Below are 113,915 nucleotides of genomic sequence, written 5' to 3'. Positions count from 1 at the left end.
GCCATCAGCGCCAGGGTGCCGCCCTCGCCGTGGTTGTCGGCGCGCAGCAGGATCACGACGTATTTGAGGGTCACGACGACGATGAGAGCCCACAGGATGAGCGAGATCACCCCCATCACGGCGTGAGGCGCAGGCTCGCCGCTGCTGCTCGCAGCCAAGACCGCTTCACGCAACGCGTACAGCGGGCTGGTGCCGATGTCGCCATAGACGACACCGATGCTTCCCAGTGTCAGCGCCGCGAAGCTCGCCGTGGAATGGGCGTTGCCATGCCCGTTGGTCGCCGGCGCTTCCGCGGGCGTAGCTGCGACGTCGACTGTCATGGGGTAGCCCCCTCGAGGACTCGTTAATGCTTCACTGCACAACGCGGCAGAGCGCGCGGCTTATAGCGGCAGCGCGTTACGACGGACCCGTCGGGAATGCGCCTCAGCCATGCATTTAAGCATGCACGAGCCGTCAGGGAAGTCCAGCCGATCAAATCGTTACCTGGGTACCTACTTCGACGACCCTGCCCGTGGGAATCTGGAAATAGTCCGTGGCGTCGTTGGCCGACCGGCTCAGACCGATGAAGAGATGGTCCTGCCAGGTCGGCATGCCCGACTGGGACGATGGCTTCAACGAGCGGCGCGAGACGAAGAACGACGTCGACATGATGTCGAACTGCCAGCCGAGCTTGCGCGCCACCGCGAGCGCGCGCGGCACGTTCGGGGATTCCATGAATCCGAAGCGCAGCCGCACCTTGGAAAACTTCTCGCTGATCTTCTCCATGCGCACGCGCTCCGAGACATCGACCCGCGGCGTCTGCGCGGTCTCGATGGTCAGGATCACGTTGTGCTCGTGCAGCACCTTGTTGTGCTTGAGATTGTGAAGCAATGCGGTCGGCACCGAGGTCGGGTCGCTGGTGAGAAACACCGCCGTGCCCTTGACGATGTGAGGAGGCCTCTTCTCCAGGCTGGTGATCAGGTCATCCAGCGGAACCTCGATCTTGCGCGTCTTGAGCACCAGGATCGCCGAACCACGCCGCCAAGTCCAGATCGTCACGACCATCGCGGCACCGAACAGCAGCGGAACCCAGGCTCCTTCGAGCAGCTTCAGCAGGTTGGCGCTGAAGAAGGTCATGTCGACGATGACGAAGGGAGCGATCACGGCGGCCGCCACGGCCGCGCGCAAGTTCCACAGCTTCCAGATCACCACGAAGCCCATGATGCCGTCGGCGACCATGGTGGTGGACACTGCGATGCCATAGGCGGAGGCGAGATTGCTCGAGGTCCGGAACAGCAGCACCAGCAGCAGCACGCCGATCAGCAGCAACCGGTTGACCCGCGGCAGATAGATCTGGCCGGCATGGCTCTCGGACGTATAGCGCACCTCGAAACGCGGCAGCAGGCCGAGCTGGACCGCCTGGCTGACCAGCGAATAGGCGCCCGTGATCACGGCCTGGCTCGCGATGACGGTCGCGGCGGTGGCCAGCACCACCAGCGGCAGCAGCAGCAGTTCGGGCACCATCCGGTAGAACGAATTCTCGATCGCGGCGGGATCGGACAGCACCAGTGCGCCCTGCCCGAAATAGTTGATCAGCAGCGCCGGAAGCACGAAGAACAGCCAGGCCGACTGGATCGGCTTGCGGCCGAAATGACCGAGATCCGCATAGAGTGCCTCGCCGCCGGTGACCGCGAGGAACACCGCGCCCAGGGTGACCAGGCCGATCGTGCCGTGCGAGAGCAGGAACTGCACCGCATAATAGGGATTGATCGCCGCGAGCACGGAGGGGTCGTCGCGGATGTGGACGAGTCCCATCACGGCGAGGGTGGTGAACCATGTGACCATGACCGGGCCGAAGGCGGAGGCGACGCGCGCCGTCCCCTTGCTCTGGACCGCGAACAGTACGACCAGGATGAACACGGTCAGCGGCACGACGTAGTGCTCGAGCGCGGGCGCCGCGAGCTTGAGGCCTTCGACCGCCGACAACACCGAAATCGCCGGCGTAATCATCGAGTCTCCGATGAACATCGAAGCGCCGATCACGCCCAGCGACATCAGGAACAGGCTGCGCCGACCCAAGGCCCGCTGTCCGAGCGCCATCAGCGACAGCGTTCCACCCTCGCCGTTGTTGTCGGCGCGGAGCAGCAGCAGGACGTATTTGGCCGTCACCACGATGAACAGCGACCAGAGGATCAGCGAGAGCACCCCAAGCACGATGATCCGCGACACCGGCTGCCCCTGAGCGGCGCCGTGCGCGGCCTCGCGAAAGGCGTAGAGGGGCGAGGTGCCGATGTCTCCGAACACCACGCCGATGCTGCCTAGCGTCAGCCCCCAGAACCCCGACGTGCTCGCGGTGTCCTGTCCTTCGGTCGATGTCGCGCTGGCCGTCATGTTGCTCGGAACGCATCTTCCCTGTTTGGCCCGGCGCGTGTGAACGTAGACCGTTCGCAGGTCAAGTCTCTAGCGTAAGCAGACCGCTGTTCCCAGGTCGCAACCAAACGGCATGGCTGACACGGATGTCGCATGCCGCATCGCGGCAAGTGCCTTTAGCCCAGGCATCCTGAGGCAGATGTCGGATCTACCCCCGGCGAATCAAGTGCCCGCTGATGCTCTTCGTTGCCGTTCGCAAGCCGCCATGCGGCATTATGATGCGGCAAGCGAAGCATCCCGGCTACGGCTTCAGATCGGGCGGCAATGGCGGGTCTTCCCGCATCAGGGTGATCGTCACGCGGCGGTTGGCTGCCAGCGACGGGTCGTCGGGAAACAGCGGCTGGGTGTCCGCCTTGCCGGAGACGGCATAGATGTGGCTCGCCGGCAGCCCTTCCCGCTCCAGGATCTGGCGCACCGCATTGGCGCGGTCCGCCGACAGGTCGAAGCCGCCATAGTCGCTGCGGGCGGGAACGAAGCCGGCGGCCGTGTGCCCGGTGATCTGGACCCGAAGCGGGGTCGCCTTGAGCGGGGCAGCCAGCTTCTCTATCAGGCGTCGCGTGCGGTCGAACGGCACCTTCGAGCCATCAGCGAACATCGACCGCCCGTCCTGGTCGACAATCTCCAAGTTGAGACCCTGCTTGGTCTCTTCGAACATGATGTGCTTGGAGATCTCGGTCATCTCCGGCATGTCCTGCAGCGCCTGGCGCAGCGAGGCGGACGCCAGCGCGAACTGGCGATCGATCTTCAGCTTGGCGCCATTGGTATGCTGGCGCTCCTCCTGCTCGGGGCTCGGCTCGCGCGCGGTCTCCTCCGGCGAGATGTGGGCGGCGTTCTTGAGCTTCGGCCGGGTCGGCAGGCCGTCGGATTCCACGATGCCCGAATAGCGCGACTCGGTCTGCACGCCGAAGGCGTCGCGCATCGAGCCTGCGACGACCTTCAGCTTGGCGTTGTCCATGGTCGAGAACGCGACCAGCATCACGAAGAAGCTGACCAGAAGTCCCATCAGGTCGGCAAAGGTCACGAACCAGCCGTGACCGCCGCCATGCGCATCGCCCCTCTTCTTCTTGGCCATTGCCTACCCCACCCCGGATCGCCCCGCCGCAGCCGATCAGGCCGGCACGGGCTCGCCTTCGGCGTGGCGATGCTTCTCCGGCAGATAGGCCAGGAGCATTTCGCGGACCAGGGCGGGACTCTTGGAGTCGCGGATCATCAGGATTCCGTCGATGATCAGCGTCCGGTTGGTTTCCTCGTCCAGCAGCTTGCCATGCAGCTTGTCGGCGATCGGCAGACAGATCAGGTTCGACACCAGCGCGCCGTACAGGGTCGCGAGCAGCGCGGTCGCCATGAACGGGCCGAGCTTCGAGGGGTCGGTCATGTTGGCGAACATCTGCACCATGCCGATCAGCGTGCCGACCATGCCGAACGCCGGGGCGCAGTCGCCGATGGCGCGATAGATCTTGCTGCCTTCGTCCAGATGCATCAGGAAATTGTCGCGGTCACGCTCGAGATTGTCGCGGATGAATTCGAGGTCGTAGCCGTCGGCCACGTATCGGATTCCCTTGGCGAGGAACGGCTCGTCGGTCTCGACCTTTTCCAGGCCGACCGGGCCCTGCTTGCGCGCGATCTCGGCGATGCGGGCGAGCTCGTCGACGAGCTCGCGGGCCGACAGGCGGCTCATGGTGAAAGCGTACTTCATTCCAAGCGGAACACCGTGCAGCATGACGCCCAGCGGGAAGCGAATCATGGTGGCTGCGATCGAACCGCCGAAGATGATGATTGCGGCGTGCTCGCTGACGAACATCTCGAGATCGCCGCCCAGCAGCATCATCGTCGCGATGACGATCACGCCAGCCACGAGCCCCGCACTCGTCATAATATCCATGAGTCAACTCCACCGCGTACGCAAACCACGGACCCTGCCGGACCGACGCGGTGCTTCTGGACCGCATGTCACGACACTAAATGTCCGCCATTAAGGACGAGTTACTGAATTCGGTAGGCATAATGAAAGGTAAACAGCAGCGCCGCAGACGACGCCGACCTCGCTCAAGCGACCGACGATCCGGACTTGAGCAGGTTCGCCGCGGCGAAGACGGCTGACTGATCGAATGATCGCTGCATCTTGTGGACCATCTCCAGCATCTGCGCCGGCTCCATCGTCGCCGATCCCACCTCGAGTTCGCGCGACAGGCGCGACAGCGCCGAGAAACCGAACGTCGCCGACGAGCTCTTGATCGAATGCGCCTCGCGCCTGAGTTCGAGGCGATCCTCGAACTTGGCCGCAAGCGTGCCGAACTTTCCGGACGTGTCGTCGAGGAACGTGCGCAGGACCTCCAGCGCATCCTCCTCGCCGAGCTCGGAGACCAGGATTTGATAGACGGATTCGTCGAATTGCACCCAGTCGGTCATGCGACAAGCCTTTCCTTGTGTGTAGCAGCGGCTGCGCGAAGCAGAGCGGCATTCAGTCGATCGCGCGTGACCGGCTTGGTCACGAAGTCGTTCATGCCGGCGTCGGTGCACGCCAGATGATCCTGGCTGGTGGCGTTGGCCGTCAGAGCGACGATGTAGATGTCCTGCGCGGGCGGCGGCAGCGAACGGATCATCCGCGTCGCCGTGAGCCCGTCCATCTCGGGCATCATCATGTCCATGAGCACGAGGTCGTAAGGCTGCTTCTGCACGGCTGCGATCGCCTGCGTGCCGTTCTCGACGATGTCGTAGCCGTGACCAAGCTTGTCCAGGAGCTTTTTGATGACGAACTGATTGGTCAGATTGTCCTCGGCAACGAGGATCTTCAGCGGCGCGAGGCTGCCCGGACGTTCCTCGGCGATCGTCTCGCCGACCGGCACGATGGTCGCCTCGGGCGCGCTCACCTGCTCGACGTCCGGCTGCGGCTGGACCTGGATCGAGAAGGTGAAAGTGCTGCCCTCGCCCACCTTGCTCTGCACCTTGATGTCGCCGCCCATGCAGGTGACGAGGCGCTTGCAGATCGCGAGCCCCAGACCGGTGCCGCCGAAGCGGCGCGAGATGGAATTGTCGACCTGCGAGAACTGCTTGAACAGCCGGCTGACGGCGTCTGCGGGAATGCCGACGCCGGTATCGGCGACCGAGAACACCAGCGTCAGGTTCGGCCCGGCAAGGTTCTCGGCACGCACATCGATATGGACGCCGCCCGATTCGGTGAATTTGAGCGCATTGCCGACCAGGTTGAACAGCACCTGGCGCAGCCGCGCGGGATCGCCGACCACGTAGTTCGGCACGTCCGGCGCGATCGACGTCGTCAGTTGCAAGCCCTTTTCCTTGGCGCGGGACACCAGCAACTCGGCGGTCGCCGTCACCGACCGGTGCAGGTCGAACTCGATGTGCTCGATCTCCAGCCGATCGGCATCGAGCTTGGAGAAATCGAGGACATCGTTGAGCAGTTGCAACAGGTAATCGGCCGACTCGCGCAAGGTTGTCGCGATCTTGCGCTGCTCCGGCGCGAGGTCCGCCGACAGCAAGAGATCGGCAAGGCCGATGACGCCGTTCATCGGCGTGCGGATCTCATGACTCATCATCGCCAGGAATTCGGAGCGCGCCCGCGTACCTGCCTCGGCGGCATCGCGTGAGGCGGCAAGTCCCGCCTGATAGCGCGCAATCAGGATCGTGATGATGCCGATGACCACCGTCAGCAACGCCCCGACCAGCAGATCACGATCGCGGTTGAGCTTGAAGGCGCTGAAGATCTCCTCGGAGGCCTGACCGACGATGACCACCAGCGGCAGATCCTTGATGCGCTGGAACGAGTAGATGCGCGTGATGCCGTCGATCAGACTTTTGAAGGTGTAGAAGCCGCTGCTTCTGTGCTGAATGGCGCTCATCACCGGGCTGCCGGCGAGCGAGGATCCCACGCCCCCCGGACCGGCCGAGGCCCGTGCGCGCACGATGCCGTCGAGACCGAGGAGTGTGACATTGCCCTTCTTGCCGAGATCGACCGAATTGTAGAAGCTCGACAGATATTCGGGGTCGAGCGAGACCACCACCACGCCGCCGAACGAACCGTCCGGCATGATGATGCGGCGGGTCAACTGGATCGACCATTTGTTGGAGACACGGCCGAAGATCGGCTTGCTGATGAAGAGAAAATCATCCTTGCCGTCGGCATGAACGCGGAAGTGCTCGCGGTCGCGCAGGTCGAGGCCGCGCATCTTCGGATCGATGTTGCTAGACAGCATGATGCCGTCCTTGCCGATCACGACGACCTGAAACGAGAAGTCGGACAGGAACTGGCTGTTCTTCGACCATAGCGACATGTCGAAGTTGTGCGGGTCCCTGGCATAGGAGTCGCGGACGTAGAGCAAGGTCTGATCTGCCGCGCGGATCGAGCGGATGATCTGCTCCTCGAACGCGCGGGCCAGATTGGCGCCGTTCTTCAGCGCCGACTGCTCGGTGCGCGTATACTCTTCGGAGATCGTGTAGAAGATGCCGGCCCACACCAGCGCGATCGCCGAGAGGCCGATCGCGGCACTGCCGAAATGTCCGATCAGCCGAACCATCCTGTCGACGGTCCGGTCGACCCGCCCGAACAACGGCCTCGATTTCGATATCAGCCTGCGCATGTCCTTCGCCCTCGGGCGACATGCCTATCGGGACGGGCTAGCCATCAGGTAAAGCTTGATGGATAAAATCTTCTCAACGAGCGACGGCCGCTTAACCTTCGGCGAGTCCCGGCCTGTTTGCGGGTAATTCGTCACCGCGTTCGACATTTTCGGCCGAAGCTCAGTCGTCACCCCGTAGTCATCCGGATGCGGTTGCAGCGTCGCAGTTCGGCGAGCGCCCCGCGCAAGGGCGGCGAGCCGCACCGTCGAGCGGCACGGCTCGCTCATTTGGACCGGAGCGAAGCGACGCTCAATGAATCTCCGCCGACCGCTTCAAGGCGGCCTTGAGCTTCTCGAGCGAGAAATCCGCAGACCGCGCGATGTCCAGGATCGGCGTTTCACGGCGCGCGCACAGCTCGGCCGCCTCGGGAAGCTTCGCGGCGATGTCGGCGGGGATGACGATCGCACCATGGCGATCGGAGTGGATCAGGTCGTCCGAGCGCACGGTCATCCCGGCGACGCGGACCTCGCCGCCGAAGCTCTCGGCATGCACCCACGCGTGCGACGGACCGATCGAGCCCGCCAGAGCCTGGAAGCCAGCAGCCCATTGCGGGATGTCGCGGATCGATCCATCCGTGATCACGCCGAGGCAGCCGAGCGCCTTGTGGACATTGCTCTGCACCTCGCCCCAGAACGCGCCGTAGCCGATGTCGGGGCCATCGATATCCTGGATCACGACGATGCGCGGACCATGACCGGTGCCGACATATTCGTAGTAGTCGGTGCGCCGCCTCGCCTGCTCGTCCGCCGGCAGGCCCGACTTGACGACGGACCGGATCGTCGCCGTCCGCGCGTAGCCGACCATGGGCGGCAGGTCCGGGAACGGGCACACCAGCGGCTTGGTCGTGTAGCCGATCAGGCGGCGCTCGGGCGCCACGATCTCCATCGCGTTGCAGATGGTCGGCGTGTCATAGCGCGCGAGCGCCTCGAGGACGGAAGCAGCGAGGGGCGCGGCGGCAGTGCTTGTCACGGGCGTTTCTCCGGATGATGCGGACGGCATTCGCGGGCCGTCCTTGGCCATCCGGTATAACTGAGGCGCCGAAGCCGGCAAAGCGCGGGCTCGGTCGGGGCGCCCTGCGCTCAGTGCAGCCGTTCCGGCGGCCGCTGCCCCTGCTCCGCCGCCGGCACGCCGGTCGGCGCAAAAGCCGTCGTGGATGAAGACGAGGCGTGCGACGCTGCAGCCGCGGCACCAAGGACCGCGGCGTGCCGCGCCGCCTGCTGCCGATACAGCCGCCAGCCGAACGGAAGGCTCAGGATGTAGAGGATCGATCCGGCCGACAGGATGTGCCAGGGATAGACCACCAGCAGCGCGACGAAGAACACCACCGCGGCGAACACCGGCAGCACGAGTTCGGGCGAGACGCGCATCCGCGCGGTCTTGCCGGAGAACACCGGCAGCCGCGACACCATCAGGAAGGCGATCAGCAGCGTGTAGAACGCCGTCAGCAGCGCCGGCGGCCTCGGCAGGTCCAGGAAAGCCAGATAGACGGGCAGCAGCACGGTGATGGCGCCGAGCGGGGCCGGCACGCCGGTGAAGAAATTGGCGGCGAAGGGCGGCTTGTTGGGATCGTCGATGCTGGCGTTGAAGCGCGCCAGCCGCAGCCCGCCGCTGATGGCGTACATCATGGCGGCGATCCAGCCGCCGTCGTGCAGCTCATGGAGCTGCCAGAAGTACAGGATCAGGCCGGGCGCCACGCCGAAATTGACGAAGTCGGCCAGGCTGTCGAGCTCGGCGCCGAACTTCGACTGGCCCTTGATCATGCGGGCGATGCGGCCGTCGATGCCGTCCAGGAAGGCGGCGAAGACGATGGCGCCGACGGCGAGCTCCATCCGCCCCTCGGTCGACAGCCGGATTGCGGTGAGGCCGGCGCAGATCGCCAGCAAGGTGATCATGTTCGGCACCAGCAGCCGCACCGGGATCGGGCGGAAACGGCGGCGGCGCAGTTCGGGAGAGTTCAGATCGAAGCTCATGATCACACCACGTGTGGTTTGTCCGGGACCTTGTGCCTGAACACGGCTCAAGGTCTCCTTAATGGGTCACCAGCGGGCAGCGACGGTTCACTGGCTCCGGAACGTCAGGCCGGGCACGGGCACGTCGAAATCGGCCAGGATCGTCTCGCCGGCGATGGCGGTCTGCCCCTCCGAGACCAGAACCTCAGTGCCGTCAGGAAGATAGACGTCGAGCCGCGAGCCGAAGCGGATCAGGCCGAAGCGCTCGCCCGCGCCAATGGTCTGCCCCTCGCGCACGAACGACACGATCCGGCGCGCCACGAGGCCGGCGATCTGGACCACGCCGATCCGGCCATGCGGCGTCGAGATCGCGAGCGAGTTGCGCTCGTTGTCCTCGCTCGCCTTGTCGAGCTCGGCATTGATGAAGGCACCCGGACGGTAAGAGATCTTCTCGATCCGGCCGGCCACCGGGCTGCGGTTCACATGCACGTTGAACACGCTCATGAAGATCGAGACCCGCAGCAGCGGTCGGTCGCCGAGGCCGAGCTCGGCCGGCGGCAGGGCGCGCGTGATCATGGAGATGCGTCCGTCGGCCGGCGCCACCACCAGCCCTTCCCGCTGCGGCGTGACCCGGATCGGGTCGCGGAAGAACAGCGCGCACCAGACGGTGAGCAGCGTGCCGATCCAGCCGAGCGGGGTGAATATCCAGAACAGGATCAGGCTGACGAGGGCAAATCCCCCGATGAAGGGGTAGCCTTCCGGGTGGATCGGCGGGATCTGAGCGCGGATGGAATTGCTGATCGACATGGCCTGCTTCGTTGAGTGTTGTCGCTCTGACCCTCAGAGCGGACCGCCGCCTTGACTAGGTCGATGGCCGGCGAAGGTCAAAATGAATCCTTAATGCAGTCTTGAGTTCAGATCAGGGCGGTCCGCAGCATCATTCGGCGGCGCTGGCTACCCGTCCCGCCAGATCCGGCCCGGCGACATCCGGTTCGCCCCGATCAGGCGGATTGCGGTTCGGCGCCGTGGCCTCATCGCCAATCTGCGCCAGTTTTTCGCGCGCCTCCTCGGCCTCGCGCTGCCGGTTCCACATGCCGGCATACAGCCCGCTTTTGGCCAGCAGCTCGGCGTGGGTGCCGCGCTCGGCGATGCGACCCCGGTCGAGCACGATGATCTCATCGGCCGCTACGATGGTCGAAAGCCGGTGCGCGATCACGAGCGAGGTGCGGTTGCGCGACACGCCATCGAGCGCCTCCTGGATCTCGTGCTCGGTATGGCTGTCCAGCGCCGAGGTCGCCTCGTCCAGCACGAGGATCGGCGGCCCCTTCAGGATGGTGCGGGCAATCGCGACGCGCTGCTTCTCGCCACCGGAGAGCTTGAGGCCGCGCTCTCCCACCTGGGTCTCGTAGCCCTTCGGTGCCATCCGGATCAGACCGTCGATCTGCGCGAGGCGGGCCGCCTCCTCGACCGCGGCGTCGTCCGCATCCCAGCGTCCGTAGCGGATGTTGTAGCGGATGGTGTCATTGAACAGCACGGTATCCTGCGGCACCATCCCGATCTGGGCGCGCAGCGACACCTGGGTAACATCGCGGATGTCCTGGCCATCGATCAGAATGCGGCCGCCGGAGACGTCGTAGAGCCGAAACAGCAGCCGCGAGATGGTCGACTTGCCGGCGCCGGACGGCCCCACGATCGCGACCGTCTTGCCCGCCGGCACCTCGAAGCTGAGCCCCTGCAGGATCGGCCGCTCCGGCTCATAGGCGAAGCGGACATCCTCGAAGCGGACGTTGCCGGAGGTCACCACCAAAGGCGTCGCTCCGGGCGCGTCGTTCACCTCGGCATCGCGCGTGAGCACGCCGAACATCTTCTCGATATCGATGATGGCCTGCTTGATCTCGCGATAGACCATGCCCATGAAGTTCAGCGGCTGGTAGAGCTGGATCATCATGCTGTTGATCATGACGAAGTCGCCGACGGTGTTGCGCCCCTGGCGCACGCCCTGGGCGCACATCAGCATGGCCACCGTCAACCCGACCGTGAAGATCACGGCCTGCCCGGCGTTGAGCACCGCCAGCGAGGTATAGGTCTTCACGCTGGCCCGCTCGTAGCGCTCCATCGAGCGGTCGTAACGTTCCGCCTCGCGCGCCTCGGCGCCGAAATACTTCACCGTCTCGTAGTTCAAGAGCGAGTCGATCGCCTTGGTGTTGGCGTCCGTATCCGAGTCGTTCATGCGGCGCCGGATCTCGATGCGCCACTCGGTCGCGATGTAGGTGTAATAGAGATACGCCGCGACCATGGTCAGCGTGACCAGCACGTAGCGCCAGTCGAACTGCCACAGCAGCACCGCGGTCAGCAGCGAGACCTCGACGATGGTCGGGATCAGCTGCAGGATCACCATGCGCACGATGGTCTCGATCGCGTTGCGGCCGCGCTCGAGCACGCGGGTCAGGCCGCCGGTCTTGCGCTCCAGATGGAAGCGCAGCGACAATTCGTGCATGTGGACGAAGGTGATGGTCGCGAGCTTGCGCACCGCATGCATGGCGACACGGGCAAAAATACCGTCGCGCCACTGCGTCAGCACCGCCATCAGCACCCGAATCCCGCCGTAGCTTGCCGTCATGACGATCGGCGAGGCCACCAGCCAGAACGCCCAGTTATCGGGCGCGATCGGCGCGGTGTTGGCGCCGGTCAACGCGTCGGTCGCCCACTTGAAGGTGAAAGGCAGAACCAGCGTCGCCACCTTGGCGGCGAGCAGCAGCACCACGGACCACAGCACGCGCATCTTCAGATCGGCGCGATCGCTCGGCCAGATGAAGGGCCACAAATGGCGCAGCGTACCGGCCAGCGTTCCCTGCTCGAGGGACGATGACGGCTGGTTGGCGGCTGCTTCGGAGGAGGAATCGGGCGGCATCAAACGTTCTGGAACAGCGAGTGTTTTGGCATGTTGTGATGCCGGGGCGTTGCCTGCGTCATATGTTGCCTGCGTCATATAGAGTGTCCGGGCGCCGGATGCACCGGTACGTCGACGGAATCCGTTACCGCGGCGCAGTATTTGCATACTCGTTTTCGGACAAATGGACCCATTCAGCCCGCATCATCCCGTGAAAGCCCGCGAATCCACGTCCTCCGCCCTCGTCTTGACGCCTTTCAACTGCAGTGTCACACCGCTCCAATGACTGAAATCCGCACCGTTTGCGTCTATTGCGGCTCCGGCCCGGGGACGAATCCCAGCTTCATCGAATCGGCGAAGGCACTCGGCAAGGCGCTTGCCGAGAACGGCGTCAGGCTCGTCTATGGCGGCGGCTCCATCGGCATGATGGGCGCGGTCGCCAAGGCGGTGCTCGACCATGGCGGCGACGTCACCGGCATCATTCCGGACTTCCTGGTGAAGAAGGAGGTCATGATGCCGCTCAAGGATCTCATCATCACGCCGGACATGCACGAGCGCAAACGGCTGATGTTCGAGCACTCCGACGCGTTCGTGGCCCTGCCCGGCGGCATCGGCACGCTCGAAGAGCTGGTCGAGCAGTTGACCTGGAAGCAGCTCGGACGCCACGCCAAGCCGGTGCTGATGGCCAATATCGACGGCTTCTGGGAACCGCTGTTCGCGCTGCTGGCCCACATGCGCGAGACCGAGTTCATCCGCCCCGGCTTCCAGATCGAGCTGCTCAAGGCCGAACGCGTCGAGGACATCCTGCCGCGCCTGCGCGACGCCGCCGCCCGCGTCGCCAAGGAAGAGACCGAGATGGCGCCAGAGATCGCCAAGCGGCTCTGATCCCTATTCGGCCGGAAACGTCACCGCCTCGATCCGATTGCCGTCGGGATCGAGCACGAACGCCGCGTAATAGCGCACGCGGTCATGCGGCCGCAGCCCCGGTGCGCCGTCCGAGACACCGCCTGCCTCCAGCGCCGCGGCGTGGAATGCATCGACGTCGTCGGAGCTCCTGGCACGGAAGCAAAGGTGCGAGCCCGTCTCGGCGGATACCCGCGCCATGCCGGCGCGCAGATTGATCCAGAATTCCGGATAACTCTTGCCGAAGCCGATCGTGCTGGGACGTTCGACCAGGCGCGTCAAACCAAGCGGCGCCAACGTGCGCTCGTAGAACCGCGCGCTGCGGGCGAGATCGCTGACACCGACTGAGACGTGGTCGATCATGCGTTTGCTCCTGCCCTCTCCGCGTCATTGCGAGGAGCGAAGCGACGAAGCAATCCAGAGTCGTGCATTCAGCCCTGGATTGCTTCGCTTCGCTCGCCATGACGGATGCATCACCTCAACCCGGCGCGCCGGACTTCACCAGCTTGTAGAACACCGAATCCATCAGCGCCTGGAACGAGGCGTCGATGATGTTGGGCGAGACGCCGACCGTGGTCCAGCGCTCCCCCTTTTCGTCCTCGCTTTCGATCAGCACGCGCGTGACCGCCTCGGTGCCGCCATTGAGGATGCGGACGCGATAGTCGATCAGCTTGAGGCCGTCGATGTAGCCCTGGTATTTTCCGAGATCCTTGCGCAGCGCGACGTCGAGCGCATTGACCGGACCGTTGCCTTCGGCCGCGGAGATCAGCCGCTCGCCGGCGACGTCAACCTTGACGACGGCCAGCGCCACCGTGACGCGCTCGCCGACCGCGTTGTAGCGCTGCTCGACATTGACGTCGAACTGCTCGACGCGAAAATACTCCGGGACCGAGCCCAGTGTACGCCGCGCCAGCAGCTCGAACGAGGCGTTGGCGGATTCGTAGGCATAGCCCGCGGCCTCGCGCTCCTTCAGCTCCTCGACCAGGCGCGTGAGCTTCGGATCGCTCTTGCTGAAGGGGACGCCGCCGCGCTCCAGTGCTGCGATCACGTTGGAGCGGCCGGCCTGGTCCGACACCAGCACCTTGCGGCGATTGCCGACGCTCTCGGGCAGCACGTGCTCATAGGTCTGCGGATCCTTCAGCACGGCCGAGGCATGGATGCCTGTCTTGGTCACGAAGGCGCTCTCGCCGACATAAGGCGCGTGCCGGTTCGGGGCGCGGTTCAGCATGTCGTCGAGCGTCCGAGAGACCTTCACGAGGCCGCTGAGCTGCTCGTCGGAGACGGCGATCTCGAAGCGCTCAGAGAACTCGGTCTTCAGCTTCAATGTCGGGATCAGCGAGCACAGATTGGCGTTGCCGCAGCGCTCGCCGAGCCCGTTCAAGGTGCCCTGGATCTGGCGCGCGCCGGCGCGGACCGCGGCCAGCGAATTCGCGACTGCCTGCTCGGTGTCGTTATGGGCGTGGATGCCGAGGTGATCGCCCGGCACCTGCTTGGCGACCTCGCCGACGATCGCTTCGATCTCGTGCGGCATGGTGCCGCCATTGGTGTCGCACAGCACGACCCAGCGTGCGCCGGCCTCATAGGCCGCGCGTGCGCAGGCCAGGGCGAACGCCGCGTTCTCCTTGTAGCCGTCGAAGAAATGCTCGCAGTCGAGCATCACCTCGCGTCCCGCGGCCTTTGCGGCCGTCACGCTGTCGCGGATCGAGGCGAGGTTCTCCTCGTTGGTGGTCTCCAGCGCGACGCGCACCTGATAGGCGGATGACTTCGCGACGAAGCAGATCGCGTCCGCCTTGGCGTCCAGCAGTGCGGCGACGCCCGGATCGTTGGACACCGAGCGTCCTGCCCGGCGCGTCATCCCGAAGGCAGTGAAGCGGGCATGGCCGAGCTTGGGCTTGGCGGCGAAGAACTCGGTGTCGAGCGGGTTGGCGCCGGGATAGCCGCCCTCGACATAGTCGATGCCGAGATCGTCGAGCATGCGCGCGATCGCCTGCTTGTCGGCCAGCGTGAAATCGACACCGTTGGTCTGCGCACCGTCGCGCAAGGTGGTGTCGAACAGATAAAGTCGTTCTCTGCTTGTGCCTGCCCTGCTCATGCCTGCGCTCCCCCGGAGCCGAGCGTCTTCTTCATCGTGGTGTTGGCGAGCCACTCGCCATTGATGGAGACGCTGTTGCGCTGCTGCGCGACATAGCCGCGCTTGCGGAAGAATTCGACCGCCGTGTCGCTGGCGTCGACCGACAGACCGGTCGTGCCGCGCGCGCCCGCCAGCTTTTCCAGTGCGTCGCATAGCAGGGCCCCGACGCCCTGCCCGGCCGCGTTCGGATGGACGTAGAGCATGTCGATGTGATCGTTGCCCTTCAGCGCGGCGAAGCCGACCGGCGATCCCTGAAGGGTCGCAATCAAGGTGAGCTCGGATGCCAGCCTCTTGCCGAAGCCCGTCTCATCCTCCGCAGCGGACGCCCAGGCCTCCTGCTGCTCCTCGCTGTAGTCGTCACCTGTCAGCCCCTGGATGCTTGCGACGAAGATCGCGGCGAGCAGCGGCGTATCAGCCGGAAGAAACGGCCGCAGTGCGGGCCTCGGGAGAGCCTGTCCCATGTGTCACCACATGCCGTAGAGTTTCGTGACCAGCGCCACTGCGCCCGCGATCAGCACCAGTTTGAGCAGGATGTAGTACAGCCAGTGCCGCGGAAACGGGGTGTCGGGCTTGCTCATCGCGCAATCTCCCAGGTCGTGACCGGCTTGCCGTCGGCGCCTTTGCCATCCTTCAATACAACGCCCATCGCCGCGAGCGCGTCGCGCAGGCGATCGGACTCCTTGAAGTCCTTCCGCGCGCGGGCCGCGGTACGCTCGGCGATCAGGCCTTCGACCTCGGCGGCGTCCACGCCCTTGGCCTGCTGCTTTCGCGCTTCCCATTGCACAGCGGTCTCCGACAGGAAACCCGCAAAGCGAAGCGAGCCGGAAAAGGCAGCGCGATCCGACTCGCCGCCGGACGCCGCACGGCTCCGCAACGCGTGCAGCTCTGCGATCATCAGCGGCGTGTTGAGATCGTCGACGAGCGCCGCGATGATCTCAGGCTCCGGCTGCTCGCCCGGCGCATCGGCCGCGACGCGATACCAGTCGTCGAGCGTCTTGGCGCTCTCCTCCAGGCCCTTGGCCGTCCAGTCCGCCGGCGAGCGATAATGCATCTTGAGCATGTTGAGGCGCAGCACCTCGCCGGGCCAGTCCGCCAGCAGGTCGCGAATGGTGACGAAATTGCCGAGGCTCTTCGACATCTTCGCGCCCTCGACCTGGACGAACTCGTTGTGCAGCCAGTAGTTCGCCATCACTGAGGTGCCATGGGCGCAACGCGACTGCGCGATCTCGTTCTCATGATGCGGGAAGATCAGGTCGAGCCCGCCGCCATGGATGTCGAAGACCTCACCGAGATAGGCCGCGCTCATCGCCGAGCACTCGATGTGCCAGCCCGGGCGGCCGCGGCCCCACGGGCTGTCCCAGCCCGGCTCGTCCTCCGACGACTGCTTCCACAGCACGAAGTCGGCAGGGTTCTTCTTGTGTGCGTCGACGGCCACGCGCGCGCCGGCAAGCTGCTCGTCGAGCTTGCGACCCGACAGCGCGCCATAGTCCGGCATTGATCGGGTGTCGAACAACACCTCGCCGCCCGCCTCATAGGCGTGGCCACGCGCGATCAGTTGCTTGATCAGGGTCACCATATCCGCCTTGCCATCGGGGCGCGGCAGCACGAACTCGGTGGCGCGTGGCTCGAAGGTCGGAGGCAGGCTGCCGAGCGCAGCCGCGTCGCTGCGGAACTGATTGGCCGTCACCTCGGTAACCTTCCGGATCGCCTCGTTCAGCGGCAGCCCGGGAAAGTCACGCGCGGCGCGGGCGTTGATCTTGTCGTCGACATCCGTGATGTTGCGGACATAGGTGACGTGCTTTTCGCCATAGAGATGCCGCAGCAGCCGGAACAGCACGTCGAAGACGATCACCGGGCGCGCATTGCCGATATGGGCGAAATCGTAGACCGTCGGTCCGCAGACATACATGCGGACGTTGTTGGGATCGAGCGGCACGAAGGGGCGCTTCTCCCGCGATGCGGTGTCGTACAAACGCAAGTCCATGGTCCGTCCCCGAATGCCCTGTGCTCACCGCCTCGCCGGACCGACAGGTCCATGACGAGGCGCAACGGGTGTCCTACGCCGAACGACCGACCGCGAGCGGACGGCAACGGCACGAATCACGCTCCCGACCTGCCGGCCGGGCGTCCTGATCATCTCTGTTGAGAAAAGACGGCCTCAGCCAGCGAATCGCTAGCGCGTAATCTCGCGGCAAATGCAGCAGATGGCGAGGAAACCGTTCATGAAACTCACCATGATGCAGCAGGCTGTCTCCGTCAAGAGCCGCAAAACGGCCGCTTTCACTGCCCAAATGCTCGCGCCCCGCCTCATGGTTAATCATTTTTAACCTTTTGGGCCTAACCATGAGTTGTCTCCTACACCCACCGGTGCACCATGCGAATCTCCCCGGCGCTGCTCGCCTGCTGTGTTCTCCTCGCCGCCGCGACCGCCGCCACGGCGGAGAGCCGCATCTTCATCATCGCCAACGAAGCCGACGGCTACGGCGTCGACCAGTGCCTCGCCAAGGGCGACCGCTGCGGCGCCTCGGCTGCGCGCTCGTACTGCCAATCACGGGATTTTGCACAGGCCTCCTCCTATCGCCGCGTCGACCCCGATGAAATCACCGGATCGGTGCCGAAAGCCGGGGCAAACTGCGCCCATGGCGGCTGCAGCGACTTTGTCGCGATCACCTGCCAGCGCTGAGACGGCCGGGAACGGCTGTTCCCGCCACCCCGGCGCCCCGGAAACGACGTGACGATGCCCGACAAAGCGGCTATGGGATGCCCGCCGCTGCCGCGATTTTTCCGAATTCTGTGCTAGTCCCGCGGCTGCACCCATGGACCGGAATACCGCATCTTGATCGCATCCCTGTCTCCGCGCCTGTTGGCCCTCTCTGCGCTGCTCGGACTGACCCTGACCGGCTCGCACGCCCTGGCGCAATCCAGCTCCGATTCCTATGCGCAGATGCCGCCGGGCCCGCCCGGGCCGCAGGCCGGCGTCAATCCGATCTGCCCACGTCTGGAAGCGCAGCTCGCCTCGATCGATCGCGGCGGTGGCGGCGATCCCGCGCGTGAGGACCAGATCCGGCGTTATCAGGACGCGGCCGCCAAGCAGCAAGGCGAGCTCGACCGCGTCAGCATGCAGGCCAAGCGCATGGGTTGCGACAGCCCCGGCTTCTTTTCGATCTTCAACGGCCGCGCGGCCGAATGCCAGCCGGTGAACAACCAGATCCAGCAGATGCGCTCCAACCTGGACCAGATCATGGGCAGCCTGGAGCGTCTGCGCAGCGGTGGGTTCGGCGGTGAGCGCGACAACCAGCGCCGCTCGGTGCTGGTAGCCCTCGGCCAGAACAATTGCGGCCCGCAGTACCAGCAATATGCCAATGCAAACGCCAATCGCAGCGGCGGCGGCAACTTCCTGACCAGCCTGTTCGGCGGCGGGGCCGACAGCAATCCCGCCGCATCGCTGCCGCCGCCGAGCGCCGATCTCGCGGCGCCGCAGGGCACCTTTCGGACCGTGTGCGTGCGCAGCTGCGACGGCGCCTATTTCCCGATCTCGTTTGCCACCGTTCCCGGCCGCTTCGCCGACGACGAGCGCGCCTGCAAGGCGCAATGCCCTGCCGCCGACGCGACGCTGTTCACCTATCGCAATCCCGGCGAAGACATGAACCAGGCGGTCTCGGTCAACGGTCAGCCCTACACCGCGCTGCCGAATGCCTTCAAGTTCCGCACCGAGTTCAACCCGAGCTGTTCCTGCAAGGCGCCGGGCCAGACCTGGGCGGAGGCACTGAAGTCGATCGACGACCGAGCCACCGCCGCCGAGCAGGGCGACATCATCGTCACCGAGGAGAGCGCCAAGCGCATGCAGCAGCGCCAGACCGGCAGGGCGCCGGCGAACGCCGCCAGGAAGGGTGCCGCGCCGGCCGAGGCCGCAGCGCCAGCGACCGCGGACATCACGACCAGCGCTGGCGGCGACAAGCAGATCCGCACGGTCGGACCGACTTTCATCCCGCAGCGCTGATCGAGTCAGTCGCCGGGCCATGGGCGTCATCCCTCGAACGCGTCTGATGACGCGCGGTCGGCAAGCGCCCGGTCGTCGCGCGCCTCCAGCGGACTCGTGATCAGAGCGGGCGAGATGACCTCGCCCGACGGTCCCAGCGCGTCAGCGAACCGCCAGCGGTTTCGCAATGCTGCGAGACGACGCAACTGTGCCGGGCCGATGCCTTCGAGCGGCGCAAACCCGCCAGCCACGTCGCCGATCTCGGCCGTGGCGCCGACGACAACGGCCAGCGCGCCGGACAGGCTCGCCAGTGCCATCAGCAGCGTCGCGCGGACGCGGGCCAGCAATTGATGACGGGCGCTTCCCGCAAGCGGCCCGGGCAGCGCGCGCTCGAAGCCTTCGACGGCGGCCGCGATCGGTACCCGCTCGGCGGCGAAGCCGAGTCGCGCCGCGACCGCCATGGCCTGATCCAGCGACGCCTGCGACGTGCCGGGTCCGGACAGCATCACGCCGCGGACTTTGCCGGACCCGAGCGCATCGACCGCCAGGGCTGCGGCCAGCGCCGACTCGATGGCTCCGGTCAGGCCGAGCACGATGCCGGTGAAGCCGTACTTCTCGACGTGGTCGCGCAGGCCGAGCATGCGGGCCGCGTAGTCCGCCTCGTCGCCCTCGATCAGCGTGGTGACCGGTCCCCGGCACTGCCAGCCATCGTCTCCCCTGCTCCATGCCAAGGTCGCGACTTCAGCGACGAAGCCCGGGAGCTGTGCCGCCACCGAGAGATCGGCGTTCAGCGCGAAGGACGCGCCGTCGAACACCTCGCCGTCCTGACCGCCGACCTGGTTGAGCCAGACGAGCGGCAGATCGCTTTCGGTGACGCGGGCCACGGCGGCCGACAGGCGCCGGTCGCCGCCGCTGCGCACGTAGCATGAGCGGCTCGGCACGACGATGAGCTCGGCCCCGGTTTCCGCCAGCGTCTCGACGACGTTTTCGTAGTTCGAGGAGTCTTCGAGCGAGATGTCTTCGCCGATCGCGACCCCGATGCGGACGCCCCGCACGCTGAGCGGGCCGGCCGCCGGGCCGCGCGTGAACACGCGCTTCTGATCACCATCGGCCAGGTTGGCCTTGAAGCGCGTCGCGGCGATGCGGCCGGCGTCGAGCAGCACGCAGGCATTGTAGAGCTTGCCGTCCTCGGTCCAGGGCGTGCCGATCAGCACCGCCGGCCCGCCATCGGCGGTCTCGCGCGCGAGCGCCTCGATCGCGGCCCGGCACGCGGCCTGAAATGCCGGCTTCAGCACCGGGTCCCGGGATGGATGCCCCGCCAGGAACAGCTCCGGCAGCACCACGAGATCGGCGCCGTCGGCCGCCGCCCTCGCCCGCGCCTCGCGCGCCTTCGCGGCATTTCCCGCGATGTCGCCGGCCGGCGGGTTGAGCTGGGCCAGCGTGATCCTGAAGAAGTCAGCGGCCATCGCTCAACTCATTCACAGCAGCCCGAGCCGCTCGGCGATCGCGAACAGCCAGAAGCAGCCCGACATCAGCAGCGCGACGCCGACCGCGGCCGAGCCGAGATCCTTGACCCGGCCGATCTGCAGATCGTGCTCGGTGGTGAGGCGGTCGGCGAGCTTCTCGATCGCGGTGTTGAGCAGCTCGACCACCAGCACCAGCACCACCGCGCAGACCAGCTCGACGCTGCGCATCGGCGTCACGCCGATCACATAGGCGAGCGGCAGCGCCAGCAGGAATGCGACGACCTCCTCGCGCACCGCCTGCTCGGAGCGCAGCGCGAAGGCCAGGCCGTTGCGCGAGTTGACCGTCGCGCGCCACAAACGCAGCATCAGAAGCCCGCGACCGCCGTCATCGGTGCGGACTTGCCGCCGCGCTGCTGCTTCAACAGCTCGGCGATCAGGAACGCCATGTCGATCGACTGCTCGGCGTTCAGCCGGGGATCGCACACCGTGTGATAGCGGTCGTTGAGATCCTCGTCGGTGATCGCGCGCGCACCGCCGATGCACTCGGTGACGTCCTTGCCGGTCATCTCGAGATGGATGCCGCCGGCATGGGTGCCCTCCGCGGCATGCACCGCGAAGAACGCGCGCACCTCGGACACGATGCGGTCGAACGGCCGCGTCTTGTAGCCCGAGGTCGAGGTGATGGTGTTGCCGTGCATCGGATCGCACGACCACACCACCTTGCGCCCTTCCCGCTGCACCGCGCGGATCAGTCCCGGCAGATGATCGCCGACCTTGTCGGCGCCGAAGCGGTTGATCAGGGTCAGCCGGCCCGGCTCGTTGTCGGGATTGAGAATGTCGATCAGCTTCAAGAGCTCGTCCGGCTTCAGCGACGGGCCGCATTTCAGGCCGATCGGATTCTTGATGCCGCGGAAATATTCGACATGGCCGTGATCGAGCTGGCGGGTGCGATCGCCGATCCAGATGAAATGGCCTGAGGTCGCGTACCAGTCGCCGGTGGTGGAATCGACGCGCGTGAAGGCCTGCTCGTAGCCGAGCAGCAGCGCCTCGTGGCTGGTGTAGAAATCGGTGGCGCGCAGCTCCGGATGGCTCTCGAGGTCGAGGCCGCAGGCGCGCATGAAGTTGAGCGCCTCGGAGATGCGGTCGGCGAGCTCCTTGTAGCGGCGCGACTGCGGGGAATCCTTGACGAAGCCGAGCATCCACTGATGCACGCTGCCGAGATTGGCGAAGCCGCCGGTGGCGAACGCCCGCAGCAGGTTCAACGTCGCCGCCGACTGCCGGTAGGCGTCGAGCTGACGCTGCGGATTGGGGATACGCGCCTCGGCGGTGAAGGCGGTGTCGTTGACGATGTCGCCGCGATAGCTCGGCAGCTCGACGCCATCGATCTTTTCGGTGGGCGAGGAGCGCGGCTTGGCGAACTGGCCGGCGATGCGGCCGACCTTCACCACCGGCACCGCGCCGGCATAGGTCATGACGACAGCCATCTGCAGCAGCACGCGGAAGAAGTCGCGGATGTTGTTGGCGCCGTGCTCGGCAAAGCTCTCGGCGCAGTCGCCGCCCTGAAGCAGGAACGCCTCGCCCGCCGCCACCCGCGCCAGCGCCTTCTTCAGGTTGCGCGCCTCGCCGGCGAACACCAGCGGCGGAAAGGTCGCAAGCTGCGCCTCGACCTCGGCCAGCGCCTTCTGGTCGGGATAGTCGGGCACCTGCTGCACCGGCTTGGACCGCCAGCTCTCCGGGCTCCAGCGCTCCGTCATGGCTTTCTACTCCCTCTGGACGGCCGCACACTTGTTCCCCGCACGGCGGCGCGCGCCTTATACACAGCCTGCCCCCGTGCCGCCACTTGGAATTTAAAGCGCGGACACAAGGGCTTGCACCACAACCAGAATTTGACTTTGCTGCGGAAGGGCAAGGGACGGGAGGACGAGGCGTGGGCGAGACGGAATCCGACGGCGTTTCGAGCGAGGATCTGACCGTTCCGGCCGTCGATGGCTTTGCGCTCGCCGGCACCCTGTTCATGCCGCGCGGCAGGCCGGCGCATGCCGTGCTGATCAATTCCGGGGCGGCAATCCCACGCCGGATCTATCGTGGCTTCGCCGCCCATCTCGCCCAGCAGGGTTGCGCGGTCCTCAGCTACGACTATCGCGGGATCGGCGGTAGCCGTCCCCGCTCCCTGAAGGGCTTTGCGGCCTCGATGACCGACTGGGCCGCACTCGACATCACCGGCGCGGTCGGTTGGATGCGCGAGAACTTCGGTGAGCTGCCGCTGCGCTATGTCGGTCACTCCTTCGGCGGCCAGACGCTCGGCCTGCTCGCCAACAACACCGAAGTGTCGCGCGCGCTCTTCATCGCCTCGCAGGCCGGCTATTGGAAGCTGATGGCCCCGGGCGAACGCTGGCGCGTGGCGGCGATGCTGAACGGCATCGGCGTTCCGCTGACGCGTGCGCTCGGCTACACGCCGGGATGGAGCGGCGTCGGCGAGGACCTGCCGAAGGGGGTGTTCCTGCAATGGGTGCGCTGGATCATGAGCCCGCGCTATCTGTTCGATGACGCATCGCTGCCGGGCCTTGCGAACTACGCCAGCTTCAACGCCCCGCTGCGGGCGCTCTGCCTGGCCGACGATCCCTGGGCGACGCGGCCCGCGGTCGAGCTGCTGTGCGCCGGTTATACGGGCACGACGCCGGAGCTGCTCAGCATCGCGCCGCGGGACGTCGGCGCCACCGCGATCGGCCATATGGGCTTCTTCCGCGCCGCGCATCGCTGCACGCTGTGGCGCAGCGCGACGGAGTGGCTGCTCGAAAGCTGAGTCAGGGGTCGGCTCGCCGTTGCCCATGAGCAAACGTTCTCGCGGCGCCATGGTGCCCCGAGCTGGACTGATCTCGCTCACCCTCCGACAGTCGGAGGGCGCAGGGAATGCCGGACGATGGCCTCGCCCATGGCCCGCCTGCGGAAGAAAGTGCAGGCGGCAGGTACCACAGGTTCAGCCGATCAACCGGCATTCCCTGCGCGACGGTCTTCACGCTTATACGCAGTCTGCCTGGTGCGCCGGGCTTGTTGGCCACCATTGCCACGCGAAGCGAGGCTCCGCGTAACGTGACACCAGCGTCGGGGTGTCAGCACGCTGCGACTTCACGTCCGCGCCAAGCCGTTCGTCCGCGCATCCTTGAAAGGACACGCTGCGGCTCCCTCGCGGCCATCGCTCCCCGCCCCGCGTGTCGTGACGATCGCGCGCAACGCCCCTCCGAGTGAGGCGGGATGCGTACAATAAAGCACGGTTTCTGATATTCGTAAAGCAAAATCTTTCGTCCATGACCGCGATCGGGAGTAGTCCGGACCCGCACCGCTTCGCGGCACGTCCCGGAATGCAGCAACGATAGCTTGGCTGCGCGCGAAGGGGACGACGCCCCTCCGTCATACGACCAGCAGCACTCCCGACAGCAGCAGGATGCCCAGGATCATCTTCCTGAACAGCACGTCGTTGATCCTGCGGAAGGCGAGGATGCCAAGCGCCGTGCCGGCGAACAGCGCCGGGATGCTCAAGGCGAGATCGATGATCACCTTGGACGACAGATCCTGCCGGGCCAGCATCACCGCGAGCGAGGCGAGCTGAATGGCGGCAATGAAGGGCTGGACGACGCCGCGCTGCTCGGTCTTCGGCAGGCCATGCAGCTCGCACCAGATCGTCGGCAGCGCACCGGGCATCGCCGTGAGGCCGCCGATGAGACCGCCGCCGAATCCGACGATGGCGGTGCGGCCCCGGTTCATCGGTTGAAGACTGCCCAGCGCAGGCTTGAACAGCATGTAGCCGGCGTAGGTCGCGATCGTCGCGCCAAACACCTGCTGAAACACGCGCGCGTCCGCATTGTGCAGCAGCCAGAGCGCCAGGGGGACGCCAAGCAGCCCGCCCAGGATCAGGACGAGGCTGTCCTTCCAGCGGATGCTGCTGCGAAGCGCCCAGAGATTCGTCGCCTGCACGCCGACGCTGCACGCCATCATCAGCGGCACGGCCTCCAAAGGCTGCAGACTGTGCAGCAGGATCGCGCCGGCCACGGCGGAAAAGGCGAATCCGGCCAGACCGGAGACGAAGGCGCCAAAGAATACGGCGGCGCTGAGCAGCAGAAATGATCCTGATCCGGCCATGAAATAGCTCCGGCTGATGAAGTTGAAATGAGCGGGGATCGTCAATCGTAGGGCTGGAGCGGTGCAGCCGGATCGGCCTGCGCTCCGCTGCGCGTGGCATCGCCCCGCAGCATCGTGGCGGCGACGACGTGCAGGAGCAGGAAGATGACGAGGACGCGTGCGGCCAACGCCGCTTGCGGTGTCATCGGCAGCTTGCGCTGCAGCCGAGCCTTGCTGGCCTGCATGTCCGTCATCTCCCGCAACTGATGCCGGCTTGCTACCAGCTCAGCGTCCCCTCAGCGTCCCCCGAGCAGAGGATGGGACGTGTCGGGTTCTCGTTGAGCGCCTGATTTCGAATAGGTTCGACTCTCACCTCGGCATTCCGGGCTCGCCCGGAATCCATAACCGCGAGCGGCGTATCGATTCCGGGCCCGCGCCGGTGCGCGGCACGTCCCGAACAACACTGCATGCGTGGCACCGCTGCTGCTCAAATTATCCTGGCCGGCATATGGCCGAATGCGCGCCACGTCATCCGCAGCTCTCAGAAGGATGCCGCGGCCGCATGCGGGATGTCCGTCCCACATATCGCTTCGCTCATCCGGGCTAAACGACTGCGCCACGCGTTGGACGAAACTCCCGCGCGCCGGCTCGCCTTTGCGCTTGACAAACCCATAACCAACTGGTTATGCAATAACCCATAACCAACGGGTTATCGATTGAATGTCCCGCTCACCTGACATCGTGTTCCGAACCCTTGCCGACCCGACGCGGCGGGCCATCTTCGAAGGCTTGTGCCAGCGCGGCGAACAGACCGTCGGCGCTCTGACCGCCCGGGCCGGAGTGTCGCAACCTGCCGTGTCAAAGCATCTCGGCGTCCTCAAACGCGCAGGCCTGGTGCGCGAGCGCCATGAGGGCCGCCAAACTCATTACCGCGCCCATCCCAAGGCACTGATGCCGCTGCTCGACTGGACCAGCCGCATGGCGGCGTTCTGGGACAACCGGTTCGACGATCTCGAAAATCTCCTCAACAGGATGGATCAATGACACAGACTGCATCCGAAACCCGCACCGTCGTCGTGGAGCGCGAGTTTGCGCATCCGCCCGAAAAACTCTGGCGCGCGCTGACACAGCCGCATCTGATCGCGGAGTGGCTGATGAAGAACGACTTCGCAGCCAAGGTCGATCATCGCTTCAAGCTCGAAGCCGATTGGGGTGTCGTCGACTGCCAGGTCCAGACCCTCGAGCCGCATCGCACGCTGTCCTACAGCTGGGCGGCGCTGGGACTCGACAGCGTCGTGACCTGGACGCTGACGCCGACTGCGTCCGGCACACATCTGCGCATGGAGCAGACCGGCTTCGCCGCCGATCAGACCCGCGCCTATCAGGGCGCCCGTTATGGCTGGCCCAAATTTTTCGACGGTCTGGAGCGGATTCTAGTGCGGCTCGACTGAGACAGAACATCACTTCACCAGGGGAGAAACGAATGAATTGGAGCAACACGATCCGACAGGTGCATCGCTGGGTCTCGATCGCCTTCACGGTCGGCGTCATCATCAACATCGCGGCGATGACGCAGACGCAGCCGGCCTTCTGGATCGGCCTGCTGGCGCTTGTGCCGCTGATCGTGCTGCTGGCGACGGGGCTCTATCTGTTCGCTTGGCCCTATTTGGCGACGAGGACGGCGAAGGCTGCGCCCTGAGAACTAGGATGGGCAAAGGCGCGTCGGCGCGTTGTCTCCCTGCGAGATCGCAATGGCGCCCTACCCACCGATTCAACGCGGAGTTCGTTAAGCAACTGGCGCCGATCCCAATCATTGTATTCTATGTTTGTTCGCGCGGCCCTGTAGGGCCTCCAAGGCCACACGAACTGAGTATTGAGCGGACGCGAGCACGCGCCCCGCCTGCTCAAGTTCGCCTGGGCAATATAGACGTTCGGTCGGATAGCCGGGCCTTGACACTCAACCACCGCGCTAGCAACTGCCGCCTAAAAATCAATCACTAAACGCGCTTGAAACACGCAAGCTAAGCATATTATCTTCTCTGCTTCCTGAGGTAGAAAAGCCGCTTGGATCGAGGAACCTGCTGTGAGCTCCCGACAGGTTGTATTTCCGCACCTGAGCCAATTCGAAGCTGCATACCGAATTCGGTTCTCAGCACCAACTCCGTCAACGAGCGACCTCGAAACCTATGTTCGCTATCTGCTCTTGCTATTTGATGAAGTTATAATCGCTCCCGGCTACGTTCTTTCAGCATCGATCGATTCCTCGTTGAAAGATTTTCTTGATTCTCCCTTCGTAAAACGCCTAATTGAAAAAAAGAAAATCATAACTTACGACGACGGAGCCGCTTTTCCTCGGGATTACTTGCACTTCCTTCGAGGAATCGACACGAAGATAACGCCCGATTCACGACTGTTCAGTTTATATCATAGCGCAAAAAAACAACCACGAAGGCTGGCCGAGCGCAGGTCTAACGTGTCAGAGAAGTTACTATCCACGATAGGGCAACTAACTCGACGCTCGGACATTGGTCATGCTGCAGCCGCGATAGAATACGCGAGCCAAGTAACTGGAATAGTCGAAACAGAAGCTCTCTTAATTGATGCGAAGAGGGAGCTTTTTCCGAAGCCTGACAATGTTTTCAGTTTCCTCTGGCGTCCGTACCTTATCTATGATTTCTCGGGCGATTTGTACTCATATCCGACCACAGCCGCGCTTGCGACCCTGGGCAACCGCGACGTCTTCAGCTCAAACTACCACCACAAATTTCATCCTAACATAATTAGAGCTGCAATTTCCCGCCTCTGCAGACCTTCTGCTCTTCAGAAATTCGATCAATGCCCGCATGAGCTTGCAATTGAGGCACAAGCTCAGCTTAGAGAGGGCAGACGCCTCAAAGCCTACCATCGTGCTCTTGAGCAGATTACGAGAGACGACACTTATACTTACGAAAACATCCTAGCAGCTGAGCGCGACGCAACTCGTGAGCTACGCAGTAAATCGTCTATTCCACAACAAACATTACTCGGGGCTCTGGGGCCATTGGCAACTTGGCAGTTTGGCTTACCAATGAGCACCGCCACGACTTTGGCCTCGGCTACATTAAAGACGCTCAACATGAACGGTCGATGGCTGCAGATTATCACATCTGGGCCGCTGGGTGATTTTGCACGTTGGATGAACGAGACATTCGATTGAAAAATTTCACCACGATCGCGTTTTCGGGAGCCCCGCTCACGGGCAAGACGACTTTGTCCTTATCTGTAGCCGGTCGTCTTCGGCAAAACGGGATCGAGGCTGCAGTGGTTCCCGAGGCAGTCAGAGGCAGTCACTATTTTGCATCAGGTAAAATGTGCAACGCGTTAAACATGGAAGTACTCTCTCTACAAATTCTCGCAGAGGCACGGGAGCGCAACCACAACCAATTTCTCGTTCTCGATCGTTGCGTGTACGACTTGATCGCTTATTTTCGCCTCAGGGAGGCTCGTAATGATCCGTGGCCGATCGACAGATCGTCGATTGAGCAGTTTCTGTACGCCCATTCAAAGTCATACGATCTTGTTTTCTTGTGTACTCACCCTCAACAGCTCGAAAAAGACCCTTTTCGCGAGAAAGAGACACTGGGAGAACAAGAAATCGCAAATGAAATCGAGGCAGTCCTAAAAGGCTCGCGTAGAGAATACCTGACAGTCCCAGATCAGAAACCGCTAGAATTCGTAATTCGGACTTTGATTGACCGGGATATCATCCCTGTCAGATGCCAATGAAAGGCTGATTCAAGTAAAAGCCGCACCTCCTCCGCCGCCTGCCCCACATGCCGCTCGGTCACCGTTCGCATCACCAGCTCTTCCGCGGCGAAGGGATGCAGCGCGTAGCTGGGCAAGGCGCGTCGGTGCGCTGTTTCCGCGCGAGATCGCAGTGGCACGGTGCCCACCGTTTCGATGGGGAGCTCATTGAGCAACGGTGGGCACGCTGCCACCTTCGGCGGCTGCTTTGCCTACCCTACGAGACTGATCGTGCTGCACTGTACTTGTTCGTTCCGCCCCATCTCGCCCGGCGGCGCAGCGGAGCTCACGAGACAGCTCACTCCAACCCGTTCGACGACACCCAGCCGACGACGCCGTTCCACACCGCCCGGCACGACGGAAACCGGCTGATGCCGTCGCCCGGCATCACGCAGCCGCCGACCATCGCGGTCTCGCCGGCCGGAATGCGGGTCAGGATGCTGGATTTCTGCCCGGGCTCGCTGCGCAGGTTGAGATAGCCCTGCGAGACGTTGCGCTTGACCACGCGCGGCACGAGGTGCGGATTGGGCAGAATGGCTTGCGCGCGCTCCGTCGGAGAGTCGGTCGGACGCGCCGCGGTCTGGGTCTTCTTCAGCTCCTCGATGCGGGCGCGCGCCATCGAGCCGTATGGCGTGCTGCCGAACTGGCGCACGAAATCCTCGAGCACGGCGATGCTGCTGGTGTTCTGCGTCACCGCCCAGGCCCGCTCGGCCGGATCGGATGACGACGGCGCCGGCTGCGCGGTCGAGGCCGGCGCGAACGCTTGGCCCGCGAAGTAGAAGTCGCCGTCGACCGGCGAGCTCGACACCCAGGGCTGCTGGCTTCCAGCGGTCGCCCGCTTCACCTCCAGGCCGACCTGGTTGAAGGTCTTGAAGATGTCGAGACCCGGCTGCTTGATCGTCTCGGCCAGGGCCTTCGTGAACGGGCTGTTGCCGTCGCGGCCGTCGAGCGCGACGTTGCCGGGCTGGGTCGCGAACGAGATCAGCGTGCCCTCCGGCGCGCGCATCTGCGCAAGCCCGCTGCCGGCGTCGCGCAGGCCGCGGCCGCCGAACGGATTGTTGCGGCAGGCATCGAGGATCACGAGGTTGAGCTTGGTGCCCGCGCTCTCCATCTGCCGCAGCACGACATTGACGTCGAGCATCTGGAAATCCACGTCGGCCTCCCGCGTCGGATTGGCGTCGATCGGCACCAGATAGTTGGCGCCGCGCACCTGCACGCCATGGCCGGCGTAGTACACCAGCGCGACGTCGGCGCCGCGCGCCTTGCTGCCGAACTCCTGCACGGCGCGGCGCATCGCTGCCTCGTCAAGATCGAGCTGCGCGCTGCCGCCGACCAGGGCGAAGCCGAGCCCGGCCAGCGTCTGCGCCATCAGCGCGGCATCATGTCTGGGATTGTCGAGCCGGCTGACGGCGCGATAGGCCGAATTGCCGATGACGAGCGCGATGCGGGTGTCGGCGAGCGCCGGGCTGCAAAGGATCAGCACGCTGCATCCGGCGAGCACCAGCCTCATCCATCGCCGCATCGGTCCCCCCCTGGCGCCAACCTCAATGGCACGAGCTTATACGTCCGTGGCGGGAGGAGAAAAGCACCGCATCACGAAGGCTGGTCTTGCGAAGACCAGCCGGCGGTTCAAGGCCGCAACAGCCAGCGGAATGCCTCGCGCAGGATCTCGGTGCCGTCAGCCGGGTGCCAGGCGCCATGGGCGATCACGATCCGCTCGGGGTGCCACGCCAGCATGGTCTCGACCGCCGCCCGCAACTCGCGTCGGTGCCGCCAGGTAAATGTCAGCCGGAGATCGCGCGGCAGGCCGCCATGCGGCGGACCGACGCCCCCGATCCAGCTCAGGTAGCGCGCCAGGCCGGCGCCGATCTTGGCCGGCTCGAAATTCTCCATCAGATCGGTCAGGATCAGCGTGCGCGACGGGCGATGGAAGAACACGACCTCCGTCATATAGCTGCCGAGGACGGGCAAGGTCGCGATCTCATCATCCCAAGGATAGCCAGTGCTGCGATCCAGCGGCCTGCCCTCGAAGTCGATGCGGCCCTTCGCCTGCGCGCGAATGCCAGGTGCCAGATAGATCGCCGCGTCGGGAAAGGCCGCCTGCCAGTCGGGGATCCACCAATAGTGGATGCGATTCGGACCGATGATGTCGCGCACGCGGCCTTCCCGGTCGATCTCGGCCCGCAGCGCCGGCGTCAACGGCGTGGGCGAGTGGATGAACAGATCGCCGGAGGCGCAGCGCACCACGGTCATGCGGGTGGGAAACGGAAATTTCAGCCCGGGAATGCCGAAGCGGATCACGGGCCCGTCGACGATCCAGATGTTCTCGGCAACGGGCTTCAGGGTGTTGAGCGGCGGATAGGTCACAAGGCAATCATCCTGGGACATGCTGGTTGCTCTCCAACCGCCCGTTCACTGAACGGCTCCAAGATGGCAAGCCCGATCGGCCATGGTGTGGACCGTCGTCAGACCGTGAGCACTGGCCACCGCAGTCGCTACGGAGGCCGGCTGCGCACGAGCGCCAAGAAGCAGACGGCGTCCTACTCCGCCGCCTGCCGCACGTGGCGCTCGGTCACCGTGCGCATCGTCACCAGCTCCTCGGCAGCCGAGGGATGCAGCGCGATGGTGGCGTCGAAATCGGCCTTGGTCGCCTTCATCTTGATGGCGATGGCGACGGCCTGGGTGATCTCCGCAGCCATGTCGCCGACGATGTGGCAGCCGAGCACGCGGTCGCTGGTGCCGTCGACGACGAGCTTCATCAGCACGCGGGTGTCGCGGCCGGACATCGTCGCCTTGATCGGGCGGAAATTCGTCTTGTAGATGTCGACGCGGTCGTACAGCTCGCGCGCCTGGGTTTCCGTCAGGCCGACGGTGCCGACTTCAGGCTGGCAGAACACGGCGGTCGGAATGTCCGCGTGATCGACGCGCACGGTCTTGCCGCCGAACACGGTGTCGGCAAAGGCGTGGCCCTCGCGGATCGCAACCGGCGTCAGGTTGAAGCGATGGGTGACGTCGCCGATCGCGTAGATGCTCGGCACCGAGCTCTGCGAGAACGCGTCGACCGCGATGCCGCCGTTCCGGGGATTGATGGCGACGCCGGCCTTCTCCAGGCCGAGATTGGCCACCGCCGGATGGCGGCCGATCGCGAACATCACCTTGTCGGAGGCGATGCTGGAGCCGTTCGACAGATGGGTGGTGTAGTCCTGGCCGTGCTTGTCGACGCTGGTGACGGTGCATCCGGTAAGGATGGTGATGCCTTCCTTCTCCATCTCCGAGCGGACATGCTTGCGGACGTCCTCGTCGAAGCCGCGCAGGATGTTGTCGCCGCGATAGATCACGGTCACGTCGGAGCCGAAATTGGCGAAGATGCAGGCGAACTCGAGCGCGATGTAGCCGCCGCCCTGGATCACGATCCGGCGCGGCAGCTCGTCGAGATGAAACGCCTCGTTGGACGAGATGACGTGCTCGATGCCGGGAATCGGCGTGCCGTGGTTGGGCGCGCCGCCGGTCGCGATGAGAATGTACTTGGCGCGGATGGTCTCGCCGGTCGTCAGCCGCACGGTGTGGGCGTCCTCGAGCACCGCGCGGGTCTTGACGATCCTGGCGCCGGACTTCTCGACGTTGCTGGTGTAGGCCGCCTCGAGCCGCGCGATCTCCTTGTCCTTGTTCCTGATCAGCGTCGGCCAGTCGAAGGTCGCGGTCGGGATCGTCCAGCCGAAGCCCGCGGCGTCGGCGATCTCCTGGCGGACATGCGAGCCGATCACGAACAGCTTCTTGGGCACGCAGCCGCGGATCACGCAGGTGCCGCCCATGCGGTATTCCTCGGCGACAACAACGCGAGCGCCATAGCCGCTCGCGATGCGGGCGGCGCGCACGCCGCCCGAGCCGCCACCGATCACGAACAGGTCGACGTCGAATTCAGCCATCTCTCCCCCGACCTGGCCTTTCGGCCGCAAGCCTCAGATCGGCTTGTTGCGCTTGCGCATCTCGGCGCGGAACTGTGCGGTGACGGTGTCGGAGAACTCCGCCGCCCACAGGTTCATCGCCTGCATGCTCATCTGGATCGCCTTCGGCTCCGCCGCAAGCAGCTTCTGGCCGATGGCTGACTTGTAGAAAGCGACGAGGTTGGCGATCTCCTGGTCGGAGAACTCGTTGCAGTAGATCTGCGCCATCTTCTCGCCGATCTCCTTCTCCTTGCCGGCATAGGTCTGCGCGACCACCACGGCGACCTCGTCGAGGTCCTTCTGGTAGTTGAGATTGGACTGCAGCAGCGCCTGCTTGGTCTGCTGCACGATGCCGGGGACGGCATTGGCGTACATCGCAGCCGCGTTCTTCATCCCCAGAATCTCGCGCGCGCCGGCCATGCAGGCGGGCGAGGCCGGCTTCAGCGCCGGTGCCTGGCCCTGCGCCGCAACCGGGCTTGCCGAGGCCAGGGCCAGCACGAGTCCGGCGGCCGGCAAGATTCTGAACACGCTCTTCATTCCAAGTCTCCTGTGAGTTGCCGCCCTGAGCGCAGCCTCGTGCCGCGCTCAGGGCCGCTGGATAACGCGAATTCCCTGTGCGCCTGCCAGGATCGCCGTGCTGCCGAGGCCGATGAACAGCCCATGCTCGACCACGCCCGGAATTGCGCTCAAAAGGTCCGCCAGGCGCGGGGGATCCACGATCTCCCCAAGGCGGACGTCGATAATCCAGTGGCCGCCATCGGTGACGAAAACGTGGCCGTCTGCGGACTTGCGCAGGCTCATCGGCCCGGACACGCCGGCCGTGGCGAAGGCGTCACTCATCTCGCGCTGGGTCGCAGCGAGGCCGAACGGAACCACCTCGACCGGCAGCGGGTAGCGGCCGAGCCGCGCCACCCACTTGCTGTCGTCGGCGATCACGATCATGCGATCCGAGGCGCTGGCGACGATCTTCTCGCGCAGGAGCGCGCCGCCGCCGCCCTTGATCATATCGAGCGCCGGATCGATCTCGTCGGCGCCGTCGATGGTGATGTCCAGCCGGTCGATCTCGTCGAGCGTGGTCAGCGGCACGCCGCACGCCTGCGCCTGCGCGCGCGTCGCCTCCGAGGTCGGCACGCCCACGATCTTGAGGCCGGCGCGCACCTTTTCTCCGAGCAGATCGACGAAATGCTTCGCGGTCGAACCGGTGCCGAGACCGAGCTTCATGCCGCTCTCGACCTCCTCCAGCGCACGCGCCGCCGCCTGCCGCTTCAATGCATCCATGTCGACCAAGGAACCCGCCCTTCGCACCCAGGGCCCCCACAAGCCGGGGCCGAAAGCCGGCGCATATCTAGCGATGTTTTGACGCGGGGCCTAGCTCTCGCCGGCCACGAAATCGGACAAAAAGCCATTGCGAGGCTCTTGCACGGACGCGAGCCGGCCGCTAGCGGATACCGATGGCCATCTCCAGCACCATCGTCTTCGATCTCGACGGCACCCTGGTCGACACGGCGCCGGACCTCATCAACGCGCTGAACCACATCTTGCAGCGCGAAGGGCTGCGGCCGGTGCCATTGGCCTCGGCCCGCAAGATGATCGGGCACGGCGCGCGCAAGCTGCTCGAGCGCGGGCTGGAGGCGGAAGGCCGCTTCGCCAGTCCCTCCGACATGGAGCGGCTCACGGTCGACTTCATCGATTTCTACGCCGAGAACATCGCCATCGAATCGCGCCCCTTCGAGGGGCTGGAGGCGGCGCTCGACGAGCTCGCCGGCCGCGGCTGCCAGTTCGCGGTGTGCACCAACAAACTGGAATGGCTGTCCAGGCGGCTGCTCGACCAGCTCGGCCTGTCCTCCCGCTTCGCCGCGATCTGCGGCGCCGACACGTTCGGCGTTGCCAAGCCGGATCCGACGATCCTGCGCCAGACCATCGCGCAGGCCGGCGGCGAGGTCGGGGCCGCGATCATGGTCGGCGATGCCGGCACCGACGTCGGCGCCGCCCGCCGCGCCGGCGTGCCGGTGATCGGCTGCACCTTCGGCTATACCGACGTACCGATCGCGGAGCTCAATCCGGACCACCTGATTGACCACATGCGCGAGCTGCCGGCAGCCGTCACGGCCCTCAGCCCCTCGCTCAGGATCGCCTAGCCAACTTGCGATTCGACTGCCGCATCGCGCCCTAACTCCCTGCCCGATCGACCTGAATCCGCACCTTGGGGTGCGTTAACGTTCTGTTGAGAATAGGGTTGACCGCAGTTGCGCCGCTGTTCTGACGCTCCTATGGTCGCCCTGGGATTGCGGCCGATGGCCGCAGGGTTGTGGGGCGGACATCATGATGCGGCGTGTCATCGCAATTGCGGTTGCGGGAGCCGGCTTGGCCGGTTGCTCGTCCTTCTCCATGGACAGCTTCAAGATGGCCGCGCCCGAGGTACCCGTGCAGCTCGACTCCGTGCCGCCGGGCGCTGACGCCAAGACCTCGCTCGGACCGGGCTGCAAGACGCCCTGCACCGTCTCGGTGCCGGCGCCCGATGCGGGCTTCAGCGTCACCTTCACGATGGACAAGTACCAGCCCGCGACCATCCCGGTGCAGGTGATCCGCAACTCCGGCGATTTCAACACCTCGCCGCCGGTGGTGATGGATCCGAGCCCGGTCGTGGCCGAGCTGCAGCCGATGCCGGGTGCGCCGCCCAAGGCCGTCAAGCACATGCGGCCAAAGAAGCCGAAGCCGCCGAAATCCGCCGCTGCGCCGGAAGCACCGGCGACCACCGGGTCCGCCTTCCCCGCCCCTGCGCCGGGACGGCAATAACGGGCCATCGTCCCGCGCGTCCCTTGCCAAGGCGAAGCTGCATTGCAGCATCGACGTTTCAACGTCGATGATTGTGAGGCGCGGCGATCATGATTAGATTGTCCTGAGACCGACATCCGGCCGCGCTTGCGCGGCCGCCGCGTGGCATCGCCGCCACCTGGGCCGCCACCAGCCAAGGCTTGCATCAAGGCTTTCCATCACGGCTTTCCATCAAGGCTTTCCATGACCGCAGAGACGTTGAGTGACTCCGCCCTGACGCGCCCGATGACCGACCCGTTCGGCCGCCGCATCAGCTATCTGCGCGTCTCGGTGACCGACCGCTGCGACCTGCGCTGCTTCTACTGCATGTCCGAGGACATGACCTTCCTGCCGAAGGCCGACCTGCTGACGCTCGAAGAGCTCGACCGGCTGTGCTCGGCGTTCATCCACAAGGGCGTCAAGAAGCTCCGGCTCACCGGCGGCGAGCCGCTGGTCCGGCGCAACGTGATGGGTCTGGTACGCTCGTTGTCGCGGCACCTGAAGAGCGGCGCGCTCAGCGAGCTGACGATGACGACCAATGCGACGCAGCTCGCCAAATACGCCGCCGAGCTCGCCGATTGCGGCGTCCGCCGCATCAACGTCTCGCTCGACACGCTGGACCCGGACAAATTCCGCGCCATCACCCGCTGGGGCGACCTCGACCGCGTGCTGGCCGGCATCGAGGCGGCGCGCGCTGCGGGTCTCGCCGTGAAGATCAACGCGGTCGCGCTGAAGAACATGAACGAGGACGAGATCCCCGCGCTGATCGACTGGGCGCACGGCAAGGGCATGGCGCTGACCTTGATCGAGGTGATGCCGATGGGCGAGATCGGCGAAGGCCGCATCGACCAGTATCTGCCGCTGTCGCTGCTGCGCGGGCGTCTTGCCCAGACCTACACCATGACCGATCTCGACGAGACCACCGGCGGCCCCGCCCGCTACGTCCGCGTCGCGGAGACCGGCGGCACGATCGGCTTCATCACGCCGATGACGCATAATTTCTGCGAGAGCTGCAACCGCGTCCGCGTCACCTGCACCGGCACATTGCACACCTGCCTCGGCCACGAGGACGCCTCCGACCTGCGCAAGCCGCTGCGCGCCTCGGCCAGCGACGAGCAGCTGAGCGACGCGATCGACCGCGCCATCGGCCTGAAGCCGAAGGGCCACGACTTCATCATCGACCGCCGCCACAACCGCCCGAGCGTCAGCCGGCACATGAGCGTGACGGGCGGCTGACCGGAGTCCTCGACCACCGCGGCCTGCGACCGATCGCGGCCGGAGCCAGTCAGTGGGCCGGCCCCCTGACGTGGAGAGGAACAAATGACCGGCTTGCGGCACGTCCCGACGCGGCGTAGCTTTCAACCTGAGATCGTGCGTTCCAGAGCACGTTGTCGGTGAGACCTAGCGGGAGGCGGCGATGGCAGACCCAGTCGCTTGGCACCTGTCCGGTGACTATTTCGAGAATTGCAGCTGCAGCCTGCTGTGTCCGTGCCTGATGTCGGCCGCGCCTCCCCTGACCGCGCAGCCGACCGAGGGGTTCTGCAACGTGCCGCTGCTGTTCCACATCGACACCGGCCGGTATGGCGATGTCGCGCTTGACGGCCTCAACGCGGCGGTGATGCTCCATGCGCCCGGCGTGATGGCGGAGGGAGACTGGTCGATCGCCGCATACGTCGATCAGCGCGCCGACGATCCGCAGACCGAGGCGATGGCCGCGATCTTCACCGGCGCCGCCGGCGGCCCGATGGCTGCGTTCACGCCGCTGATCAGCACCAATCTCGGCGTGCGCAAAGCCGCCATCACCTTCCGGATCGACGGCAAGACGCGATCCGCCGAGATCGCCGACATCCTGCACATGTCCGTCGAACCGCTGCCGACCATGCATCCGAGCGGCGAGATGTGGGTGAACATCGGCCATCCCGTCAGCCCGGACAGGATGGCGCTCGCCGTCGGCGCAGCGGGCAACACCTACAATGATCACGGCATGCGCTGGGACAATTCCGGCAAGAACGGCCTGTACGCGTCGATCAGCTGGTCCAACCGGGCCTAGATCGACGTGACGCAAGGCCGGCAACCCGCCTTGCAGATGACCGGCAGCACCCTGGAAGCCGTGCTGCGGCGCGATCGCTGGATCGTCGGCGGCGCGATCGCAATCATGGTCGCCCTGTCATGGGCCTATGTTGTCTGGCTCGCCAACGACATGGACATGGGCGGCATGGACATGACCGGCTTCCGCATGATCCCGGCCGGCATCGGCATCATGTTGCCGGCCAGCGAGTCGTGGCGCGCAATCGAGTTTGCCTATGTGTTCCTGATGTGGGTGGTGATGATGGTCGGGATGATGGCGCCGTCGGCCGCGCCGATGATCCTGATGTACGCCCGTGTCGGTCGGCAGGGCCGCGCACAGGGCCAGCCTTTCGCTGCGACCGGCTGGTTTGCGGCCGGCTATCTGCTCGCCTGGAGCGGCTTTTCGCTGCTGGCGACCGTGCTGCAATGGGGTGTGGAGCGGACGGCCCTGCTGGATTCGCGGATGGCGATCGACAGCCACGTGCTCGGCGCCACCGTGCTGATCGCCGCGGGCGTCTATCAGTGGACACCGCTGAAGGGCGCCTGCCTCGTCCAATGCCAGTCGCCGCTCCTGTTCCTGATGCGCCACGGCGGCTTTCGCGGCGACCTGCGCGGGTGCCTGCTATTGGGCCTCCGGCACGGCGGCTATTGCGTCGGTTGCTGCTGGGCTCTGATGGCGCTGCTATTCGTCGGTGGCGTCATGAACGTAACGTGGATCGCCCTCCTGACCCTGCTCGTGCTGTTTGAGAAAGTCGCTCCGTTCGGACGATGGGTCGCGCGCGCGGCCGGGATCGCCTTCAGTGCCGCGGGCGTCTGGATGCTGGTGTCGCCACCGCAATGATGCGCGACGGCGCCATGCAGGCCGTCGCAACAGTGGCGTCGCCCTTGGTGCTGGATGCAGGCAATGTGGTAAGCAGCGGCCCAGCGCGACGACTCTGCCGCCTGACATAGCTTAATCCAACTGACGCGAGACGCCCGTGATTCCCTGGAAGCTGATCGACACCGCTGACGTCCCGGGCGGCGGCGAGCCGCTGCGGCTGATGCAGCGCGGCAAGGAGTTCTCGATCAAGCTCGGTTCGAACGAGCTGATGAACAGCCGGCTGCATGGATCCGAAGAGGCGCTGGCGACCCTGAGCTGCGCCCGCATCAAGGCCGCGCCCGCTCCGCGGCTGCTGATCGGCGGCCTCGGCATGGGCTTCACCTTGCGGGCCGCGCTGAAGGTGCTAGGTCCGCAGGCCCGCGTCACCGTCGCCGAGCTGGTGCCCGCGGTGATCGCCTGGGCCCACGGCCCGATGGCCGAGTTGTCCGGCGCAAGCCTTGCCGATCCACGCGTCGACATTCACGAGGGCGACGTCGTGAAGCTGATCGCCGCCGCGCGCGGCACCTATGATGCGATCCTGCTCGACGTCGACAACGGCCCGCAGGGACTGACGCGGCAATCCAACGACGCGCTGTATGATTCCTCGGGCTTGCGCACCGCCTTCACCGCCCTGCGCCGCGGCGGCGTGCTGGCAGTGTGGTCGTCACACCCGGATGACCGCTTCGCCCCGCGCCTGCGCAAGGCAGGCTTTGCCGCCGAGGAGATCAACATCCGCGCCACCGGCCGCGGCGGCGGCGCGCGCCACGTGATCTGGATCGCGACGCGGCCGGCGTGACGGCGGCAGCGTTGTTGCGCGGCGCCACTCACGCGGAGAGCTCGTTCCTTCGCATCTCCCGCCGTTCGCATCGGAGTGGTGACACGTCGGCCATCGTCCTATGATGCATCACGACTGCGAAGCCTGGGGATGCCCGCATCAACGCGCGAACGCCTTGAGGATGCGCCGTTCTCTGGCCTGTCGACGCACGCTCCGCAACCAGAGCGCGCACCTGAATGGGAGATTGCCATGGACGACCGCGCCACGCGCGCTGCCCTGCAGCACCATTGGGATGCATCGGACGCCAACGATTTCGACGCCGAGCACGCCATCTATCGCGACGATGCCGTGCTCGATTATCCGCAATCGGGCGAGCGTATCCGCAGCCGGCGCAACATTCAGGAAAGCCGCTTCGTCCAGCCCAACCACAAGCGCTTCACAGTGCAGCGGATCATCGGCGGCGGCGATCTCTGGGTCACTGAACTGGTCCTGACCTATGACGGCGTGCCCTCCTACGTGGTGAGCATCATGGAATTCCGCGACGGCAAAGTGGTGCATGAGACGCAATATTTCAGCGATCCCTTCGACCGGGCGCCCTCGCGCGCACATCTCGTCGAGCACATCAACCCCGCCTGAAGGGCGATGAACGGCGACGGCAACCGCATTTCGGTGATGTCGGCATTTCGGTGGCAGCGCAGTGCATTTTCGTCCTCGGGTCGCCGCGTCGCTGCAGCGGCGTCCCGCATCCTCCGGCCACGCCGCCGAAAGCCTCACACCATCTCAGGTTGCTTTCCCGATCGTCCGTATTACGCTCCCGGCTCTCGACCGGGGGAATGTCGAGCGGGGTCCTTTGCATGGCGAGTCCCAAGATCATCATCCTGTCCGACGGGACCGGCAACGCCGCGTCGAGCGTGTGGCGGACCAACGTCTGGCGCATGTTCCAGGCGCTCGACCTGCAGAGCAATGCCCAGGCGGCCAAGTACGACGACGGCGTCGGCACATCGTCGTTCGTCCCTCTCGCCCTGCTCGGCGGCGCGTTCGGCTTCGGTCTCAAGCGCAACATCCTCGACGCCTACAAGTTCGTCTGTCGCAACTACGACCACGAGCATGGCTCGAAGATCTATCTGTTCGGCTTCAGCCGCGGCGCCTTCACCGTGCGGGTGCTGGCCGCGCTGATGCTCGACCAGGGCCTGATCGTTGCCGGCACCGAGGCCGAGCTGCACGATGGCGCCGTGAAGGCCTATCGCGCCTATCGCGCCAAGGGCTACCATTCGATCTGGCGGATCGAGGTGCCGTTCCGCTGGCTTCGCGATCATGTGCTGGTGCCGGTGATCGACCGCATCATGGGCCGCAAATCTCTCGACCTCCTCGAGCGAAAACGCCTCCCGGCGATCGAGTTCATCGGGCTGTGGGACACCGTCGCCGCCTACGGACTGCCGATCGACGAGATGACGCGAGGCATCTCCAACTGGGTGTGGCCGCTCGAGCTGCCCAATCGCGTGCTCAACCCGCGGGTGACATGCGCGCGCCACGCGCTCGCGCTCGACGACGAGAGGACGACCTTCCATCCGGTGCTCTGGACCGAGGCGGGCGAGACCAAGCCGCAGGATGCCAGGACGATCGATGACGAACGGCTGGTTCAGGTCTGGTTCGTCGGCATGCACGGCAATGTCGGCGGCGGCTATCCGGACGATTCCGTCTCCTTCGTCCCCCTGACCTGGCTGGTCGGCGAGGCCGTCAAGCGCGGCCTGATCTTCAAGTCCGCGCCCGAAGCCGATCCGGATGCGATCAGGTCGATCGTCACGTCCCAGGACAAGGACGGACGCCTGTACAACTCGCGCTCCGGGCTCGGCTCCTATTATCGGTACGGCCCGCGCAAGGTGTCAGACCTCTGCAACGACCCGGCCGCGGGCGTGCAGGTGCCGATGCCGAAGATTCACGAAAGCGTCTTCGACCGCATCGACAGCGGCTGCAACGCCTACGCGCCCATCGGGCTGCCCGACAACTACCTGATCGTCCGCTACGACGGCACGCTGACGCCGCTCGGGCCGACCACGTTCGAGACGCCGGCCGGCGCGGCCGCCCGGTTCGCGGCCCAGGAGAAGCTGTGGAATCTGGTGTGGTTCAGGCGCCTCGCCTATTTCGCAACGCTGGCGGCCTCCCTCCACCTCGCGGCCTTCTGGCTGTTCCACGACCTCAATCGCACGCACGAATACGACTCTCCCATCAGGATGGTCTCCGAAGCGGTCCGGCTGGTCGAATCGTTCCTGCCGAACTCCCTGCACTGGTGGACGGACTGGTACGCCGCCAATCCCGAATGGTTCGCCCTCGGGATCATCATCCTGGTCGTGCTGACCGCGCTCGGGACAGGCCTCAGCGACCGCATCGGCGACCGGATGCGCGTAATCTGGCGCGAACGGGCATCACCCCCGATGCCGTCTGGCCTGGTGCATCGGACCATCTACGCGCTCCGGACCCATCGCGCCTATCAGTTCGTCATCAGGAACGGCAAGCGGCATGTGGGCCCGTTCTTCCTCGCTGTCGGCACCGTCTGGCTTGCGGCCACGCTGATCAGTCACTTCCTGTTCAACGCCGCGGACTCGATGGGCGCCTTCTGCCATGGTACCCCTGCCCGCGAGCTCGTCGCGGTCGACAAGGGCATTCCGCAGGATGCCCGGGATTTCTCGACCGACGCGGTCTGCGCGCCCACCGGCTTGAGCGTCCGTCCCGGGTTCTCCTACGAGATCATCGTCACAATGACCGATCCGTGGGAGGACGCCGGGCGGCCGGTCACGCCCGCCGGCTATCGCACCTCGACGGTCCAGGGCTATGCCCGCTCGACGTTCTACGCGGGCATCCTGCTGCGCCGCGTTCTGTTCCGGCCGTGGTATCGGCTGATCGCCAGGGTCGGCGAGACCGGCGTCGACGAATATTTCCTCGACCCCGTTCCCGCCCCCAACACGACACCTCAAGCCTACAAGGCACGCTTCAAGGCCGACCGCGGCGGCGAGCTGTTCCTCTATGTCAACGACGCGGTGATCGGGCTGCCCTGGATGTACGATGCATTCTATCCGAACAACACCGGCAAGGCGAAGGTGAGCGTCAGGCTGCTGTGAATCACCATCGCCGACGGTGTGGACCGGCGTATCGACATCGCGACGTCGATCGCGGTTCTCTGATGCAGGGACGAGGTCATCATCGATTGTCGGCGAGCCGCTTCGCTGTGTTCAAACACCTGCCTCACTGCTCGTCGTGCGGACCGTGGTCATGACGGTGCCCACCCTCGACGCAAGAGAAGCTCGCCGCGTCGTCGGTGCTGCCGCGGCCGTTGTATCGCGCGATCTTCGGGAACACACAGAGCGGCCGCGTCATCTGCACATCGGGCGCCGTGTCGTTGACGTACTTGGTCGCGACGACGGACCCCGGCGGCGTGCCGTTCTCGACCCAGTCTTGGAGCGCCGGAAGGAAGACGAACGCGTTGGGGCCAGGTCCGCCGCCGCAGTGATACATGCCCGGCACCATGTACAGGCGGGCGTAGCTCAGGGTTCGCTGCAGCCCGGCTCGCACGTGATCGCCGCCGAACCGATCTTCCGCGACGTCAGCACCGACCTGCGCTTCGTCTCCTCGCCGCGTCGCGAAGGACGGGCTGTCGAATTTCACAAGCGAGTTGAAGTAGTCGATCGTGTTCTGCGGCATCACAAGCTCATCGGCCCACCCCTGATACATGATGAGCCGGCCGCCGCGTTCCCGGAAGGCCGTGAGATCCGGGCTGGTGGCGTTCAGCGGCTCGGCCAGCATGGCCTCCACAGCCGGCAGGTCGCGATGGATGTCGAAGTTCGTGTAGTTCACGGCACTGCCGGGCTGCCCGAAGGTCGGACCATAGACCCAATAAAGGGGGCCATCGAACAGCGGCTCGGGAAGCTGCTGCTTGAGCATGATCCCCTTCGCTGACAGGTCCTCGGTCTCGCTGCCGGGCGCAAAGCCCGGGACGATCCTTTCACCGGTCACCGGGTCGACCGTGCCGGCATAATAGTTCTGCATCGTCGTGACCTGTTCCTCGGTCAGGCATGCCGGTGGCACGTCGCCGCCGGTGCATTGCAGGACTTTAGGATCGAACCGGCAGCGCCGCGGATTGTTCAGGAACTGGTCCGTTGCGACTCCGCCATCCCGCCCAGCGCATTGCGCCAGGACGGCCTTGTTGATCAGCGACATCTGACCGGCTTGCATCTGCCGCCCCGGCGTCGCATGCGTGTTGCGCCATCCGAGCGGCGTCGTCGCATACAGGTGTGTGCGATTGTAGGCCGGCGCGCCGACCAGGATGCCGTCATAGTCCTCGGGATAGCGTTGCGCCTCCATCAGTCCGCTGTGGCCTCCGGTGGAGCAGCCGAAGAAATAGGCCCTGGTCGCGCTCTGCTGATAGTATGCTTGTACGATCTCCTTGGCCCGCAGCGTCATCAGGTGGACCGCGCGATGGCCGAAATCAGTGATCCGCTCGGGATGCCCGTAGAGCCCGAGGCTCGGGGTCGCCTTGTCGCCGAGAGCGATCGCGAACGCGTTGCCCTTGTTGCCGTCCGATCCGCAGTAGTGCACGGTGCATCCGGAGGTCCCGGTTCCCAGACCGGTGTAGGCAACAGCGTAACCGGCCTTGAGGCGGAACGCGAGGCCGCCATAGTCGTAGTAGCCGCCGAATCCGCCACTGCCGAGGCCGAGAAACCGCCCGCTCCACGTCGACGCCGGCAGCCAGACCTCGATCTTGATCGCCGAATCCACGGTCGGCGCGATCGTCGCGGCGACGCGGCAGAACGCCGGCAGGCCCGTGATGTCTTGCGCCGGATTGCTCCCGGGAACGGTGAAGACGCCGCTCGTGATGTCGGTCGCCAGCGTGATGGTGGTATGCTCGAGCGCGAGCGTCTGCAGGTTGCTGCACGGTGTTGCCGCACACGGCGTCGCGATCTCCGCGATCGCGGTCAGGCCTCCCAGGATCAAGCCGAAAAGACGCAACCCAAGCATGTCCGAGTCCCCGCTTCCCCGTCTGAGCCGACGGCGCATGTGGGCCGCCCCACAACATAAGGTCGCATCAGAATGTGAAGCCCGGAAGAACGTCACCGCTCAAGCCGAGCCGGTCTGCAAATATCTTCGCGTCGCGTGCCCGCGTTTTGGGAAACGATGTGCGGATCGGCCGAGCACAGACCGTTCGCTCAGCTTCGCCACCGGCATGTCAGGGATCCCGCCGCGGAGACCTTGCGCGATCGTCCGCGTCGCAGCCGACATCGACCAGCGAGCCACCGCGGGCCTGCGCTGGCGTCGCTGCGCCCTGACGAAATCTCGCGTCCATCGTTGCCGACACTGCATCGCATCAACACAAGCTGCGTCTGGCGTGCCGGAACCCCGACCAGTCGACCGAGTTGCAAACGCGGAGAGCGTCGAACGATGAGGACAAGATCTCCTCATCGCCCCCTCGCTCCCCTTTTGGCTGTTCTTGGAAAAGAGAGGCGACGATGAAAGCACCCCTTCTTCTTGCCGGCGCAGTGATCATCGGATCGGTCGCGCCAGTGCTTGCTGACGAATACTACATCGTGTAGGGACCGAGCCATCGCTGCACCATCACCACCACACGCCCCGCCGACCGCGAGGTCGTCACGCAGATCGGACCGATGGCGTTCACCAGCCGCGTGGAAGCCGAGGACCGCATCCGCCAGACCAAGGTCTGCGAGGACGAGGGCACGGTCGGCAGCTCCACCAGCACCACCACGGTCATCAAAGAGAAGTAGTCCGCGGCGTCATTCCTGTTGGCGTTTGCCGACAAGGTCGCGCCCATGTCCGTGGGCGCGACCTTTCTGTTTTCCACAGATCACTTCTCCATCGGAGCGACACCGCCGCTATAGGCGGTCTCGACGGCCATAAAAACCGGGGGCATCAGCTCCTTCCCGACACCGAACCGCTTCCACCCTGGTTGCGTTCCGCCGCAGCGTTGAGTACCCCAGCGCGGGATCGGATCAGGACATCATGGCCTCGCAATCGCTCAAGCTCGCCATCGGCAGCCTCGTGGTCGGAACGATCGTGCTCGGCCTGAAATATCTTGCCTATCGGATCACCGGCTCGGTCGCGCTCTACTCCGATGCCGTCGAGAGCATCGTCAACGTCGTCACCGCCGTGGTCGCGCTCGGCGCGGTGCGCATCGCCGCCAAGCCCGCGGATGCCAACCATCCGTTCGGCCACCACAAGGTCGAGTACTTCAGCGCGGTGATCGAGGGCGTCATGATCGTCGTGGCGGCGCTGCTCATCATCCATGAGGCCTACGGGAATTTCTTCAATGCGCGCGCGTTTTCGGCGCCTGCGGAAGGCCTCGCGGTGAACGCGCTGGCGAGCGCGATCAATGCGGTCTGGTGCTGGCTGTTGATCACGCGCGGCAAGCGGCTGCGATCGCCGGCGCTGGTGGCGGACGGCCGGCACCTGCTGACGGACGTCGTGTCCTCGGGCGGCGTCGTGGTCGGCCTCGGCCTCGCGGTGATGTTGCAGTTGCCGATCCTCGATCCGGCGCTGGCGGTGCTGGTCGCGGTGAACATCCTGTGGTCGGGATGGCAGGTGCTGAAGGAATCCACCAGCGGGCTGATGGATGAGGCGGTCTCCGACACCACGCTTGCGCGCATCCGCCAGATCATCAGCGCGCATGCCGACGGGGCGCTGGAGGCGCACGACGTCCGGACCCGCCATGCCGGCAAGCTGACCTTCATCGAGTTCCACCTCGTGGTGCCCGGAGAGATGTCGGTCAACCAGGCGCACGAGATCTGCGACCGGATCGAGGCGGCCTTGCGCGAGGACGACGAGCACAGCTGGATCACCATCCACGTCGAACCCGAAAACAAAGCCAAGCATTCCGGCGTGGTGGTGCTGTAAGACCGCCTCGCGCAGGACGCGCTCGGTCGGCCGCATTCGCGCGCCCTCCGCCCTCGGACGCCGCCCGTTCAGCTCCCGGCACCGGCCGCCGATCGCCCGGCTCCGGCAACCGGAGACGGCTGTGGCGCGGCGTCGCCACTCCCGCAACATGTTGCGGCAACGCCCCTTTTTGCCCATTTTTCCGATTGACGGCAACACGAGGCGCTGAAATGGTGCCCTCGTTTTTTGAGCCTGCCGGGCCGGATAGGCCGTTGCGCCATGTGCTGCGCAGCCAGAACGGGCCATGGGACGTCGCAAGACATTTGGGGGAGGATTGCGTTGCAAGCGTTGCTGAAATTGAGCCGTGGGATCGATGCGTTCACGACCTGGACCGGCAAGCGGCTGGCGTGGCTGATCCTGCTGGCCGTCATCATTTCCACGATCAACGCCATCGTCCGCAAGACGCTCGACACCTCGTCGAACTCCTGGCTCGAGCTACAGTGGGTGCTGTTCTCAGCGGTCTTCCTGCTGTGCTCGCCGTGGACGCTGCTCGACAACGAGCACATCCGCATCGACATCGTCAACGCCATGATGCCCAAATGGCTGCGTGACACCATCGACGTCGTCGGCCACGTGCTCTTCCTGATTCCGCTCTGCGTCGTGATGATCATCACCAGCGTGCCGTTCTTCCTGCGCTCGTTCGAAATCAACGAACAGTCGAGCAATGCCGGCGGCCTGCCGCAATGGCCGGCGAAATCGCTCATCATGATCGGCTTCGTGTTCCTGCTGGCGCAGGCCATCTCCGAGCTGATCAAGCGCATCGCCGTGATGCGCGGGCTCATCCCTGATCCCCACGCTGCGAAATCCCACGGGATCGAGGCCGAGGTCGAGCACCTCGTCGAAGCGATCGAAAAGAAGTAAGCGGCGGGCTGGGGGATACTTCAATGACAGCTTTTCTGATCGCCAACATGGCGCCGATCATGTTCGGCTCGCTGGTCGTGATGCTGCTGCTCGGCTATCCGGCAGCCTTCTCGCTCGGCGCCGTCGGCCTGTTCTACGCCCTCGTCGGTATCGAGCTCGGCGAATTCCGGCCGGACTTCCTGCAGGCGCTACCGGAACGCGTCTACGGCGTGATGAACAACGACACGCTGCTGGCGATTCCGTTCTTCACCTTCATGGGCCTGGTGCTGGAAAGATCCGGCATGGCCGAGGACCTGTTGGACACCATCGGACAGCTGTTCGGCACCATCCGTGGCGGCCTTGCTTATGCGGTCGTGTTCGTCGGCGCGCTGCTCGCGGCCACCACCGGCGTGGTCGCCGCCTCGGTGATCTCGATGGGCTTGATCTCGCTGCCGATCATGCTGCGCTACGGCTACGACCGCCGGCTTGCCTCGGGCATCATCGCCGCCTCCGGCACGCTCGCGCAGATCATCCCGCCGTCGCTGGTCCTGATCGTCATGGCCGACCAGCTCGGCAAGTCCGTCGGCGACATGTACGAGGGCGCCTTCATCCCCGGCCTCGTGCTGTCGGCGATCTATGCCGGCTACGCCTTCCTGACCAGCATGATCTTTCCGAAATCGGCGCCCGGCCTGCCGGCCGATGCGATCGGCTTTCGCGAGGACTCGGGCGACCGCGGCCTGAAATCGCTGGGCGTGCTGTTTCTGGCGAGCTGCGTGTTCGGCTGGTTCATGATGCGCGGATCGGAATATCACGGCGCCGACTTCGTCGTGCTGAGCATGTTCTACGGCATCGTGTTCGCCTTCGCCGTCGCGGTCGTGAACTGGGTGCTAGAGCGCACCACCGGATACCGCTTCCTGTCCCGCATGGCGCAGCAGACCACCTTCGTGATGGTGCCGCCGCTGTTCCTGATCTTCCTGGTGCTGGGCACGATCTTCATCGGCCTCGCGACCCCGACCGAGGGCGGCGCGATGGGCGCTGCCGGCGCGATCATCCTCGGCGCGATCAAGCGGCGGCTGAGCTTCGACCTGGTCCGCCAGGCGGTCGAGTCCACCGCAAAACTGTCGGCCTTCGTGGTCTTCATCCTGGTCGGCGCGCGCGTGTTCTCGCTGACCTTCTACGGCGTCAACGGCCACGTCTGGGTCGAGCACCTATTGACGTCACTGCCCGGCGGTCAGGTCGGCTTCCTGATCTTCGTCAACGTCTTCGTGTTCGTGCTGGCGTTCTTCCTCGACTTCTTCGAGCTCGCCTTCATCATCATCCCGCTGCTGGGGCCCGCGGCCGAAAAGCTCGGCATCGACCTGATCTGGTTCGGCGTCATCCTCGGCGTCAACATGCAGACCTCGTTCATGCATCCGCCGTTCGGCTTCGCGCTGTTCTATCTACGCTCGGTGGCGCCGAAGGAGTCCTATCTCGACCGCGTCACCGGCAAGCGGATGGAGCCGGTGACGACGGGACAGATCTACTGGGGCGCGGTGCCGTTCGTGGTGATCCAGATGATCATGGTGCTCCTGGTGATCCTGTTCCCGTCGATGGTCATGCACTACAAGGGCGCCGCCTCGACCGTCGATCCGAACTCGATCAAGATCGAGATTCCGCAGATCGATGCGCCGCCGCTCGACTTCGGCCCGCCGAAATTCTGATGGCGCAGATGCTCCATCGTCGCGACAATGAAAAACCCCGGCGCGCTGCGCCGGGGTTTTGTTTTGTCTGGCTCCTGGAGCGATACGGCGCCTGCCTCAGCTCTGCGAGTTGCGCGCCATGAAGGCGTCGTAGCCGATCTCGGCGACCTGGAACCAGGCGTAGCCATTGCCGGCGAAGGCGGACAGCGACTCGTAGGTCTTCTTGAAGTCGGGGTTGGTGGCCGCGACCTCGCTGTGCAGCTCGCGGGCGGCCTTCAGGCATGCCTGCATGATCTCCGGCGAGAACGCATGCAGCTTGGCACCGGCGGCGAGCAGCCGGCGCAGCGCCGCCGGATTGCTCTGGTCGTACTTCGCCATCATCCAGTTGTTGGCATAATGGCCGGCGTGCTCGAGGATCTTCTGATAGTTCTTGGGCAGCGCATTCCAGCGATCCTGGTTGACGAAGGAGAGCAGTATCGGTCCGCCCTCCCACCAGCCCGGATAGTAGTAATGGGGCGCGACCTTGACGAAGCCGAGCTTCTCGTCGTCGTAGGGTCCGACCCACTCGGCCGCATCGATCGTGCCCTTCTCCAGCGCTGGATAGATGTCGCCGCCGGCGATCTGCTGCGGCACCGCGCCGAGCTTCTGCAACACGCGGCCGGCAAAGCCACCGATGCGGAATTTCAGCCCCTTGAGATCGTTGACGCCGGTGAGCTCCTTGCGGAACCAGCCGCCCATCTGGCAACCGGTGTTGCCGGCAAGCAGCGAGACGACATTGTACTTCGTGTAGAACTCGTTGAGGATCTCGCGTCCTCCGCCGAGCATATACCAGGCCTGGTTGATGCGCATGTTCGGCCCGAACGGGACCGACGAGCCGAAGGTGAACGTCGGGTCCTTGCCGAAGTAGTAGTACGACGCGGTGTGGCCGATTTCGACGGTGCCGTTCTGCACGGCGTCGAGGACCTGCAGGCCGGGGACGATTTCGCCGGCGGCAAACGGCTGGATCTGGAATTTGTTGTCGGTGGCCTCGCCGACCACCTTGGCCATGATCTCGGCGCCGCCATACAAGGTGTCGAGCGATTTCGGCCAGCTCGTCGGCATGCGCCATTTCAGCTCCGGCATCGATTGTGCGATGGCCGGTGCTGCGATCGCGGCCGCGCCAGCGGCGCCAAGCCCAGTCACCTTGATGAAGTCTCTCCGCTTCATAGTTCTTCCCTCCCTGGGGGTCATTGTGTTCGTTTCCTGAGCAGCCTTCTTTGTGAGGCTTCAGTTCCAGTGTGGATCAAAGTGCGTCGGAGTGCCATTGCGAAACGTTGCCGCAACGCAAAAGCCCGGCCTCTCGCGAGGCCGGGCTCAAGTCGATCCGCCGATTGAAGCTTACGATCAGCCGCGGGTACGCGAGCGGATCATGAAGCTGTCATAGGTGTACTCGGCGACCTGCCACCACAGATACTCGTCCGAGCGATAGGCCTGCATCGCGTCGATGACCTTCTTGAAATCGGCATTCTTGGCCGAGATCTCGCCCCACAGCTCGTTGGTCGCCTTGAGACAGGCTTCCAGCACCTCGTTAGTGAACGGGCGTAGCTGGGTGCCGCCGGCGACCAGGCGCTTCAGCGCCGCCGGGTTCACCTGGTCGTAGCGCGCGGCCATCCAGGTATTGGCGTTGACCGTCGCGTTGGCGAGGATCGACTGATAGTGCTTCGGCAGCTCGTTCCACTTGTCGAGATTGGCGAAGGCGTGGACGGTCGGACCGCCCTCCCAGAAGCCCGGATAGTAGTAGTACTTGGCGACCTTCTGGAAGCCGAGCTTCTCGTCGTCGTACGGACCGACCCACTCGGCGGCGTCGATGGTGCCCTTCTCCAGCGACGGGTAGATGTCGCCGCCCGCGAGCTGCTGCGGCACGACGCCGAGCTTCTGCAGCACCTGGCCGGCGATGCCGCCGATGCGGAACTTCAGGCCCGAGAGGTCGGCGACGGTCTTGATCTCCTTGCGGAACCAGCCGCCCATCTGGGTGCCGGTATTGCCGCAGGGGAAGCCGATCACGTTGGCGGCCTTCTTGAAGAACTCGTTGGCCAGCTCGTTGCCGCCGCCCTGATACAGCCAGGAGTTCTGCTGCCGGGCATTGAGGCCGAACGGGACCGAAGCGAAAATCGCGAAGGTCGGGTCCTTGCCGACGTAATAATACGACACCGTATGGCACATCTCGACGGTGTTCTTGGAGGTCGCGTCGAGCGCCTGCAGACCCGGAACCAGCTCACCGGCCTGGAAGACCTGGATCTGGAACTTGTTGTCGGTCATCTCGGCGACCTGCTTCGCCAGGTACTCGGCGCCGCCATAGATCGTGTCGAGCGACTTCGGGAAGCTCGAGGTCAACCGCCACTTGATTTCCGGCATCGACTGCGCGATCGCCGGCGAGGCCACCGCAGCCGTCGCCGCGGCACCGGCGGCCGAAACCTTCAGAAAATCACGACGCTTCATATTAAGGCATCTCCTTGTTGGGGGCGTTTCCCGTTGAAAAAGCATTTATCCGCCGATGCGATTGGCCGCACACGGTCGAAGGCGATCCGGGCCGGGCTTTAGCACGGAACCGGTTAAGCGAAAACGCGACGTTGGAATGACAAACAGTCCAATAGTCGCACGCGCTTCGCTGCAGTGCATCAAGCAGCGGCGATGGCGTCCTTGAGCTGGTCCCGCACCGACGCGGCGATGGCCCGGTAGATCGCGGCATGCGGACCCTTCGGCTCGCTCTCGACCACCGGGTTGCCGGCGTCCGACGTCGAGCGGATGTCCATGTGCAGCGGGATTTCGCCGAGGAACGGCACGCCGAGCCGCTCGGCCTCGTGGCGCGCGCCGCCATGACCGAAGATGTCGGACCGGGTGCCGCATTGCGGGCACTGGAAGTAGCTCATGTTCTCGATGATGCCGAGCACGGGCACGTTGACCTTGCGGAACATCGCAAGCCCGCGGCGGGCGTCGATCAGTGACAGGTCCTGCGGCGTCGAAACGATGACGGCGCCCTTCAGCGGCACGTTCTGCGCCAGCGTGAGCTGGGCGTCGCCGGTGCCGGGCGGCATGTCGACGACGAGCACATCGAGCGTGCCCCAGGCAACATCGCGCAGCATCTGGTTGATCGCCGACATCACCATCGGGCCGCGCCAGATCATCGGGCTGTCCTCATCGACGAGAAAGCCGATCGACATGATCGACAGGCCGAACCGCGACAGCGGAATCATCTTCTTGTCGTCGGTGAGTTTGGGTTTTTCCTGCAGCCCGGTCAGCCGCGGCACCGACGGGCCGTAGATGTCGGCGTCGAGCAGCCCGACCTTGAGGCCGAGATCGCGCAAGCCCAGCGCGAGATTGATCGCGGTGGTCGACTTGCCAACACCGCCCTTGCCCGAGGCCACCGCGATGACGGCCGCGATACCCGGGATCGCGGCTTGCCGGGACATCGGCGAGTCCGCCGGATGCTGGTGCTGATGCGGACGATGCGCAGAGACCGGCTGCACCCCGCCCTGTCGCGGCGGCGGGGCGGCAGCGCCCGCCTTGCGCTCCGCAGTCAGCGCGATCATCGCCATGGTCACGCCGGGAATGGCGCGCACGGCGGCTTCGGCTTGCGCCCGGGTGTCTTCCCAGGCGCGCGCCTCGCTGGCCTCGACATTGATCGAGAAGAACACCTTGCCGTCATTGGCCGTGATCGGCGACAGCACGCCGGCGTCCGGCAGCGCCACGCCACGTGGCGAGCGGACCCGCTTGAGTGCCTCGATAACCTGCTGCTGCGTCACGCTCACGGCGCGTCTCCTGAAGAAGTTCAGAACGCGCCACATCGTCGCGCCCTATCCTGTTGGCCGGACATGATCTTCCGTCGTCTGCGACGGCACCGCTCCGGCCCTGCGTTGCGCCGCTTCATAAAGCCGACCGGCTCAAAACGCCACCATGGTTCCGATGTCGGAGGCGGTCTCCACCGGCGCATCCTCGGCCTGCTCTTTCGCTGCCTCGTAATTGAGCTCGATCATCACGCCGTTGGGGTCGCGCACGAAGATCTGCCACAGCTCGCCGCCCGGCACCTGCCGCGCCTCGAACGGCATGCCCTTCTCCGCGAGCCGGGCCTTCATGCCGGCGAAGCCGCGGCTGACGAAGGCGACATGGTGAACGACGCCGGAGTCCGGCTTTTGTGCCTCTGAGGTCGGCGAGATGTCGACCAGGTGCACCACCGGGCGCCCCTCGCTGTACATCCAGGCGCCGGGAAAGGCGAAGTTCGGCCGGGCGCCGTTCTCGAGCCCGAGCACGTCCTCGTAGAAGCGCACGGTCTCCTGCAGGTTGCGGGTCCGGATGTTGAAATGATCGAGCACGCCGACGCTGACGCCCATGCGAGACACTCCCTGGCTGGTTCGTTGGTTGACTGGATTTCGTTGCCGGATGACGGCTTTGCAAGCCGTCATGACGATGCCTCTTTAGCACGGACGCGCGCATTCGCATCCGTCACGAAGCCGTTGCCCCCGCCTCGCAAGCCGTTATGGTGCGGCGTCCAGCACCGCCGCGACCCGCGCCGGATGCTGATGTGTTCCTTCCAAGAACAGCCCGGCCCTCTCAAGGCTGTCGGCAGAACCCCAAGGTCAAGGTAGCTCATATGGCTAAAGTCGCTTTCATCGGTCTCGGCGTGATGGGTTTTCCCATGGCAGGACATCTCGTGAAGAAGGGCGGTCACGAGGTCACGGTCTACAACCGCACCGCGGCCAAGGCGAAGGAATGGGCCGACAAATTCGGCGGCAAGGCAGCTCCCACGCCGAAGCAGGCCGCCGAAGGCCAGGACTTCGTGATGTGCTGCGTCGGCAACGACAACGACCTGCGCTCGGTGACGATCGGCCCGGACGGCGCCTTCGCCGGCATGGCCAAGGGCGCGACCTTCGTCGACCACACCACGGCATCGGCTGAAGTGGCACGTGAGCTCGACGCCGCAGCCACCAAGGCCGGCTTCAAATTCATCGATGCGCCGGTCTCGGGCGGCCAGGCCGGCGCCGAGAACGGCGTGCTGACGGTGATGTGCGGCGGCACCGCCGACGCCTATGCCGGTGCCGAGCCGGTGATCGCGGCCTATGCCCGGATGTGCAAGCTGCTCGGGCCGGCGGGCTCCGGCCAGCTGACCAAGATGGTCAACCAGATCTGCATCGCCGGCCTCGTGCAGGGCCTGTCCGAGGGTATCCATTTCGCGAAGAAGTCCGGCCTCGACGTTCCCGCTGTCATCGAGACCATCTCCAAGGGCGCCGCGCAGTCCTGGCAGATGGAGAACCGCTACAAGACCATGAACGACGGCAAATATGACTTTGGTTTTGCGGTGGAATGGATGCGCAAGGACCTGTCGATCTGCCTCAGCGAAGCGCGCCGCAACGGCGCCCATCTGCCGGTGACGGCGCTGGTCGACCAGTTCTATTCCGAGGTCGAGAAACTCGGCGGCAAGCGCTGGGACACGTCGAGCCTGCTGGCCCGGCTGGAGAAGTAATCCGCTCCATCGCGATCCCATCACCGTGCCGCCACTCGCTTCGGGTGGCGGCACTTTCATTTTGTGCCTTCGTGACGACCGGCCGGCTCGTCGCCGCCGGCAGCGACTTCGTTCGCCGGGATGCAGCTCGCGTCTCATCCGAGCATTGCGCACCGTCCGACTCGCTGATACCCGTTGCAATCGCCAATCGTTCGCATGTGTTGCAGTACCGAGACAGGCTCGACCAGAAGACAGAATAGGTAATGTTATAACATTACATTTCCGACATTTTGGGTTAGCTGTCGTCCCGGTCGCAAGGGGCGTTGGAGGGCGCGGAGACCGGCACGGCCGGACCGCGGTGGGGAATCGGAATGAGCGTGCGGGACATCAGGGGTTCGATTGCGCTGGCGGGCGTGGTGGCGGCGGTCTGCCCGGCGGTACCGACCGCGCATGCGCAGCAGGTGGCCACCCCCGTCGGGAGGCCGGCAGCCGACACGCTGCTGCCCGACGTTACCGTCGATGCGCCGCGCCAGCGACCGGCTGCCAGCCGTTCATCGTCGCCGATCCGAACAACCAACAGGACGGTGCGCCCCACAGCCCGAGGCGCAGCGGCGCTGTCTCCGGCAGCCGCGCCATCGCTTCAGGCTCCCGCCTCCCCGGCGGCGACGCCGCTCAACGGCAATGCGACGCCGGCAGCCGGCGGCCGGCTGGGCCTGACCGCACGCGAGCTGCCGGCAGCCATCGAGGTGGTCGGCGCCGAGACGCTGCGTGAGCAGGGCTACCACACGACCGTCGACGCGGTGAAAGGCGCCACCGGCGTCAGCGCGGGTGATGCCCCGAACGATGTCGGCTTCGCGATGCGCGGCTTCCAGGGCAACCAGGTCAACGTGCTCTACAACGGCATCAACATCGGCCCGACCGGCTTCACCGCCCTGACGATGGAGACGTTCAACCTCGACCGCGTCGAGTTTCTCAAGGGCCCCTCCTCGCTGATCTCAGGCCAGGGGGCGGTCGGCGGCACCATCAATTTCGTCACCAAGACCCCGCACAGCGGCCCAGTCGATAGCGAGGCCTTCGTCGGCTTCGACCAGCGCGGTACATTCCGCAGCGGCTTCGGCTCCGGCGGCAGCACGATGATCAAAGGCCTGGACTATCGCTTCGACATCAGCCGGACCAAGGAGGTCGGCTTCATCGACGACACCGAGTTCAAGAACGTCCATGTCTCGGGCCAGTTGAACTATCGGCTGTCCGACAGCTTCAAGACCTTCTTTGCCGCCGAGTTCAAGGACTACAAGGCCAAGCCCTATGAGGGCACGCCGCTGGTGCCGGTGGCCTATAGCGGAGCGAACGCGACCAGCGGCATCGTCTCGGGCACCAAGATCTCCGCCTACAACGGCAGCGATCTCGGCGCTGTCACGATCGACGGCCGCACGCTGTCGACCAACTACAACGTGGTCGACGGCCACAAGACCATCAAGGAATCCTGGGTCCGCAGCGGCTTCGAATGGGACCTGAACAACGACGTCACGCTGCGGAGCCAGATCTACAACTACAACGCCAGCCGCGACTGGTACAATAACGAGGTCTCGGCGTTCAACGCGAACACCAATCTGGTCGATCGCGAGCGCTTCTTCGTCCACCACAACCACAACATGGTCGGCAACGCCACCGACGTGATATGGAACGGCAGCATCTTCGGTCTCGCCAACCGGCTCGTCACCTCGGTCGAGAGCTCGCATACCGACTTCACGCGACCCGGCGCGGCCAATTTTCCCGGCGAGTCAGTCCCGCTGATCGGCTTCGATCGCGGCACCTATGGTGAGCTGAGGACACAGCTTCAGACCGCCGCGATCGACAGCGTCGCGCTCAATCTCGAAGACCGCTTGAGGCTGACCAACAGCTTCGCGCTGGTCGGAGGGCTGCGCTACAACCCGTTCACGCTCGACCGCAACTGGATCCGGAATGGCGCCGAGCGGCCCGGCTTCCCCTATTCCAAGAGCTGGCAGCCGGTCACGGGACGCATCGGCTATACCTGGGAGGCGCTGCCGGGCACGACCTTCTACAGCCAATATGCGACGGCAACCGACATCTCGGCCGACAGCATCTTCATCCTCACTCCGACGCAGAACCTGACGCTGTCGGATTCGCGCAGCTACGAGACCGGCGTCAAGCAGCTCGCGTGGAACGGCCGCGCGGAATGGACCTTCTCGGCCTTCGACATCGAGCGCAACAACGTCTACAGCGCCCAGGCCGGCCAGCAGCTCAACCTTGCCGGCAAGGTCAAATCGCAAGGCATCGAGCTGTCGGCTGCGGTGCGGCCGACGCCGGAGAGCAGGCTCTGGGGCAATTTCGCCTATGTCCGCGCCCGCTATGCCGATTATGATCTCGCCGGCGGCGGCTCGTTCTCGGGCAACACGCCGCCCAACATCCCCGCCGTCATCGTCAATGGCGGCGGCTCCTACCGCTTCCTCAATCCCGGCTGGTGGCCGGTCGAGCTCGGTTTCTCCGTCCGCCACGTGGGCGACCGCTGGAGCACCGATGCCAACACGGTGAAACTGCTCGCCTACACCACGGCCGACCTGTTCGCCTTCATCGACCTGCCGAAGGTGCCGCTGTTCGCCACCGCGACCAGCACGCGGCTCGCCTTCCGGGTCCGCAACGTCACCGACCGGCGCTACGCGGCCTGGAGCGATCCGTTCTATCCCGACCAGATCTTCCTCGGCGCGCCCCGCACCTACGAGGTCGAAGCCTCGTTCAAGTTCTGATGGCCGCATGATCCGGGCGCTGATCCTCACGCACCGCTGGCTGAGCATCCCGCTCGGTCCGCTGCTCGTGCTATGGTTCGCGACTGGGATCGTGATGCACTACGTGCCATTCCCGGCGCAGACCGAGAGCGAGCGCTTCGCCGCGCTGCCCGTGCTCGACGTCGCCATGTCGCTGCACGGTCCCGCGGAGGCCCTCGCCAAAGCTGGAATCGACCATCCAGACCACATCCGCCTGGTGCAGCGCATGGATGGCCCGGTCTATGTCATCTCGACCGCCGGCCGCAGCACGGCCATTCATGCCGACACGCTGGCCACAGCCGAGGTGAGCGCCCCCGACATCGCCCTGTCGATCGCACGCGCGGCAGCGCAGCGGCGCGGGCTCGAAGCCGACGGCGCCGCCGTTGCAGCTCTGGACGACTACGACCAATGGACGGTGCCGAACCGGTTCGACGTGCATCGTCCGTTGCACCGGATCGCGCTCAAAGATCCCGGCGGCACCGAGCTCTATGTCTCCTCGCGCACCGGCGAGGTCGTGCTCGACACGACTCGGTTCGAACGCGCCTGGAACTACGTCGGCAGCGTCGTTCATTGGATCTATCCGACCATCCTGCGCAAGGACTGGGCGGCCTGGAACGCTGCCGTGTGGTGGCTGTCGCTCGCGGCGGTCGTCGCCGCCGTGAGCGGCGCCCTGCTCGGCCCGATGCGGCTGAGATATCATGAGGCGCGGCTGTGCTCGCGCTACCGCGGCTGGCACCTGTGGCATCATTGGGCCGGCCTGATCTGCATGCAGTTCGTGCTGACGTGGATGGTCAGCGGCTGGCTGTCGATGGACCATGGCAGGCTGTTTGCGACCGGCCGTCTGACGCCGTCCGAGCAAGCCATTCTCGTCGGCGCGCCGGATTGGACCGACGCGACCGCGGGCGCGCTCGCGGCGGTGCACGGCGGGGTCCGCGAGATCGAGTGGTTCGCCTTCGGCGGCCGCCTCTATCAGCGCATCCGGCGCGCGCCGAGTCAGCAGCAGATTTCGCTGCTGGACGGCGCATCGGCACGCATCGTCGGCCGCTTCCTGCAGCCGGCCGACGTCAATGCGGCGGCGTCCCGCCTGCGCGGCGACTGCGCGCGCTCGTCCGAAGTCGAGCCGGGCGACGACTATCCGTTTGTTTCCGATGTGCCGGGCGCGCCGGTCCATCGCGTGATCTGCGGCGACACCTGGTATCAGGTCGACGCCGCCTCCGGCGCAGTGCTCGAGAAGCTCGACCCATCCCGGCGCGCCTATCGGTGGCTCTATCAGGCGCTGCACACGCTCGACTTTCCGGCCCTGCTTGCGCAGGCGGCGCTGCGCACGTTTCTCATCGTCGGCCTCTGCGCGATCGGCCTCGTCTTCAGCATCACCGGCGTGGTGATCGGCTGGCGCCGCCTGCGCATGCAGCTCCGCTGAGCCTCGCCACAATGGTTAATTTAACGCGCGGTTAACGCAAATTTTTCGTTGTCTATAATCCGTCTTAAGGATTTGGGCCCAGTTATAGACAATGCAGAAAGCAGCCCGTACCTCGCGGGCAGGATTTGTGTTGTTTGATGAGTAAACCCGCTGAAAAGCCTGAGGTCGTCGAGCTTCCGGCAGATCCGCCGGCGCTTGCACCAGCAAGCCAGCGCCGGGCCGCGCAGCAGCGGGTGCGCGAGGCGCGCGACCGGTTAACGTCGACATCGGGAACGCGTCCGGCCTTCGACCGCGAGCTGCTGCGCCAATACGCGCAGACCCGCATCTCCGCCTCCTACATCGTCGTGCTGCTGGTGGTGGCAACCGGCCTGATGCTCAGCGTGTGGCTGCATACGATCGCGGCCGGCGCCTGGACGCTCGGCGTGCTCTGCATTCATGCGGCGATCGTGCGCAACTGCTCGAACTTCCTCGCCGACCAGCCGTCGCTGGCGGCGACGCGGCGCTGGCGCACGCGCTTCGTGCTGCTCGACCTGCTCTACGGCGTGTGCTGGATGGCGATCCTGATCCATCCGGCGCTCGCGGCGGTGTCGGGCACGCTGATGATGTTCCTGATGCTGCTGGTGATCGCGGTCTCCAGCATGCTCGCCGCCAACCTGCCGATCGCAGCCGTCGCCGTCACCGCGCCGGTGACGGTCGCGATCACGCTGAGCCTCGCGCTGTCGGGCACGTTCGACAACTACCTGCTCGCCGGGTTCGCCGTCGCGGCCGAAGGCTATTTCGTGCTGCTCGCCCATCAGCTGCACGCGACGACGCTCGCCACGCTCGAAGCACGCGCCGAGAAGGACGCCCTGATCGGCGAGCTCGAGCAGGCGAAGGCGATCTCCGACGAGGCGCGATACCGTGCGGAGGCCGCCAACGTCGCGAAGTCGCGATTCCTCGCGCAGATGAGCCACGAGCTGCGAACGCCGCTGAACGCCATCCTCGGCTTTTCCGAGGTGATGAAGAGCGAGATCTTCGGCGTGCATGCGGTGCCGGTCTACAAGGAATATTCGGCCGACATCCACAATTCGGGCGTCCACCTGCTCAACCTCATCAACGAGATCCTCGATCTCTCGCGCATCGAGGCCGGCCGCTACGAGCTGAACGAGGAAGCCGTGGCGCTGGTGCACGTGATCGCCGACTGCCACCATTTGCTGAAGCTGCGCGCCACGAGCCGCGGCATCACCATTCACGAGGTGTTCGAGCAGAAGATGCCGCGGCTGTGGGCCGACGAGCGCGCGATCCGCCAGGTGGTGCTCAACCTGCTGTCCAACGCCATCAAGTTCACGCCGCAGGGCGGCGACATCTGGCTGAAGGCCGGCTGGACGGCCTCGGGCGGACAATATCTCAGCGTCAAGGACACCGGCTCGGGCATCCCCGAGAACGAGATTCCGATCGTGCTCGCCTCGTTCGGCCAGGGCTCCAACTCGATCAAGTCGGCCGAACAGGGCGCAGGATTAGGTCTGCCCATCGCCAAGAACCTGATCGAGATGCATGGCGGCACGTTCACGCTGAAATCGAAGGTCCGCATCGGCACCGAGGTGATCGTCACCTTCCCGCCGGAGCGGGTGATGTCGGCGCTCGCTCCGCTGTCGGACGAGGCACCGCCATTGCAGCCGGAACACGCGATCGCCCCCGCTCAGGAGAAGCGTCGGGTCCGCAAGCCGATCATGAATGCCGGAACGGGACTGTGAGATGATTGCACTTGCACGACAGTGGCAGAACCTTTCAAACTCGCGCCATGAGCCAGGAGACGCCCTGCATCGCCGTCTGCATGATCGACCCGAAGACGAAGCTCTGCTTCGGCTGCGGACGCACGCTGCCGGAGATCGCCCGCTGGGGCCGCATGTCGACCGACGAGCGGCTGGCGCTGATGGACGGGCTGCCGTCCCGCATGCACGACGCCGGCCTGCCCGCGCTGGCGCGTCGGCGCGACTGAGCGCCTCGGTGCCGACGGGAGGCGCGGCATGAACAAGGTCGTGCTCGTTTTCGTCACCATGGTGCTCACCGCGGGCGCCGTGATCGTCTACAAGGACCCCGAGCAGGCAGCACTCGCAAGCGACACCGTGTCGGAGGTTCTGCGCAGCCGCGCGCTCCGCGCCAAGGCGAGCCCTCCGACCAACGCGGTCGAGATCGAGCGCACCAGAGGCGGCGAGTTCGCATTGCGCGCCAAGATCAACGGCGTCACCGCGCCGATGGTGGTCGACACCGGCGCCACATCGGTGGTGCTGACCTACGAGACCGCCAAGGCCGCAGGCCTGCCGCTCGAACTGCTCGCCTACGACGTCGACGTCGAAACTGCCGGTGGCCATACCAAGGCGGCGCGGCTGACGTTGGACCGGCTCGCGATCGGCAAACTGGTGGAGCGCTCGGTGCCGGCGCTGGTGGTGCCGCACGGCCAGATGAAGACCAACCTGCTCGGCATGAGCTTCCTCGACCGGCTGGAGCGCTGGGAAGTGCGCTCCGACCGGCTGATGCTGCACGGCTTTCCCGACCGCAGCTGAGGAGCTGGGCCTCGTCGCAGCCAGCAGAGAGATCGCGCGCCAGGCCGTCGCCGAACTGCCGCTGGCCTGAGCCGCTCAGGCCAGCGCAGCAACCGCTGGGCGCTCCTCGACCATCGCGACCGCCTCGCGCAGTACCTCGATGCCGGCGTCTGGCTTGACGCCACGCTCGGCGAGATGGCGGCGGAATGCGCGTGCGCCTGGCACCGCGTGATAGGCGCCGACGAGATGCCGCGTGATCGCGTGCAGCCGCGCGCCCTGCCCGAGCTGGCGCACGATGTAGGGCTCGAGCGCCGCCAACGCATCCTTCATGGTCCGATGCGGCGCGACCTCGCCGAACAGGACGGGATCGACATCGAGCAGCCGCCACGGCTCCTGATAGGCCGCTCGCCCAAGCATCACGCCATCGACATGCGCGAGATGACCTTGCGCAGCTTCGATGCTGCCGATGCCGCCATTGATGATGACGGGCACGTGCGGCAGCCTCGCCTTCAACCGGTACACCCTGTCGTAGTCGAGCGGCGGAACGTCACGGTTCTCCTTTGGCGACAAGCCGTTCAGCCACGCCTTGCGCGCGTGCACGATCAACGCGTCGGCGCCGCTATCGACGACCGCGTCCGCCAGCGCATCGAGCGCGACCTCCGGATCCTGATCGTCGATGCCGATGCGGCACTTCACGGTGACGGGAATGCGAACGGCGTGCTTCATCGCGGCGACGCAGGCGGCCACGAGCGCGGGCTCGGCCATCAAACAGGCGCCGAAGCGGCCGTCCTTCACCCGGTCCGACGGACAGCCGACATTGAGGTTGATCTCATCGTAGCCGAAATCCTCGCCGATCCTGGCCGACGTCGCGAGATCGCCGGGGTCGGAGCCGCCGAGCTGCAGCGCCACCGGATGCTCGCTGGCATCGAAGCCGAGCAGCCGCTGCCGGTCGCCATGAATGACGGCGCCGGTCGTGACCATCTCGGTATAGAGCAACGCCCGGCGCGACAGCAGCCGATGGAACACCCGGCAGTGCCGATCGGTCCAGTCCATCATGGGGGCGACGGAAAAACGCCAAGCGTTTGATTTTGCAATTTTATTTGAGATATCAGTCATTCAGAAGTCGCGCCGGAAGCATCCCATCAGCGTCCATTTACGCCGATTTCCGCTGATTTCGACCCATTTTTGGTCTCCCGGTAAAACAATGTTGTACCGGAGATCGATCAGGCAGCCGTCGATTGGTGCCGCTGCGGGAGATCCATTGCCGCCCAGCAGAGCGTGGATCTCGCCGGAACGAATCCGCAGGTTGGCGCCGCGCAGGACGTGGGTGCACCGAAGCTCTTTTCAATGTCCTGGGCCTCGAGCTCGCGACTGGCATCTCGGTCCTCACGTTTTCAGCCGACCCGGGGGGTCAGAGAAAGCCGATCGACAGCCACGGCACGAAGGCAACCAGCAGCAGGCCGAGCACGAGCGCGCCGAGATAGGGCCAGATGCGGGTCAGTCCGGCGTTGGGATGGATCTGTCCGATCGAGCACGCCGCGTAGTACCCAAGGCCGAAGGGCGGCGCGAACAGGCCGATGCCCATCGCGAGGATGATCACCATCGCGTAGTGCACCTCGTGCACGCCGAGCAGCTTGGCCGCCGGAAACAGCAGCGGGCCGAACAGCACCATGGCCGGCAGGCCTTCGAGGATGCTGCCGAGCAGGATGAACACGGCGATCGAGATCAGCAGGAAGCCGTATTTGCCACCGGGCACCGAAACCATCATCGCCGCGAGCGCATGCGAGAAGTTCGACTGCGTCAGCGCCCAGGCCATCGCGGTGGCCGCACCGATGATGAACAGGATCGCCCCGGACAAAGCGGCAGTATGCACCAGCGCCGGATAGAGCCTGCGCCAGTCGAAGCGGCGATAGACGAGCAGTCCGACCAGGATCGTGTAGGCGATGCCGACGGTCGAGACTTCGGTCGCGGTGGCGACGCCCTCGGTGACCGCGGTGCGGATCAGCACCGGCAGCAGCAGTGCCGGCAGCGCCGTGATGAGCGCCGAGCGAATGGTGGCCCAGGTCGGCCGCGGTCGGATCACGCCCTCCGGCTCGACCATGCGGCGCTTGGCGACCACCGCCAGCGCGGTGGCCAGCACCAGGCCGGGCAGGATGCCGCCGGTGAACAAGGCCGAAATCGAGACGCCGGCGACGGAGCCGATAATGATCAGCACGATCGAGGGCGGAATGGTCTCGGCCATCGCGCCCGAGGCTGCGAGCAGCGACACCAGCTCGCCGTCATGAATGCCGCGGCGCTTCATGTCCGGAAACAGCACCGGCGCGACCGCCGCCATGTCGGCCGTCTTGGCGCCGGAAATGCCCGAGACCAGCAGGATCGCGCCGAGCAGCACGTAGGACAGGCCGCCTCTGACATGGCCAACCAGCGACACCAGGAAGCCGACCATCGCTGCCGCCATGCCGGTCATGACGATGAGATGGCCGAGCAGAATGAACAAGGGAATCGCGAGCAAAACGAGGGATGAGACGCCCTCGTCAATGCGGCTGGTGACGACTTCGAGCGGCGCCGAGGTGACCGTGAGGAGATAAGCCACCGTGGCGAGCCCGAAGCAGAATGCGATCGGGACGCCGGCGAGCACGGCCGCGCCGAGCAGGATCGCGAAGAAGACGATCAGATTCCAGTTGCCGAGCGCCTTGAGCGCCGGCGCCGCGCCCCACAACACGAGCGCCGTGGCCGCCAGGATCACCAGCGTGATCGCGATGTCGCGCGAGCCGTGGCGCGCCATGCGCAGCAGGGCGGTGGCCAGCATGAGGCCGATGCCGACCGGCACCGCGCCGGCCCGCACGCTGTCGGGCAGGCCGAGCGCCGGCGTCTCCGCGAACGCCTGTCCGCTCGCATAGTCGATCGCAGGATGCAGCAGGATCGCCAGGAACAGCGCCGGCGCCATCAGCGCCGCGCTCTCCAGCACCGCGCGGGTGCGCGGTGCGACGCGGTCGATCAGCGCGGTCATCCGCATGTGCTCGCCGCGGCTGAGCGCGAGCACGGCGCCCAGCATCGCGAGCCAGAGAAAGGTGATCGACGCGAGCTCGTCAGCCCAGGTCAGCGGCCGGTTGAAGGCGAAGCGCGCCGTCACACCGGTGAAGAGGATTCCGACTTCCGCGACCAGCGCGACGATCGCGGGAATCTCGATCAGCTTCGTCAGCGCCCGCTCGAGGCTTTCGACGACGCCGTGCTTCGTGGAGGCTGCCAGAGACGCGTCGACCGAGTTCATCCGAGCTCTCCCACATTCGACTGCAGGATCTTCCAGGCCTCCTCGCCGAACTTGCCGCGCCAGTCCTTGTAGAAGCTGCTCTTGCCGAGCGCGCCACGGAATGCCTCCTTGTCGACATCCACGAAGGTGAAGCCCTTGGCGGCGAGATCGGCGCGCAGGCTCTGGCTGAGCGCGGCAATGTCGGATCGCTCGTCATCCGCCGACTTGTTGAATTCCTTCGTGACCAGCGTCTGCAGGTCGGACGGCAGTTTGCCGAAGGCAGCGCGGTTGCCAAGAATCCAGTAGGCATCCCAGACGTGGCTGGTCAGCGAGCAGTATTTCTGGACCTCGTAGAGCTTGGCGGTGGCGATGATCGGCAGCGGGTTCTCCTGGCCCTCGACCACCTTGGTCTGCAGCGACGTATAGACCTCATTGAAGTTGATCGGTGTCGGACCGGCACCGAGCGCCTGAAACAGGCTGGTCAGGATCGGCGCCGCCGGCACGCGGATCTTGAAGCTCTTGAGATCGTCCGGCGTCTTGATCTCGCGGGTCGAGGACGTGACCTGGCGAAATCCGTTGTCCCAGGGCTTGGAGAGCGCGATGACGCCGGTCTTCTCGATGTCCTTGCGGATGTGATCACCAAGGCTGCCGTCCATCGCCTTCCAGACCTGGTCGTAGGACGTGAAGGCGAAGCCGGTGTTGACGATGCCGGCGAGCGGCACGCGGGTGGCAAGCACGGAGCTCGCGATGTTGATCGCATCGACGGCGCCGACGCGGACCTGCGAGATCAGATCGGTGTCGGAGCCGAGCTGGTTGGCCGGGTAGAGATTGATATCGAGCCGGCCGCCGCTCGCCTCCTTGATGCGATCGGCCGCCTGCTGCGCCCGCTTGTTGACCGGATGCGACGGATCCTGTCCGGTCGCGAGCTTCATCGTGAACTCCGCTGCCTTGGCGAATCGCCCGGTGAACGGCAGCACCGCAGCCCCCACCATTGCTCCTGCCATGAATCGCCGACGCGTCATTGCCTTGCGCATTCCCGTCCCTCCAGTATGAAATTGTTGTTATGGTCCGGCGCGTCCGCGCGCCGGCGGGTCATGTCAGCGGCTGGTCCGCTATTTGAGCCAGCCCTTGACCTGCTTGACGACTTCCGACAACGAGATGCCGTAGCGATCGTGCAAGGTCGGCAGCGCGCCGGCGTCGAGGAATTCGTCGGGCAAGCCGATCTGCCGGAACGGTACGTGCACGCCTGCGCGCATCAGCACCCCGGCGACCGCCTCCCCCAGTCCGCCGATCACCGTATGGTTCTCGGCGACGACGACGAGACGGCCGGAGCGGCCGGATTCGCGCACGATGGTCTCGGCATCGAGCGGCTTGATCGTCGGCACGTGCAGCACGCCGACGTCGACGCGATCATCGGACAGCGCCTTGGCGGCCTCGAGCGCGCGCATCGTCATCAGCCCGGACGAGATCATCAGCACGTCCCGGCCGTCGCGCAGCAGCTTGGCCTTGCCGAGCTCGAATGTGTAGTCGTACTCGTCGAGCACCAGCGGCACCTGACCGCGCAGCAGCCGCATGTAGACCGGGCCTTGATGGGCGGCCATCGCCGGCACGACCTGCTCGATCTCATGCGCATCGCAGGGGTCGATCACCGTCAAGTTCGGCATCGCGCGCATCAGCGCGAGATCCTCGGCCGCCTGGTGGCTCGGGCCGTAGCCGGAGGTCAGGCCGGGCAGCGCGCAGGCGATCTTCACGTTGCGATCTTCCTCGGCGATGGTCTGGTGGATGAAGTCGTAGGCGCGGCGCGAGGCGAACACGGCATAGGTCGTGGTGAACGGCATGAAGCCTTCGGCCGCCATGCCGGATGCGGCGCCGAATAGCAGCTGCTCGGCCATGCCCATCTGGTAGGTGCGCTCGGGGAATTCCTTCGCGAAGATGTGCAGGTCGGTGTACTTGCCGAGATCGGCGGTCATGCCGACCACCTCCGGCCGGCTGCGCGCCAGCGCGACCAGCGCGTGGCCGAACGGCGCCGGCCTGGTGCGCTGGCCCTCGGAAGCGATCGAGGCGATCATCGCCGAGGTCGTCAGGCGCGGCTTGCTCAGATCCGGTGCGGGTCTCGTCGATTTCATCACGGCCTCCCGGCGTCGAGTGCGGCAATCGCGAGCTGCCACTCGTGCGGCTCGACGCGAATGAAGTGGTTCTTCTCGCGCTGTTCGAGGAAGGGCACGCCCTTGCCCATCAGCGTGTCCGCCACGATCATGCGCGGCTTCGGCGCCGCGTGGGTCTTGGCGGCATCGAAGGCGGCGACCACGGCGTCGAGGTCGTTGCCGTCGACGCGCTGCACGAACCAGCCGAACGCTTCCAGCCGATCCACCAAAGGCTCGAAGCCCATGACCTGGGTCGAAGGGCCATCGGCCTGCTGATTGTTGACGTCGACGATGCCGATGAGGTTGTCGAGCTTGTGGTGGCTGGCGGACGAGATCGCCTCCCACACCGAGCCCTCGTCGAGCTCGCCGTCGGAGAACAGCGTGTAGACGCGAGAGCTCGACGTCTTGCGCTTCAGTCCGAGGCCCATGCCGACGGCGATGCTGAGGCCGAGGCCGAGCGAGCCGCCCGACATCTCCATGCCCGGCGTGTAGGACGCCATGCCGGACATCGGCAACCGGCTGTCGTCGCTGCCATAGGTTTCCAGCTCGGCCTCGGGAACGATGCCGGCCTCGATCAGCGCGGCGTACAGGGCGATCGCATAGTGTCCGTTCGACAGCAGGAAACGGTCGCGCTCCTCCCAGTTGGGATCCTCGGGCCGGTAGCGCATGGCGTGGAAGTAGGCGACTGCCAGCACGTCGGAGATGTCGAGAGCCTGGGCGATGTAGCCCTGCCCTTGCACCTCGCCCATGCGAAGCGCGTTGCGCCGGATGTCGTAGGCGCGCTGCGCCAATGTCGGCGCGTTGGCGAGCCGGCTGGTTGCGGTGTCCATCTCTTGAGACCTTGGTTAGTGGATCAGCATGCCGCCATTGACGTCGATGACCGCGCCCGTGACATAGGCGGAGAGGTCCGACGCCAGAAAGGTGTAGATGCCGGCGACGTCGTCGGCGGTGCCGAGCCGGTTGAGCGGAATGCCCTCGAGGATCTTGGCCTTCATCTCGTCGGTCAGCTTGCCGGCCGTGATGTCGGTGCCGATCAAGCCCGGCGTGACGCAGTTGACGCGAATGCCGTCGATGCCGAATTCGCGCGCCATCGCCTTGGCGAGACCGAGAACGCCGGCCTTGGCCGCGGAATAATGCGGCCCGCCGAAGATGCCGCCGCCGCGCTGCGCCGAAACCGACGACATGCAGGCGATAGAGCCCTGCTTGCGCGCGCGCATGTGGGGGATCACCGCTTGCGACAGGAACAGCACGCCCTTGAGATTGACGTCCTGGATGCGATCCCAGTCGTTGGGCGTGATGTCGAGCAGCTTGACCGGCTGGGTGATGCCGGCGTTGTTGATGAGGATGTCGATGACGCCGAATGTGGCGATGACTTGCGCGACGGCGTCGTTGCAGGAGTTGTTGTCGGCGACGTTGCAGCCGATCCCGAGATGCTGGTGGCCGAGCGTGGCCGCCGCGTCGGCGGCCGCCGCCGCATCGAGGTCGAGGATGGCGACGCGCGCCCCTTCGGCGGCGAACCGTCGCGCAGTGGCCAGCCCAATACCGCGCCTGGAAGCTGCGCCCGAGATGATCGCCGTCTTGCCGCTGAGCAGCATCCTTGGTCCTCCCAAAGTGTCGTTGTGTTGGGCTTGACCATGGCGGGCCTGACCGGCGGGGACAAACGCGCAGTTGTCACGGATAGATGAATCTGGTTCACTCATCCGATGCTATCCAACGTCCCGATTTCGTCAATCAAAGCGTTTGAGGCCGCTGCACGGACTGGCTCGTTTCGCGATGCAGCGAATGAGCTTCACCTGACCCCGAGCGCAGTCAGCCACGCCATCCGCAAGCTGGAGACGACCCTGCGCACGGTGCTGTTCGAGCGCACCGCCCGCTCGGTGCGGCTGACACCTGCCGGCGAGAACCTGATGCGCCATGCCGGCGCCGCCTTCGACCAGTTGCGCCGCGGCCTGGAGGAGGTCGCCGCGCGCGGTCCCCAATTGGTCCGCGTCCATTCGGCGCCGAGCTTCGCTGCGCAGTGGCTGACGCCGCGATTGGCGCGATTTCTCGCCGCCCACCCCAAGCTCGAGGTGCGGCTTGCGGCGAACACCGACTATGCGCGATTCAAGAACGACGATTTCGACATCGATATCGTCTATGGCCAGCCGCATGCGGAAGGTGTCGAAATCGTTCCGCTGGCCGAGGAAACGGTGACGCCGCTCTGCTCGCCGGCACTGGCGGCCACGATCAAGCGGCCTGCCGACCTGCTGGAACGAACGCTGATCCGCTCCGATGTCAAGCAGATCCAGTGGCATCAATGGTTCGCCGCCAACGGTCTCGAGCCTCCCGCTCTTCATGGCATGCGCTTCGACCGCAGCTTCCTGGCGCTTGCGACCGCGACCGAAGGTCTCGGCGTTGCCCTTGAATCCACCCTGCTGGCCGAGCGTGAGCTGGCATCCGGCCGGCTGGTGGCGCCGCTAGCCGGCCGCGCGACCGACGTCCGCTACGTCGGCCATCGCCTGGTATTTCCCCGCAATGCTCACCAACGCACGGCTGTCCGCGCCTTTGCCGACTGGATCACATCCGAGCTCAGTCCGGAACGCGGAGGGCGACGATCGTTCGATTGATCTCGCGCCGTCCCTGCTTTCTTTCGACCGAGCTCGCTGATTGGGGCTCTCGGAACGCATTGCGTCCCGAGGCTGAAACGCTCACCTTGAGGCAGGCCAAGCAGCCCAGGTTGATCTTTCAGATCATTACTCGGCCGTCGTTTGATCAACTGTTCGGGCAGCGTGTCCTGCGCGGCCAATGGGGGGATACGTCTTTACCGCGGACATCGCGTCGGAGGCAGAGATCAAGGTCTCTTCGCCCGAGGTGGACCTTCCCTCCCCCGCCCCGACCACCGTGCTCGACGTCGCCGCCGCCTCCGCCGCTGAGGCGACGACCGGGCCGGCGAGATCGTCATGGTTGTCGGCCCTCGGCGGACGCATGGCGATCACGGCCGCCGCAGCGCTTTGCGCCATCGTCGGGCTTGCGGCGGCTGCGCCGCTGTTGAGATCGAACCTGATCTTCAAGCGTTCGCCCCCTGTGGTCGCGGTGATGGCGATGGCCGACGCGAGCGGTGATCCGCTTGGCGCGCTGATGGCAACGGAGATCGCGGGACGCCTGACCGACGGGCTCGCCAGGATCAACACCATCAGCGTGATCGCGCCGCGATCGACGGCACCGCAGCCGGAGCTGGCTGCGTCGCTGGCTGCGCCGCCGGATTTCGAGATCCGCGGTGAGCTGCAGCGCAGCGGACCGTCATGGACATTGCGTGCCCGCTTGATCCAGACCACCTCCGGCAAGGTTGAAGCGGTCGCAGCCGTCTCCGTCGACGCCGATGAACGCGATCCGCTGCTGCAACAGACGCGTCTCGCCGCGGGCGTGGGCGACGTGCTGGCACGCCGTCTCAACGAGCTCATCGAAACCGGAACGTCTTCCGCGGACGGCGGCGTCACGGCCGGCGGCGCCCGCGCCGCCATCGAGCAGGCGACCGCGTCGATCAACAGCGTGACGCAAGAGCGCTTCAGCATGGCGCAGACGATGTTGCAGAATGCGCTCGCCGACCAGCCCGACAATGTCGACGCGGCGGTTGCGCTTGCGGCGCTGCAGATGCGCGGCATCCAGATGGTCTGGTACAGTCCGGCTGCCGCCGCGGCGGCCGAGGCTCAGGCGGCCGCGAACCTGGAGCGCGCCCTGCGCGCCAAGCCGAACTCGATCGCGGTGCTCGAGACCTATTGCCGCTTCCTCAGCGCAACCAATCATTTCGTCGAAAGCCTGGTCATCTGCGCCAGAACGCTAAGTCTCGATCCATGGGACGGCCTCGCGCTGTATCTGGTCGGCCTCGGGCAGCTCAATCTCGGCCGCTTCGAGGATGCGCTGGCGACCTTCCAGCAGGCCGACCGCTATGACACGCCGGCGGTCTCACGCTGGACATGGCTCCTGGGCGTCGGGTGGGCGCACATGATGATGGATCGCGCGGAGGAAGCCCTGCCGTGGCTGCAGCGCTCGATCGCCATCACGGCCGCGTCCGGGCGTCCTTATATGCTGCTGGCGGCCGCCTATCAGAGGGCCGGACAGATCGATGAAGCGAGAGCCGCGATCCAGAAGGGACTGAAGCTGCGGCCCGGCACGACCGCGCTCAACGTTGCGCCGCCGATGAAGAACACCAGTCCGGTGTATCGCGAGGCCGCGGCCAGGATCGTTCAGCTCATGGTCGACGCGGGCCTGCCGGCCCAATAGGGCGACCAGCCCGATCCACGATCCGCACGCGTGGCAGTCTCACCAAAAATCATTGCCCCTGGAATCGTTCAGACGACGCTAGTGCTCCCGCGGCCTCTGTCAAACCACCGTCACGAAACACGAACACAAGGAAACGATCTCGACCTTGGCGGCCCGTGCCGCCGAGCTTGATCCAGCGCTCGGACCAGTACTCCGCACGGCGCGCTGCATCCGAAGACCGATCACGGGAATTGCAGGTACCAAACCTTGACCGAGGCACGCCACGCAGACCCGCGCGACAATGATCTGGTCGCGGAGAAGCAAGGTGCCAGGTCATCCGGCGTCGATCTCGTCGCCCGCCAGAGCACGGCCCGGCTGGGGGCGCTGAAGCTGCTGATTGCGGCATCCGGCCTCGCCGGGCTCGGCTATGAGATCGTTTGGACGCGCCAGCTCGCCCTCGCCCTGGGCACGGAGATGATGGCCGTGCTCGGCGCCATCGCCGGATTTTTTGCTGGGCTCGCGGTGGGCGCCTTCGTCCTCGATGGCCGGATCCGCCGCGTCGCCAATCCGCACCGGCTCTATGCCGTCCTCGAAGCGGTCATCGGCCTGTGGGGGCTATGTGCGATCTGGTTGCTTCCGGCGAGCGCGCGCGCCCTGGCGCCGCTGCTCGGCACGGCTCCCTCCCCCCTCCTGTTGTGGAGCGCGAGCTTCCTGCTGCCGACGCTGGTGCTGTTGCCGGCCACGGTGGCAATGGGCGGCACGCTGACCGCGCTGGAACGCATGACGTCCGCAGCGCACGGCACGCGGTCCGTCAGCGCCGGCGTCTATGGCGCGAACACCGCCGGCGCCGTCGCCGGCACGCTGCTGTCCACCTTCGTGCTGATCCCCGCGCTTGGATTGTCGACGACGCTGCTTTGCCTGGCAGCCGTCAACGCGGCCTGCGCGCTCGCAGCGCTTCGCCTCGGCCGAGCCGTGCAGGCCGACGCTCGCGCGCGTGACGATAGCAGGCATGCTGTCACCGGCCTCCGCCTGACGGCAACTCTGTTCGTCACCGGCCTGCTCGGGATCGTGTTCGAAGTGCTGGTCGTGCGCCTGGCCGCGCAGATGATGCAGGATACGGTCTATAGCTTCGCCTGTCTGCTCGCGGCCTATCTGCTGGGCACCGCGATCGGCGGCATGATCTGGCAGCGTTTGGGGCCCACGGTTGCACGCGGCAGAACCGTTCTGATCAGCCTCACCGCACTCGTTGGCCTCGGCACGGCGATCATGACGCCCTTGCTTGGCGGCTTCGCCGATAGCGCGGCGAGCCTCGGCGTCGCCGGCGAGCTCGGCATCGCGCTGGCGCTGCTGCTACTGCCCGCGATGGCGATGGGTGCCTTGTTCGGCCAGCTCATGCAGGAGGTCCGTGACGGCCGGGGATCGGTCGGCTGGGCCGTCGGCATCAACAGCGTCGGCGCAGCCATTGCACCGCTGGCCGCAGCACAGCTGCTGATTCCCGCTTTCGGTATCTGGAGGGCATTGATCCTCGTTGCCGTCGGATATCTGCTGTTGCTGCAGCCGCAACGCGTCGTGCTGCGGTGGGCCGCGGCGCCCGCTCTGCTTGCGCTCGCGCTGTTGTGCCTTCCCGCCCCCCTGCTCATCAAGGTCCCGCCGGGCGGCAAGCTTCTCGCCGTGCGCGAGGGACCGATGGCGACGGCAAGCGTCGTCGACGACGCCTCGGGGGCACGCTATCTCGAAGTGAACGGCCACTTCCGCATGGGCGGTACCAGCTCTGTGCGGTCCGATTTCCGCCAGGCCATGCTGCCGCTGCTCTTGCATCCGGCGCCGCGCAGCGCGCTCTTCCTCGGTGTCGGCACCGGCGCGACCGTGCTCGGCGCAGCGCAGATGCCGGATCTCGACGTGCGCGCGGTCGAACTCTCCTCCGAGGTCGTCGCGCTGCTGTCCTGGTTCGACAACCCCGCGGCCGAGAAGGAAAGACCGCCGATCGCCGTTGCCGACGCCCGGCGCTTCATCGTCGCCGACGACGGACGCTACGACGTGATCGTGGCCGACCTGTTCCACCCGGCGCTGGATGGCAGCGGCGCGCTGTACACGGTCGAACATTTCGCGGCCGTCAAGCGGAGGCTGGCGGCCGAGGGCGTGTTCTGCCAGTGGCTGCCGCTCTATCAGCTCGATGCACCGTCGCTGCGGGCGATCATCAGAAGCTTTCTCGCGGTCTTCCCACACGGGTCAGCCTGGCTGAACCATTACAGCGTGCGCACGCCGATGCTGGCCCTGATCGGATCAGCGGCCCCGGACCCGATCGATCCCGAGCTCCTCGCCGCACGGTTTTCCGACCGGAAGCTTCACCCGATCATTCAACCGCTCGGCTTCGATCAGCCGATCGACCTTCTCGGCCAGTATGTCGCCGGCGCGAAAGCACTCGCGAGCTTCGCCGGTCCGGGACCGCACAACACCGACGATTTCCCGTTCGTCACGTTCGACGCGCGCAGCAACGTCCACGCTCTGTCCGCGGCCCCATGGCAGTTGCTGCTGACGGTCCTCAATCAGACAAAGACGGACGCGGGCGAACTGCTGGGCGACTCGAAGCGTGGAAGCTGGGAGCAGCGGCTCGGCGCTTATTGGCAGGCTCGCAACCGATTCATCCAGGCCGGCGCGGCGCTGACCGGCGAACCGCGCGGACCGGCGCTCATTGCAGCCGCCGCGCCCGGCCTCCTGGATTCCATTCGCGCCAGCGCCGAGTTCGAGCCGGCCTATGCGCCGCTGATGAGCATGGTGAAAGCGCTGCTCGGATCGGATCGCGCGGCTGCAGAACGCCTGCTTCGGGCGATCGATGCCGCCGCGCCGTCGCGACACGAGGCGCGCGACCTGCGGTCGCGCGAGTTCGAACGATAGCGCGTCAGGACGCGAAGCTGACGCGGTAGCCCCAGCAATCCAGATGATCAGGAATCGCGTTGAAGGCGATCGTGATGCGCTGGTCGCCCTGATTGCGCGGCACCTCATGGTAGAGATAGCTCGGGAACAGCACGAGATCGCCGGGCTCCGCCTCGGGCAGCACATATTTGCCGGCATTGAACGGGCCGACGGCGGCACTGCGGGTATGGTGGCGGAACGAGAAGTCGCTGCCGCCCGGCGGCCGCACGAACACGGTGCGGCTACCAGGATGCGACGGCGTCAGATAGAAGATGCCGGAGATGAAGCTGTTGGCGTGGGCGTGCAGGGTCTGGTTGCCGCCGGTCTCCAGCATGTTCGTCCACATCTCCTTGACCGTCCAGCGCAGCTTCTCGCCGAACAGCAGCTCGCCGAAATCGACCAGCTTGGGCACCGCGAGCTCGGCGATGGTCTGAAACAGATTGTTGGCGCGGGGATCGGCGACCTCGGTGTGGAACAGCTGTCCGGATCGCAGATTGTTCTCGATCTTCGAATTGCGGATGGCAGCCACCGCCGCGTCCTTGAGCTCGACGCTCAACAGCCCGGGCGAACGCAACAACGGTATCGGAAAAAGAGCTTCGATCTGGTCCATGTCTCAAGGCCTTGCATGCGCCGCAACAGGACCGACAAATTGCCGACTTGCATGACAGCCGGATGACGAGAGGCGAGACGCGGTGCCGCCCGTCAGCGCGTCGGCATTTCGTCGGCACGAAGAATATTGAGCCGCTCGCCGGGCTTCAGGCTGTGGGGCCGGTCGCGTACTTCCAGCACGGCCCGCTCGGCCTTCTCGACGCAGTCATCGAACTCGCCATTGCCGGCCTCGACCAGCGCCTGCTGAATGTCCCGCTCGGCGAAATAGCGCGACACGTCGTCCGCCGGCAAGGTCGCCGCCTGTGCGCGTGCCTCGGCCACCGCGGCATCGCATGCCTCCTGCGTCGGTTCCTCGTCATGCGCCGATGCGACAACGGTCGTGAGAGCCAGGATGGCGAGAATCACAGCGGACAAGCGAGGCATCACGTCGAGGAACCCCAGGGCAAAGCAGGTTGCAAAGACGAAGCGCCGGTTCGCAAACCGGCGCTCCGAGGAAGCTGGATCCGGCGGGACGCTATCGTCCCGCCGGATCGACGCCGATCAATCAGTCGCGGTTGAAGGCCCAGCGACCCCAGTGGCCCCAATGGCCCCAATGATCCCAGTCGTGCCAGTGGTGATGATCGTGAGCCAGCTTGCGTGCCAGCTCCTTGTTCTTCTCGACCAGCAGTTCGGGCGCACCGTACGGACGGACGAAGATCGGGTTCGCATAGAACCAGACGTTCGACCAGGCCTGCACGTCGTTGGTCACCTTCTTCACGCCGCCGACCGTGCCGAGGTGCGACGGACATGCCGGATCCGTGCAGCTGACGGTGGCGTTGTTGGCATCGAGCAGCGGATTGCCGGCGCTGTCGGACACGTTCGGCGTGGCCGGCGGGATGTTGGTGCCGCGGGCGCGGATGTAGAAGGGAGTCTTGCCCGCGATGAAGGTGGTCCTGAAGCTGAGCCGGACCGAACCGTCGCGCAGCTTGCGGCTCTGCATCTTGGTCGCCTGGATCTGCTTCGCGATCTTGGCCGAGGGGTTGTAGACGATGGCCGCACCGGCGACGCCGCTCGCATTGGCCACGGCATAGCCCGGGGCGCCCGGCGCGATCGGGCCGGTGATGTCACCGGTGATCAGATCGACGTGGTCGAGCGAGGGCTTGTTCAACGGCTGCTTGATGCCGACCGGCAGCAGCAGCGGATTGTTGAAGCTGTACGGGCTGTTGTTGGACGCCGGAACGGTCATCTCCATCTCGAGCGTGACCTTCTCGCCGGGACGCACGACCAGCGTCTCGCCCATCGTCTTCCAGTCGTAGTCCCATTCACCCTTCGCACGAAACTCCATGTCGGAGTCGATGATGTCGGCGTTGACCGAATAGGAGTTGCCCGAGCGCATGCCGTCGATGATGGACTGCTGGGAGAAGCGCCGCTCGTTCGGCACGTACAGCCTGGTGTACTCGCCGGGGATGAAGTCCGCCGTCGTACCCGGATCGCGCGCGCCATAGACGCCGCGGCTGTGCCAGTCCGAACTCTGGAACAGGAAGAAGTTGCGGCCTTCGCCGAGCAGACCGTCCCAGAGCCCGCCAACCTTGGCGGTGTAGACGCCCTGCATGCCGTAGGTGCCGCCGCCGACCGCGCCCGAGCCATAGGAGCCCGAGCCGCCGTTCACGCCGCCCTCGGCCATGTGACCCGGGGCTTCGATACCGAACGCGACCGTCGGGCCGGCATTGTTGAAGTCACGGAAGTGCTCGATGTTGTAGCCGGCCGAGCCGTTCGGGTTGAACGGTCCCTGCCGCTCGGTATGGGTCGGCACCGCGTAGGATTGCAGCGGATGGTTCGCCTGCAGCCAGGCGATGCCGGCAACGGCCTTCTGGTGACCGGCCGTGCCGGAATTGTTGACATTGTCCTTGCCGGCCCAGACCGGGTTGTTGCTGGCATCGACCGGACCGATCGCGTCAGTGTCCCCGCGGTCGAAACGATATTCGAACTCGGCCATCTTGTCGGCATTGCCGTAGCCACGCGGGTTCTGGCCGGCGATCACGGCGACGTCGCCATGCTCGTGACCGGGCAGGATCCACTCGAGGCCTTCGACCAGCACCTTGTTGTAGGTCGCGGTGCGATTGACGATGGTCGGATACTCGACTTCCTTGATCGACTGCCAGCGCCACATCTTGGCGTTGGTGTCGGTGCCGTTCGGCGTGCCCTTCAGGCTGGTGATCGTGATGCCGTCGATGGTCTTGCCGAGCGTCTGGCTCCAATACGTCGTGGTGTTGTCGCCCGGGATGTTGGCGCTCGCATCGCTGAAGCGGCAATCGCGGTTGCCCGAACCGCCGTGGTTTCCCAGGGTGAACCAGTCGAGATCGAAATTATTGCCGCCAGCAGCCGCGGTGCCCTTGCCGACCGAGCGATCGATCGCATAGCCGGCTGCGACCGAGCCGTCGGTGCAGGTGTTGTGGTTGTGCATGTCGCCCGCGACATACGGATTGTTCTTGCTCGTTTCCCCCCAACGTTCCCCGGCGTCGGCGCTTTGTGACAGAGCCAGCGAGACCGAGGCCGCTGTCAGCAGGATTTTCTTGGTAGATGGAACCATTATCGTCGCCCCTAAAGAATTCGATCGATCTCCAAACCGAGATGACAACGCGACCGATGCGCCGTCGTCATTCGCGGCGCGACCAAACCAAAACTCGGAGACAGTTTGTTGAAGGATTTATTTTTGCTGGTGCCATCTCCACGGCCATCGCGATCCGCAATCGTTGCGAAATTTTTGTGACACTGACGTTTGCCCGGTGACAACGGCAACTGTGCCGTTGCATATACGCGCCGCGCAACGAGCGCAGCCCGAGTTGTAAAGAACGTATGTCAGCCCCTGCCATGTCGAATGCGGCGCAGACCTTCGAGAGCGCCTCTGCACGCTCCAATCAGCAAGATGGCAACAGCTCTTCCCCAGCGCGAATATCATTCGTGACCGCCCTGCGTGGGCTCGGCAGGGAGCCGCTCCTGCATTTCCTTGTTCTGGGCGGACTGATCTTCGCGGCCGACGCCATCATCCATCCGCCAGCGAAGGACGAGAAGGTCATCACCGTGACCAAGGCGCTGCGCCAGTCCTTCATCGACACGTTCGACGAGGACAAGCAGCGCACCCCGAGCGAGGCCGAGCTGCAGAAGATGGTCGAGGCCTGGGTCGCCAGCGAAATCCTCTATCGGGAAGGCAAGACGCTCGGCGTCGACCGCGGCGACGAGATGATCCGCGACCGTGTCGCGTTCAAGCTGCAATATCTGATCTTCGATCAGGTGCGCGTGCCGCAGCCAAGCGACGAGCAGTTGCGCGCCTGGTTCGCCGACAATCATGCGCGGTTCGACGAGCCCGAGCGTGTCAGCTTCTTCATGACGCCACCCAGCGACGAACCGACGGCGCGGCGCTATCTGGACGACATTCGCGAGCAGCGCGAATCGGAGGAGCTGCGCGATCAGACTCGCGCGGTTCTCGACCGGCCGGTGCCGAGCCTGGCCGCCGGCTTCGGCGACGGCTTCAGCGAAGGCCTGCTCAAGGCGCCCCTCCAGGAATGGATCCTGCTGCAGTCGAAAGACGGGTGGCACGTGGTTCGTCTCGACGCCCGGACGCCGGGCGCGCCTGCGAAACTCGAGGACATCCGCGCCGAGGCAGCCAAGATCTGGCACACTGAAGAGACACGGAAACGGGCCTGGGAGGCGGTGAGCCGGCTCAAGGCCAACTACACGATCAGGTACGAGCCGTGACCGGCGCGCGCGCCCTGATCGCCATCGTGCTCGCGCTCGCAGCGCTGCTGCCTGGGCTGCCGGCGGCTGCGCATCAGGCGACGATCGCCGTGCTCGAATTTCGCGAGATGCGGCCCGGCGCGTATATCGGGCGATGGACGACCTTGCCGAAGGATGGCGTCAACCGCATCGAGCTCAAGATGCCGCCGCATTGCTACCTGCGCCTGCCGGAACTCAATTGCGGCGACAAGGGCCTCGTCGGACAGATGACGATCGGCAATCTCGGCGAGGACATGTCGGCTGCCATCATCCGCGTGACGTCGCTCGCTGGAGAGACGCGCAGCTACACGATCTCAGCGGCCAATCCGGTCGTGACGGTGCTGGGCACCGATGCGCCGACGCTCGAGACCTGGCTCGAGCTTGCCAAGACCTACGTCAACCTCGGCATCGACCACATCCTGCTCGGCGCCGATCACCTGCTGTTCGTGCTCGGGCTGATCTGGATCGTCCAGGGCGGCTGGCGCCTGCTCAAGACGATCACGGCCTTCACGATCGGCCACAGCGCCTCGCTGGCTGCAACGGCGTTCGGCTTGATCGGCGTTCCCGAAGGCCCGCTCAACGCCTGCATCGCGCTCAGCATCGTGTTCGTCGGCGTCGAGATCATCAAGCAGCAGCGCGGCGAGATCGGGCTGACCGCCCGCTACCCCTGGGCCGTCGCCTTCAGCTTCGGTCTCGTCCACGGCATCGGCTTCGCCAGCGCGCTCGCGGGCCTCGGCCTGGAGCGGCGAATCCTGCCCGCGGCGCTGCTCTTCTTCAATGTCGGCGTCGAAGTCGGGCAGATCCTGTTCGTGCTGCTGGTGCTGGCACTGATCTGGGCGCATCGCCGGCTCGGCGCGGCGCTGCCGCGCTGGGGCGCCGAGCTGCCGGCCTATGCGATCGGCTCGGTCTCGATGTTCTGGTTCCTGGGCCGCCTGGTGCGGGTTCTGGCGGCCGCATGATGATGAATGGGACGAACATGATCGCGCGCAAACTCCTGCACGCCGTGTCGGGTGCGGCTTTGCTCTCGCTGCTGACTGCGAATCCTGGCTTTGCCCATGAGCAGACCGGCGTCGGCGGCGGCCTCGCCAGTGGTCTGCTGCATCCCTTGACCGGGCTGGATCATCTGGTCGCAATGGTCGCAGTCGGCATCTGGGGCGCGCAGCTCGGCGGCGCGGCGATCTGGATCCTGCCGGTCGTCTTCCCGTTGGTGATGGCGTTCGGAGCCGTCCTGGGAATCCTCAAGATCGGTCTGCCCGTCCCGGAGCTCATCATCGCGCTGTCAGCGCTGGTCCTTGGCCTCGCTGTCGCCCTGCGCGCCCGTGTCCCGTTCGCGATTGCGGCTATCATTGTTGCGATCTTCGCCATCTTTCATGGCCACGCGCACGGCATCGAGCTCCCGACGGCGGCGAATCCCCTGGCCTATGGCTGCGGCTTCGTGGTCGCGACCGGTCTTCTCCACGCCTGCGGCATCACCATCGGCGCGCTCGCGCGCTGGCCCGGCGGCGAGCGTATCATCCAGGGCGTCGGCGCAGCCATCGCCGCGCTCGGCGGCTACTTCCTGATCGCGAGCCTCGGAGTCGCGGCATGAGGACGTACCACCGGACCGCCCTTCTCGCATCCGTGCTGCTGCTGGCGCAAGCGCAGCTCGCCGATGCGCATATCGTATCGGCCCGGCTCGGTGACTTCTACGCCGGCGCCCTGCATCCGCTGCTCACCCTGCAAGACGTCGTGGTCTGGGCCGCGCTGGGATTGCTGGCCGGCTCGCTCGGTGCGGCGAGCGGACGCTGGCTGGTCGTGGTGTTTCCGCTCGGCCTGTGCGCGGGGCTGGCGCTCGCCGCCGGGTCGGGGCTCGCCCCGGCTTCCCCGCTCGTCGACGCCGCGACCATTCTCATTCTCGGGCTGCTGCTGGCCGCGGCCTTGCGCATTCCCGTGACATTGCTGAGCGCGATCGCATTCATGCTCGGGCTGATGCGCGGCGCAGCGAATGCCGGCGAGCTCGTGCCGCAGACCGACCGTCTCCTGTACGCCGCCGGGCTCGCCAGTGCAGGCTATGTCGCCATCACCCTCGTGATGGCGCTCGCGCTCACCTTCCGGCGTCCTGAAACCGAGCCGGTATCGAGCTGGCGCGGAATCGCCGTGCGCGCGGTCGGTGGCTGGGTCGCCGCGATCGGCCTGATGATGGCGGGACTATCGCTCGCGTCCTGAGCAGGCCTATGCTCGGGCGATCCGACACCGCCAATCCCCACCTCGCGTGACCGACGCCATCAATATCGCAGCCATTGCCGTGCTGCTCCTGACCTGCGCCGGCCTGATCTGGACGGATCTGCGCAGCGGGCTGCTGCCCGACTGGATGAATGCGCTGGTCGCCGCCAGCGGCTTCGCAAGACTGGCGACGCTCGTCGACCTGCCCGAGGCGCTGTGGAATTGCGCCGCAGCCCTCGCGATCGGCTTGGCGCTGCTGCTGCTGCGGCTGCTCTACGCAATGGCCCGCGGCCGCCAGGGACTGGGCCTCGGCGACGTCAAGTTTCTGATGGCTGCAACGCTTTGGGCCGGCCTGCCAAATCTGCCGATCCTGCTGCTCATCGCCACGACGACGGCACTCGCTGCGGCGCTCGCTCTCTTCGTCATGGGACGACGGCTGACGGGCCAGACGGCGCTGCCGTTCGGCCCGTTCCTCGTCCTCGGCCTGCTGGCCGTACTCGCCCTGCAGGCCACCGGCCGCGAATTGCTCGTGACCTTCTGATTGCCGTAAGCCACTGACCTCAGCGCGCCCGCCGCGCCATCCGCTCGCGTCCGGCCTGCGGCGCCGGCGGGGTCATCGGTCCCGCCTGCACGTCGCCGCTGCCGGCTGTGCCGAGCTGCGGCATTTGCAGAGTGACGGTCTCCGGCGCCTTCAGCAGCGAGGCTTCACGCGGTCGCAGCGACTGCAGCACCCATCCCTCATGCGAAGCGCCGACCCGCAAGCGCAGCGATGCCTGCGACGCCGCGTCGACGAAGATGCCGAAGCTCTCCTCGTCGCCGATCACCGTGCCGACGAGCTGCAGGTTTGGCCGTTCCGGATCCCTCGGCGGCGCAGGCGGCGGCGCCCGCATCACCGTGACGGGTGCGGCAACCGGCGGCGGCCGCCGCGACGCCGAGAAGATCGGACGATCACGTGTCGCCGAAAGGGTACTGATCGGAACATCCCACAGCGGGTTGGCACTCCTGCCCCCCGGAGCTTCTGCGCTGGGAGCTTCTGACATGGCGGCCGGCGGTTCGGAGGCGCCGGGCGCGGGCGCGGCCTGGACGGGCGTGGCCGGCTCGAGACCATCCGCCGTCTCGCTCCAGGCACGGCTGAGCGAAGCTGCAAGCACGCACACGGTGGCAAAGGTGACGAGGCCCGAGCCTACGAACGATCGCATCACGATTTTCCTTGCCATTGACCCGACACGGTGACCAGCACGGTCAATCGTCCCACGCCGCCGGCTGCGGCGGCCAGCGGCTGCTGCACATGCAGTTGATCGACGAAGAGAAACGGCAATCCGGCCTCGAGATCATAGAGCAGCTGCTGCAACGCCGGCTGTTCGAGCTCGCAGCTTGCCACCACGCTGATCAGGTTGGTGTTGGCGCGTGCCGCCGGCAGCTCGACCTGGGTCGACAGCACGCTGCCGCCGACCTTGCTGATCGCCTCCGTGAGGCGCTGGACCAGCGCCGCGCCCGCGATGGTGACCGTTCGTCCCTCCACGAACACCGATCCACCCGGAGCCGTCGCGCTGCCTGCGGCGGAATTGCCGGCTGGCCGTTTGCGTCCGGAAAACTGCGCCAGTTGCGCGTTGGTGTCATTGAGCTGGTCGCGCCTGGCGACGAGATCGACGACCCCAGCGGCACCAAGCCAGAGCAGTGCGACAATGGTCGCCGCATAGAGGATCGCAGAAACGGCCGGCGAGCTAACAAAGATTCGGCGCAGCGATTTCGACCAGTTCATGCCCGGTCTCCGAAATAGGCGTTGATGCGCGCCTCGATGTGGAAGCGCTCGCCCGCTTCGCCGGCGGTGCGCGTCGTCGGCGCGTAGAAGGTGGCGCGGCTGAACTGCGGCGTCTGCTCGATCAGCCGGATCAGCGCGGGTGCATCCTGGGTCAGGCCGGATATCTGCAGCCGATCGTTCTCGAGATGCATCTCGACGACATACGTCCCGTCGGGGAGGATCTTCGACAACGTGTCGAGCACGATCACGCTGGCGGGGCTGGTCTGCTTGCGCTTGGCGAGCAGCCCGTCGGCGGCGGTGGCGCCCATCGCGGGCCGCAGCGCCGCACGCAGCCGCGTGACCTGCGCCTGTGCGTCCTCGATCTCGCCATCGAGATAGCCACCGATCAGCGTCGTCGCGATCAGCAGCACCGCCGTGGTCGCAGCGACCGACAGCCAGCTGAGCTTGAGCACGCGCCCGAGATCACGGCCGCCGGCAAGCGACGAACGCAGCGACGTCTTGAAGATCTGGATCGGACCGCCATCGGTTGGGCCGACGTCGGCGGTGATGACGAGCTTGGCAATGCCGACCTGATCGGCAAAGGCGAGCAAGGGCTGGACCAGAGCGCGCGGCGTTGCCGCGAGCGTCAACGCGATCCGATCACTGGCTGCGCGCGGGGCGCTGTAGCCGTAGAGGACCTGTCCGAGATTCCACGGCGTCAACCTGCCGATCTGGGTCCGGATCATGCCGTCCAGAAAAGGCTCCGCCTGCTTGGGAAAGTCGAGAGGCCGGATCAGAACGTTCTCGGCGGCCAGATGGATGTCCAGGACAGCACCGCGCAAGGTTCGCAGCCACTCCGGCGAGAGCCCGACCTGCGCCGCTCCCAAAGCCGGATTCAGCCGTGCCGCCGCCAGCATCGGTCTCGCCTTCGGCGGCGTCTGTACCGTCATGACGATCGCTTCTGGCTGATCGTAGCGGATCACGACTCGCGGGCGTCTGAGCTGCCGATCGGCGACGGCCTCGATCGCTGTAGCGACGCTTTCCGTCCACACCGTCAGTCCGCGCTCGATCGCTTCGGTCAGCTTCATGGCATCCTCCGCGCCTGAAGCGCTCCCCTCGGCTGCTGTCCCTCGTCCTGGCGCGCCAGCAGCCGATAGGGCTCCTCGCCTTCGCCGGGAACGATCACCGCCGTCGCAGTGTGACGAAGCCCGCCCGCCGGACCGACGACGATGCGCAGCCGATAAGCCTTGCTTTTGCCCTTGGCGGCGTCCTTCGCAGCAGGCCCCAACATCTTGGCGAGCGTATCGGCATCCTGTGACAACGACGCCCGTGCGTTGAGGAAATCCTTCAGGATCAGCGGCGTCATTCCCGGCAATGCGGCAACGACCTCCGGCGCCGCAATCGTCGGATCGATTCCCGGAGAACCGTTGAAGACGGTGACCAGCGGAAGCACCCGATCAACCAGCGATGCGGGAAGGCTGAGGACGAGCGACAGCTCGCCGACATGCGCGAATGGCGCCAGGCGCGGCACCCGCTTGAGACCGGCCGCCGCATAGCGCGCCTCCTCCGCCTGCGCCTTGGCGGCGTCGGACGGCTTGGAGCGCCACGCAACGATCCGCTCGGCATGATCCTTGGCAGCATCGCGCTCGACGCCCAGCGTGACGAAGAGATTTTCGAGTATGTCCTTGGACGCGGTATTGAGATCGATCCGCGCCGCTTCGTTGACGAACGAGACCGCAATGTCGTTGCCTGCAAGCGCCAGGCGGAAACCGCCCTGCCTCGGCCGCTCCTCGTCCTTGGACAGCAGCAGACGATACGCCGACAGTTCGATGGCCGCCGAGACCAGCGCATCGGCCTCGACCGCCTCGTCCTCGAGCCGCAGCAACCGCGCCGAGCTGCCGAGTTGCTGCGAGACGACAACGACCAGGGCCGCCAACGCCGCAAGCATCCACAGCGCCGCGATCAGGATGAAGCCATCCTGCGCGCCGCGCCTCTGGGCAGAACCTCTGGTAAAGGAGCGAACCAGCATTAGTCGATCGGCTCGCTCTTGTTCAGCTGCGGCGGCTCGCCCGCACCCGCCGACGGATTCGCGGTGCCTGCCGCTCCGGGATCCGCAAAGCCGCCGCCCGGCGCATCGACGTGAATACGGACTGCGCTGACGAGAACGGCGGCACCGCCACGGCTGTCGTCATAAACCGTCATGCGCACGGCGGATGGTAGCTTGGTCGCATCGCGCCACTCCGACGTCCACGCCATCGTCCCGTCGGCATAGGCGAACGACATCCGGAACGGCGCCGACAGCAGCACCACGGGATCGCGGAACCGGAAATGCTCGGTCACGGGCTGGCCGACCGGCACGGGCTCGAACATGGCACGCGATCGCCGCAGAGCGCGTTCGCCCCTGCTCCCTTCCTCGCCGATGCGCACGATGTCGAGACCATGTCCGGCATTGGGGCCGAGTTCGGCGCGCACGAACATCGCCGAGACCTCGTCGCCCACGAACAACGGTCCCTTCTGCTCGCGATTGGCCGAGACGAACTGCACGGCAGCGAGATCATCGCCGACCCGCCGCAGCGCAGCGGCCACCATCTCGGCGCGCTGGACGCGATCCAATCCGCGCTTCCACGCCGGCAGCCATTGCGACGTCACCGCGGCAAGCGCCGACAACACGATGCCGGCGATCGCGAGCGCGCCGAGTGCCTCGATCAGTGCGAAGCCCTGCTCTCGGGATCGATCGGATCGGGCGGTCATCATCGCGCTCCTCGCGCCAGGCGAACCGTCTGCACATCGGCGACCGCGCCCGAGCCGGTCTTGACGCGCAAGGTCACCGCCTCCGGGATCCAGCCGGTCTGTCCCGCCGGCTCATTCCAATCGCCGCCGAGCGGCCTGACCTGCAGCACCACCGACCCGGAGCCGGAGCGCTGATCGATGCTGCCCGGCTGCAGCCGGCCGCGATCGGCCAGCATCGTTGCCAACGCCAGCCTCATGTCGGTGACCAGAGTGACATGCTGTTCGAGCTTGCGAACGATGGCCGCGTTGCGCGACACCACGGCGCCGATGGCGATGATCGACACGCTCACGATGGCAAGCGCGACGAGCACCTCGATCAGCGAAAATCCGGCTTCACTCCGGCGGTCGATCTCAACCATTGGCGAGCACGCGCGAGACAATGTCGATCCTCCCCGTCAGCCAGTTCACCCTGATCTCCAGGCTCAGATCGGCGCGCGACAAGGTGATGGCGCCGCCGCAGGACAGCCCGTCAGGAAAGAAGGTGATGGTCGCCAGCACCGGCCGATGCTGGCAACTGCGCGGCAACGTCGCGAGGAATGCGACGTCGTCGGGCAGCTTCAGCGCAGCCGCGCTGCTGCCGGAGCGGATCAAGCGGCGCGACGTGTCGATCTCCGTGTCGACGCGCGCGCCGGTCCGCATCGATGAGGCACGGTCCGACTTCAGCAGTGTCGCCGCCTGCAACGCGTAGGCCTGCAACCGCGGCCGCGACGTCTGCCGCGGCAGATAAGGCAGCGCGACGGACGCCAGCAGCGCGACGATCGCGAGCACGCAGACCATCTCGAGCAGCGTAAAGCCGCGCTGGCCGCCGTCATTCACTGCGCGCGCTCGTCTGCGTCGGCGTTCCCAGCACGATGTCCGCCGCCGTCCCGCTGCCGCCTTCCTGGCCATCGGCACCGTAGGACAGGATGTCGTACGGGCCGTGATCGCCCGGTGCGCGGTAGACATAGGCCGTATTCCACGGATCCTTCGGCACTGCCCCGCCCTTGAGATAGGGACCGTTCCAGGCGCTCAACCCGGCCGGCCGTTGCGCCAGCGCCGCGAGGCCTTCCGAGGTCGAGGGGTAGCGGCCGGCATCGAGATAGAACAGGTCGAGCGCCGCCGAGAAGCTCTGCAACTGGATCCGCGCCGCCTTGGTCTTGGACTCGCTGAGATAGTTCAACACGCGCGGGCCGATGAGACCCATGATCAGCCCGATGATCGTGATCACGACCAGCATCTCGACCAGCGTGAAGCCGCGCTCGTGTTCACGGTCGGCACTCTTGGCCGGCTTGCTCTGCGTGTCCGATCTCATGTCATTCTCCTTGGTAGCCATCAGCCGACCAGTTGCGTCACAGAAAGCAAAGCCGTCATGATCGAGACGATCAGGCCGCCGACAACCACGCTGATGAGCAGAATGGCGGCGGGGCCGACGATGCCGACGACGCGATCCAGGCCGCGCTGCAGCTTGGCTTCGTAGAACTCAGCGATCCGTGTCGACAGCGTCGGCAACTGGCCGGTCTCCTCGCCGAGCCGCAGCATGCGCAGCGCCATCGGCGGCAGCATGTTGTCGGCCGACAATGCCTGGGACAGCTTGCCGCCGTGACGGACGCGATCCGCGGCTGCCGACCAAGGCGCACGCGACGACGTCACGGCCATCACATCGACGAGAATGCGAAGGGCCGCGCTCAGATTGACGCCGCAGCCGAGCAGCAGGCCGAGATTGCGGCAGAACAGGCTGGTCCGATAGAACAGCAGGAGGCTGCCGACGCCGGGCATGACCGCCACGACGCTGGCCAGGCCGGCGCGAACCGCGGGCTGACGCAACAGCCACCAGCCTGCCGCGAGCAGCGCAGCACAGCCGAGTGAGATCGCGGCTGCATTGGCGCGCAGCAGATCCGACAGCGTCATGAAGAAGCCGAGCGCCGTATCGGTACGGCCACCGAAGTCACGCAGCACGGCCGAGAAATTCGGCAGCACGGCCACGAGAAAGAACAGCATCACGCCGATCGCCGCGAGGAACACGAAGGCAGGATATTGCATCGCGTCGGTCAATTTGCGGCGCGTCGCCTCCGACCGCTCGCGTTCGCCGGCCAGCGCGGTCAGCACGTGATCGAGTGTTCCCGACGATTCGCCGACGCGCATCAGCGCGACATACATCGGCGAGAACAACTGCGGCTGGGCGGCCGCCGCATCGGCGAAGCTTTCACCGGCCATGATCGCCGCACGCAGCCGCGCCACCACGGGACGGAGGCGGCCGATATCGGAATCGCCGGACAACAGATCGAGCGCGTCGTCGAGCCGCGCGCCGGCCTTGAGAAGCAGGGCCAGGTCGCGCGTGAACGTGGTCACTTCAGTCGCGGACGGAGCGCCGAACGAGAGCCCGGACGCAGCGCCGGTCCGCTCCTTTTTCTCCTCCACGGTTTCGATCGGCAGAAGTTGCAGATACGAGATGCGCCGTTCGACCTCGCTGCGCGACGGCGCGACGAGAGATCCGACGACGATTTCACCGGACTGCGTCAGAGCGCGATAGCGGTAGCTCGGCACGATCCACCTCACCGCGCCACGAGGACACGAAGCAGCTCGGAGGCCGAGGTGACGCCGGCGCGGCACTTGGCGACGCCGTCGTCGAGCATCGTCGTCATGCCTTCCCGGATCGCCAGCCGATCGATCGCGAGGCCGTCGGCACTGTCCGCGATCAGCTCGCGCAGGCTGTTGGTCAGCTCGAGCAGCTCGAACACGCCGACCCGGCCGCGATAGCCGCTCTGGCCGCATCGCTCGCATCCCCTCGGGTGCCAGGTGATGTCGCCGGGGACGAGGCCGAGATGACCAAGACGAGGATCCTGGCGGCATGTCTCTTCATCGAGCGCCTCCGGCGCCTTGCAATGATCGCAGAGCTGACGCACCAGCCGCTGCGCGATCACCGCGCGCAAGGTCGAGCGCAACAAGAAGCCTTCGACACCAAGATCGAGCAGGCGCGGCACCGCCGCGGCCGCGGTTTCGGTATGCAGCGTGGTCAACACGAGATGGCCGGTCAGCGCGGCATGGACCGCGACATGCGCCGTCTCGCTGTCTCTGATCTCGCCGACCATGATGACGTCGGGGTCCTGACGCACGAAGGAACGCAGCGCGCTCGCGAAAGTCAGCCCGATCGCCGGCTTGATCTGCGACTGGTTGATGCCGGGAATCTCGTACTCCACCGGATCCTCGACGGTGAGGATCTTGCGCTCCGGTGTGTTGAGCAGCGACAGGATCGTCGCCAGGGTCGTGGTCTTGCCGCTGCCGGTCGGCCCCGTGATCACGATCATGCCGTGGGGCAGCGTGATCAGGCGCCGGAGTGCGGCGTCGTCGCGGGTGGCGAGACCGAGACGGCTCGCGACGAGCTGCGAGCGATCCTTCGGCAGGATGCGCAGCACCGCCGATTCGCCGTGCTGGGTCGGCATGATCGCAACGCGAACGTCGATCTCGGCGCGGCCGGCGCGGATGCGCGCCGCGCCGTCCTGCGGCAGGCGCCGCTCGGCGATGTTCAGACCGGCAACGATCTTGATGCGCGAGATCACCGCCTGCGGCAACACGCCCGCGGGCGCCGCGATCGGACGCAACAGGCCGTCGACGCGCAGCCTGACCACGAGCCCGGTCGAGAACGGCTCGATGTGGATGTCGCTGGCGCGCATCTCCACGGCCTTCTCGATCAGATCGTTCACCGCGCGGACGACCGGCGCGCCGCTGGCGAGATCGCGGAGACTCTCGATGTCGTCGTCGCGCAGCTCCTGCGCCGGCGAGATGTCGGGCTCGCCGGAATCCTCTAACCGCTGGTCCAGGACAACGGCGATATCCTCATGCGAGGCGACCTTGAAGAGAGTCTGCGGGCCGAGCACCAGCTCCGCGGCCCGGCGCACGGCCTGATCGGTCGGATCGGCCATCGCGAACACGGCGGCGCCGTCAGAATCCTTGAAGGGATAGCCGAGCACCTCGCGGAGGAAGCGGTCGGAGAACTCGCTCACCGCGGGGAGTGCCGCCAGCAGTTCGCGCAGTGCGACGCGCTCCAATCCGGTGAAGCCGGCGACCTCCTCCGCGAAAACGTCGGCGGTCAGGCCGAACCTGTCCCAGAGCGCGATCTGCGTTTCGGCCGCAGCTCCGCCTTCGCCCGCCGCCTGGGGATGGCGCTCGCGAAGATAGGCATGGAATTGGGTCGAGAGTGTACCGCTCATGGCGTGATCCGGGTGGCGCCCGTGCCGGCCCATCGTCTCGGCACGCCGCTACTGGTGACCCACGTTATTGATCGCGAACATGACGGCCGTACGAATGCCGGAGGCGCCGACATTTCCGACACACACGCGGCGCAAAGGTCGGACGGCAGCCGCCAATTATACATAAGTGTCATATTGGACCGCTATGCAGGCTGCGCGGTCAAAACGAGGCGTTGCTGCGTTTCGGCCGGTCAACACGAGTAGATCGGTAAGTCCATGTTTGGTATCGGCAATCGAAGCCAGTCCGCTGCGGTTGTCAGGCATGCCTCGTTGCTGGCGATTGCGGTGCTGCTCGCCTCCTGCAACATGGCAACGCTCAATTCCCAGGCCAGCGCGCCGGCCGATGTCGACGTCATCGACAAGGTGCGCTCGCTCGATATCCTGCCGCGCGACAATGCACCGGTCGCATCGATCCAGGGACGGCCCGAGGTCGAGCGCGCCAGCGCGCGGACCTATCAGGGGACCACGGTTCAGGAAGTCGCCGAGGTCAGGCCGCTTCCGGCGGCCGATGGCAAGGGCTATGACCTCAATTTCGAGAACACGCCGATCGCGGTGGTCGCGAAGGTCGTGATCGGCGACATCCTCGGCGCGGGCTACGCGATCGATCCCCGCGTGCAGGGCAGCGTCAGCCTGGTGTCGGCGCGGCCGGTGCCGAAATCGGACATCCTGTTCGTGCTGGAGAGCGCGCTGCGCCTGTCCGGCGTCGTACTGGTCCGCGAAGGCGGCGGCTACAAGCTGACCCCGCTCGGCGACGCCATCGGCGCCGGACGCGTCGACGGCGAGGCCGGCCGCGCCGAGCCCGGCTACGGCGTCTCCGTCGTGCCGCTGCAATATGTCGGTGCGCAGACGATCCTCAAGCTGATGGACAGCTTCGCGACCCGCGCCGGCAGCGTGCGCGCCGACACCACCCGGAACCTGCTTCTGATCCAGGGCACGGGAGCCGAGCGACGCTCCGCGATCGAAACCGTGATGAGCTTCGATGTCGACTGGATGCGCGGCCAGTCCGTCGGCATCTTCCCGGTCAGCAATTCCGCGCCGGAGCCGCTGATGGCGGAGCTCGAGAAGATCATGGATTCCGGCGAGAACGGATTGAGCCAGAATCTCGTCAAGCTGCAGGTCGTCAACCGCCTGAACGCGATCATGGTCGTGACGCGCAAGCCAGCGCTGCTGCAGAGCGCGGCAACCTGGATCCGCCGGCTCGATCAGGCCGACTCCGGGCGCACCAGCGTCCACGTCTACCGGGTCCGCTACGGCGACGCGCGCCAGCTCGCCAAGGTGCTCACCGACATGTTCGGCGGCGCCGGCTCGTCCTCCACCGACAGCGCCGACGGCCAGGCCGCGCCGGGCTCCGACGGCACGACGACGTCGGTCGCCGATCGGCTCTCCTTCAACACCAATGCAGCCGGCTCATCGAGTTCGAGCGCCAATCCGACGAGCAGATCCCAAGGCGGTGGTCTCTCGGGCATGTCATCCTCGAGCACATCGTCCTCCAGCAGCACGACGTCCTCGACCGGGCTGGAGCCTCGCAGCAGTGGTGCTGGCGGAGGCCAGGCCATCATGCCGAATGTCCGGATCACCCCGGACACGGTGAACAACTCGCTGCTCATCTATGCCGACCGCGAGAACTACCGCATCATCTCCAGCACGCTGCAGCAGCTCGACCAGCCGGTGCTGCAGGTCGGCATCGACGCGACGATTGCCGAAGTGACGCTGACCAACGAGCTGTCCTACGGCGTGCAGGCCTATCTTTCGAGCAAGGTGCTCGGCCTCGGGACCGACAAGGGGTCGATCACCAATACGCAAGCCACGTCGGTGGCCACGGCCACGACATCCGCGGCGACGACGGCCTTGATCAACCGCGCTCTGCCTGGCTTCAACTTCCTGATCGGGCACGAAGCCTCGCCCAACATGATCCTCGACGCACTCCATACTGTCACCAGCGTCAAGGTGCTCTCCAATCCCTCGCTGGTCGTGATCAACAACCAGACCGCCACCCTGCAGGTCGGCGACGTCGTGCCGGTCTCGACCGGCAGCGCGACCGTGCTGTCGTCGAGCAATACTGTCGTCAACACCATCGACTATCGCAACACCGGCATCATCCTGCGCGTCGTGCCGCGCATCGCCGCCAACGGCAATGTGCGGCTCGAGGTCGAGCAGGAGATCAGCAACGTCGCGACCCAGACCGCCACGAGTCTCACGCCGACGGTGTCGCAGCGCAAGGTCAAGAGCGCGATCTCCGTCGCCAACGGCCAGACCGTGCTGCTGGCCGGCCTGATCAGCGAGCAGCAGAACGGCAATCGCAACGGCATTCCGGGCCTCGACGAGATCCCCGTGCTTGGCGACGCGTTCTCGCATCAGGGCAAGAAGGGCACGCGCACCGAGCTCATTATCTTCATTCGGCCGCAGATCATTCGCGACGGCAGCGATGCGCATCAGGTGGCCGAAGAACTCCGTTCCAAGCTCCGCGGATCGGTCGGAGCGAGCATCACGGATGATTTGCGTGTCCGCACCACCCGCTGATCCCCGCCAAATGACCCGGCCGACGATGCGGTGCCTCGCCGTCGTCTGCACCGCAGCCGGCCTGCTGCTCGGCGCAATCACATCGCCCGCGCACGCCGATTCGGTTAGTGCCGCACGCAGTGCCTATGCGCGCGGCGACTTCGTCCGCGCCGTGCGCGTGCTGACGCCGCTGGCGCTGCGCGGCGATCCGCGCGCGCAGGCCATGCTCGGCTTCATGTATGAGAACGGCTTTGGGACCCCGCAGGCCTATGAGGTCGCCAGCGATCTCTATTGCCAGGCCGCCGCCGCCGGCAATCCATTCGGCCAAGCGATGCTTGGCCTGATGTATGACAAGGGACATGGCGTTCCACAGGACGTCGTGCTCGCCTACAAATGGCTCAACCTCGCCGCCGGGCACGCCAAGTCGACACAGCGCAGCTACTTCCTGCGGCTTCGCAACGCCGTGGCCTCGAAGATGTCGGCCAGCCAGATCGCCCAGGGCCAGGCCCTCGCGCTGGACTGGGTCCCGGGCCAGCTCTGACCGGCATTGCCGGTTCATGGCTCGGCGAAGGCGGGCTCCCTGCAGCAATGGAGTGAAGACGGCGCGGCACGCGATGGCTGGCGCGGTGGGGCGCATTTGTCTCCTGCATTCGCGCTGCTCGGCGCATTTCACAAAACCGAAGCAAGACCGACACCACGTTGCAATTTGTTGCCGCGATAAATTGCCGCAGGCGAGCCCACATCAGCACGTGCGCGCCGCTGCCCCACTCCGTCTGGAGATGTCATGACCAGAACAGTCACCCGGTCCAAGGCGCTCGCCCTTGCGACCAGCGCCGTCTTTACCGCGACCAGCGTCGCGCCAGCCTTCGCCGGAGCGGCGACGAGCACACCGATCGAGCACGTCATCATCATCGTCGGCGAAAACCACACGTTCGACAATCTATTCGGCACGTACAAGCCGAAGCCAGGGCAGACGATCGACAATCTGCTCAGCAAGGGAATCGTCAACGAAGACGGCACGCCGGGCCGGCACTTCAAGAAGGCAGAGCAGCGGATCGGCCGCGACGAGGTTCGCTATACTGCCGAGACCGCGTCCACGGGCGCCTATGCGACGCTGCCGCAACCCTACACCACCTATGGAATCGGCCTGCCGCAGAACGTCCTCGACACCCGCTTCCCGGCCAATCTTCCCAATGGGCCGTACCAGATTTCGAAATACGTCTCATACGCCGCTTATACTGGAGATCCGGTACACCGCTTCTTCCAGATGTGGCAGGACATCGACGGCGGCAAGCACGACAAGTTTGTATGGGTCGAACGGACCATCGGCACCGGGTCGAACGGGCAGCCTTATCCGTCCGGCGGGTTCAACCCGATGGAAGGCGCCATCTCGATGGGGTTCTACAACATGAACCCGTTCACCGACGCCTCCGGCAAGGCCCAGCCGGGTGACGCGCCGTTCTTCAAGCAGCTCGCCGACGAGTACGCGATCAGCGACAACTATCACCAAGCGATCATGGGCGGCACCGGGGCCAACTTCCAGGCCCTCGTCACCGGCCACGCTGCGTTCTTCACCAATCCCGAGACGCTGAACGGCACCCCCGCCGTGCCCTACGCCAACCAGATCGAGAATCCCGATCCCGTCCCCGGCACCAACAACTACTACAAGCAGGACGGCTACAGCGGCGGATCCTACGTCAACTGCTCCGACCCAAGCGCGCCCGGCGTCGCCGCCGTCAACGAGCAGCTGTTCAAGAACGGCGTCACCAGCAACAACTGCGCGCCGAACCACTATTACCTCGTCAACAACTATAGCATGTTCTGGAACCAGACCAGCGCCAAGCCGAACGCGCTCGGCTCGGATAAGTTCGTGCTGCCGCCGCAGAGCGCGCCGACCATCGCCGACGTGATGACGGCGAAAGGCGTTTCTTGGAAGTACTACAGCGCCGACCGCGGTGACGACACCACCACCTTCGCCAGCAGCGTCGACGGCGTGCCGCTGCTGTTCCACTCCTATTGCGGCATCTGCGACCCGCTCACGGGCTTCAACAAGATCATGAAGACCCCGGCGGAGGAAGCCAAGCTGCAGAACTACGGCGCCTTCGTGAAGGACGTGCAGAACAACACGCTGCCGGCGGTGTCGTTCGTGCGTCCGTTCGAGGCGCTCGCCGGTCATCCCGCCGATTCGACCACGGATCTCTACGAGAAATTCCTCGAGGCGCTGATCAATCGGGTCAAGGCCAATCCTCAGCTCTGGGCCAAGACTGCGATCTTCATCACGACCGACGAAGGCGGCGGCTACTACGACTCCGGCTATGTCCAGCCGGTCGACTTCCTCGGCGACGGCACCCGGATCCCCTTCATCCTGGTCTCGCCGCTGGCCAAGAAGGGCCATGTCGACCACACCTATTACGATCACGTGTCGCTGCTGAAATTCATCGAGCGCAACTGGCGGCTGCCCACGATCTCCGCCGTCAGCCGCGACCGGCTGCCCAACCCGATCCATGACCGGGATGACAACCGCTATGTGCCGAAAAACCGTCCGGCGATCGGTGACCTGATGAACCTGTTCGCCTTCGACGACGATGGCGATCACGATCATGACGGCGGATGGCACCACCACGACCACGACGGACACTCCGGCGACGATCGCTGATCGACCGAGCGTCAACGGCTGACATCATTGCCGTGAAAAGCGGCCCGCCGCAGACGATGCGGCGGGCCTTTTTGGGTCGCCAGCTGCAACAATCTCTCAGTGACGCACCGATCCGCAACATCGCCAATCCATCAGCGGATTGTCAGCTGATCGTCACGCCCCCGTTATCGACCCTCCGCATCGTCCCGCCGCCGCTTGAGTGAAGCGGCGCGATACAACCGAGGTCTTGGGGGATCTTGCAGAATGTCACTTCGATCATCATTCAAATCTGCCTTTCACGAACTGCTCACATTGTCGGTCACGGTGTCGTTGCTCGCGTTCGCCACTGCCGCGCCAAGCCTCGCGCACGACCACGGCTTCGACGACGATGACGACAGCTACGCCATCGGCCTTTGGGGCGACCTACCCTACTCCACGCTGCAGGCCACCGTCGGCGTCCCGAACCTGATCGCGGACATGAACGCCCACCGGCTGAAGTTCACGGCGCATGACGGCGACTTGAAGCAGGGCTCCAATTCCGCCTGCGATGCCGGCCTCTACGCCCAGGCGCTCGCCTTCTTCAACAGCCTGGAGGCACCGGCCATGTTCACGCCGGGCGACAACGACTGGGTCGATTGCGATCGCCCGTCGAACGGCGGCTTCAACTCGCGCGACCGGCTCGACTACGAGCGCAAGATATTCTTCTCGACACCGTTCTCGCTCGGCCAGCGCAAGCTGCGCCAGGAGGTGCAGACCGATCCGCTGTGCCTCAGCGCCAATGGCACCAAGGTCGGTTGCGTCGAGAATCGCCGCTGGACCCTCGGCCGCGTGACCTATGCGACGCTCAACATCCAGGGATCCTGCAACAATCTCTGCGACACCAACCCCGATCCGGACGAATACAATGCGCGCAATACGGCCGTGATTCTGTGGATGCAGCAGACCTTCGCTGAAGCCAAGAGGCGCAATTCCGCTGCGGTGATGTTCATCACCCAGGGCAACCCGGGCTGGGACCAAGCCGACCCGACGCGTGCGCCGCTGCGCGATCCCAAGACGCTCGCCGAAACCGACGGGCAGCCCGATGGCTTCGTCAGCTTCCTGACTGCGCTGCGGACCGAGGTCGAGGCGTTCCGCAAGCCGGTCGCCTACGTCCACGGCGATTCCCACTACTTCCGGATCGACCAGCCGTTCCTCAACGCTGCCGGCCAGCGGCTTGAGAACTTCGTTCGCGTCGAAACGTTCGGCGACAATCAGGGCAATGGCAACAACGACGTGCGCTGGCTCAAGGTGACCGTCGATCCGCGCAGTCGCGACGTGTTCTCCTTCCAGCCCGTCACGGTGCCGGCGAACCGCACCGCCGTGCCGGCGCCGACCCGCAACTGAGCCTCATGATGACCGGGTCGTCCGGCCTGGCTGGGCGACCCTTGTCTTTCGCCGAGCAGCGCTGCAGTCGGACTCAACCGAGCGACCGCAGCCAGGCCAGCCGCGCGATCGCCTGCGACGCCAGCCGCTGCATGAGACCGAGCCGGTCCGATTCGGTCGCTCGCTCCGCATGCTCCAGATACGCGTCCGCCAGCGCTTCCGCCAGCACGGCTGCATCGGCTTGCGCGAGCCCAGCCGGCAGGCGCAACAGGCCCGCAACGTCCGATGCCATTGCCGCGGCTTCGCGCGCAAGCTCGCCCACGCGATCTGCCGGGCGGCCTGCGGCGCGCGCCGCCATCGCGTCGAGCAGCTCGGCGAGTCGACGCTCCAGCCGGCCGGCGTCGATCGTGCCGGCGTCCGACGCCACTGACGCCGCGCGCCTGGCGTCGGTCTCAAGATGATACGCACGGCGCCGCTCCTTGCGCAGCGTCGCGACATGACCGAGCTCCTCCCGCGCCATGGCCTCGGACGCCCTCTTGACCTCGGGAACATCGTTAAATGCGGCGAGATAGGACCAGAACGCGAAGGCCCGTTCCTCGTTGCGCACCGCCATCGACAGCGCGCGGTAAGGAGTCATCAACCGCGAATCCTGAATTTCGCGCGCCGCGCCGGGCTCAAAGGTCTCCGGCGGCTGCCAGCGCACCAGCGACGCATCGGGGGCGCGCCCCGTACGCGCTTGCGACCATTGCGCGACACTGTCGACATGCTCGCGCTCGGCCGCGGCCAGCCTCGCGAAGACGTCGGCCAGATCGAGCCGGCCTTGACGCTGCATCTCTCCGGACAGCTCGTCGTAGCGATCGGCCGCCTCCTGCTCCATCGCATTCGCGAGCGCGAACAGCTCGTCGATCGAATGCAGGTTCCCGGCCGGTTCCGACTTGAGCGAGAGCGTGCGTGACAACAACATATAATAGTCCGCCTGATTGTCCGGGCCTGTTTGATCCAGCGCAACGTCCGTCGGATTGCGACCCACTAGACAACCGGCACGATAAGGAGTCAATTTAGCCTGACTCTATCTCAGGGATTGTCAATGGCGACGATCCTTCCTTCCCGAAACAGTCCTGACTGGAATACGGCTCCTTCGTGGGCCGGCCGTTCCGCTTGAGGTGATCATGGTTGCGAGTGATGTCGCCACCAATCGGTGGCGCATGCCTGCTATCTTGGTAGCAATCCTCATCGGGCTCTGCGCCATCGCGGCCCCGCGCGCAGCACATGCGGCCGGCGATCTCGCAACCTACCTCTCGAAGATCACGCCGGGCGATCTCTTCCCCAATGCGGACCGTTTCGGCGTGCCGCAAGGCGAGCCGCCGATCATGCCGGTGTATCGCGGCGATCAGCTCAAGGGTTACGTCTATCTCAACTCCGATTTCGCCAATTCCGTCGGCTATTCGGGCAAGCCGATCCACATCCTCGTCGGCATCGATCCCAAGGGCGTCATCACCGGGCTGAAGCTGGTCGATCACAAGGAGCCGATCGTGCTGATCGGCATTCCCGAGCCACGCATCGTTGCCGCACTCAACGGCCTGCTCGGCAAGGACATGATGCCGATTGCGCAAGGCGCAGAACACGCGCCGCAGGCCGACATCGTCTCAGGTGCAACGGTCACCGTGCTGGTGATGCACGACAGCATCGTGCGCGCGGCCACGCGCCTGATCCGCAGCGGCCGCATCGGTGCCGGCGCTGCGGCGAGCGCCGCCGCGGCACAGCCGGGCGTGACCAAGACGGTCGATCCCGACAAGAGCGAGATCCGCGACTGGAGCAGCCTGCTCGGCGACGGCTCGGTGCGGCGCCTGCACCTCAGCATCGGCGACGTCAACGATGCGTTCGCCAAGTCGGGCAATGCGGCGGCCGCGCAAAATCCGGAGCCCGGCGATGCCGGCGACACCTTCGTTGATCTGTATGTGGCCATGGTCAGCGTGCCCACCATCGGCCGCAGCCTGCTCGGCGACGAGGGCTATCAGCGACTCAAGCAGCGATTGCAGCCCGGACAGCAGGCGATCGTCGTCGCCGGCGACGGCATCTACTCGTTCAAGGGCTCCGCTTATGTCCGAGGCGGCATCTTCGACCGCATCGAGGTGCTGCAGGAGGGCGGAAGCACACGGTTCCGCGACAAGAACCACATGCGACTCGGTGCGCTGGCCGCCGCCGGCGCCCCTGCCCTGCGCGAGATCGGACTGTTCGTCACGCCGCCCGAATTCACGCTCGACCCGACCGAGCCATGGCAGCTCCAGCTCCTGGTGCAACGAAGCACAGGCAGCCACGACAAGGCGTTCCTGACTTTCGATATCGACTACACGGTGCCCGACGCCTACTTGAAGCAGCAGACGCGCCCCGCTGTGCCGGCAGCGAAGGCGACGACCGCACGTCCCGCCCCGGCCACGGCGCAACCGGTCGCCGACGACACCGAAGAGCCGTTATGGATGCGCATCTGGCGCTCGCAGATGGTCGCCATCGGCATCACCGCGCTGGCGCTGGCCGTGCTCACGGGGATCTTCTTCTTCCAGAACGTTCTGGTGCGCCGTCCCCGGCTCTACACCTGGGTCCGCCGCGCCTATCTCCTGTTCGTGCTGGTCTGGCTCGGCTGGTACGCCAACGCCCAGCTCTCGGTCGTCAACGTCGTCACCTTCGTCAACGCGCTGCTGACCGGCTTCCATTGGGAGTTCTTCCTCGCGGCGCCCTTGATCTTCATCCTGTGGGCGGCAACGGCGGCTGGACTGCTGTTCTGGGGCCGCGGGCCGTTCTGTGGCTGGCTCTGTCCGTTCGGCGCGCTGCAGGAGCTCACCAACACAGTGGCAAAATGGCTCAAGGTGCCGCAGATCACGGTACCCTGGGGTCTGCATGAGCGTCTCTGGCCGATCAAATACATCATCTTCCTCGGCCTGTTCGGCCTGTCGCTTTATTCGGTCGCGCTCGCCGAACAGGTCGCGGAGGTCGAGCCGTTCAAGACCGCGATCATCCTGAAATTCTCGCGCAGCTGGCCGTTCGTGCTGTATGCCGCGGCGCTGCTCGGCATCGGCCTGTTCATCGAACGCTTCTTCTGCCGCTATCTCTGCCCGCTGGGCGCGGCACTGGCGATTCCCGGACGCATCCGCACCTTCGAATGGCTGCGTCGCTGGAAGGAGTGCGGCTCGCCCTGCCAGCGCTGCGCCAAGGAATGCCCGGTGCAGTCGATCCATCCCGAGGGACACATCAACGTCAATGAATGCATCTACTGCATGCATTGCCAGGAGCTCTACTACGACGATCAGCGCTGCCCGCACATGATCCAGGTCCGGCTCAAGCGCGAGAAATTCGAGGCGATGTCATCGCCGTCGATGCGCGCCGCGAAATCCGGTCCGAAGACCGTGATCACCCATGCCGGCCAGCCGATGGCGGCGACGGCCCCCTCCAACGATCTCACCCATCCATCATAAGGAGACGACGATGGCGCAAGACGACGACCAGACAAAAATCAGCCGCCGGCAGATCGTCGGCACCGCCGCACTGGGCGCGGCCGGCGTAGCCGGCAGCATTGGACTTGGCAAGAGCGTCGAGACCGCGCCGGCCGCCGCGCAACCACGTTCGGCCCAGGGCGCCGGCAAGGCGGAGGTCGCCCCCGGCGAGCTCGACGAATACTACGTGTTCTTCTCCAGCGGCCAGACCGGCGAGCTGCGGATCATCGGCATGCCGTCGATGCGCGAGCTGATGCGCATCCCCGTCTTCAACCGGTGCAGCGCCACCGGCTGGGGCCAGACCAACGAGAGCCGCAAGATCATGACCGAGGGGCTGCTGCCGGAGACGCGCGAGCGGCTCAAGGACAGGCTCGGCATCTGGATGAACGGCGACTGCCACCATCCGCACATGTCGTTCACCAATGGCACATATGACGGCCGCTACATCTTTATCAACGACAAGGCCAACACCCGCCTCGCGCGCATTCGCACCGACGTGATGAAATGCGACAAGATCATCGAGCTGCCGAACCAGTACACCATCCACGGCATGCGGCCGCAGAAGTTCCCGCGCACCGGCTACGTGTTCTGCAACGGCGAATATGAGGTGCCGCTACCGAATGACGGCAAGGTGCTCGACGACAAGTCTAAATACTGGTCGATGTTCTCGGCCGTCGACGGCGATACCATGAAGGTTGCCTGGCAGGTGATCGTCGACGGCAATCTCGACAACACCGATTGCGACTACCAGGGCAAATATGCCTTCTCCACCTGCTACAACTCGGAAAAGGGCGTTACCTTGGCCGAGATGACGGCAAGCGAGCAGGACTGGGTGACGATCTTCAACATCAAGCGCATAGAGGAAGCCGTCAAGAAGGGCGACTTCAAGGAGATGAACGGCGTTCCCGTCATCGACGGCCGCAAGGGCTCGCCCTACACGCGCTACGTTCCGGTCTCGAACAGCCCGCACGGCCTCAACACCGCCCCCGACGGCATCCATGTCGTCGCCAATGGCAAGCTGGCGCCGACGGTCACGGTGATCGACGTCCGCCTGATCGACAACCTGTTCGACGACAAGATCAAGCCGCGCGACGTCGTCGTGGCCGAGCCGGAGCTCGGCCTCGGGCCGCTGCACACCGCCTTCGACGGCCGGGGCAATGCCTACACTACGCTGTTCCTCGACAGCCAGGTCTGCAAATGGAGCATCGATCTCGCCAAACGAGCCTTCAAGGGCGAGAAGGTCAACCCCATCATCCAGAAGCTCGACGTCCACTATCAGCCGGGCCACAACCACGCCTCGATGGGCGAGACCAACGAAGCCGACGGCAAATGGCTGCTGTCCTTGAACAAGTTCTCCAAGGACCGCTTCCTGAATGTCGGGCCGCTGAAGCCGGAAAACGACCAGCTGATCGACATCACCGGCGACAAGATGGAGCTGGTGCACGACGGCCCGAGCTTCGCCGAGCCGCACGACGCCGTCATCGTGCACCGCTCCAAGCTCGAGGGCCGCGTGACCTCGATCTGGAAGCGCGACGACCCGTTCTTCGCCGACGCCCGCAAGCAGGCCGCAGCCGACGGCGTCACACTGGAGAGCGACGCCAAGGTGATCCGCGACGGCAACAAGGTGCGCGTCTATATGTGGTCCAGCGCGCCCGCCTATGCGCTCGAGAAGTTCGAGGTCAAGCAGGGTGACGAGGTGACCGTCTATGTCACCAACATCGACGACGTCGAGGATCTGGTGCACGGCTTCTGCATCGTGAACTACGGCGTCAACATGGAGATCGATCCGCAGCAGACCTCATCGGTGACGTTCATCGCCGACAAGCCCGGCGTGTACTGGTATTTCTGCACATGGTTCTGTCACGCCATGCACATGGAAATGCGCGGACGCATGCTGGTCTCGCCGCAGAACGCGTGAGCGATGCGGCGCATGCGCCATATCAAGACTCTGGGGCTGGCGGCGCTCGTCGTCGCCGGCCTGCCCTTCCGCGCAACAGCGGCGACACGACAGATCGCGGCCGATATTGCCGACTTGCAGGGCGTCCTCGATCGCGCCGCCGACGGCGATGAGATCGCGCTGGCCGCAGGCACCTATCGTGGGCCGCTGCGGATCACCCATCGCCTGACACTGACAGGCGCGCACGGCGCGGTGATCACCGGCGATGGGCATGGGAGCGTCATTACCGTCACGGCACCGGGTACCGTCATTCGAGGCTTCGTCCTCAAAGGATCCGGCCGCTCGCTCGAGAAGATGGATTCCGGCATCTTCGTCGACCAGGGCGCGCACGACACGCTGATCGAGAACAACCGGATCGAAGGCAATCTGTTCGGCGTCTATCTGCACGGATCAGCCAATGCCATGGTCCGCCACAACAGCATCATCGGCCTGCGCGCGACGCTGCCCGGCGGCACCGGCAATGGCGTTTCGGTCTGGAACGCGCCGGGCGCCAAGGTGATCGACAACGACATCCGCTATGGCCGCGATGGCGTGTTCGCCATTACCAGCCGCAACAACACGTTCAGCCACAACCGCTTCAGCGAGCTGCGCTTTGCCGTCCACTACATGTACGCCAATGACGGCGAGATCACCGGCAACGTCTCGGTCGGCAACATCATCGGCTATGCGATGATGTTCTCGAAGAACCTGGTCGTGAAGGACAACGTCTCAGACCACGACCGCGATCGCGGCATGCTGTTCAACGCGACCAACGGCTCGCAAATCTCCGGCAACAGCGTGATCGGCGGCTTGCAGCCGGCGGAGCGCTGGGCGACCGCCGAGAACCGCGGCACCGACGAAGGCGTGCCGCTGACCGACAAGAGCGTGTTCACGCCGAGCGGCGGCGTCCGTCCCGGCCCCGAGAAATGCGTGTTCATCTACAACACGAACAATAATCGTATCACCAATAACTGGTTCGAGGGCTGCGAGATCGGCGTGCACTTCACCGCCGGCTCCGAAGGCAACGACATCCGGGGCAATGCCTTCGTCAACAACGCCAGCCAGATCAAATATGTCGGCACCCGCCATCTCGACTGGTCGAAGAACGGCCGCGGCAATTACTGGAGCGACAATCCCGGCTTCGACCTCAACGGCGACGGCGTTGCCGACACCGCCTACCGGCCGAACGATCTGATCGACCGCGTGCTGTGGACGGCGCCGGCCGCCAAAGTCCTGATCAACAGCCCGGCCGTGCAGGTCATCCGCTGGGCGCAGGCGCAGTTTCCGGCGATCCTGCCCGGCGGGGTGGTCGATAGCCATCCGCTGATGTCGCCACCGCCGGCGCGCCGCACTGCCGCCGGGAGCAGCGCCCGATGAGCGCGACCGTCCATATCGCCGACGTGATCAAGCATTACGGCAAGGTCGAAGCCGTCAAGGGCGTGTCGTTCGATCTCGCGGCCGGAGAGATGGTGGCCCTGATCGGCCACAACGGAGCCGGCAAGACCACGCTGATGAAGATGATGCTCGGCCTGATCCGGCCGACCAAGGGCACGATCGCGCTGCTCGGCGAAAACCCGGCCGCCGGCGAGTTCTCCTCGCGGCGTCGGCTCGGCTATCTGCCGGAGAACGTCGCCTTCGATGCCGCGCTCACCGGCCGCGAGACGCAAACCTTCTACGCCCGCCTCAAACGCGAGCCGGTGAGCGGCGCACTGGCGCTGCTCGATGTCGTCGGGCTGGGCGACGCTGCCGGGCGCCGCGTCAATACCTACTCGAAGGGCATGCGCCAGCGGCTTGGCCTGGCGCAGGCGCTGATCGGCCGGCCACGCGTGCTGCTGCTGGACGAGCCGACCACCGGTCTCGATCCCGAACTGCGCCAGACGTTCTACGAGGTGATCCAGAAGCTCGCCGCCGAGGGTACGACGGTGCTGCTGTCATCGCATGCGCTGACCGAGCTGGAGGAGAGGGCCGGCCGTGTCATCATCATGAACAAGGGACTCAAGGTCGCCGACGGCACGCTCGACGAACTGCGCCGCCTCGCGCGACTGCCGACTCGGATCCGGGTCAAGGTCGCTGACCTGCCGCTATCCGGCCGGCCCTCGTGGCTGCCGGAGGCGACCTCCTATCGTCGGATCAACGGCCACATTGTCGAGATCGACGCGGCGCCGGACGAGAAGATCGCTCTGCTGCGCCGTGCGACGGCCGAGGGCACCGCCGTGCAGGATCTCGAGCTCATCCCGCCCAATCTCGACGAGCTCTACGCGCATTTCCTGCGCCACGCGGAGCGTTCGCAATGAATGCCGTGATCACCATCGCCGCGAAGGAAATCCAGCAGGCGATCCGCAACCGCTGGGTGCTGGCGTCGACCCTGCTGCTGGCAGGGCTCGCGCTGTCGCTGACCTTTCTCGGCAGCGCACCGACTGGCACCGTGGGCGCGCGCGCACTCGACGTCGTCATCGTCAGCCTGTCGAGCCTGACCATCTTCCTGATCCCGTTGATCGCGCTTTTGATCTCGCACGACGCCATCGTCGGCGACATGGAGCGCGGCACCATGCTGCTGCTGCTCAGCTATCCCGTGGCGCGCTGGCAGGTGCTGCTCGGGAAGTTCCTCGGACATCTTGCCGTGCTCGCCTTCGCGATCTGCCTCGGCTATAGCGCAGCCGCGGTGGCGCTGCTGATCGCCGGCAGCCACTTCGACAGCGACGGGCTCACCGCCTTCGCCGCGATGATCGGCTCCTCCGTTCTGCTTGGCGCGGTGTTCGTCGCGATCGGCTATCTGGTCAGCGCAGTCGTGCGCGACCGCGGCACCGCAGCGGGTGTCTGCATTGGCCTGTGGCTCGCGCTCGTCCTGATCTACGACATGGCGCTGCTCGGCCTTCTGGTCATCGACCAGGGCCGCAACGTCTCCGGCGGCCTGCTCAGCGCGCTGCTGCTGCTCAACCCGACCGACGCCTACCGGCTGTTCAACCTGACCGGCTTCGCCAATGTCAGCCTGTTCTCCGGCATGGCCGGGCTCGCCGGCAGCAGTACGCTGTCGGTTGAGGTGCTGCTCACCGCGTTGGTGCTGTGGACGTTGGTGCCGCTCGCAGGCGCCGCGCTGGCCTTCTCCCGGAGAGAGCTATGAAACGCCTCGCTTACGCCGGCGCGCTCATCGCCGCCTTTGCGCTCGCCGCCTGCAACGACAAGCAGGCCGCCGCGCCGCCGCCGCCGGTCAAGCTGACGGCGGAGGCGATCGGGCATTATTGCGGAATGAACCTGCTCGAGCATTCCGGCCCCAAGGGACAGATCTTCGCCGCCAGCCTGATCGAGCCGGTGTGGTTCTCCTCCGCGCGCGACGCCATCGCCTTCACGATGCTGCCCGACGAGCCCAAGGACATCCAGGCGATCTACGTCTCCGACATGGGCAAAGCCGCGAGCTGGGACAATCCGGGCGCCGACAATTGGGTCGAGGCGCGCAAGGCGGTGTTCGTGATCGGCAGCCGGGTCAGGAGCGGCATGGGCAGCGACGAGGCGGTGCCGTTCTCGGATCGGAGCGCGGCCGAGCGATTCGCTGCCGAGCACGGCGGCCGCATCGTCGGCTTCACCGGGGTGCCGCGCGACTATGTGCTGAGCTCGCCCGACGACAACGCCGGCGCGATCGAGCCGGGCCACAAGGACACGCCTGGGGTGCAACGATGACAAATCAGCTCTCGCGTCGGCGCTTCATCCGCATCAGCGCCGCATTGGCGGGCCTCGCGGTCGCTCCTTCCAGGGCGCATGCGGCCGACAGCACAAGCGGACTGGTCGAATGGCGCGGCACGCTGCTCGGCGCCGTCGCCACGATCAAGCTTCATCACCGCGACCGGCAAGAAGCCGAACGGCTGATCACGGTCTCGATCGGCGAAGCCCGGCGGCTCGAGCGCCTGTTCAGCCTGTATCTGGAGCAATCGGCGCTGGTGACGCTGAACCGCACCGGCGTGCTGGTGGACCCCGCGCCCGAGCTGGTCGACATCCTCACACGCTCGCAGCGCTACGCCGCGATGACCGACGGCCGCTTCGACCCGACCGTGCAGCCGCTGTGGACGCTCTACGCCGATCATTTTTCGCGCCCGGATGCCAATCCCGACGGCCCGCCGCAGGCGGCCGTGCAAGAGGCGCTGACGCGGGTCGGCCATCAGCGGCTGAGCGTCAGTCGCGATCACATCGTCATGCCGCGCGGCATGGCGCTCACCCTCAATGGCATCGCGCAGGGCTATGTCACGGACAGGATCGTCGAGCTGCTGCGCGGCGAGGGTGTACAGCACAGCCTGGTCGACATGGGCGAAGCCCGCGCCATCGGCGCACGGCCGGACGCGCGGCCCTGGGAGGTCGGGATCGCCGACCCTGACAATCCCGATCGGATCGCCGCGATGCTACCGATCATCGATCGGGCCGTATCGACGTCAGGCGCCTATGGCCTCCGCTTCGATCCACAAGGCCGCTTCAATCATCTGTTCGATCCGCACAGCGGCGGCTGCGCGCAGCGCTATCGCAGCGTGACCACGGTCGCCGGCAATGCAACGGCGGCGGACGCGCTCTCGACCGCGTTCAGCCTGATGTCGGAGCCCGAGATCCGTGCACTGCTGCCCCGCACCGAGATCGAACGTGTTCACCTGATCGACGCGGCTGGAGCCGCAGTCGACCTCGTCGGCTGAGTCCGTCTCGTCTGCCGTCGGATCGCAATCGGGAACGTCGCATCAGCTAGAATCGTGCGGCCATCTCGGCGAGCCGCCTGTGCGCCCGCTCACGTGCGGCGGCGGTGTGCGTGGCCGGTCCGCTGGTCGGCCCGATCGCCACGAAGTGGAGGTCGCGAAGACCCATGAAGCGCAGCGCCTCGCGCAAATAGGGCGTCGCGAGGTCGGTCCGCCCCCGGCTGATGCCGGTGGTGAAGTCGCCGCCGCTGGCGAGGATCACCAGCGTCGGACGATCCTTCAGGAGCGGCAGGTAGCCACACGACGGATCGAAGCGAAAGGTGAGGCCCGGCTGATTGATGATGTCGAGCCAGTGCTTGAGTTTGTAGGGAATGCCGAAATTCCACATCGGCGTCGAGATCACGACGCGCTCGGCCAGATCGAGCCGCACCGCCATGCGTTCGGCCGCCGCGAACGCCCCGCGCTGGCCGTCGGTGAAGGTGCGGCCGCCCATGCGGGCATACTTCGCCTGCAAAATCTCACCGTCGAACTCCGGCAGATTCTCGCGCCACAGATTCATCTCGTCGACGTCCCATCCCGGCCGCGCCTGCCTGAAGCGGTCCAGGAAGGCGCGCGCGCCGGCGCTGGATTCCGAATCCGCCCGCGGCGAGGCGACGAGATGCAGCAGCTTTGGCATGCCTCACCCAAGTGCCCTGATCACCGCGTCGGCCGTGGTCACGACAGCAACATTCTGCATGGCGAAGTTGATCGACGCATTGTGCCAGTCCGCGTTCATGGTCGAGCAGCAATCCTCCGGCACCACCATGAAGTAGCCCTTGTCCGCCCCGGTCCGCGCGGTGTGCTCGACCGACATGTTGGTCCAGGCGCCGGTGTTGATGATGACGTCGCGCCCGGTGGCCTTGAGAATGGTCTCGAGCCGCGTGCCCTCCCAGGCGCTCATCCGCATCTTCTCGACGACGAAGTCCCCGCTCCGCGGCTCCAGCCCCGCGACCGGCGCGGCCCCCCAGCTGCCGCGCACCATCGCCTTGCTGTCGACCAAACCCTCGAACAACGGCGCGTTCAGGGTCACGCCGGGGGCGCCGGGCTCGACCACGAACCAGACGTGAATGATGACGACGCCGCGCGCGCGGGCGGCCTCAGCGAGCCGCCGGACATTGTCGATAACACGCTGCTGCCTGGCGTGCCCCGGCGCTCCGGACTCGGCGAAGGCGCCGCCATCCATGATGACATCGTTCTGCAGGTCCTGGATGATCATGGCGCAGCGGCGCGGGTCGAGCTGCATGTCGCCAGCAGCGAGCTGCGGGGCCGAAGACGCGGTGGCCGGCGCGGCGTTGCTGCCAGTCCGCCCGCTCATATACGTCTCGTGGCGCGGACCGATCTTGGTTGCGATCGCGTAGACCGAATGCGTCGCGGTCAGATAGAGCGTGCGGAAATCAGCCCCGCCCCAGGCGAGGTTGGCGACGAGCTCCGGCACGCGGACCTTGCCGAGCAGCTCGCCGCCGGGCGCGTAGACCCAGACGCCGCCGGGAGCGGTGACCCAGACATTGCCGCGCTGATCGCATTTCATGCCGTCGGGCACGCCGGGCTCGAGCTCGGAACGGATGCCGCTTGCAAAGATGCGTCCGTTCGACAGCGCACCATCGCCGCCGACGTCGAACACGCGGATCACCGCCTGCACCGTGTCGTTGACGTAAAGCAGTTTCTCGTCCGGCGAAAAGCACAGTCCGTTGGGCTGGTCGAACAGATGGCGGTCAACGAGCAGCCGCGGTGGCCCGCCGCCCGGCGCCACCCGGTACACGCCCTGGAAGCCGAGCTGGCGCGGCCGTTCCACGCCATAGACCGGCATGCGGCCATACCACGGATCGGAGAAGTAGATCGCCCCGCTCGAGTGGACGCACACGTCGTTGGGGCTGTTGAGTTCCTGGTTCTCGAAATGCGACGCCAGGATCTCGCGGCGGCCGTCGGGACGCTCGCGCACCAGCGACGACGTCGCGTGTTCGCAGACGATCAGGTTGAGCTCGGCATCATAGGTCATGCCGTTGCACTTGTTCGAGGGCCGCCGCATCTCGACCACGCCGCGCTTCGCATCCCAGCGGCGGCGGACATCAGCCGGCATGTCGGAGAACAGCAGGAACTGCTCGACGGGATGCCAGATCGGCCCCTCCGTGAACTCGAAGCCGGTCGCCACCTGCGCCACCGGCGCGTAGGGGTCGACCAGGGTCTCGAACTCAGGGCGCAAGGTCACGTGTGTCATCGTTGTGCCTCGTGCGGATCACGCCGGGAACCAGTGCCGCTGCGGCAGCGACTGCACGATCGGACCCGGCACCTGGTCATGCAGCCGCCCCGTTACGACGCCGCCTTCGATCTTGGCGGGACGATCATGCACCGGCAGCAGATAGCGCGAGCTCGACAACAGCTTCTTGATCGCCGCCTTCTCGGCACGCTTGGTGGTACCGTGATTGCCGGTGGTGCGCGGCTCGCCATCCTGGATCTCGTTGAACGGCGTCACGATCTGGTCGTTGAAATCGTAGATGACGTCGCCGCAGATGGTGGCGATGCCGTCGGCGGTGTGGACGTGGATGTTCATCGAGCCCTCGGTATGGGCGTTCGCAGCATCGCAATAGACGCCCGGCATCAGCTCGACCGGGCCGGTGAGCTCGAGGTCGAGGAAGCGCAGCGCGCTCTTGGTGTGCAGCCGGTCGATGAGATGCTTGATGTCCGGCGCCGGATATTGCGGATGCATCAGGCCGGAGACGGAGTATTCGAGCTCGCGGCGGTTGAGCACGACCGTCGTGTTCATCGGGAACAGGTCGTCCTTGCCGGCATGATCGATGTGCAGATGGGTGTGGCAGACATAGCGGACGTCGCCCATGCGGACGCCGTGGCGCGCCAATTGGTTCTCGATCATGTTCTCATGGTACTGCAGCCCGCGCATGCCCAGCGTCTCCATGATCTGGTTGGAGCGGTAGCCGGTATCGACCACGACCGGATACGGGCCGCCCAGGATCAGGAAGCCGAGCGTCAGCACCCGGCGGGTGCGGCCGCAATCACGACCGAGCACGAGGAAGCTCGATTCGAGCTCGATGTCACCATAGTCGAGAATCTTGATTTCCAGCGCCATGAGCGTTCCCTGTTGCTTTTGTTGTCGTTGCAGGCGGTATCATCCCAGCCGATAGACGCGCTGCGCCGTCCCTCCCATGACCTGCGCGCGTGCATGCTCGTCGAGGTCTTGGATGGCAGCCTCATAGGCTCCCACCAGTGCGCGATAGTCGGTCCAGAGCTTTTCGATCGGAAAATTCGAACCGAACAGGCAGCGCTCGGGCCCGAACATTCCGATCGTCTCCCGCACCACCTCGACAACATGCGCCGGATCGTTGCGGCGAATGAAGGTGCCGAGGCCCGAGAGCTTGCTGACGACGTTGCTGCAGTTCGCCAGCCGCTGCATTCCGGCTCGCCATTGATCGCGACCATGTGCGGACAGGTCCTCCGGCATGCCGGCGTGCTGAAGGATGAAAGTCACGGACGGACAGCTCTCGGCAAGCGCCGCGGCGCCAGCCATCTGCGGCGCGAAAACCTGCAGGTCGAAGGACCAGCCGTAGTCGGCGAGCCGCGCGATGTTGGCGCGGATATGGGTATCGCTGCAAAGGTCCGGGGACGAAGCGTAACGATAGAGCGGGTTCTCATGCCAGTGGAGCTGCATCCGGACCCCGCGGAGCAGCGGGTAGCGCGCCAACCGGTCGAACTGCGGCCGCGCATCGTCGACGCTCAGATCGGCATAGGCGACGATCGCATGCGGAAAGCCATGCTGCTCAGAAGTTCGCTGCACCCAGGCGGCCTCGTCCTCGAAGCCGTCCTTCGCCCAGTTGGTCTGCACATAGACCGACTTCCTGACGCCGCTGCCGGCGATGTCGTCGAGATATTCCCCGATCGCGTAGTCGCGCCGGATCGGCTCGTAGGGGCCAAAAATCCGCGGCTGCATCGGCCCGACCAGCCAGGGCAGATCGGCCTGCCGCCAGATGTGATGATGTGCATCGACGTATCCGGTCATGCCGCCCTCCTCTGTGCCAGCGACAGCACATGCGCGACGATGGCCTCGTCCGACCCGGCGGCTGCGATGTCGTCGACGAATGGCGCGATCGCCTGCAGCGCCTCAGTTTGAGGCTTGAATCCGGGCCCCGTCGCGAGCGGCGTCAGCCAGCTCAGGCGCCAGGCGCGCAGCGACAGCTTCCACACGGCGTCACGGAGCACGTGATGGTCACCACGCTCGAGCCCATCCGAGATGACCAGCACGGCGGCGCCCCGCGCGTAGGTCGAGAACCGCGGCACCGCGAGGAAGGCCTGCAGCGCCTCGCCGATACGCGTGCCGCCGTCCCAGTCGCTGACGAGATGAGAGGCAGCGAGCAGCGCCTGCTCGCGCCGCTTGAGCCGCAAGGGCCGCGTCACACGTGTCAGCCGTGTCCCAAGCGTGAACACCTCGGCCTGGGGTACGGCCTGCACCAGCACGTGGGCGAGCCGCATGTTGTCCTCGGTCCGCGCCTTCATCGAGCCGGAGACATCGATCAGCAGCAGCAATCGTCGCAATCGAGGCCGTCGCTTCAGCCGCCGCAGCGACAGCACCTCACCGTCGCGCCTTACGCTCTCACGCAGGGTCCGTCGCAGGTCGACGAAACTGCCGCGCCGCGCGCGCATGCGCCGATGGCCGCGCCGCTTCGGCAGCTTGGCACGCGCCTGGCGCGCGAGACGCTGCAGGACGTTGCCGCCTGTGGTCGCAGCCAGGCGGCGCGCGACCAGCGCCTCGGCACGCGTGGCCGCCAGACCGGACTCGTTCTGCTCCTCGGCGATATCGGGATCGACAGCGCCGCTCCCTTCCTCCTGGAGACGCACGACATCATCCTGCCTGTCGCTCTCGCCGAAGGCCGTCGCCTCGGCAACGCCGAAATGGATGTCGAACAGCAGATTGTAGGTCGCAAGCCGCTCGGGCAGCGGCGCCAGGGTCGCCGTCCCGGCCCGCCGGATATCGTCGAGGCTGGTCGGCCCCAGCAGTTCGATCGCAGCGAGAAAGGCGGTGGTCTGCTCGGGTGCGATCGCGAAGCCGTTCCGCCGCAGCAGCGCAGCGAACGTCACGAAGATCTCAGTCGCCTGCGGCAGGCGGGGCTCGCTCATGTCATCGCCTCCGCGAGCATCGCGTCGAGCCGCGGCGCGATGAAGGACAGATCCTCCTCATCCTTCAGCGCGACGCCAATCGCGCGCTTGAACGCATCGGGCCAGCGTGCGCCGGTCTGGTTGAGCAGCGTCGCCGCCTCCGCCCAATCAACCGCCTCGGCAATCCCGGGCGCCTTGCTCAGCGGCTCGCGCCGCAGCTTCGCCACTGCAGCCACCACGGCCCGCGCGGTCGCTTCGGCAACACTGGAGGCCCGCATCATCACGATCCGCGCCTCGCGCTCCGCATCGGGATAGTCGATCCAATGATAGACACAGCGGCGGCGCAGCGCTTCGTGCAGGTCACGAGTCCGATTCGAGGTCAGCACCACGATCGGCCGCTCGGCGGCACGGATCGTGCCGCGCTCTGGAATCGAGATCTGGAAGTCGGAAAGGAATTCGAGCAGGAACGCCTCGAACTCCTGGTCGGCGCGATCGATCTCATCGATCAGCAGCACCGTCGAGTCGGGCGCACGCAGGCAGGCCAGCATCGGCCGCTCGATCAGGAACGTCTCACCATAGATGTCGATGCTCTCCTCGCCGGCCTGGCGGATCGCGAGCATCTGGCGCGGATAGTTCCACTCGTAGAGCGCCGCCGCGGCGTCGATGCCTTCGTAGCATTGCAGCCGGATCAGCTTGCGGCCGAGCACTGCAGCGATCGCCTTCGCCGCCTCAGTTTTTCCGACGCCGGGTGCGCCTTCCAAGAGCAGCGGCTTGCCCAGCGCGAGGGCGAGATAGGCCGCGGTCGAGAGCCCGTCATCGGCGAGATAGTAGGCCGCCCGCAGTGCCTTTTCCAGCGCCTGCGGCGAGTCGATGCCGACGATGTTGCTGCGGACCACCATGCTGCGTCACCGCCGCGTCTGTGGCCGGGCGCCACCCTGGGCCCTGATCGCGCGCAGCACCTTCTCCGGCGTGATCGGCAGCTCGTCGATGCGCACGCCGACGGCGTTGAAGATCGCATTCGCGATGGCAGGGAGCACCGGATTGGCGCACATTTCGCCAGGGCCCTTGCCGCCGAACGGCCCGTCGGGCGCCGGCCGCTCCAGCACGGCGATGTCGTGCGGACAGATGTCGCCAGGTCCCGGCATCAGGTATTCGACGAAGTCGCGCGGTCCTTGCTTCGGGTCCGGGTAATACGGCTCCGTCGTCTCGTAGAGCGCGTGGCTCATGCCCATCCAGGCGCCGCCGACCAGCTGCTGCTCGACGAGGCGGGGATTGAGCGCGCGTCCCAGCTCATAGGCACTGTCCATCCTGACCACACCGACCTCGCCGGTCTCGTCATCGACCTCGACCTCGGCAACGAGACACGCATGCGCGTAGCAGGTCGCCGGGGACATTTCGCCGGTCTCAGGATCCACCTCCGACAGCGGCACCAGGAAGATGCCGCGGCCGGAGATCGTCTTGCCCTGACGGAACTGCGCGGCGATGGCGACGTCCTTCACCGAGATCGAGCGATGCGGCGCGCCCTTGACGTGAATGTTGCCGCGGCCATCGGTCTCGAGATCGCTGGCGTTGACCTCGAGCTCCTCGGCCGCCGCCTCCATCATGACGCCGCGCGCCTCCTTGGCGGCAGCCATCACGGCATTGCCGACGCGATGCGTGCCGCGCGAGGCGAACGAGCCCATGCAATGCGGGCCGGTGTCGGAATCGGCGGTGTCGACATAGACGTCCTCGACCGGCACGCCGAGCGTCTCGGCGCATATCTGCCGCGTCACCGACTTCATGCCCTGTCCGAGATCGATCGAAGACAGCGCCACGGTGAACTTGCCGCTGGGATTGGAGTGCACCAGCGCCTGGCTCGGATCGCCGCCGAGATTCATGCCGATGGGATAGTTGATCGCCGCCATGCCGCGGCCGCGGTGCCTGGTCATGTCAGCGCCTCCTCGTGCCGAATACCGACGAGAACCGCGTCGCGCCGTGTGCGGGAGCCGGTGCCGGGCTCTGTGGGGGTGGTGACGGCGGCTCAGGAGGTGGAGAAACCGGGAGCCCCCGGTCATAGCTCGTGCGCTGCTGCGCCGGCGCAGGCCGCGCGCTCACCGGCTCACGCGGCGTGGAAGGAACGGCGGCCCGCGCGCCGCCGCCGTCCTTGCGCGACGACATGCGGCGGAATTCCTCGCGGATCGGCCATTTGGCCTTCTCGGCCGCAACCTGGACGCATTCGATCAGCGCGGTGTTCTTGGCCTCGCGGCGATGCGCCTTCATATCGCCGTCGCGATAGGCGTTGAGGATACGAAACTCCATCGGGTCCATGCCGATCAGATGCGCGAGCTTGTCCATCTGGCATTCGAGCGCGAAGTCCATGCCGGTGATGCCGAAGCCGCGCATCGCGGTGGCCGGCGTGCGGTTGGTGAAGATACAGTAGATGTCGCCATGGACGTTCGGGATCGTGTAGGGCCCCGGCAGGTGCGCGGCACATTTGACCACCGCGTAGCTCGACAGCCGCGTATAGGCGCCAGAATCGAAATAGCCGCGGATCTGGCGCGCCACGATGCGGCCGTCGCGCATGACCCCGTCCTTGATGTAGATGCGCTCGGCGCCGCGGGGCGGCCCGAACTGCATCTCCTCCTCTCGCCCGAGCACGTAGCGCACCGGGCGCCCCGTCAACATCGCAGCGAGAATGGCGAGCGGCTCGGTCAGCGTGTCGACCTTGCCACCGAAGCCGCCACCGACCGTGCCGCCGATGAAGTGGAATGTGTTCGACGGCAGATCGAGGATCTTGGCGCAGGTGTCGAGCGAGAAGAACAGCGCCTGGGTCGAGGTATAGACCACGTAGCGGCCGTTGGTGTCGGGCGCGGCGATCGAGCCGTTGGTCTCGACCGGCGCATGCTCGATCGGAGACATCTGGTAGCGCTGTTCCAAGACATGATCGGCGCCGGAGAAGCCACGCTCGACGTCGCCGAAGCGCAGCTTCTGATGATCGTAGCGCTCGTGATAGGTGAATGTGTTCTTCGGATAGGTCTCGTTGACGACGGGCGCCCCCGGCTTTAGCGCCTCCTCGACGTCGAACACCGCCGGCAAGGTCTCATAGTCGACGCGTACCCTGGCCGCCGCCTCGGCCGCCGCGCGCGGCGTCTCGGCGACCACGGCGACGATCGGCTCGCCGCGGTAGCGCACCCTGTCGACGGCGAGCGTCGGTTCGTCGTCCTTGCCGAAATTGATCAGGCTGAGCAGCGTGTTGAGATTGCGCGGCACGTCGGCGCCGCGGATGATCCGCCGCACGCCCTCGCTCCGCTCGGCCTCGCTGGTGTCGATGCGGCGCAGCCGCGCATGCGGCTGCGTGGATCTGACGACCTTCAGATGCAGCATGCCCTGCAGCTTGTGATCGTTGAAATAGGTCGAGGTTCCCGTGACATGGCCCAGCATGTCCTGGCGCTGGGTGCCCTTGCCGACCTCGTTGAGATTGTCGTCGCGCTCGTCGGCGAAGATGTCCTTGCGCAATTCCAGCATGGCGATCTCTCCTCACGCGCTCGCGCGCAGCGACGCGGCCGCCGCCAACACCGCATTGATGATCGGCTCGTATCCGGTGCAGCGGCAGATATTGCCGGAGATGGCCTCAACGACCTGCTCGCGGCTCGGCTGCGGGGTCTTGTCGAGCAGGGCCTTGGCCGCCATGATCATGCCTGGCGTGCAATAGCCGCATTGCGCGGCGAAGCCGTCGGCGAACGCCCGCTGCAGTGGATGCAGGTTCGGCCCGGCCTTGATGCCGTCGAGCGTTTCGACCGCACGGCCCTCGACGGACTCCGCCAGGGTCAGGCACGCGAGATGAGCATCGCCATCGATCAGCACCGTGCAGGCACCGCAGCCGCCCTGGCCGCAGCCGAATTTCGGCGTGACGTCGCCGATCATCTCGCGTAGCACGACCAGGAGGTTGGTGCCACCTTCGACG

The 113,915-nt window shown here is 65.8% G+C and carries 102 protein-coding genes and 2 pseudogenes (2 of these 104 cut by a window edge); 46 read left to right on the top strand and 58 right to left on the bottom strand.

All coding sequences use genetic code 11. The features are described from left to right. The 10 genes and pseudogenes from ACQR1F_RS18330 to ACQR1F_RS18285 all read right to left on the bottom strand — a co-directional run. Nucleotides 1-320, bottom strand: partial view of a potassium transporter Kup gene (locus ACQR1F_RS18330; protein ID WP_316180692.1) — the 5' portion only. 1,603 nt of this gene lie to the left of the window's left edge; only the first 320 of its 1,923 coding nucleotides appear in the window; it begins with the start codon at nt 318-320; its stop codon lies off the left edge, out of view. 151 nt (nt 321-471) lie between these two features. Then, nucleotides 472-2,370, bottom strand: a complete 1,899-nt coding sequence (locus ACQR1F_RS18325; protein WP_315803100.1) for a potassium transporter Kup — start codon at nt 2,368-2,370, stop codon at nt 472-474. Between the two features lie 280 nt (nt 2,371-2,650). Continuing rightward, entirely contained in the window at nt 2,651-3,481 is an 831-nt protein-coding gene (locus ACQR1F_RS18320; protein WP_315803099.1) for a flagellar motor protein MotB, read from the bottom strand. Nucleotides 3,482-3,517: 36 nt separating this feature from the next. Further along, nucleotides 3,518-4,291 carry a motility protein A gene (locus ACQR1F_RS18315; RefSeq protein ID WP_315714499.1) on the bottom strand — a complete coding sequence of 258 codons (774 nt, stop codon included), beginning with the start codon at nt 4,289-4,291 and terminating at the stop codon, nt 3,518-3,520. Nucleotides 4,292-4,455: 164 nt separating this feature from the next. Then, nucleotides 4,456-4,818: an Hpt domain-containing protein gene (locus ACQR1F_RS18310; protein ID WP_315803098.1), complete on the bottom strand. Its 363-nt coding sequence runs from the start codon at nt 4,816-4,818 to the stop codon at nt 4,456-4,458. Then, the gene (locus ACQR1F_RS18305; RefSeq protein WP_434884386.1) at nt 4,815-7,004 is read right to left on the bottom strand and encodes an ATP-binding protein; all 2,190 of its coding nucleotides are present in this window, start codon (nt 7,002-7,004) and stop codon (nt 4,815-4,817) included. Before ACQR1F_RS18305 ends, ACQR1F_RS18310 begins: the two co-directional genes overlap by 4 nt. 289 nt (nt 7,005-7,293) lie before the next feature. Then, on the bottom strand, nt 7,294-8,013 hold the full coding sequence (locus tag ACQR1F_RS18300; RefSeq protein WP_315803096.1) for an RraA family protein: 720 nt from the start codon (nt 8,011-8,013) through the stop codon (nt 7,294-7,296). 110 nt (nt 8,014-8,123) lie between these two features. Beyond that, nucleotides 8,124-9,014, bottom strand: coding sequence for a CDP-alcohol phosphatidyltransferase family protein (locus ACQR1F_RS18295; RefSeq protein WP_315803095.1), 891 nt, complete (start codon nt 9,012-9,014; stop codon nt 8,124-8,126). Nucleotides 9,015-9,101: 87 nt separating this feature from the next. After that, a pseudogene (locus ACQR1F_RS18290) lies at nt 9,102-9,806 on the bottom strand (phosphatidylserine decarboxylase); the annotation flags it as partial. 124 nt (nt 9,807-9,930) lie between these two features. Continuing rightward, on the bottom strand, nt 9,931-11,904 hold the full coding sequence (locus ACQR1F_RS18285) for an ABCB family ABC transporter ATP-binding protein/permease (protein ID WP_434913591.1): 1,974 nt from the start codon (nt 11,902-11,904) through the stop codon (nt 9,931-9,933). A 261-nt stretch (nt 11,905-12,165) separates the two neighbouring features. Here ACQR1F_RS18285 and ACQR1F_RS18280 point away from each other — a divergent pair, with 261 nt between their 5' ends. After that, nucleotides 12,166-12,768, top strand: coding sequence for a TIGR00730 family Rossman fold protein (locus ACQR1F_RS18280; RefSeq protein WP_434913590.1), 603 nt, complete (start codon nt 12,166-12,168; stop codon nt 12,766-12,768). Nucleotides 12,769-12,771: 3 nt separating this feature from the next. Here ACQR1F_RS18280 and ACQR1F_RS18275 read toward each other — a convergent pair whose 3' ends face one another. From ACQR1F_RS18275 to cysS, 4 genes are all read right to left on the bottom strand, one after another. After that, nucleotides 12,772-13,149, bottom strand: coding sequence for a VOC family protein (locus tag ACQR1F_RS18275; RefSeq protein ID WP_315803092.1), 378 nt, complete (start codon nt 13,147-13,149; stop codon nt 12,772-12,774). A gap of 115 nt (nt 13,150-13,264) precedes the next feature. Then, a complete protein-coding gene (cimA, locus tag ACQR1F_RS18270) occupies nt 13,265-14,878 on the bottom strand; it encodes a citramalate synthase (protein WP_434881176.1) in 1,614 nt (537 codons plus the stop codon). Continuing rightward, nucleotides 14,875-15,378, bottom strand: coding sequence for a GNAT family N-acetyltransferase (locus ACQR1F_RS18265; protein WP_315803090.1), 504 nt, complete (start codon nt 15,376-15,378; stop codon nt 14,875-14,877). Before ACQR1F_RS18265 ends, cimA begins: the two co-directional genes overlap by 4 nt. A 113-nt stretch (nt 15,379-15,491) precedes the next feature. Further along, a complete protein-coding gene (gene cysS / locus ACQR1F_RS18260) occupies nt 15,492-16,901 on the bottom strand; it encodes a cysteine--tRNA ligase (protein WP_434913589.1) in 1,410 nt (469 codons plus the stop codon). A 390-nt stretch (nt 16,902-17,291) separates the two neighbouring features. Between cysS and ACQR1F_RS18255 the strand changes: the two genes are divergently transcribed. Together ACQR1F_RS18255 and ACQR1F_RS18250 are read left to right on the top strand one after the other, a co-directional pair. Further along, a complete protein-coding gene (locus tag ACQR1F_RS18255) occupies nt 17,292-17,600 on the top strand; it encodes a hypothetical protein (RefSeq protein ID WP_434892541.1) in 309 nt (102 codons plus the stop codon). A 153-nt stretch (nt 17,601-17,753) separates the two neighbouring features. Continuing rightward, the gene (locus ACQR1F_RS18250) at nt 17,754-18,917 is read left to right on the top strand and encodes a DUF2865 domain-containing protein (RefSeq protein ID WP_315803087.1); all 1,164 of its coding nucleotides are present in this window, start codon (nt 17,754-17,756) and stop codon (nt 18,915-18,917) included. A gap of 26 nt (nt 18,918-18,943) precedes the next feature. Here the strand turns inward: ACQR1F_RS18250 and ACQR1F_RS18245 are convergent, their stop codons facing one another. Genes ACQR1F_RS18245 through ACQR1F_RS18235 form a run of 3 tightly spaced genes read right to left on the bottom strand, consistent with a single transcriptional unit; the run spans nt 18,944 to nt 22,116 of the window. Further along, nucleotides 18,944-20,362: a nitrilase-related carbon-nitrogen hydrolase gene (locus ACQR1F_RS18245; protein ID WP_434913588.1), complete on the bottom strand. Its 1,419-nt coding sequence runs from the start codon at nt 20,360-20,362 to the stop codon at nt 18,944-18,946. A 12-nt stretch (nt 20,363-20,374) separates the two neighbouring features. Beyond that, the gene (locus tag ACQR1F_RS18240) at nt 20,375-20,728 is read right to left on the bottom strand and encodes a diacylglycerol kinase (protein WP_316200785.1); all 354 of its coding nucleotides are present in this window, start codon (nt 20,726-20,728) and stop codon (nt 20,375-20,377) included. Further along, nucleotides 20,728-22,116 carry a class II 3-deoxy-7-phosphoheptulonate synthase gene (locus tag ACQR1F_RS18235; protein ID WP_434913587.1) on the bottom strand — a complete coding sequence of 463 codons (1,389 nt, stop codon included), beginning with the start codon at nt 22,114-22,116 and terminating at the stop codon, nt 20,728-20,730. The genes ACQR1F_RS18240 and ACQR1F_RS18235 overlap by 1 nt, the downstream gene beginning before the upstream one ends. A 173-nt stretch (nt 22,117-22,289) precedes the next feature. Here ACQR1F_RS18235 and ACQR1F_RS18230 point away from each other — a divergent pair, with 173 nt between their 5' ends. Continuing rightward, nucleotides 22,290-23,165, top strand: coding sequence for an alpha/beta hydrolase family protein (locus ACQR1F_RS18230; RefSeq protein WP_434913586.1), 876 nt, complete (start codon nt 22,290-22,292; stop codon nt 23,163-23,165). A 605-nt stretch (nt 23,166-23,770) separates the two neighbouring features. Here the strand turns inward: ACQR1F_RS18230 and ACQR1F_RS18225 are convergent. Beyond that, nucleotides 23,771-24,499: a sulfite exporter TauE/SafE family protein gene (locus ACQR1F_RS18225; protein ID WP_434913585.1), complete on the bottom strand. Its 729-nt coding sequence runs from the start codon at nt 24,497-24,499 to the stop codon at nt 23,771-23,773. Nucleotides 24,500-24,540: 41 nt separating this feature from the next. Further along, nucleotides 24,541-24,723 (bottom strand): hypothetical protein, encoded by a 183-nt coding sequence (locus ACQR1F_RS18220; RefSeq protein WP_434913584.1) that lies wholly within the window; start codon nt 24,721-24,723, stop codon nt 24,541-24,543. A gap of 475 nt (nt 24,724-25,198) precedes the next feature. On the opposite strand from ACQR1F_RS18220, the gene ACQR1F_RS18215 reads away from it, so the two are divergent. The 5 genes from ACQR1F_RS18215 (at nt 25,199) to ACQR1F_RS18195 (ending at nt 28,243) form a co-directional block, all read left to right on the top strand. Continuing rightward, a complete protein-coding gene (locus ACQR1F_RS18215) occupies nt 25,199-25,522 on the top strand; it encodes an ArsR/SmtB family transcription factor (protein ID WP_434913583.1) in 324 nt (107 codons plus the stop codon). Further along, on the top strand, nt 25,519-25,929 hold the full coding sequence (locus ACQR1F_RS18210) for an SRPBCC family protein (protein WP_434913582.1): 411 nt from the start codon (nt 25,519-25,521) through the stop codon (nt 25,927-25,929). The genes ACQR1F_RS18215 and ACQR1F_RS18210 overlap by 4 nt, the downstream gene beginning before the upstream one ends. Nucleotides 25,930-25,961: 32 nt before the next feature. Next, entirely contained in the window at nt 25,962-26,177 is a 216-nt protein-coding gene (locus tag ACQR1F_RS18205) for a hypothetical protein (RefSeq protein ID WP_434913581.1), read from the top strand. Nucleotides 26,178-26,561: 384 nt separating this feature from the next. Continuing rightward, the gene (locus ACQR1F_RS18200; RefSeq protein WP_434913580.1) at nt 26,562-27,674 is read left to right on the top strand and encodes a hypothetical protein; all 1,113 of its coding nucleotides are present in this window, start codon (nt 26,562-26,564) and stop codon (nt 27,672-27,674) included. After that, nucleotides 27,671-28,243 (top strand): AAA family ATPase, encoded by a 573-nt coding sequence (locus ACQR1F_RS18195; protein ID WP_434913579.1) that lies wholly within the window; start codon nt 27,671-27,673, stop codon nt 28,241-28,243. Before ACQR1F_RS18200 ends, ACQR1F_RS18195 begins: the two co-directional genes overlap by 4 nt. Nucleotides 28,244-28,559: 316 nt before the next feature. Here the strand turns inward: ACQR1F_RS18195 and ACQR1F_RS18190 are convergent, their stop codons facing one another. From ACQR1F_RS18190 to rpiA, 5 genes are all read right to left on the bottom strand, one after another. Next, nucleotides 28,560-29,783 carry a caspase family protein gene (locus ACQR1F_RS18190; RefSeq protein WP_434913578.1) on the bottom strand — a complete coding sequence of 408 codons (1,224 nt, stop codon included), beginning with the start codon at nt 29,781-29,783 and terminating at the stop codon, nt 28,560-28,562. Between the two features lie 107 nt (nt 29,784-29,890). Beyond that, nucleotides 29,891-30,649, bottom strand: a complete 759-nt coding sequence (locus tag ACQR1F_RS18185; RefSeq protein ID WP_434889845.1) for a DUF4336 domain-containing protein — start codon at nt 30,647-30,649, stop codon at nt 29,891-29,893. 152 nt (nt 30,650-30,801) lie between these two features. Beyond that, nucleotides 30,802-32,187 carry a glutathione-disulfide reductase gene (gor, locus tag ACQR1F_RS18180; RefSeq protein WP_434913577.1) on the bottom strand — a complete coding sequence of 462 codons (1,386 nt, stop codon included), beginning with the start codon at nt 32,185-32,187 and terminating at the stop codon, nt 30,802-30,804. A 33-nt stretch (nt 32,188-32,220) separates the two neighbouring features. Further along, complete coding sequence (locus ACQR1F_RS18175; protein WP_316216219.1) at nt 32,221-32,742, bottom strand: DUF2059 domain-containing protein; 522 nt, start codon at nt 32,740-32,742, stop codon at nt 32,221-32,223. 48 nt (nt 32,743-32,790) lie between these two features. Beyond that, nucleotides 32,791-33,483 carry a ribose-5-phosphate isomerase RpiA gene (gene rpiA, locus ACQR1F_RS18170; RefSeq protein WP_315803170.1) on the bottom strand — a complete coding sequence of 231 codons (693 nt, stop codon included), beginning with the start codon at nt 33,481-33,483 and terminating at the stop codon, nt 32,791-32,793. 173 nt (nt 33,484-33,656) lie between these two features. Between rpiA and ACQR1F_RS18165 the strand changes: the two genes are divergently transcribed. From ACQR1F_RS18165 to ACQR1F_RS18130, 8 genes are all read left to right on the top strand, one after another. Continuing rightward, the gene (locus tag ACQR1F_RS18165) at nt 33,657-34,343 is read left to right on the top strand and encodes an HAD-IA family hydrolase (RefSeq protein WP_316237859.1); all 687 of its coding nucleotides are present in this window, start codon (nt 33,657-33,659) and stop codon (nt 34,341-34,343) included. Between the two features lie 265 nt (nt 34,344-34,608). Beyond that, on the top strand, nt 34,609-35,001 hold the full coding sequence (locus tag ACQR1F_RS18160) for a hypothetical protein (protein WP_315803169.1): 393 nt from the start codon (nt 34,609-34,611) through the stop codon (nt 34,999-35,001). A 222-nt stretch (nt 35,002-35,223) separates the two neighbouring features. Then, nucleotides 35,224-36,255, top strand: coding sequence for a GTP 3',8-cyclase MoaA (gene moaA / locus ACQR1F_RS18155; protein WP_434907827.1), 1,032 nt, complete (start codon nt 35,224-35,226; stop codon nt 36,253-36,255). A 181-nt stretch (nt 36,256-36,436) separates the two neighbouring features. After that, nucleotides 36,437-37,069 carry a DUF1326 domain-containing protein gene (locus tag ACQR1F_RS18150; RefSeq protein WP_434913576.1) on the top strand — a complete coding sequence of 211 codons (633 nt, stop codon included), beginning with the start codon at nt 36,437-36,439 and terminating at the stop codon, nt 37,067-37,069. A gap of 36 nt (nt 37,070-37,105) precedes the next feature. Next, nucleotides 37,106-37,927 (top strand): DUF2182 domain-containing protein, encoded by an 822-nt coding sequence (locus ACQR1F_RS18145; protein ID WP_434913575.1) that lies wholly within the window; start codon nt 37,106-37,108, stop codon nt 37,925-37,927. Nucleotides 37,928-38,063: 136 nt separating this feature from the next. Continuing rightward, nucleotides 38,064-38,741 carry a spermidine synthase gene (locus ACQR1F_RS18140; RefSeq protein WP_434913574.1) on the top strand — a complete coding sequence of 226 codons (678 nt, stop codon included), beginning with the start codon at nt 38,064-38,066 and terminating at the stop codon, nt 38,739-38,741. Between the two features lie 228 nt (nt 38,742-38,969). Then, nucleotides 38,970-39,356: a nuclear transport factor 2 family protein gene (locus ACQR1F_RS18135; protein ID WP_315803067.1), complete on the top strand. Its 387-nt coding sequence runs from the start codon at nt 38,970-38,972 to the stop codon at nt 39,354-39,356. 218 nt (nt 39,357-39,574) lie between these two features. Beyond that, complete coding sequence (locus ACQR1F_RS18130; RefSeq protein ID WP_434913573.1) at nt 39,575-41,836, top strand: DUF2235 domain-containing protein; 2,262 nt, start codon at nt 39,575-39,577, stop codon at nt 41,834-41,836. 124 nt (nt 41,837-41,960) lie between these two features. Here ACQR1F_RS18130 and ACQR1F_RS18125 read toward each other — a convergent pair whose 3' ends face one another. Beyond that, entirely contained in the window at nt 41,961-43,730 is a 1,770-nt protein-coding gene (locus tag ACQR1F_RS18125; RefSeq protein WP_434889842.1) for a tannase/feruloyl esterase family alpha/beta hydrolase, read from the bottom strand. Between the two features lie 488 nt (nt 43,731-44,218). Between ACQR1F_RS18125 and ACQR1F_RS18120 the strand changes: the two are divergent. The 4 genes and pseudogenes from ACQR1F_RS18120 (at nt 44,219) to ACQR1F_RS18105 (ending at nt 48,196) form a co-directional block, all read left to right on the top strand. Beyond that, nucleotides 44,219-44,491, top strand: a pseudogene (locus tag ACQR1F_RS18120) (hypothetical protein). Nucleotides 44,492-44,726: 235 nt separating this feature from the next. Then, nucleotides 44,727-45,617: a cation diffusion facilitator family transporter gene (locus ACQR1F_RS18115; RefSeq protein WP_434889841.1), complete on the top strand. Its 891-nt coding sequence runs from the start codon at nt 44,727-44,729 to the stop codon at nt 45,615-45,617. 318 nt (nt 45,618-45,935) lie between these two features. Beyond that, complete coding sequence (locus ACQR1F_RS18110) at nt 45,936-46,517, top strand: TRAP transporter small permease subunit (RefSeq protein ID WP_315803063.1); 582 nt, start codon at nt 45,936-45,938, stop codon at nt 46,515-46,517. Nucleotides 46,518-46,540: 23 nt separating this feature from the next. After that, nucleotides 46,541-48,196: a TRAP transporter large permease gene (locus tag ACQR1F_RS18105; RefSeq protein WP_434838964.1), complete on the top strand. Its 1,656-nt coding sequence runs from the start codon at nt 46,541-46,543 to the stop codon at nt 48,194-48,196. A gap of 96 nt (nt 48,197-48,292) precedes the next feature. Here the strand turns inward: ACQR1F_RS18105 and ACQR1F_RS18100 are convergent, their stop codons facing one another. The 4 genes from ACQR1F_RS18100 to ACQR1F_RS18085 form a co-directional block, all read right to left on the bottom strand. Continuing rightward, nucleotides 48,293-49,381: a TRAP transporter substrate-binding protein gene (locus tag ACQR1F_RS18100; protein ID WP_434913572.1), complete on the bottom strand. Its 1,089-nt coding sequence runs from the start codon at nt 49,379-49,381 to the stop codon at nt 48,293-48,295. Nucleotides 49,382-49,558: 177 nt separating this feature from the next. Beyond that, the gene (locus ACQR1F_RS18095) at nt 49,559-50,653 is read right to left on the bottom strand and encodes a TRAP transporter substrate-binding protein (RefSeq protein ID WP_434913571.1); all 1,095 of its coding nucleotides are present in this window, start codon (nt 50,651-50,653) and stop codon (nt 49,559-49,561) included. Nucleotides 50,654-50,832: 179 nt separating this feature from the next. Continuing rightward, on the bottom strand, nt 50,833-51,963 hold the full coding sequence (locus tag ACQR1F_RS18090; RefSeq protein ID WP_434913570.1) for an Mrp/NBP35 family ATP-binding protein: 1,131 nt from the start codon (nt 51,961-51,963) through the stop codon (nt 50,833-50,835). Between the two features lie 132 nt (nt 51,964-52,095). Then, nucleotides 52,096-52,542 carry a VOC family protein gene (locus ACQR1F_RS18085; RefSeq protein ID WP_434913569.1) on the bottom strand — a complete coding sequence of 149 codons (447 nt, stop codon included), beginning with the start codon at nt 52,540-52,542 and terminating at the stop codon, nt 52,096-52,098. A 260-nt stretch (nt 52,543-52,802) separates the two neighbouring features. Here ACQR1F_RS18085 and ACQR1F_RS18080 point away from each other — a divergent pair, with 260 nt between their 5' ends. The 6 genes from ACQR1F_RS18080 to ACQR1F_RS18055 all read left to right on the top strand — a co-directional run bounded on the left by ACQR1F_RS18080 (nt 52,803) and on the right by ACQR1F_RS18055 (nt 60,397). Further along, nucleotides 52,803-53,672 carry an NAD(P)-dependent oxidoreductase gene (locus tag ACQR1F_RS18080; protein WP_316180637.1) on the top strand — a complete coding sequence of 290 codons (870 nt, stop codon included), beginning with the start codon at nt 52,803-52,805 and terminating at the stop codon, nt 53,670-53,672. A 350-nt stretch (nt 53,673-54,022) separates the two neighbouring features. Beyond that, nucleotides 54,023-56,416 (top strand): TonB-dependent receptor, encoded by a 2,394-nt coding sequence (locus ACQR1F_RS18075; RefSeq protein ID WP_434913568.1) that lies wholly within the window; start codon nt 54,023-54,025, stop codon nt 56,414-56,416. A 7-nt stretch (nt 56,417-56,423) separates the two neighbouring features. Next, a complete protein-coding gene (locus tag ACQR1F_RS18070) occupies nt 56,424-57,854 on the top strand; it encodes a PepSY domain-containing protein (RefSeq protein WP_434913567.1) in 1,431 nt (476 codons plus the stop codon). 137 nt (nt 57,855-57,991) lie between these two features. Then, nucleotides 57,992-59,587: a sensor histidine kinase gene (locus ACQR1F_RS18065; RefSeq protein ID WP_316180631.1), complete on the top strand. Its 1,596-nt coding sequence runs from the start codon at nt 57,992-57,994 to the stop codon at nt 59,585-59,587. Nucleotides 59,588-59,634: 47 nt separating this feature from the next. Beyond that, nucleotides 59,635-59,832, top strand: coding sequence for a DUF1289 domain-containing protein (locus ACQR1F_RS18060; protein WP_315803053.1), 198 nt, complete (start codon nt 59,635-59,637; stop codon nt 59,830-59,832). A gap of 28 nt (nt 59,833-59,860) precedes the next feature. Then, entirely contained in the window at nt 59,861-60,397 is a 537-nt protein-coding gene (locus tag ACQR1F_RS18055; protein WP_315717625.1) for a TIGR02281 family clan AA aspartic protease, read from the top strand. 75 nt (nt 60,398-60,472) lie between these two features. Here the strand turns inward: ACQR1F_RS18055 and dusA are convergent, their stop codons facing one another. From dusA to ACQR1F_RS18025, 6 genes are all read right to left on the bottom strand, one after another. After that, complete coding sequence (gene dusA / locus ACQR1F_RS18050) at nt 60,473-61,492, bottom strand: tRNA dihydrouridine(20/20a) synthase DusA (RefSeq protein WP_434838962.1); 1,020 nt, start codon at nt 61,490-61,492, stop codon at nt 60,473-60,475. Nucleotides 61,493-61,787: 295 nt separating this feature from the next. Beyond that, nucleotides 61,788-63,647 (bottom strand): TRAP transporter large permease, encoded by a 1,860-nt coding sequence (locus ACQR1F_RS18045; RefSeq protein WP_434913566.1) that lies wholly within the window; start codon nt 63,645-63,647, stop codon nt 61,788-61,790. Next, entirely contained in the window at nt 63,644-64,660 is a 1,017-nt protein-coding gene (locus ACQR1F_RS18040) for a TRAP transporter substrate-binding protein (protein ID WP_434889836.1), read from the bottom strand. Before ACQR1F_RS18040 ends, ACQR1F_RS18045 begins: the two co-directional genes overlap by 4 nt. A gap of 78 nt (nt 64,661-64,738) precedes the next feature. Next, nucleotides 64,739-65,752, bottom strand: coding sequence for a transketolase family protein (locus ACQR1F_RS18035; protein ID WP_434838959.1), 1,014 nt, complete (start codon nt 65,750-65,752; stop codon nt 64,739-64,741). Beyond that, entirely contained in the window at nt 65,752-66,600 is an 849-nt protein-coding gene (locus ACQR1F_RS18030; protein ID WP_316216201.1) for a transketolase, read from the bottom strand. The genes ACQR1F_RS18035 and ACQR1F_RS18030 overlap by 1 nt, the downstream gene beginning before the upstream one ends. Before the next feature lie 15 nt (nt 66,601-66,615). After that, complete coding sequence (locus tag ACQR1F_RS18025; protein ID WP_315802997.1) at nt 66,616-67,365, bottom strand: SDR family NAD(P)-dependent oxidoreductase; 750 nt, start codon at nt 67,363-67,365, stop codon at nt 66,616-66,618. 108 nt (nt 67,366-67,473) lie between these two features. On the opposite strand from ACQR1F_RS18025, the gene ACQR1F_RS18020 reads away from it, so the two are divergent. The 3 genes from ACQR1F_RS18020 (at nt 67,474) to ACQR1F_RS18010 (ending at nt 72,904) form a co-directional block, all read left to right on the top strand. Continuing rightward, the gene (locus ACQR1F_RS18020; RefSeq protein ID WP_316216200.1) at nt 67,474-68,376 is read left to right on the top strand and encodes a LysR substrate-binding domain-containing protein; all 903 of its coding nucleotides are present in this window, start codon (nt 67,474-67,476) and stop codon (nt 68,374-68,376) included. 178 nt (nt 68,377-68,554) lie between these two features. Then, a complete protein-coding gene (locus ACQR1F_RS18015) occupies nt 68,555-70,030 on the top strand; it encodes a transcriptional regulator CadC (RefSeq protein ID WP_434913565.1) in 1,476 nt (491 codons plus the stop codon). 456 nt (nt 70,031-70,486) lie between these two features. Continuing rightward, nucleotides 70,487-72,904, top strand: a complete 2,418-nt coding sequence (locus ACQR1F_RS18010) for a spermidine synthase (protein WP_434913564.1) — start codon at nt 70,487-70,489, stop codon at nt 72,902-72,904. A gap of 4 nt (nt 72,905-72,908) precedes the next feature. Here the strand turns inward: ACQR1F_RS18010 and ACQR1F_RS18005 are convergent, their stop codons facing one another. From ACQR1F_RS18005 to ACQR1F_RS17995, 3 genes are all read right to left on the bottom strand, one after another. Further along, complete coding sequence (locus tag ACQR1F_RS18005) at nt 72,909-73,532, bottom strand: 2OG-Fe(II) oxygenase family protein (protein WP_315802993.1); 624 nt, start codon at nt 73,530-73,532, stop codon at nt 72,909-72,911. Between the two features lie 92 nt (nt 73,533-73,624). Continuing rightward, nucleotides 73,625-73,954: a hypothetical protein gene (locus ACQR1F_RS18000; protein WP_315802992.1), complete on the bottom strand. Its 330-nt coding sequence runs from the start codon at nt 73,952-73,954 to the stop codon at nt 73,625-73,627. 121 nt (nt 73,955-74,075) lie between these two features. After that, nucleotides 74,076-76,100, bottom strand: a complete 2,025-nt coding sequence (locus ACQR1F_RS17995; protein ID WP_316180617.1) for a hypothetical protein — start codon at nt 76,098-76,100, stop codon at nt 74,076-74,078. Between the two features lie 281 nt (nt 76,101-76,381). Here ACQR1F_RS17995 and ACQR1F_RS17990 point away from each other — a divergent pair, with 281 nt between their 5' ends. Genes ACQR1F_RS17990 through ACQR1F_RS17970 form a run of 5 tightly spaced genes read left to right on the top strand, consistent with a single transcriptional unit; the run spans nt 76,382 to nt 80,027 of the window. Next, nucleotides 76,382-77,266: a peptidylprolyl isomerase gene (locus ACQR1F_RS17990; RefSeq protein WP_315803165.1), complete on the top strand. Its 885-nt coding sequence runs from the start codon at nt 76,382-76,384 to the stop codon at nt 77,264-77,266. Beyond that, nucleotides 77,263-78,243, top strand: coding sequence for a HupE/UreJ family protein (locus tag ACQR1F_RS17985; protein WP_434838954.1), 981 nt, complete (start codon nt 77,263-77,265; stop codon nt 78,241-78,243). The genes ACQR1F_RS17990 and ACQR1F_RS17985 overlap by 4 nt, the downstream gene beginning before the upstream one ends. A gap of 17 nt (nt 78,244-78,260) precedes the next feature. Then, the gene (locus ACQR1F_RS17980; protein WP_434838953.1) at nt 78,261-78,872 is read left to right on the top strand and encodes a HupE/UreJ family protein; all 612 of its coding nucleotides are present in this window, start codon (nt 78,261-78,263) and stop codon (nt 78,870-78,872) included. Then, nucleotides 78,869-79,489, top strand: coding sequence for a HupE/UreJ family protein (locus tag ACQR1F_RS17975; RefSeq protein WP_316180613.1), 621 nt, complete (start codon nt 78,869-78,871; stop codon nt 79,487-79,489). The genes ACQR1F_RS17980 and ACQR1F_RS17975 overlap by 4 nt, the downstream gene beginning before the upstream one ends. Before the next feature lie 46 nt (nt 79,490-79,535). Further along, nucleotides 79,536-80,027: a prepilin peptidase gene (locus ACQR1F_RS17970; protein WP_315802987.1), complete on the top strand. Its 492-nt coding sequence runs from the start codon at nt 79,536-79,538 to the stop codon at nt 80,025-80,027. Between the two features lie 19 nt (nt 80,028-80,046). On the opposite strand, the gene ACQR1F_RS17965 is transcribed toward ACQR1F_RS17970, so the two are convergent. Genes ACQR1F_RS17965 through ACQR1F_RS17920 form a run of 10 tightly spaced genes read right to left on the bottom strand, consistent with a single transcriptional unit; the run spans nt 80,047 to nt 88,204 of the window. Then, complete coding sequence (locus ACQR1F_RS17965; RefSeq protein WP_316237890.1) at nt 80,047-80,685, bottom strand: hypothetical protein; 639 nt, start codon at nt 80,683-80,685, stop codon at nt 80,047-80,049. After that, on the bottom strand, nt 80,685-81,248 hold the full coding sequence (gene gspM / locus ACQR1F_RS17960; protein WP_316180609.1) for a type II secretion system protein GspM: 564 nt from the start codon (nt 81,246-81,248) through the stop codon (nt 80,685-80,687). The genes ACQR1F_RS17965 and gspM overlap by 1 nt, the downstream gene beginning before the upstream one ends. Beyond that, the gene (locus ACQR1F_RS17955; protein ID WP_434913563.1) at nt 81,245-82,315 is read right to left on the bottom strand and encodes a PilN domain-containing protein; all 1,071 of its coding nucleotides are present in this window, start codon (nt 82,313-82,315) and stop codon (nt 81,245-81,247) included. The genes gspM and ACQR1F_RS17955 overlap by 4 nt, the downstream gene beginning before the upstream one ends. Next, nucleotides 82,312-83,256 carry a general secretion pathway protein GspK gene (locus ACQR1F_RS17950; protein WP_434913562.1) on the bottom strand — a complete coding sequence of 315 codons (945 nt, stop codon included), beginning with the start codon at nt 83,254-83,256 and terminating at the stop codon, nt 82,312-82,314. Before ACQR1F_RS17950 ends, ACQR1F_RS17955 begins: the two co-directional genes overlap by 4 nt. Further along, nucleotides 83,256-83,978, bottom strand: a complete 723-nt coding sequence (locus ACQR1F_RS17945) for a PulJ/GspJ family protein (RefSeq protein WP_316180605.1) — start codon at nt 83,976-83,978, stop codon at nt 83,256-83,258. Before ACQR1F_RS17945 ends, ACQR1F_RS17950 begins: the two co-directional genes overlap by 1 nt. Then, entirely contained in the window at nt 83,978-84,376 is a 399-nt protein-coding gene (locus tag ACQR1F_RS17940) for a PulJ/GspJ family protein (protein ID WP_316180603.1), read from the bottom strand. The genes ACQR1F_RS17945 and ACQR1F_RS17940 overlap by 1 nt, the downstream gene beginning before the upstream one ends. Further along, complete coding sequence (locus ACQR1F_RS17935) at nt 84,369-84,833, bottom strand: prepilin-type N-terminal cleavage/methylation domain-containing protein (protein ID WP_315802980.1); 465 nt, start codon at nt 84,831-84,833, stop codon at nt 84,369-84,371. The genes ACQR1F_RS17940 and ACQR1F_RS17935 overlap by 8 nt, the downstream gene beginning before the upstream one ends. After that, nucleotides 84,826-85,308, bottom strand: a complete 483-nt coding sequence (gene gspG, locus ACQR1F_RS17930) for a type II secretion system major pseudopilin GspG (RefSeq protein ID WP_315802979.1) — start codon at nt 85,306-85,308, stop codon at nt 84,826-84,828. The genes ACQR1F_RS17935 and gspG overlap by 8 nt, the downstream gene beginning before the upstream one ends. Nucleotides 85,309-85,328: 20 nt before the next feature. Beyond that, entirely contained in the window at nt 85,329-86,540 is a 1,212-nt protein-coding gene (locus tag ACQR1F_RS17925) for a type II secretion system F family protein (RefSeq protein WP_434873039.1), read from the bottom strand. 8 nt (nt 86,541-86,548) lie between these two features. After that, nucleotides 86,549-88,204 (bottom strand): GspE/PulE family protein, encoded by a 1,656-nt coding sequence (locus ACQR1F_RS17920; protein ID WP_434913561.1) that lies wholly within the window; start codon nt 88,202-88,204, stop codon nt 86,549-86,551. 255 nt (nt 88,205-88,459) lie between these two features. Between ACQR1F_RS17920 and gspD the strand changes: the two genes are divergently transcribed. The 4 genes from gspD to ACQR1F_RS17900 all read left to right on the top strand — a co-directional run bounded on the left by gspD (nt 88,460) and on the right by ACQR1F_RS17900 (nt 94,760). Further along, complete coding sequence (gene gspD / locus ACQR1F_RS17915; protein ID WP_434913560.1) at nt 88,460-90,763, top strand: type II secretion system secretin GspD; 2,304 nt, start codon at nt 88,460-88,462, stop codon at nt 90,761-90,763. After that, on the top strand, nt 90,735-91,283 hold the full coding sequence (locus tag ACQR1F_RS17910) for a tetratricopeptide repeat protein (protein WP_316237897.1): 549 nt from the start codon (nt 90,735-90,737) through the stop codon (nt 91,281-91,283). Before gspD ends, ACQR1F_RS17910 begins: the two co-directional genes overlap by 29 nt. Nucleotides 91,284-91,526: 243 nt before the next feature. After that, entirely contained in the window at nt 91,527-93,398 is a 1,872-nt protein-coding gene (locus ACQR1F_RS17905) for an alkaline phosphatase family protein (RefSeq protein ID WP_434913559.1), read from the top strand. 243 nt (nt 93,399-93,641) lie between these two features. Then, nucleotides 93,642-94,760, top strand: coding sequence for a hypothetical protein (locus ACQR1F_RS17900; protein WP_434913558.1), 1,119 nt, complete (start codon nt 93,642-93,644; stop codon nt 94,758-94,760). A 73-nt stretch (nt 94,761-94,833) separates the two neighbouring features. On the opposite strand, the gene ACQR1F_RS17895 is transcribed toward ACQR1F_RS17900, so the two are convergent. Beyond that, complete coding sequence (locus tag ACQR1F_RS17895; protein ID WP_434846637.1) at nt 94,834-95,703, bottom strand: ferritin-like domain-containing protein; 870 nt, start codon at nt 95,701-95,703, stop codon at nt 94,834-94,836. A 205-nt stretch (nt 95,704-95,908) separates the two neighbouring features. Between ACQR1F_RS17895 and ACQR1F_RS17890 the strand changes: the two genes are divergently transcribed. From ACQR1F_RS17890 to ACQR1F_RS17860, 7 genes are read left to right on the top strand one after another with little or no spacing between them, the layout of a single operon-like run. Next, nucleotides 95,909-98,209 (top strand): 4Fe-4S binding protein, encoded by a 2,301-nt coding sequence (locus ACQR1F_RS17890; protein ID WP_410051413.1) that lies wholly within the window; start codon nt 95,909-95,911, stop codon nt 98,207-98,209. Nucleotides 98,210-98,219: 10 nt separating this feature from the next. Then, on the top strand, nt 98,220-100,145 hold the full coding sequence (gene nosZ, locus ACQR1F_RS17885) for a TAT-dependent nitrous-oxide reductase (RefSeq protein ID WP_316180588.1): 1,926 nt from the start codon (nt 98,220-98,222) through the stop codon (nt 100,143-100,145). Nucleotides 100,146-100,148: 3 nt separating this feature from the next. Next, entirely contained in the window at nt 100,149-101,540 is a 1,392-nt protein-coding gene (locus tag ACQR1F_RS17880; RefSeq protein ID WP_316180586.1) for a nitrous oxide reductase family maturation protein NosD, read from the top strand. Then, nucleotides 101,537-102,457, top strand: coding sequence for an ABC transporter ATP-binding protein (locus ACQR1F_RS17875; protein ID WP_316216180.1), 921 nt, complete (start codon nt 101,537-101,539; stop codon nt 102,455-102,457). The genes ACQR1F_RS17880 and ACQR1F_RS17875 overlap by 4 nt, the downstream gene beginning before the upstream one ends. Next, entirely contained in the window at nt 102,454-103,284 is an 831-nt protein-coding gene (locus ACQR1F_RS17870; protein ID WP_434913557.1) for an ABC transporter permease subunit, read from the top strand. Before ACQR1F_RS17875 ends, ACQR1F_RS17870 begins: the two co-directional genes overlap by 4 nt. Beyond that, on the top strand, nt 103,281-103,838 hold the full coding sequence (locus ACQR1F_RS17865) for a nitrous oxide reductase accessory protein NosL (protein WP_316216179.1): 558 nt from the start codon (nt 103,281-103,283) through the stop codon (nt 103,836-103,838). The genes ACQR1F_RS17870 and ACQR1F_RS17865 overlap by 4 nt, the downstream gene beginning before the upstream one ends. Next, entirely contained in the window at nt 103,835-104,833 is a 999-nt protein-coding gene (locus tag ACQR1F_RS17860) for an FAD:protein FMN transferase (protein WP_315802965.1), read from the top strand. The genes ACQR1F_RS17865 and ACQR1F_RS17860 overlap by 4 nt, the downstream gene beginning before the upstream one ends. Before the next feature lie 46 nt (nt 104,834-104,879). On the opposite strand, the gene ACQR1F_RS17855 is transcribed toward ACQR1F_RS17860, so the two are convergent. The 9 genes in view from ACQR1F_RS17855 to ACQR1F_RS17815 are tightly spaced (at most 39 nt apart) and all read right to left on the bottom strand, a layout consistent with a single transcriptional unit that may run on beyond the window. After that, a complete protein-coding gene (locus ACQR1F_RS17855) occupies nt 104,880-105,506 on the bottom strand; it encodes an FMN-dependent NADH-azoreductase (protein ID WP_434913556.1) in 627 nt (208 codons plus the stop codon). 3 nt (nt 105,507-105,509) lie between these two features. Then, nucleotides 105,510-107,084: an isochorismatase family protein gene (locus ACQR1F_RS17850; protein ID WP_434881137.1), complete on the bottom strand. Its 1,575-nt coding sequence runs from the start codon at nt 107,082-107,084 to the stop codon at nt 105,510-105,512. Between the two features lie 18 nt (nt 107,085-107,102). Continuing rightward, nucleotides 107,103-107,951: an MBL fold metallo-hydrolase gene (locus tag ACQR1F_RS17845; RefSeq protein WP_315802962.1), complete on the bottom strand. Its 849-nt coding sequence runs from the start codon at nt 107,949-107,951 to the stop codon at nt 107,103-107,105. Nucleotides 107,952-107,990: 39 nt separating this feature from the next. Continuing rightward, nucleotides 107,991-108,878: an amidohydrolase family protein gene (locus ACQR1F_RS17840; RefSeq protein ID WP_434889818.1), complete on the bottom strand. Its 888-nt coding sequence runs from the start codon at nt 108,876-108,878 to the stop codon at nt 107,991-107,993. Further along, on the bottom strand, nt 108,875-109,993 hold the full coding sequence (locus tag ACQR1F_RS17835; RefSeq protein WP_434913555.1) for a VWA domain-containing protein: 1,119 nt from the start codon (nt 109,991-109,993) through the stop codon (nt 108,875-108,877). Before ACQR1F_RS17835 ends, ACQR1F_RS17840 begins: the two co-directional genes overlap by 4 nt. Further along, on the bottom strand, nt 109,990-110,871 hold the full coding sequence (locus tag ACQR1F_RS17830) for an AAA family ATPase (protein ID WP_315802959.1): 882 nt from the start codon (nt 110,869-110,871) through the stop codon (nt 109,990-109,992). The genes ACQR1F_RS17835 and ACQR1F_RS17830 overlap by 4 nt, the downstream gene beginning before the upstream one ends. A gap of 6 nt (nt 110,872-110,877) precedes the next feature. After that, nucleotides 110,878-111,900 carry a xanthine dehydrogenase family protein molybdopterin-binding subunit gene (locus ACQR1F_RS17825; protein WP_315802958.1) on the bottom strand — a complete coding sequence of 341 codons (1,023 nt, stop codon included), beginning with the start codon at nt 111,898-111,900 and terminating at the stop codon, nt 110,878-110,880. A gap of 1 nt (nt 111,901) precedes the next feature. After that, nucleotides 111,902-113,476 (bottom strand): xanthine dehydrogenase family protein molybdopterin-binding subunit, encoded by a 1,575-nt coding sequence (locus tag ACQR1F_RS17820; protein WP_434889816.1) that lies wholly within the window; start codon nt 113,474-113,476, stop codon nt 111,902-111,904. A gap of 12 nt (nt 113,477-113,488) precedes the next feature. Beyond that, nucleotides 113,489-113,915 carry the 3' portion of a (2Fe-2S)-binding protein gene (locus ACQR1F_RS17815; protein ID WP_316180567.1) on the bottom strand. The gene runs 53 nt beyond the window's last position, so only the last 427 of its 480 coding nucleotides appear in the window; the start codon falls outside the window, past its right edge — the gene reads right to left on this strand; its stop codon occupies nt 113,489-113,491.

The sequence above is a fragment of the Bradyrhizobium sp. HKCCYLS3013 genome (genome assembly GCF_051167615.1).
GTDB lineage: Bacteria > Pseudomonadota > Alphaproteobacteria > Rhizobiales > Xanthobacteraceae > Bradyrhizobium.
The sequence above is the reverse complement of the archived record's forward strand: the minus strand, read 5'-3'. Positions and strand labels throughout refer to the sequence as shown.

What these genes read in the sequence shown, in the direction of transcription:
- ACQR1F_RS18325 (WP_315803100.1), bottom strand. Translation starts at nt 2,370, where the DNA reads ATGACGGCCAGCGCGACATCGACCGAAGGACAGGACACCGCGAGCACG.
- ACQR1F_RS18320 (WP_315803099.1), bottom strand. Translation starts at nt 3,481, where the DNA reads ATGGCCAAGAAGAAGAGGGGCGATGCGCATGGCGGCGGTCACGGCTGG.
- ACQR1F_RS18315 (WP_315714499.1), bottom strand. Translation starts at nt 4,291, where the DNA reads ATGGATATTATGACGAGTGCGGGGCTCGTGGCTGGCGTGATCGTCATC.
- ACQR1F_RS18310 (WP_315803098.1), bottom strand. Translation starts at nt 4,818, where the DNA reads ATGACCGACTGGGTGCAATTCGACGAATCCGTCTATCAAATCCTGGTC.
- ACQR1F_RS18305 (WP_434884386.1), bottom strand. Translation starts at nt 7,004, where the DNA reads ATGCGCAGGCTGATATCGAAATCGAGGCCGTTGTTCGGGCGGGTCGAC.
- ACQR1F_RS18295 (WP_315803095.1), bottom strand. Translation starts at nt 9,014, where the DNA reads ATGAGCTTCGATCTGAACTCTCCCGAACTGCGCCGCCGCCGTTTCCGC.
- ACQR1F_RS18285 (WP_434913591.1), bottom strand. Translation starts at nt 11,904, where the DNA reads ATGCCGCCCGATTCCTCCTCCGAAGCAGCCGCCAACCAGCCGTCATCG.
- ACQR1F_RS18280 (WP_434913590.1), top strand. Translation starts at nt 12,166, where the DNA reads ATGACTGAAATCCGCACCGTTTGCGTCTATTGCGGCTCCGGCCCGGGG.
- ACQR1F_RS18275 (WP_315803092.1), bottom strand. Translation starts at nt 13,149, where the DNA reads ATGATCGACCACGTCTCAGTCGGTGTCAGCGATCTCGCCCGCAGCGCG.
- cimA (WP_434881176.1), bottom strand. Translation starts at nt 14,878, where the DNA reads ATGAGCAGGGCAGGCACAAGCAGAGAACGACTTTATCTGTTCGACACC.
- ACQR1F_RS18265 (WP_315803090.1), bottom strand. Translation starts at nt 15,378, where the DNA reads ATGGGACAGGCTCTCCCGAGGCCCGCACTGCGGCCGTTTCTTCCGGCT.
- cysS (WP_434913589.1), bottom strand. Translation starts at nt 16,901, where the DNA reads ATGGACTTGCGTTTGTACGACACCGCATCGCGGGAGAAGCGCCCCTTC.
- ACQR1F_RS18255 (WP_434892541.1), top strand. Translation starts at nt 17,292, where the DNA reads ATGCGAATCTCCCCGGCGCTGCTCGCCTGCTGTGTTCTCCTCGCCGCC.
- ACQR1F_RS18245 (WP_434913588.1), bottom strand. Translation starts at nt 20,362, where the DNA reads ATGGCCGCTGACTTCTTCAGGATCACGCTGGCCCAGCTCAACCCGCCG.
- ACQR1F_RS18240 (WP_316200785.1), bottom strand. Translation starts at nt 20,728, where the DNA reads ATGCTGCGTTTGTGGCGCGCGACGGTCAACTCGCGCAACGGCCTGGCC.
- ACQR1F_RS18235 (WP_434913587.1), bottom strand. Translation starts at nt 22,116, where the DNA reads ATGACGGAGCGCTGGAGCCCGGAGAGCTGGCGGTCCAAGCCGGTGCAG.
- ACQR1F_RS18225 (WP_434913585.1), bottom strand. Translation starts at nt 24,499, where the DNA reads ATGGCCGGATCAGGATCATTTCTGCTGCTCAGCGCCGCCGTATTCTTT.
- ACQR1F_RS18220 (WP_434913584.1), bottom strand. Translation starts at nt 24,723, where the DNA reads ATGCAGGCCAGCAAGGCTCGGCTGCAGCGCAAGCTGCCGATGACACCG.
- ACQR1F_RS18215 (WP_434913583.1), top strand. Translation starts at nt 25,199, where the DNA reads ATGTCCCGCTCACCTGACATCGTGTTCCGAACCCTTGCCGACCCGACG.
- ACQR1F_RS18210 (WP_434913582.1), top strand. Translation starts at nt 25,519, where the DNA reads ATGACACAGACTGCATCCGAAACCCGCACCGTCGTCGTGGAGCGCGAG.
- ACQR1F_RS18205 (WP_434913581.1), top strand. Translation starts at nt 25,962, where the DNA reads ATGAATTGGAGCAACACGATCCGACAGGTGCATCGCTGGGTCTCGATC.
- ACQR1F_RS18190 (WP_434913578.1), bottom strand. Translation starts at nt 29,783, where the DNA reads ATGCGGCGATGGATGAGGCTGGTGCTCGCCGGATGCAGCGTGCTGATC.
- ACQR1F_RS18185 (WP_434889845.1), bottom strand. Translation starts at nt 30,649, where the DNA reads ATGTCCCAGGATGATTGCCTTGTGACCTATCCGCCGCTCAACACCCTG.
- gor (WP_434913577.1), bottom strand. Translation starts at nt 32,187, where the DNA reads ATGGCTGAATTCGACGTCGACCTGTTCGTGATCGGTGGCGGCTCGGGC.
- ACQR1F_RS18175 (WP_316216219.1), bottom strand. Translation starts at nt 32,742, where the DNA reads ATGAAGAGCGTGTTCAGAATCTTGCCGGCCGCCGGACTCGTGCTGGCC.
- rpiA (WP_315803170.1), bottom strand. Translation starts at nt 33,483, where the DNA reads ATGGATGCATTGAAGCGGCAGGCGGCGGCGCGTGCGCTGGAGGAGGTC.
- ACQR1F_RS18165 (WP_316237859.1), top strand. Translation starts at nt 33,657, where the DNA reads ATGGCCATCTCCAGCACCATCGTCTTCGATCTCGACGGCACCCTGGTC.
- ACQR1F_RS18160 (WP_315803169.1), top strand. Translation starts at nt 34,609, where the DNA reads ATGGCCGCGCCCGAGGTACCCGTGCAGCTCGACTCCGTGCCGCCGGGC.
- moaA (WP_434907827.1), top strand. Translation starts at nt 35,224, where the DNA reads ATGACCGCAGAGACGTTGAGTGACTCCGCCCTGACGCGCCCGATGACC.
- ACQR1F_RS18150 (WP_434913576.1), top strand. Translation starts at nt 36,437, where the DNA reads ATGGCAGACCCAGTCGCTTGGCACCTGTCCGGTGACTATTTCGAGAAT.
- ACQR1F_RS18145 (WP_434913575.1), top strand. Translation starts at nt 37,106, where the DNA reads ATGACCGGCAGCACCCTGGAAGCCGTGCTGCGGCGCGATCGCTGGATC.
- ACQR1F_RS18135 (WP_315803067.1), top strand. Translation starts at nt 38,970, where the DNA reads ATGGACGACCGCGCCACGCGCGCTGCCCTGCAGCACCATTGGGATGCA.
- ACQR1F_RS18130 (WP_434913573.1), top strand. Translation starts at nt 39,575, where the DNA reads ATGGCGAGTCCCAAGATCATCATCCTGTCCGACGGGACCGGCAACGCC.
- ACQR1F_RS18125 (WP_434889842.1), bottom strand. Translation starts at nt 43,730, where the DNA reads ATGCTTGGGTTGCGTCTTTTCGGCTTGATCCTGGGAGGCCTGACCGCG.
- ACQR1F_RS18115 (WP_434889841.1), top strand. Translation starts at nt 44,727, where the DNA reads ATGGCCTCGCAATCGCTCAAGCTCGCCATCGGCAGCCTCGTGGTCGGA.
- ACQR1F_RS18105 (WP_434838964.1), top strand. Translation starts at nt 46,541, where the DNA reads ATGACAGCTTTTCTGATCGCCAACATGGCGCCGATCATGTTCGGCTCG.
- ACQR1F_RS18100 (WP_434913572.1), bottom strand. Translation starts at nt 49,381, where the DNA reads ATGAAGCGGAGAGACTTCATCAAGGTGACTGGGCTTGGCGCCGCTGGC.
- ACQR1F_RS18095 (WP_434913571.1), bottom strand. Translation starts at nt 50,653, where the DNA reads ATGAAGCGTCGTGATTTTCTGAAGGTTTCGGCCGCCGGTGCCGCGGCG.
- ACQR1F_RS18085 (WP_434913569.1), bottom strand. Translation starts at nt 52,542, where the DNA reads ATGGGCGTCAGCGTCGGCGTGCTCGATCATTTCAACATCCGGACCCGC.
- ACQR1F_RS18080 (WP_316180637.1), top strand. Translation starts at nt 52,803, where the DNA reads ATGGCTAAAGTCGCTTTCATCGGTCTCGGCGTGATGGGTTTTCCCATG.
- ACQR1F_RS18075 (WP_434913568.1), top strand. Translation starts at nt 54,023, where the DNA reads ATGAGCGTGCGGGACATCAGGGGTTCGATTGCGCTGGCGGGCGTGGTG.
- ACQR1F_RS18070 (WP_434913567.1), top strand. Translation starts at nt 56,424, where the DNA reads ATGATCCGGGCGCTGATCCTCACGCACCGCTGGCTGAGCATCCCGCTC.
- ACQR1F_RS18065 (WP_316180631.1), top strand. Translation starts at nt 57,992, where the DNA reads ATGAGTAAACCCGCTGAAAAGCCTGAGGTCGTCGAGCTTCCGGCAGAT.
- ACQR1F_RS18060 (WP_315803053.1), top strand. Translation starts at nt 59,635, where the DNA reads ATGAGCCAGGAGACGCCCTGCATCGCCGTCTGCATGATCGACCCGAAG.
- ACQR1F_RS18055 (WP_315717625.1), top strand. Translation starts at nt 59,861, where the DNA reads ATGAACAAGGTCGTGCTCGTTTTCGTCACCATGGTGCTCACCGCGGGC.
- dusA (WP_434838962.1), bottom strand. Translation starts at nt 61,492, where the DNA reads ATGACTGATATCTCAAATAAAATTGCAAAATCAAACGCTTGGCGTTTT.
- ACQR1F_RS18045 (WP_434913566.1), bottom strand. Translation starts at nt 63,647, where the DNA reads ATGAACTCGGTCGACGCGTCTCTGGCAGCCTCCACGAAGCACGGCGTC.
- ACQR1F_RS18040 (WP_434889836.1), bottom strand. Translation starts at nt 64,660, where the DNA reads ATGCGCAAGGCAATGACGCGTCGGCGATTCATGGCAGGAGCAATGGTG.
- ACQR1F_RS18035 (WP_434838959.1), bottom strand. Translation starts at nt 65,752, where the DNA reads ATGAAATCGACGAGACCCGCACCGGATCTGAGCAAGCCGCGCCTGACG.
- ACQR1F_RS18030 (WP_316216201.1), bottom strand. Translation starts at nt 66,600, where the DNA reads ATGGACACCGCAACCAGCCGGCTCGCCAACGCGCCGACATTGGCGCAG.
- ACQR1F_RS18025 (WP_315802997.1), bottom strand. Translation starts at nt 67,365, where the DNA reads ATGCTGCTCAGCGGCAAGACGGCGATCATCTCGGGCGCAGCTTCCAGG.
- ACQR1F_RS18020 (WP_316216200.1), top strand. Translation starts at nt 67,474, where the DNA reads ATGCTATCCAACGTCCCGATTTCGTCAATCAAAGCGTTTGAGGCCGCT.
- ACQR1F_RS18015 (WP_434913565.1), top strand. Translation starts at nt 68,555, where the DNA reads ATGGGGGGATACGTCTTTACCGCGGACATCGCGTCGGAGGCAGAGATC.
- ACQR1F_RS18010 (WP_434913564.1), top strand. Translation starts at nt 70,487, where the DNA reads ATGGCCGTGCTCGGCGCCATCGCCGGATTTTTTGCTGGGCTCGCGGTG.
- ACQR1F_RS18005 (WP_315802993.1), bottom strand. Translation starts at nt 73,532, where the DNA reads ATGGACCAGATCGAAGCTCTTTTTCCGATACCGTTGTTGCGTTCGCCC.
- ACQR1F_RS18000 (WP_315802992.1), bottom strand. Translation starts at nt 73,954, where the DNA reads ATGCCTCGCTTGTCCGCTGTGATTCTCGCCATCCTGGCTCTCACGACC.
- ACQR1F_RS17995 (WP_316180617.1), bottom strand. Translation starts at nt 76,100, where the DNA reads ATGGTTCCATCTACCAAGAAAATCCTGCTGACAGCGGCCTCGGTCTCG.
- ACQR1F_RS17990 (WP_315803165.1), top strand. Translation starts at nt 76,382, where the DNA reads ATGTCGAATGCGGCGCAGACCTTCGAGAGCGCCTCTGCACGCTCCAAT.
- ACQR1F_RS17980 (WP_434838953.1), top strand. Translation starts at nt 78,261, where the DNA reads ATGATCGCGCGCAAACTCCTGCACGCCGTGTCGGGTGCGGCTTTGCTC.
- ACQR1F_RS17975 (WP_316180613.1), top strand. Translation starts at nt 78,869, where the DNA reads ATGAGGACGTACCACCGGACCGCCCTTCTCGCATCCGTGCTGCTGCTG.
- ACQR1F_RS17965 (WP_316237890.1), bottom strand. Translation starts at nt 80,685, where the DNA reads ATGCGATCGTTCGTAGGCTCGGGCCTCGTCACCTTTGCCACCGTGTGC.
- gspM (WP_316180609.1), bottom strand. Translation starts at nt 81,248, where the DNA reads ATGAACTGGTCGAAATCGCTGCGCCGAATCTTTGTTAGCTCGCCGGCC.
- ACQR1F_RS17955 (WP_434913563.1), bottom strand. Translation starts at nt 82,315, where the DNA reads ATGAAGCTGACCGAAGCGATCGAGCGCGGACTGACGGTGTGGACGGAA.
- ACQR1F_RS17950 (WP_434913562.1), bottom strand. Translation starts at nt 83,256, where the DNA reads ATGCTGGTTCGCTCCTTTACCAGAGGTTCTGCCCAGAGGCGCGGCGCG.
- ACQR1F_RS17945 (WP_316180605.1), bottom strand. Translation starts at nt 83,978, where the DNA reads ATGACCGCCCGATCCGATCGATCCCGAGAGCAGGGCTTCGCACTGATC.
- ACQR1F_RS17940 (WP_316180603.1), bottom strand. Translation starts at nt 84,376, where the DNA reads ATGGTTGAGATCGACCGCCGGAGTGAAGCCGGATTTTCGCTGATCGAG.
- gspG (WP_315802979.1), bottom strand. Translation starts at nt 85,308, where the DNA reads ATGAGATCGGACACGCAGAGCAAGCCGGCCAAGAGTGCCGACCGTGAA.
- ACQR1F_RS17920 (WP_434913561.1), bottom strand. Translation starts at nt 88,204, where the DNA reads ATGAGCGGTACACTCTCGACCCAATTCCATGCCTATCTTCGCGAGCGC.
- gspD (WP_434913560.1), top strand. Translation starts at nt 88,460, where the DNA reads ATGTTTGGTATCGGCAATCGAAGCCAGTCCGCTGCGGTTGTCAGGCAT.
- ACQR1F_RS17910 (WP_316237897.1), top strand. Translation starts at nt 90,735, where the DNA reads ATGATTTGCGTGTCCGCACCACCCGCTGATCCCCGCCAAATGACCCGG.
- ACQR1F_RS17905 (WP_434913559.1), top strand. Translation starts at nt 91,527, where the DNA reads ATGACCAGAACAGTCACCCGGTCCAAGGCGCTCGCCCTTGCGACCAGC.
- ACQR1F_RS17900 (WP_434913558.1), top strand. Translation starts at nt 93,642, where the DNA reads ATGTCACTTCGATCATCATTCAAATCTGCCTTTCACGAACTGCTCACA.
- ACQR1F_RS17895 (WP_434846637.1), bottom strand. Translation starts at nt 95,703, where the DNA reads ATGTTGTTGTCACGCACGCTCTCGCTCAAGTCGGAACCGGCCGGGAAC.
- ACQR1F_RS17890 (WP_410051413.1), top strand. Translation starts at nt 95,909, where the DNA reads ATGGTTGCGAGTGATGTCGCCACCAATCGGTGGCGCATGCCTGCTATC.
- nosZ (WP_316180588.1), top strand. Translation starts at nt 98,220, where the DNA reads ATGGCGCAAGACGACGACCAGACAAAAATCAGCCGCCGGCAGATCGTC.
- ACQR1F_RS17880 (WP_316180586.1), top strand. Translation starts at nt 100,149, where the DNA reads ATGCGGCGCATGCGCCATATCAAGACTCTGGGGCTGGCGGCGCTCGTC.
- ACQR1F_RS17875 (WP_316216180.1), top strand. Translation starts at nt 101,537, where the DNA reads ATGAGCGCGACCGTCCATATCGCCGACGTGATCAAGCATTACGGCAAG.
- ACQR1F_RS17870 (WP_434913557.1), top strand. Translation starts at nt 102,454, where the DNA reads ATGAATGCCGTGATCACCATCGCCGCGAAGGAAATCCAGCAGGCGATC.
- ACQR1F_RS17865 (WP_316216179.1), top strand. Translation starts at nt 103,281, where the DNA reads ATGAAACGCCTCGCTTACGCCGGCGCGCTCATCGCCGCCTTTGCGCTC.
- ACQR1F_RS17860 (WP_315802965.1), top strand. Translation starts at nt 103,835, where the DNA reads ATGACAAATCAGCTCTCGCGTCGGCGCTTCATCCGCATCAGCGCCGCA.
- ACQR1F_RS17855 (WP_434913556.1), bottom strand. Translation starts at nt 105,506, where the DNA reads ATGCCAAAGCTGCTGCATCTCGTCGCCTCGCCGCGGGCGGATTCGGAA.
- ACQR1F_RS17850 (WP_434881137.1), bottom strand. Translation starts at nt 107,084, where the DNA reads ATGACACACGTGACCTTGCGCCCTGAGTTCGAGACCCTGGTCGACCCC.
- ACQR1F_RS17845 (WP_315802962.1), bottom strand. Translation starts at nt 107,951, where the DNA reads ATGGCGCTGGAAATCAAGATTCTCGACTATGGTGACATCGAGCTCGAA.
- ACQR1F_RS17840 (WP_434889818.1), bottom strand. Translation starts at nt 108,878, where the DNA reads ATGACCGGATACGTCGATGCACATCATCACATCTGGCGGCAGGCCGAT.
- ACQR1F_RS17835 (WP_434913555.1), bottom strand. Translation starts at nt 109,993, where the DNA reads ATGAGCGAGCCCCGCCTGCCGCAGGCGACTGAGATCTTCGTGACGTTC.
- ACQR1F_RS17830 (WP_315802959.1), bottom strand. Translation starts at nt 110,871, where the DNA reads ATGGTGGTCCGCAGCAACATCGTCGGCATCGACTCGCCGCAGGCGCTG.
- ACQR1F_RS17825 (WP_315802958.1), bottom strand. Translation starts at nt 111,900, where the DNA reads ATGACCAGGCACCGCGGCCGCGGCATGGCGGCGATCAACTATCCCATC.
- ACQR1F_RS17820 (WP_434889816.1), bottom strand. Translation starts at nt 113,476, where the DNA reads ATGCTGGAATTGCGCAAGGACATCTTCGCCGACGAGCGCGACGACAAT.